General features: G+C 49.5%; 98 protein-coding genes and 1 tRNA gene (1 of these 99 cut by a window edge). 48 read left to right on the forward strand and 51 right to left on the reverse strand.

All coding sequences use genetic code 11. The annotated features are described in order from the left end of the window. Positions 1-220 precede the first annotated feature (220 nt). Complete coding sequence (locus tag BUE76_RS24655) at positions 221-376, reverse strand: hypothetical protein (RefSeq protein WP_173702661.1); 156 nt, start codon at positions 374-376, stop codon at positions 221-223. Between the two features lie 277 nt (positions 377-653). Here BUE76_RS24655 and BUE76_RS13025 point away from each other — a divergent pair, with 277 nt between their 5' ends. The 4 genes from BUE76_RS13025 (at position 654) to BUE76_RS13040 (ending at position 7,669) form a co-directional block, all read left to right on the forward strand. After that, positions 654-3,344 carry a 4-alpha-glucanotransferase gene (locus tag BUE76_RS13025; RefSeq protein ID WP_073039756.1) on the forward strand — a complete coding sequence of 897 codons (2,691 nt, stop codon included), beginning with the start codon at positions 654-656 and terminating at the stop codon, positions 3,342-3,344. A 205-nt stretch (positions 3,345-3,549) separates the two neighbouring features. Beyond that, positions 3,550-4,569, forward strand: a complete 1,020-nt coding sequence (locus BUE76_RS13030; protein WP_073040299.1) for a dipeptide epimerase — start codon at positions 3,550-3,552, stop codon at positions 4,567-4,569. A 171-nt stretch (positions 4,570-4,740) separates the two neighbouring features. Next, entirely contained in the window at positions 4,741-6,663 is a 1,923-nt protein-coding gene (locus BUE76_RS13035; protein ID WP_073039755.1) for a menaquinone biosynthesis decarboxylase, read from the forward strand. 100 nt (positions 6,664-6,763) lie between these two features. After that, complete coding sequence (locus BUE76_RS13040; protein ID WP_073039753.1) at positions 6,764-7,669, forward strand: TraB/GumN family protein; 906 nt, start codon at positions 6,764-6,766, stop codon at positions 7,667-7,669. A 244-nt stretch (positions 7,670-7,913) separates the two neighbouring features. Here BUE76_RS13040 and BUE76_RS13045 read toward each other — a convergent pair whose 3' ends face one another. Continuing rightward, the gene (locus tag BUE76_RS13045; protein WP_073039751.1) at positions 7,914-8,330 is read right to left on the reverse strand and encodes a nucleoside-diphosphate kinase; all 417 of its coding nucleotides are present in this window, start codon (positions 8,328-8,330) and stop codon (positions 7,914-7,916) included. Between the two features lie 274 nt (positions 8,331-8,604). On the opposite strand from BUE76_RS13045, the gene BUE76_RS13050 reads away from it, so the two are divergent. Continuing rightward, positions 8,605-9,615: a DHH family phosphoesterase gene (locus BUE76_RS13050; RefSeq protein ID WP_073039748.1), complete on the forward strand. Its 1,011-nt coding sequence runs from the start codon at positions 8,605-8,607 to the stop codon at positions 9,613-9,615. A gap of 12 nt (positions 9,616-9,627) precedes the next feature. Beyond that, the gene (locus BUE76_RS13055; RefSeq protein WP_073039746.1) at positions 9,628-10,599 is read left to right on the forward strand and encodes an FKBP-type peptidyl-prolyl cis-trans isomerase; all 972 of its coding nucleotides are present in this window, start codon (positions 9,628-9,630) and stop codon (positions 10,597-10,599) included. 439 nt (positions 10,600-11,038) lie between these two features. Here BUE76_RS13055 and folP read toward each other — a convergent pair whose 3' ends face one another. Further along, a complete protein-coding gene (folP, locus tag BUE76_RS13060) occupies positions 11,039-11,866 on the reverse strand; it encodes a dihydropteroate synthase (protein WP_073039744.1) in 828 nt (275 codons plus the stop codon). A 52-nt stretch (positions 11,867-11,918) separates the two neighbouring features. Here folP and BUE76_RS13065 point away from each other — a divergent pair, with 52 nt between their 5' ends. The 4 genes from BUE76_RS13065 to BUE76_RS13080 all read left to right on the forward strand — a co-directional run bounded on the left by BUE76_RS13065 (position 11,919) and on the right by BUE76_RS13080 (position 15,264). Continuing rightward, complete coding sequence (locus BUE76_RS13065) at positions 11,919-12,476, forward strand: DUF1599 domain-containing protein (RefSeq protein ID WP_073039742.1); 558 nt, start codon at positions 11,919-11,921, stop codon at positions 12,474-12,476. A 6-nt stretch (positions 12,477-12,482) separates the two neighbouring features. Next, complete coding sequence (locus BUE76_RS13070; protein WP_073039740.1) at positions 12,483-13,640, forward strand: BT_3928 family protein; 1,158 nt, start codon at positions 12,483-12,485, stop codon at positions 13,638-13,640. A 9-nt stretch (positions 13,641-13,649) separates the two neighbouring features. Then, the gene (locus BUE76_RS13075) at positions 13,650-14,699 is read left to right on the forward strand and encodes an ABC transporter permease (protein WP_073039738.1); all 1,050 of its coding nucleotides are present in this window, start codon (positions 13,650-13,652) and stop codon (positions 14,697-14,699) included. A 124-nt stretch (positions 14,700-14,823) separates the two neighbouring features. Next, a complete protein-coding gene (locus BUE76_RS13080; protein ID WP_073039736.1) occupies positions 14,824-15,264 on the forward strand; it encodes a CBS domain-containing protein in 441 nt (146 codons plus the stop codon). Here BUE76_RS13080 and BUE76_RS13085 read toward each other — a convergent pair. Both BUE76_RS13085 and BUE76_RS13090 read right to left on the reverse strand, forming a co-directional pair. Continuing rightward, positions 15,258-15,539, reverse strand: coding sequence for a DUF721 domain-containing protein (locus tag BUE76_RS13085; protein ID WP_073039734.1), 282 nt, complete (start codon positions 15,537-15,539; stop codon positions 15,258-15,260). The two genes, BUE76_RS13080 and BUE76_RS13085, sit on opposite strands and share 7 nt — an antisense overlap. Positions 15,540-15,752: 213 nt before the next feature. Continuing rightward, positions 15,753-17,786, reverse strand: coding sequence for a TonB-dependent receptor family protein (locus tag BUE76_RS13090; protein ID WP_073039731.1), 2,034 nt, complete (start codon positions 17,784-17,786; stop codon positions 15,753-15,755). 120 nt (positions 17,787-17,906) lie between these two features. Here BUE76_RS13090 and BUE76_RS13095 point away from each other — a divergent pair, with 120 nt between their 5' ends. Both BUE76_RS13095 and BUE76_RS13100 read left to right on the forward strand, forming a co-directional pair. After that, positions 17,907-18,104 carry a hypothetical protein gene (locus BUE76_RS13095; protein WP_073039729.1) on the forward strand — a complete coding sequence of 66 codons (198 nt, stop codon included), beginning with the start codon at positions 17,907-17,909 and terminating at the stop codon, positions 18,102-18,104. A 143-nt stretch (positions 18,105-18,247) separates the two neighbouring features. Further along, on the forward strand, positions 18,248-18,901 hold the full coding sequence (locus BUE76_RS13100; protein ID WP_073039726.1) for a metallophosphatase domain-containing protein: 654 nt from the start codon (positions 18,248-18,250) through the stop codon (positions 18,899-18,901). Here the strand turns inward: BUE76_RS13100 and BUE76_RS13105 are convergent. Together BUE76_RS13105 and BUE76_RS13110 are read right to left on the reverse strand one after the other, a co-directional pair. Then, positions 18,876-20,381, reverse strand: coding sequence for a bifunctional ADP-dependent NAD(P)H-hydrate dehydratase/NAD(P)H-hydrate epimerase (locus BUE76_RS13105; protein WP_073039724.1), 1,506 nt, complete (start codon positions 20,379-20,381; stop codon positions 18,876-18,878). The two genes, BUE76_RS13100 and BUE76_RS13105, sit on opposite strands and share 26 nt — an antisense overlap. Before the next feature lie 16 nt (positions 20,382-20,397). After that, complete coding sequence (locus tag BUE76_RS13110) at positions 20,398-21,561, reverse strand: serine hydrolase domain-containing protein (protein ID WP_158069971.1); 1,164 nt, start codon at positions 21,559-21,561, stop codon at positions 20,398-20,400. Between the two features lie 123 nt (positions 21,562-21,684). On the opposite strand from BUE76_RS13110, the gene serA reads away from it, so the two are divergent. Together serA and BUE76_RS13120 are read left to right on the forward strand one after the other, a co-directional pair. Further along, entirely contained in the window at positions 21,685-22,920 is a 1,236-nt protein-coding gene (serA, locus tag BUE76_RS13115; protein ID WP_073039719.1) for a phosphoglycerate dehydrogenase, read from the forward strand. A 95-nt stretch (positions 22,921-23,015) separates the two neighbouring features. Further along, the gene (locus BUE76_RS13120; protein ID WP_073039716.1) at positions 23,016-23,456 is read left to right on the forward strand and encodes a DUF2892 domain-containing protein; all 441 of its coding nucleotides are present in this window, start codon (positions 23,016-23,018) and stop codon (positions 23,454-23,456) included. Positions 23,457-23,701: 245 nt separating this feature from the next. On the opposite strand, the gene BUE76_RS13125 is transcribed toward BUE76_RS13120, so the two are convergent. From BUE76_RS13125 to BUE76_RS13155, 7 genes are all read right to left on the reverse strand, one after another. After that, entirely contained in the window at positions 23,702-24,190 is a 489-nt protein-coding gene (locus tag BUE76_RS13125; protein ID WP_245798289.1) for an RES family NAD+ phosphorylase, read from the reverse strand. Then, positions 24,159-24,662, reverse strand: coding sequence for a type II RES/Xre toxin-antitoxin system antitoxin (parS, locus tag BUE76_RS13130; RefSeq protein ID WP_073039712.1), 504 nt, complete (start codon positions 24,660-24,662; stop codon positions 24,159-24,161). The genes BUE76_RS13125 and parS overlap by 32 nt, the downstream gene beginning before the upstream one ends. A 210-nt stretch (positions 24,663-24,872) precedes the next feature. Then, positions 24,873-25,853, reverse strand: a complete 981-nt coding sequence (locus BUE76_RS13135) for a glycoside hydrolase family 43 protein (RefSeq protein WP_083596329.1) — start codon at positions 25,851-25,853, stop codon at positions 24,873-24,875. A gap of 103 nt (positions 25,854-25,956) precedes the next feature. Then, positions 25,957-27,834, reverse strand: a complete 1,878-nt coding sequence (locus BUE76_RS13140) for an alpha-amylase family glycosyl hydrolase (RefSeq protein WP_245798287.1) — start codon at positions 27,832-27,834, stop codon at positions 25,957-25,959. Beyond that, positions 27,831-29,201, reverse strand: coding sequence for an MFS transporter (locus BUE76_RS13145; protein ID WP_073039708.1), 1,371 nt, complete (start codon positions 29,199-29,201; stop codon positions 27,831-27,833). The genes BUE76_RS13140 and BUE76_RS13145 overlap by 4 nt, the downstream gene beginning before the upstream one ends. A gap of 238 nt (positions 29,202-29,439) precedes the next feature. Next, positions 29,440-30,711, reverse strand: coding sequence for a glucose-1-phosphate adenylyltransferase (locus BUE76_RS13150; protein WP_073039706.1), 1,272 nt, complete (start codon positions 30,709-30,711; stop codon positions 29,440-29,442). A 12-nt stretch (positions 30,712-30,723) separates the two neighbouring features. Then, a complete protein-coding gene (locus tag BUE76_RS13155) occupies positions 30,724-32,151 on the reverse strand; it encodes a glycogen synthase (protein WP_073040295.1) in 1,428 nt (475 codons plus the stop codon). Positions 32,152-32,327: 176 nt separating this feature from the next. Between BUE76_RS13155 and BUE76_RS13160 the strand changes: the two genes are divergently transcribed. From BUE76_RS13160 to BUE76_RS13170, 3 genes are all read left to right on the forward strand, one after another. Further along, positions 32,328-34,061, forward strand: a complete 1,734-nt coding sequence (locus BUE76_RS13160; protein ID WP_245798285.1) for an MFS transporter — start codon at positions 32,328-32,330, stop codon at positions 34,059-34,061. 111 nt (positions 34,062-34,172) lie between these two features. Beyond that, positions 34,173-35,135, forward strand: a complete 963-nt coding sequence (locus tag BUE76_RS13165) for an ROK family protein (RefSeq protein ID WP_073039704.1) — start codon at positions 34,173-34,175, stop codon at positions 35,133-35,135. Positions 35,136-35,340: 205 nt separating this feature from the next. Then, positions 35,341-35,919 carry a Uma2 family endonuclease gene (locus BUE76_RS13170; RefSeq protein WP_073039702.1) on the forward strand — a complete coding sequence of 193 codons (579 nt, stop codon included), beginning with the start codon at positions 35,341-35,343 and terminating at the stop codon, positions 35,917-35,919. A gap of 33 nt (positions 35,920-35,952) precedes the next feature. On the opposite strand, the gene lipA is transcribed toward BUE76_RS13170, so the two are convergent. Continuing rightward, entirely contained in the window at positions 35,953-36,885 is a 933-nt protein-coding gene (lipA, locus tag BUE76_RS13175; protein WP_073039700.1) for a lipoyl synthase, read from the reverse strand. Between the two features lie 311 nt (positions 36,886-37,196). After that, complete coding sequence (locus BUE76_RS13180) at positions 37,197-38,006, reverse strand: hypothetical protein (RefSeq protein ID WP_073039698.1); 810 nt, start codon at positions 38,004-38,006, stop codon at positions 37,197-37,199. Positions 38,007-38,055: 49 nt separating this feature from the next. Here BUE76_RS13180 and BUE76_RS13185 point away from each other — a divergent pair, with 49 nt between their 5' ends. Beyond that, the gene (locus BUE76_RS13185) at positions 38,056-38,472 is read left to right on the forward strand and encodes an OsmC family protein (protein WP_173702662.1); all 417 of its coding nucleotides are present in this window, start codon (positions 38,056-38,058) and stop codon (positions 38,470-38,472) included. Between the two features lie 70 nt (positions 38,473-38,542). On the opposite strand, the gene BUE76_RS13190 is transcribed toward BUE76_RS13185, so the two are convergent. The 7 genes from BUE76_RS13190 to BUE76_RS13220 form a co-directional block, all read right to left on the reverse strand. Beyond that, entirely contained in the window at positions 38,543-39,817 is a 1,275-nt protein-coding gene (locus BUE76_RS13190) for a DUF2851 family protein (protein WP_073040289.1), read from the reverse strand. Positions 39,818-39,920: 103 nt separating this feature from the next. Next, the gene (locus BUE76_RS13195; protein WP_073039696.1) at positions 39,921-40,487 is read right to left on the reverse strand and encodes a Maf family protein; all 567 of its coding nucleotides are present in this window, start codon (positions 40,485-40,487) and stop codon (positions 39,921-39,923) included. A gap of 2 nt (positions 40,488-40,489) precedes the next feature. Continuing rightward, positions 40,490-41,404, reverse strand: a complete 915-nt coding sequence (locus BUE76_RS13200) for a geranylgeranylglycerol-phosphate geranylgeranyltransferase (RefSeq protein WP_073039694.1) — start codon at positions 41,402-41,404, stop codon at positions 40,490-40,492. A gap of 9 nt (positions 41,405-41,413) precedes the next feature. Then, positions 41,414-41,935, reverse strand: a complete 522-nt coding sequence (locus tag BUE76_RS13205) for a KdsC family phosphatase (RefSeq protein WP_073039692.1) — start codon at positions 41,933-41,935, stop codon at positions 41,414-41,416. A gap of 80 nt (positions 41,936-42,015) precedes the next feature. Continuing rightward, positions 42,016-42,255 carry a Fe-S cluster assembly protein IscX gene (gene iscX, locus BUE76_RS13210; protein ID WP_073039690.1) on the reverse strand — a complete coding sequence of 80 codons (240 nt, stop codon included), beginning with the start codon at positions 42,253-42,255 and terminating at the stop codon, positions 42,016-42,018. A 139-nt stretch (positions 42,256-42,394) separates the two neighbouring features. Next, positions 42,395-42,733: a 2Fe-2S iron-sulfur cluster-binding protein gene (locus BUE76_RS13215; protein WP_073039688.1), complete on the reverse strand. Its 339-nt coding sequence runs from the start codon at positions 42,731-42,733 to the stop codon at positions 42,395-42,397. A gap of 50 nt (positions 42,734-42,783) precedes the next feature. Next, positions 42,784-43,542, reverse strand: coding sequence for a Rossmann-like and DUF2520 domain-containing protein (locus BUE76_RS13220; RefSeq protein ID WP_073039686.1), 759 nt, complete (start codon positions 43,540-43,542; stop codon positions 42,784-42,786). Between the two features lie 113 nt (positions 43,543-43,655). On the opposite strand from BUE76_RS13220, the gene BUE76_RS13225 reads away from it, so the two are divergent. The 6 genes from BUE76_RS13225 (at position 43,656) to BUE76_RS13250 (ending at position 49,735) form a co-directional block, all read left to right on the forward strand. Beyond that, positions 43,656-44,498, forward strand: coding sequence for an alpha/beta hydrolase (locus BUE76_RS13225; RefSeq protein ID WP_073039684.1), 843 nt, complete (start codon positions 43,656-43,658; stop codon positions 44,496-44,498). 107 nt (positions 44,499-44,605) lie between these two features. Beyond that, positions 44,606-45,211: an SGNH/GDSL hydrolase family protein gene (locus BUE76_RS13230; RefSeq protein ID WP_073039682.1), complete on the forward strand. Its 606-nt coding sequence runs from the start codon at positions 44,606-44,608 to the stop codon at positions 45,209-45,211. A 109-nt stretch (positions 45,212-45,320) separates the two neighbouring features. After that, entirely contained in the window at positions 45,321-47,909 is a 2,589-nt protein-coding gene (topA, locus tag BUE76_RS13235) for a type I DNA topoisomerase (RefSeq protein WP_073039680.1), read from the forward strand. A 21-nt stretch (positions 47,910-47,930) separates the two neighbouring features. Continuing rightward, on the forward strand, positions 47,931-48,797 hold the full coding sequence (locus BUE76_RS13240; RefSeq protein WP_073039678.1) for a transglutaminase family protein: 867 nt from the start codon (positions 47,931-47,933) through the stop codon (positions 48,795-48,797). A gap of 114 nt (positions 48,798-48,911) precedes the next feature. Then, entirely contained in the window at positions 48,912-49,250 is a 339-nt protein-coding gene (locus BUE76_RS13245) for a tRNA-binding protein (RefSeq protein ID WP_073040287.1), read from the forward strand. After that, complete coding sequence (locus BUE76_RS13250) at positions 49,250-49,735, forward strand: methylated-DNA--[protein]-cysteine S-methyltransferase (RefSeq protein ID WP_073039676.1); 486 nt, start codon at positions 49,250-49,252, stop codon at positions 49,733-49,735. The genes BUE76_RS13245 and BUE76_RS13250 overlap by 1 nt, the downstream gene beginning before the upstream one ends. 93 nt (positions 49,736-49,828) lie before the next feature. Here the strand turns inward: BUE76_RS13250 and BUE76_RS13255 are convergent, their stop codons facing one another. After that, positions 49,829-50,314, reverse strand: coding sequence for a cytidine deaminase (locus tag BUE76_RS13255; RefSeq protein ID WP_073039674.1), 486 nt, complete (start codon positions 50,312-50,314; stop codon positions 49,829-49,831). A 58-nt stretch (positions 50,315-50,372) separates the two neighbouring features. Beyond that, positions 50,373-51,836 carry a signal peptidase I gene (gene lepB / locus BUE76_RS13260; protein WP_245798283.1) on the reverse strand — a complete coding sequence of 488 codons (1,464 nt, stop codon included), beginning with the start codon at positions 51,834-51,836 and terminating at the stop codon, positions 50,373-50,375. A gap of 189 nt (positions 51,837-52,025) precedes the next feature. On the opposite strand from lepB, the gene BUE76_RS13265 reads away from it, so the two are divergent. Further along, a complete protein-coding gene (locus BUE76_RS13265) occupies positions 52,026-52,943 on the forward strand; it encodes a MerR family transcriptional regulator (protein WP_143157186.1) in 918 nt (305 codons plus the stop codon). A 92-nt stretch (positions 52,944-53,035) separates the two neighbouring features. Here BUE76_RS13265 and BUE76_RS13270 read toward each other — a convergent pair whose 3' ends face one another. Next, positions 53,036-54,196: a sigma-54-dependent transcriptional regulator gene (locus BUE76_RS13270; protein WP_073039668.1), complete on the reverse strand. Its 1,161-nt coding sequence runs from the start codon at positions 54,194-54,196 to the stop codon at positions 53,036-53,038. 384 nt (positions 54,197-54,580) lie between these two features. Next, positions 54,581-55,567 (reverse strand): pyruvate dehydrogenase complex E1 component subunit beta, encoded by a 987-nt coding sequence (locus BUE76_RS13275; RefSeq protein WP_073039666.1) that lies wholly within the window; start codon positions 55,565-55,567, stop codon positions 54,581-54,583. A 96-nt stretch (positions 55,568-55,663) separates the two neighbouring features. On the opposite strand from BUE76_RS13275, the gene BUE76_RS13280 reads away from it, so the two are divergent. After that, the gene (locus BUE76_RS13280) at positions 55,664-55,951 is read left to right on the forward strand and encodes a SemiSWEET family sugar transporter (RefSeq protein WP_245798282.1); all 288 of its coding nucleotides are present in this window, start codon (positions 55,664-55,666) and stop codon (positions 55,949-55,951) included. A 72-nt stretch (positions 55,952-56,023) separates the two neighbouring features. On the opposite strand, the gene BUE76_RS13285 is transcribed toward BUE76_RS13280, so the two are convergent. Continuing rightward, the gene (locus BUE76_RS13285) at positions 56,024-57,199 is read right to left on the reverse strand and encodes an acetyl-CoA C-acyltransferase (RefSeq protein WP_073039664.1); all 1,176 of its coding nucleotides are present in this window, start codon (positions 57,197-57,199) and stop codon (positions 56,024-56,026) included. 147 nt (positions 57,200-57,346) lie between these two features. On the opposite strand from BUE76_RS13285, the gene BUE76_RS13290 reads away from it, so the two are divergent. The 3 genes from BUE76_RS13290 (at position 57,347) to pncA (ending at position 59,661) form a co-directional block, all read left to right on the forward strand. Then, positions 57,347-58,063, forward strand: a complete 717-nt coding sequence (locus BUE76_RS13290; protein ID WP_073040282.1) for a YqjF family protein — start codon at positions 57,347-57,349, stop codon at positions 58,061-58,063. 73 nt (positions 58,064-58,136) lie between these two features. Further along, entirely contained in the window at positions 58,137-58,973 is an 837-nt protein-coding gene (gene purU / locus BUE76_RS13295) for a formyltetrahydrofolate deformylase (protein ID WP_083596328.1), read from the forward strand. A 73-nt stretch (positions 58,974-59,046) separates the two neighbouring features. After that, a complete protein-coding gene (gene pncA, locus BUE76_RS13300) occupies positions 59,047-59,661 on the forward strand; it encodes a bifunctional nicotinamidase/pyrazinamidase (protein WP_073039660.1) in 615 nt (204 codons plus the stop codon). Positions 59,662-59,775: 114 nt separating this feature from the next. On the opposite strand, the gene infC is transcribed toward pncA, so the two are convergent. Together infC and thrS are read right to left on the reverse strand one after the other, a co-directional pair. After that, positions 59,776-60,372: a translation initiation factor IF-3 gene (gene infC / locus BUE76_RS13305; protein WP_073040280.1), complete on the reverse strand. Its 597-nt coding sequence runs from the start codon at positions 60,370-60,372 to the stop codon at positions 59,776-59,778. 168 nt (positions 60,373-60,540) lie between these two features. After that, positions 60,541-62,475: a threonine--tRNA ligase gene (thrS, locus tag BUE76_RS13310; protein ID WP_073040278.1), complete on the reverse strand. Its 1,935-nt coding sequence runs from the start codon at positions 62,473-62,475 to the stop codon at positions 60,541-60,543. Between the two features lie 90 nt (positions 62,476-62,565). On the opposite strand from thrS, the gene BUE76_RS13315 reads away from it, so the two are divergent. Continuing rightward, entirely contained in the window at positions 62,566-63,651 is a 1,086-nt protein-coding gene (locus BUE76_RS13315; protein ID WP_073039658.1) for a hypothetical protein, read from the forward strand. 161 nt (positions 63,652-63,812) lie between these two features. Next, a complete protein-coding gene (locus BUE76_RS13320) occupies positions 63,813-64,610 on the forward strand; it encodes a hypothetical protein (RefSeq protein ID WP_143157185.1) in 798 nt (265 codons plus the stop codon). 52 nt (positions 64,611-64,662) lie between these two features. Here the strand turns inward: BUE76_RS13320 and BUE76_RS13325 are convergent, their stop codons facing one another. Both BUE76_RS13325 and BUE76_RS13330 read right to left on the reverse strand, forming a co-directional pair. Then, positions 64,663-65,877 (reverse strand): NAD(P)-dependent oxidoreductase, encoded by a 1,215-nt coding sequence (locus BUE76_RS13325; RefSeq protein WP_083596327.1) that lies wholly within the window; start codon positions 65,875-65,877, stop codon positions 64,663-64,665. A 302-nt stretch (positions 65,878-66,179) separates the two neighbouring features. Continuing rightward, complete coding sequence (locus tag BUE76_RS13330) at positions 66,180-66,803, reverse strand: SAM-dependent methyltransferase (RefSeq protein WP_143157184.1); 624 nt, start codon at positions 66,801-66,803, stop codon at positions 66,180-66,182. A 147-nt stretch (positions 66,804-66,950) separates the two neighbouring features. Here BUE76_RS13330 and proB point away from each other — a divergent pair, with 147 nt between their 5' ends. From proB to BUE76_RS13355, 5 genes are all read left to right on the forward strand, one after another. Further along, positions 66,951-67,988 carry a glutamate 5-kinase gene (proB, locus tag BUE76_RS13335; protein WP_073039652.1) on the forward strand — a complete coding sequence of 346 codons (1,038 nt, stop codon included), beginning with the start codon at positions 66,951-66,953 and terminating at the stop codon, positions 67,986-67,988. Positions 67,989-67,997: 9 nt separating this feature from the next. Then, complete coding sequence (locus BUE76_RS13340) at positions 67,998-69,239, forward strand: glutamate-5-semialdehyde dehydrogenase (RefSeq protein ID WP_073039650.1); 1,242 nt, start codon at positions 67,998-68,000, stop codon at positions 69,237-69,239. 86 nt (positions 69,240-69,325) lie between these two features. Then, complete coding sequence (locus BUE76_RS13345; protein WP_073039646.1) at positions 69,326-69,802, forward strand: Lrp/AsnC ligand binding domain-containing protein; 477 nt, start codon at positions 69,326-69,328, stop codon at positions 69,800-69,802. 208 nt (positions 69,803-70,010) lie between these two features. Further along, positions 70,011-71,621 (forward strand): phosphoenolpyruvate carboxykinase (ATP), encoded by a 1,611-nt coding sequence (gene pckA / locus BUE76_RS13350; RefSeq protein ID WP_073039644.1) that lies wholly within the window; start codon positions 70,011-70,013, stop codon positions 71,619-71,621. A gap of 197 nt (positions 71,622-71,818) precedes the next feature. After that, a complete protein-coding gene (locus tag BUE76_RS13355; RefSeq protein ID WP_073039642.1) occupies positions 71,819-72,889 on the forward strand; it encodes a hypothetical protein in 1,071 nt (356 codons plus the stop codon). A 219-nt stretch (positions 72,890-73,108) separates the two neighbouring features. On the opposite strand, the gene BUE76_RS13360 is transcribed toward BUE76_RS13355, so the two are convergent. From BUE76_RS13360 to BUE76_RS13405, 10 genes are all read right to left on the reverse strand, one after another. After that, the gene (locus tag BUE76_RS13360; protein WP_073039640.1) at positions 73,109-75,103 is read right to left on the reverse strand and encodes a serine/threonine-protein kinase; all 1,995 of its coding nucleotides are present in this window, start codon (positions 75,101-75,103) and stop codon (positions 73,109-73,111) included. Between the two features lie 88 nt (positions 75,104-75,191). Next, positions 75,192-75,968, reverse strand: coding sequence for an FHA domain-containing protein (locus BUE76_RS13365; RefSeq protein ID WP_073039638.1), 777 nt, complete (start codon positions 75,966-75,968; stop codon positions 75,192-75,194). Positions 75,969-76,083: 115 nt separating this feature from the next. Further along, positions 76,084-80,148: an FtsW/RodA/SpoVE family cell cycle protein gene (locus BUE76_RS13370; RefSeq protein ID WP_245798280.1), complete on the reverse strand. Its 4,065-nt coding sequence runs from the start codon at positions 80,146-80,148 to the stop codon at positions 76,084-76,086. Continuing rightward, complete coding sequence (locus BUE76_RS13375) at positions 80,145-81,542, reverse strand: PP2C family protein-serine/threonine phosphatase (RefSeq protein ID WP_073039636.1); 1,398 nt, start codon at positions 81,540-81,542, stop codon at positions 80,145-80,147. Before BUE76_RS13375 ends, BUE76_RS13370 begins: the two co-directional genes overlap by 4 nt. Positions 81,543-81,695: 153 nt before the next feature. Beyond that, a complete protein-coding gene (locus BUE76_RS13380) occupies positions 81,696-82,649 on the reverse strand; it encodes a hypothetical protein (RefSeq protein WP_073039634.1) in 954 nt (317 codons plus the stop codon). Between the two features lie 268 nt (positions 82,650-82,917). After that, positions 82,918-83,415 carry a hypothetical protein gene (locus BUE76_RS13385; protein WP_073039632.1) on the reverse strand — a complete coding sequence of 166 codons (498 nt, stop codon included), beginning with the start codon at positions 83,413-83,415 and terminating at the stop codon, positions 82,918-82,920. Between the two features lie 190 nt (positions 83,416-83,605). Continuing rightward, positions 83,606-84,343, reverse strand: coding sequence for a metallophosphoesterase family protein (locus tag BUE76_RS13390; RefSeq protein ID WP_073039630.1), 738 nt, complete (start codon positions 84,341-84,343; stop codon positions 83,606-83,608). A gap of 164 nt (positions 84,344-84,507) precedes the next feature. Continuing rightward, on the reverse strand, positions 84,508-85,254 hold the full coding sequence (locus BUE76_RS13395; protein ID WP_245798279.1) for a nucleotidyltransferase: 747 nt from the start codon (positions 85,252-85,254) through the stop codon (positions 84,508-84,510). A 246-nt stretch (positions 85,255-85,500) separates the two neighbouring features. Continuing rightward, entirely contained in the window at positions 85,501-87,261 is a 1,761-nt protein-coding gene (locus BUE76_RS13400) for a GMC oxidoreductase (RefSeq protein WP_073039629.1), read from the reverse strand. 71 nt (positions 87,262-87,332) lie between these two features. Further along, positions 87,333-88,313: a long-chain-fatty-acid--protein ligase gene (locus tag BUE76_RS13405; protein ID WP_073039627.1), complete on the reverse strand. Its 981-nt coding sequence runs from the start codon at positions 88,311-88,313 to the stop codon at positions 87,333-87,335. A gap of 101 nt (positions 88,314-88,414) precedes the next feature. Here BUE76_RS13405 and BUE76_RS13410 point away from each other — a divergent pair, with 101 nt between their 5' ends. The 5 genes from BUE76_RS13410 to BUE76_RS13430 all read left to right on the forward strand — a co-directional run bounded on the left by BUE76_RS13410 (position 88,415) and on the right by BUE76_RS13430 (position 94,839). Further along, entirely contained in the window at positions 88,415-88,873 is a 459-nt protein-coding gene (locus BUE76_RS13410; RefSeq protein ID WP_073039625.1) for a hypothetical protein, read from the forward strand. 3 nt (positions 88,874-88,876) lie between these two features. Then, on the forward strand, positions 88,877-89,749 hold the full coding sequence (locus tag BUE76_RS13415) for a UbiA family prenyltransferase (RefSeq protein WP_073039623.1): 873 nt from the start codon (positions 88,877-88,879) through the stop codon (positions 89,747-89,749). Between the two features lie 81 nt (positions 89,750-89,830). Beyond that, positions 89,831-90,955, forward strand: a complete 1,125-nt coding sequence (locus tag BUE76_RS13420) for a M42 family metallopeptidase (RefSeq protein ID WP_073039621.1) — start codon at positions 89,831-89,833, stop codon at positions 90,953-90,955. Between the two features lie 183 nt (positions 90,956-91,138). After that, entirely contained in the window at positions 91,139-93,706 is a 2,568-nt protein-coding gene (locus BUE76_RS13425; protein ID WP_073039619.1) for a cation-translocating P-type ATPase, read from the forward strand. 200 nt (positions 93,707-93,906) lie between these two features. After that, positions 93,907-94,839, forward strand: coding sequence for a glycosyltransferase family 2 protein (locus BUE76_RS13430; protein WP_073039617.1), 933 nt, complete (start codon positions 93,907-93,909; stop codon positions 94,837-94,839). A 71-nt stretch (positions 94,840-94,910) separates the two neighbouring features. On the opposite strand, the gene lon is transcribed toward BUE76_RS13430, so the two are convergent. From lon to BUE76_RS13445, 3 genes are all read right to left on the reverse strand, one after another. Beyond that, positions 94,911-97,301, reverse strand: coding sequence for an endopeptidase La (gene lon, locus BUE76_RS13435; RefSeq protein ID WP_245798278.1), 2,391 nt, complete (start codon positions 97,299-97,301; stop codon positions 94,911-94,913). Positions 97,302-97,573: 272 nt separating this feature from the next. Then, a complete protein-coding gene (gene glgP / locus BUE76_RS13440; RefSeq protein WP_073039616.1) occupies positions 97,574-99,256 on the reverse strand; it encodes an alpha-glucan family phosphorylase in 1,683 nt (560 codons plus the stop codon). 90 nt (positions 99,257-99,346) lie between these two features. Further along, positions 99,347-100,306: a hypothetical protein gene (locus tag BUE76_RS13445; RefSeq protein WP_073039614.1), complete on the reverse strand. Its 960-nt coding sequence runs from the start codon at positions 100,304-100,306 to the stop codon at positions 99,347-99,349. Between the two features lie 101 nt (positions 100,307-100,407). Between BUE76_RS13445 and BUE76_RS13450 the strand changes: the two genes are divergently transcribed. From BUE76_RS13450 to BUE76_RS13460, 3 genes are all read left to right on the forward strand, one after another. After that, positions 100,408-101,064: a metal-dependent transcriptional regulator gene (locus BUE76_RS13450; protein ID WP_073039612.1), complete on the forward strand. Its 657-nt coding sequence runs from the start codon at positions 100,408-100,410 to the stop codon at positions 101,062-101,064. Between the two features lies 1 nt (position 101,065). Beyond that, positions 101,066-101,890, forward strand: a complete 825-nt coding sequence (locus BUE76_RS13455) for a ZIP family metal transporter (RefSeq protein ID WP_073039610.1) — start codon at positions 101,066-101,068, stop codon at positions 101,888-101,890. A 195-nt stretch (positions 101,891-102,085) separates the two neighbouring features. After that, positions 102,086-103,321 (forward strand): isocitrate dehydrogenase (NADP(+)), encoded by a 1,236-nt coding sequence (locus BUE76_RS13460; protein WP_073039608.1) that lies wholly within the window; start codon positions 102,086-102,088, stop codon positions 103,319-103,321. A gap of 203 nt (positions 103,322-103,524) precedes the next feature. Here the strand turns inward: BUE76_RS13460 and BUE76_RS13465 are convergent, their stop codons facing one another. Then, positions 103,525-104,535 (reverse strand): zinc metalloprotease, encoded by a 1,011-nt coding sequence (locus tag BUE76_RS13465; RefSeq protein WP_073039606.1) that lies wholly within the window; start codon positions 104,533-104,535, stop codon positions 103,525-103,527. Between the two features lie 187 nt (positions 104,536-104,722). On the opposite strand from BUE76_RS13465, the gene BUE76_RS13470 reads away from it, so the two are divergent. The 4 genes from BUE76_RS13470 (at position 104,723) to BUE76_RS13485 (ending at position 109,364) form a co-directional block, all read left to right on the forward strand. After that, positions 104,723-105,970 (forward strand): nucleoside permease, encoded by a 1,248-nt coding sequence (locus BUE76_RS13470; RefSeq protein ID WP_073039604.1) that lies wholly within the window; start codon positions 104,723-104,725, stop codon positions 105,968-105,970. A gap of 238 nt (positions 105,971-106,208) precedes the next feature. Next, positions 106,209-107,402 carry a Gfo/Idh/MocA family protein gene (locus tag BUE76_RS13475; protein WP_073039602.1) on the forward strand — a complete coding sequence of 398 codons (1,194 nt, stop codon included), beginning with the start codon at positions 106,209-106,211 and terminating at the stop codon, positions 107,400-107,402. Positions 107,403-107,448: 46 nt separating this feature from the next. Then, positions 107,449-107,522: transfer RNA gene (locus BUE76_RS13480), tRNA-Arg, on the forward strand. Between the two features lie 231 nt (positions 107,523-107,753). Next, the gene (locus BUE76_RS13485; protein WP_073039600.1) at positions 107,754-109,364 is read left to right on the forward strand and encodes a L,D-transpeptidase family protein; all 1,611 of its coding nucleotides are present in this window, start codon (positions 107,754-107,756) and stop codon (positions 109,362-109,364) included. Between the two features lie 146 nt (positions 109,365-109,510). Here BUE76_RS13485 and BUE76_RS13490 read toward each other — a convergent pair whose 3' ends face one another. From BUE76_RS13490 to BUE76_RS13510, 5 genes are all read right to left on the reverse strand, one after another. Beyond that, entirely contained in the window at positions 109,511-110,650 is a 1,140-nt protein-coding gene (locus BUE76_RS13490; RefSeq protein ID WP_073039598.1) for a glycoside hydrolase family 88/105 protein, read from the reverse strand. 32 nt (positions 110,651-110,682) lie between these two features. Continuing rightward, the gene (locus BUE76_RS13495; protein ID WP_073039596.1) at positions 110,683-111,474 is read right to left on the reverse strand and encodes a rhamnogalacturonan acetylesterase; all 792 of its coding nucleotides are present in this window, start codon (positions 111,472-111,474) and stop codon (positions 110,683-110,685) included. A 114-nt stretch (positions 111,475-111,588) separates the two neighbouring features. Beyond that, positions 111,589-112,413: a rhamnogalacturonan acetylesterase gene (locus BUE76_RS13500; RefSeq protein ID WP_073039594.1), complete on the reverse strand. Its 825-nt coding sequence runs from the start codon at positions 112,411-112,413 to the stop codon at positions 111,589-111,591. After that, positions 112,410-114,248 (reverse strand): rhamnogalacturonan lyase, encoded by a 1,839-nt coding sequence (locus BUE76_RS13505; RefSeq protein ID WP_073039592.1) that lies wholly within the window; start codon positions 114,246-114,248, stop codon positions 112,410-112,412. The genes BUE76_RS13500 and BUE76_RS13505 overlap by 4 nt, the downstream gene beginning before the upstream one ends. 28 nt (positions 114,249-114,276) lie before the next feature. Continuing rightward, a protein-coding gene (locus BUE76_RS13510; protein ID WP_073039590.1) for a glycoside hydrolase family 28 protein crosses the window boundary here: on the reverse strand, positions 114,277-115,343 show its 3' portion. Its footprint extends 397 nt past the window's final position; 1,067 of the gene's 1,464 nt are visible here — the last part of the coding sequence; the start codon falls outside the window, past its right edge — the gene reads right to left on this strand; the stop codon is at positions 114,277-114,279.

Here is a 115,343-nt window from a genome sequence, read left to right on the forward strand (position 1 = left end):
GTTTGCATGCTAGGCGATTGTCATGCCGAATTTGTTTCGGCATGACAAATTCTGCTATTTCTGAACTATCTCGCTGACAATTGTATTATTTACACATCTTGCAATTGGCCGGTAAAACAAAAACCCGCCATCAGGCGGGTTATATTTTGTTTAGGTGCTTACTTCTGTAAGTGACCCAATGATTATAATCTTTTAAAATCTTACAAATCTGCGGTTCCGGTTAGATGATATCCATTGCCTTTACAAAGAACAGGGTCACAAATGGAATAATCAGGGTAAGGTAAGGGCAATGACCGAAGATGGCGATGAGCAGGGCGGCGGTGGAAATGAAAAAGGCTATCCAGTATGCTCCTCTCGACTTCTTTTGTACTTCCATGGCGATGTTTGATTTGTGCGCAAAAATAGGGGTTGATTTTATACTTACACACAAAAAATAAACCATCCTGTGACAAACCATAGTTTCTTTTCTGAAGTTCCTTATTTTCGCTAAATGTGTGGTTAAGACACATACAACCCGGTTGCTGCCATGGTCGGATTTCATCGTACTTTATAGGCACTCAAAATAGATTTGAGCAGGTTTTTTATAAATATATTTTAGCAATCCGCCTCCGCAGACCCGCCGAAACCAGGAATCAACAGAAAAGAAAGAAGGAATGAAGATTGATTTTTACATCCGCTTCCGCACCCGTTATGGGCAAAAGCTGGCCATTGTAGGTAACCTGCCTCAACTGGGCGCCGGCAACAAGTCCACGGCTATGCCCATGCAGTTTTTAAATGAGGAGTGGTGGCATGCTACGGTGGAAGTGGATGAAGCCGAATACCGTTCGGTGCATTACCAATATATTTTTGCCGACGAGGTAAACGCAGAACAATTCGATGGGGAAGGGGAACGCATCCTTTCCTTAAAAAACTTTTCGGGCAACATTGCAGTTTACGACTACTGGTGCTTTTCGGGTTCCACCGAACTGGCCTTTTATACTGCGCCATTCCAGAATATATTCTTAACCCAGCACAAAGGTCCTAAGGTAAAAGAACCCAAAACCTTTACCCACCTGTTCCGCATTAAGGTGCCCCTGTTGAAAGCAGGCGAGGCGCCCTGCTTATTGGGAACGGTAGATGCCCTGTCCAGCTGGAACCAGGAAGCGCCCGTGTTAATGACCCGCAGTGGCGACTGGTGGGAAGCGAAAATCAACCTGACCGAAGAAGGCTCACCCATCGCGTACAAGTATGGCATCTACAACCACAAAGAATCGAGGTTTGTACGCTTTGAAGAAGGCGACAACCGACTCTTCTTTGTTGACCACCAGCCCGGCCGGCAGGTAGTGGTGCAGGATGGATTTATCCGGATGCCTGCCAACACCTGGAAAGGTGCGGGTGTTGCCATTCCTGTATTCAGCCTGCGGAGCAACAACAGTTTTGGCATCGGTGAGTTTACCGATATACGCCTCCTTGCCGACTGGGCCCACAAGGTTGGGTTGAAGGTGCTGCAACTGCTGCCCATCAACGATACCAATGCTACGTTTACGAAGAAAGATTCATACCCCTACGCGGCTATCTCCGCATTTGCCCTCCACCCCGTTTATATTAACCTGGCAAAAGTGGCCGGTAAGAAAAACAGTGCAGTGGTAAAAGCCCTCGCCAAAAAACAAAGGGCGCTCAACAGCCTGGAAGAAGTGGATTATGAATCGGTGATCCAGTTCAAGCTGAACGCCCTCCGCGAACTATACGATCTGGATGGTGGCGCCTTTAAGGAGGATAAAGAGTACCAGGCTTTTTTCGACAACAACCGGCATTGGCTGGTGCCCTACGCTGCTTTCTGCTACCTGCGTGATAAGTGGGGGACTGCCGACTTCAGCAAGTGGAAGTCGCATGCGGTATTTGTTGAAGCAGAAGTGGAAAAACTAACCAGTCCCAAGAGCCGCAACTACAAGCAGGTTGCCTTTTGGTATTTTGTACAATACCACCTGCACCTGCAGTTGCTGGAGGCCGTTCAGTATACGCATAAAAAAGGTGTCGCCGTAAAAGGTGATATTCCCATTGGTATTTACCGCTACGGAGCCGACGCGTGGACCGCTCCCGGGTTGTATAATATGGATCAGCAGGCCGGTGCGCCACCAGATGATTTCGCGGTGAGTGGACAGAACTGGGGTTTCCCTACCTATAACTGGAAGCGGATGCAGGAAGACGGCTTTGCTTGGTGGCGCCAGCGCTTTCACCAGATGAGCTATTATTTCGACGCCTTCCGCATCGATCATATTCTCGGTTTCTTCCGCATCTGGAGCATTCCTACCCATGCGGTAGAAGGCATCCTTGGGGTGTTTGTTCCCGCCCTGCCCATACATGTAAACGAGTTTGGAGAAAAAGGGATTTGGTTCGATTACGACCGCTTTTGCAAACCCTTTATTTCCAACGAGGTGCTGGGTGAACTTTTTGGTTACCACGCCGACTATGTGCGCCAGCATTTTCTTTACCAGGATGAAAAAGGCCAGTACCACCTGCAGGAAGCTTTCGACACGCAGCGCAAGGTGGAAGCCCATTTTGCCCGCCTGCCCGAAACCAATGACAATGCAGCCTTACGGCAAGGATTATACACCCTGATTGCCAACGTGTTCCTGATAGAACACACCGGAGGCAACCAGCAGCAGTTTCATTTCCGCATTGCCATGGACCAAACCTTATCATTCCAGCACCTGGACGACCAGCGCAAGTGGAAGCTGAAAGAACTGTATTTCCATTATTTCTACCACCGTCAGGAAAGCATCTGGAAACAGGAAGCCCTGCAAAAACTGCCCGAATTGAAGGCTGCCACAAACATGCTGATCTGCGGCGAAGATCTGGGCATGGTGCCGCATTGCGTGCCGGAGATCATGCAGCAACTGGGTATGCTGAGCCTGGAAATCCAGCGGATGCCAAAAGATCCGAAAACGGAATTTTTCCATCCTAAAGACGCACCTTACCTGTCCGTGATTACGCCTTCTACCCACGATATGAGCACCATCCGTGGCTGGTGGCAGGAAAGCCGCGAAAAAACCCAACGTTTTTACAATGGTGTGTTGGAAGCATGGGGCACTGCACCTTTTTACTGCGAGCCCTGGGTAGCCCGGGCCATCATATTGCAGCACCTGTACGCACCCGCCATGTGGAGCATCTTCCAGTTGCAGGACCTGCTGGCTATGAGCGAGGACCTGCGCCGTGAAGACCCCGATGCGGAGCGGATCAACAACCCCGCCGACCCGGATCATTACTGGAACTACCGCATGCATATTCCGCTGGAAGACCTGTTGCAGGAAGATGCTTTCAACAGTGAACTTAAAGAATACGTGCACAATAGCGGGAGAGGGTAGGAGAAGTTTGGAGTTTGGAGTTGGGAGTTAAGGCGATTAGGTTTGATTGGAATTATGGAATTGAGAAAGCCGCCAGAAGCAATTAGCTACTCTTGGTTTTATTTCGAAGTAATTCAAAATAAGAACGCTACTATAAACAATGCAAAGAGCCAGGATCCCAATCCTGGCTCTTTTTGCACCTACCTTTGCCGCAACTTTTTTGTGCATGCAAGTCCAGTTTAAAGCTTACGATCTGCCCTTCAAGCATCCGTTCACTATATCCAAAGGCACCAAAACACACCAGCCTACGCTTATTGTTTCGCTCAGCCATTTGGGCCGTACCGGTGTGGGGGAAGCGCCTGCCATCAGCTATTACAACATCACCACCGAAAGGATGGTGAAGGAGCTGACCATCAAAAAACAGTTTGTCGAAAAATTTGCGTTTACCGAGCCGGAGCGCTACTGGCACTACCTGCACCACCTGATGCCTGCCAATCCTTTCCTGGTGTGTGCACTGGATATCGCCGGCTGGGACCTGTATGGCAAAATGAAAGGCAAACCGTTAGGCGCATTGTTTCAGTTGCCGGTTGTAAACCCGCAGCCTCTTACTTCTTTTACTATTGGTATGGATACCCCTGAGCAAATGGTGGCGAAAATGCAGGAGCTGCCCTGGCCCGTGTACAAAGTAAAACTGGGTACAGCGCAGGATATTGAAATAATAGAAGCCTTACGCAAACACACCCAATCCATCATCAGGGTTGATGCCAATGCCGCCTGGCAAAAGGACGAAGCATTGGATAAAATAACTGCCCTTAAAGAGCTGGGCGTAGAACTGGTAGAACAGCCCCTTGCTAAAGACGACTGGGAGGGTATGGAATGGCTGGCCGGGCGTTCGCCGCTTCCGCTGGTTGCCGATGAAGCTTGTGTAGACGAAAAAGATGTAGCCCGGTGCAAGGATTTTTTTCATGGTATCAATATCAAGCTCACCAAGTGCAGCGGCATTACGCCGGCAATCCGTATGATGGGAGAAGCCCGAAGCCTTGGGTTAAAAGTAATGCTGGGTTGTATGAATGAAAGCTCTATTGGCTCTGCAGCCCTTGCGCATATGGCGCCCCTTGCCGACTGGCTGGATGCCGACGGACCCTTGCTGCTGCAGCAGGACGTTGGCAGCGGTCTGCAGTACGATTTTGGCAAAATTATTTCTGCTGCCGAACCGGGCCTAGGAGTTCAGTGGGTAGGTGCATAAAAGACATTTATTGCTTTTCCAGAATGCCTTTGCCTGACAGGAACAGGCCCCTAACTTTTTACACCTTCATTTGTTTATCCTTCAGTACAAATCATTGATACAAAATAGGGTTAAGAACCTCCAGCACTTCTGAACGAAGTACGGAGGTCTTTACCTTTGCCCTTGAATATTATGGCATACAAAAATCAAAAGGAATTCATCGACGCCCTGGAAAGGGCAGGGGAGTTGGTACGCATTAAATCCTTTGTGGACCCCAAACTGGAGATCGCCGAAATTACAGACCGGGTATCGAAAATGCCGGGCGGTGGCAAGGCCCTGCTGTTTGAAAATACCGGCTACAACTTTCCCGTGCTGATGAATGCTTATGGCTCGGACAAGCGGGTGTGCATGGCGCTGGGCGTAAACCACCTGGATGACGTGGCGCACGAAATAGAAGGCTTGTTCCACATGCTTTCCGCACCCAAGGAAAGCATCCTCGATAAATTGAAAGTGCTGCCTGAGTTGGGCAAGTTCGCTTCCTGGATGCCCAAGGTGCGCAGTGGCCGCGGCGACTGCCAGCAGGTGGTGTTACAAGGCGAAGCTGCCAATATCACCAAGCTGCCGGTTATCACCTGCTGGCCTAAGGACGGCGGTCCCTTTGTTACCCTGCCCGTAATTCATACCAAGGATCCCAACAACGGCGCCCGAAACGTGGGTATGTACCGCATGCAGGTGTTTGGCCCCCATCTTACCGGTATGCACTGGCACAAACACAAAGTGTCGGCAAAGCATTTTTCCGAATATAAAAAGTTGGGCAAGAAAATGCCGGTGGCGGTAGCCCTTGGTGGCGACCCCGCCTATGCATATTCCGCAACGGCGCCCCTGCCCGAAAACGTGGATGAATACATGCTCGCCGGTTTTCTGCGCAAGAAAAAGGTGGAACTGGTAAAATGCATTACCCAGCCCGATATTGAAGTGCCTGCCGATGCCGACTTCATCATTGAAGGCTATGTTGATCCAGAAGAAGAACTGATCTGGGAAGGTCCTTTTGGCGACCATACAGGTTATTATTCCCTGCCCGACTGGTACCCCCGTTTTCACATTACCGCCATCACGCACCGTAAAGATGCCGTTTACCCGGCTACTATCGTGGGCATTCCGCCACAAGAGGACGCCTGGCTGATCAAGGCCTCCGAGCGCATCTTCCTGGCACCCATGAAAATGACCATGGTGCCCGAAATAGTAGACATGGACATGCCGGTAGAAGGCGTGGCCCACAACCTGGTGATTGCGCAAATTGACAAGAGCTATGCCGGACAGGGGCAAAAAGTGATGAACGCCATGTGGGGGGCCGGCCAGATGATGTTCAACAAGATGCTGGTGATTGCCGACAAGGGTGTTAAGATACAGGACTACGAGGGGCTGGCTAAATATGTGTTTCGCAACCTGAATCCTGCCACCGATATCGCATTTGCACAGGGCCCGATGGACGTGCTGGACCACAGCTGCAGCAAACTGGGCTTTGGCGGCAAAATGTGTTTGGATGGCACCCGCAAATTTGAAGAAGAGTCCAGCGACGACCAGATGGTGACAAGCGGCAGTCCTGCCTCCATGGACTTCCTGTCGCAATACCCCGAAATACACAGTTACAACGCATCGCTTTTACCCAACGAAATCCCGGTGCTGATTGTGGCCATGGAGAAAAACAGGGTAGGGCATTTCCGCCAGTTGCACGACCAGATCTGTAGCCATTCAGAAGCCGAAGGCATCAAGTTGATCCTGTACGTGGAGCACACCGTTGATCCGCAGGACCTGGGTGTGGCGCTCTGGCGTTTTTGCAACAACAACGACCCGCGCCGCGACTACCACCTGGTGCAGCGCCCATCGCATACACAGGCGGGCAAGACCTTTGCTTGTATGGGACTGGACGGCACCCGTAAAACAAAAGAGTTCGACAATTTCCAACGCGACTGGCCCAATATCATCGTAGCCGATGAGGCTACCATTGCATCGGTTGATGCTAAATGGGATAAGTTGGAATTGGGTGCTTTCCAGCCATCGCCTTCACTTAAGTTCAAACACCAGATGTATGGTGAAGAAGCGGTGGTAGGATAAATAAAGTTTCACCTCTTATGCAGAAAGTCAAAATTCAATCGGTAGTTTCCCATGCAGCACCTGTTGATTTTTGGCTTTCTTTTTTTTACAAACTTCATCTATGAAAAAGATCCTTGCGGCACTGACCCTCCTGCTTTGTTTTTCGGGCTTTGCCCAAAATAAAAATGATAAAACCCTGCTGTGGCGCATTTCCGGCAATGGCCTGCAGGCGCCTTCCTATATTTTTGGCACCATCCACATGATCTGTGCAGACGATATCCAGCTTAGCGATAGCCTCACCCGTGCTATCGGGAACGCTGATGGTGTGTACCTGGAACTGGATATGGACAATATGTTTGAGATGATGGGTGCGGTGCGCAAAATGAAAATGCGGGGTGATACCACCTTATCCGACCTGTTGGCTCCGGCTGACTACGAACTGGTGAAAACCTTTTTTAAAAACAAAGGCGGCATGTTGCCTTTCAGCATGCTGGAAACCATGAAGCCCATGCTGGCTGCTTCTACCCTGATGGAAGCGTCTGCCGATTGCGACAATGCGCAGGCCATGGAGCAACTGGTGATGAAGGAAGCCAAACGCAATGGCAAAGGTATTAAGGGCCTGGAAACGATGGGGTACCAGTTGAGCATATTCGACTCCATTCCATATAAGCTGCAGGCCGAGCAACTGGCTGCTTTCATAAAAACGCATGGAAGCGCAGAAGACAGCAAGAAGGAAATGGCCGAACTGGAGCAGGCTTACCGCAGCCAGGACCTGGCAAAAATGGAGCAACTCACCCTGGAGGAAGACATGGGCATTGCCAGGTTTACCGACCTGCTGTTGTACAACCGCAACCAAAACTGGGCGGTAAAGATGAAAGAGATTATGCCCGGGAAATCACTGGTGTTTGCAGTGGGCGCCGGCCACCTGCCCGGGGATAAAGGAGTATTGAACCTGCTGCGCAAGCTGGGTTATAAGGTAGAACCGGTGGCCAATAAAATGGATAAAAGAAAGACAGCAGAACTGTAGGGATTTTGGATGTACGATTTTTGATTTCGGTAGTTTCCTTTGAAATTTTATTGCATATTATAAGCCCACTGTTTAAACCGTGGGATTTGAAAGAACAAGCATTTCCTTAAAACCGTTTCAACGGTTTTACAAAAAGCCAGCACAGGAAATTCTTCAAATCCTTTTTATTTTATAATAGAAGAGCCGGAAAATTGTTGCCAGCAATGGCGCCAATTTTCCGGCTCTTTATAATCAGGTTTGTGAATTAGAACTGCTCGAGGCCAGAGAAGAAGAAAGAACCTTCAATCTGGGCGTTCTCGTCGCTGTCGGAACCATGTACGGCATTCTCACCTACAGAGGTTGCAAACATCTTGCGGATGGTACCTTCTTCAGCCTGGGCGGGGTTGGTAGCGCCAATAAGGGTGCGGAAGTCTGCAACTGCATTTTCTTTTTCCAAAATGGCTGCGATGATTACGCCGCTGCTCATAAAGGAAACCAGCTCACCGTAGAAGGGACGCTCTTTGTGTACTTCGTAGAAAGCACCGGCTTTCTCTTCGCTCAGCTTGGTTTGCTTCAGGGCTACCACGCGGAAGCCGGCCTTGATGATTTTATCCAAAATAGCACCGGCATGGCCATTACGCATTGCATCGGGCTTGATCATGGTGAATGTTCTGTTGCTCATAACTGTGTTGTTGGGGCGCAAAGATAGCGGGAAGACAGGAAAGACGGAAAAGACAGTAAAGACGGAAGTCGGCAAAGTCCGGAAAGACGGTAAAAGCAGTAGAACAGGGAGCCCCTTTTAAAGCCAACATATCCTGTTGCCTCTAGGTTTAAATATAGTCCAAACAGGTAAATTCTTTCCTTACTTGTCCGACTTCCCTGACTTCCCACTTTCGCTCCCCTCTTTCCCGTCTCTCCGGTCTTTCCGGTCTTTTCCTTAGGTTTGCCAACTCTTTATGCAGCCGATCCACGAATTATATCCGCTTTTGACCACTGCACCCAAAAAGGTGGTGGTAACCATGCATCAGAAACCCGATGCCGATGCCATGGGGTCTACCTTGGGTTTGTACCACTTCCTGATTCAATTGGGACATGATGTGCAGGTAATTTCGCCTACCAACTGGGCTCGTTGGGTGGACTGGATGCCAGGAGTTGCAAACGTATTGGACTACGAACTCCACCGCTCGCAAGCGGACGAACTGATTGCCGCAGCCGAATGGATCTTCTGTCTCGACTTCAACCATTTCGGCCGTACCAAGGCTATGGCCGGTGCCCTGAAAGAAGCAAAAGCCGTTAAAGTGCTGATTGATCACCACGAGCAGCCAGATGAAGCCTCTTTCAATTATGGTATTTCCACGCCGGGTAAAAGCTCTACCTGCGAAATGGTTTACGACCTGATTGTTAATGCTGGGTTCCGGGATAAGATCAACAAATCGGTGGCTGAATGCCTGTACGCAGGGGTTGTGGCCGATACCGGTTCCTTCCGTTTTTCCTCCACCGGCGCCAGTGTGCACCACATGGTGGGCTACCTCAAGGAGCAGGGTCTGGAGCATGCCCGGGTACACGAGCAGTTGTTTGACAACTACCTGGAAAACCGCCTCCGCTTCCTGGGGCATGTGCTCACCAACCGTATGGAAGTGCTGTACGAGCTGAATACCGCCCTGGTGTATATTACCCGCAACGACCTGTACAAGTACGACATCAAGACCGGCGACACAGAGGGTATTGTTAACTACCCGTTATCCATTCAGGGCATCAAACTGGTGGGTTTTATTGTTGACCGTGACGAGGTGCGCAAATGGAGCTTCCGGAGCAAGGGCAATTTCGATTGTAACAGTTTTGCCCGTAAATACTTTAATGGTGGCGGCCACTTCAACGCGGCCGGCGGCAGCGACCATGATAGCCTGGAGCGCTCGGTGCAGGCGTTCAAAAAAGCCTTACTTGAAAACAAAGACCTTTTACAATAAACAAACACACAAATGCGATTTTCCAGCCAGCTATTCAGCGTTGTAGCAATTGGGCTTGCCGTATCGGCCTGTAACAGCGTAGACTACAAAAAAACCAAAGGCGGTATGCCCTACCAGCTTTTTTCTTCCGAAAAAGGCGATAGCGTGAAGCCCGGCAGCATCATCAAAATTGCTTTTAATCAGAAGATTAAAGACAGCACCATGTATCCTCCGGCAGGCCAGCCTGCCACACCGGTATATTTCCAGGTAACTCCCGATAGTCAACCGTATGATATTTCGGAAGTGCTCACCCATTTGAAGGAAGGCGATAGCGTTTATGCCGTTCAATTGATCGACACCTTTATGGCCCGTATTGCCAAAAATCCCCAGTCGCAGCCCCTGCCTCCGCAGTTTAAAAAAGGCGACAAAATCGTTACTACCCTGAAGGTGATGAAAGTATTCCAGTCGCCCCAGGAAGCCCAGGCCGATGAAGCCCAGGAGCGCATGAATGCATTTAAAAACGATAACAAAATACAGCAGCAGCTGACTGCCGACCAGAAGAAGATCCAGGACTACCTGACACAGAACGGCATCCAGGCCCAGAAAGTTGGCCTGGGTACTTTTGTACAGGTGCTGACGCCCGGTGCTGAGCCAAAAGTTACCGATGGCAAATATGTAAGCCTGAAGTACAAAGGGCAGACCTTTGCCGGTACCGTTTTCGATACCAATATGGACAATAGCTTCAACCACACCGATCCCCTTGGTTTTGTGGTTGGCGGCAGCCCCATGATCAAAGGTTTTGAAGAAGGCATCAAGGGTTTGGGTAAAGGCGCCAAAGCACGCCTGTACATTCCTTCGCCCCTGGCTTATGGTGCCCAAAGCCCTTCACCCGATATCAAGGCCAACGAAAACCTGATCTTCGATATCGAAGTGCTGGACGTAACCAACCAGGCACCAACGGCTAATATGCAGCCCTCACCGAATAATGGCGGTGCTGGTCGATAAGACTTCAGTACATATTGGATAATTTTTCACTTTTACGGCTCATCCTACGATGAGCCGTTTCTTTTAGCCCGTTTTTATCCAATAATCTATGTGATTCCTGTTCCCTTTTACAACCATTGCCCACGAGGGCACCACCACTACCTATCCAACCCTATGAAAGACCGCAACCATCCATTATAGGTTTCAGTCGAATGAAAACAAAAACGCACCCCACCAGGTGCGTTTCGTTTTAATAGTTAGATCGATGATGTTTGTACAGATAGCGAAGGAAAGACCACGGACTACGGACGACAGACAACAACAGAACGCTATAGATTTTTTACAATAACACAAAAGCTAAGTATAAATGCTTTATTGGAATCCGTGGTCCGTCCACCGTGGTCTGATGTCCATCGACCCACTTCCCTCGTCCATAAACCATGGCCTGCCCTTCGTCTCTCTATCCCTTTAAACAAGCCATCAGTCTGATCGCCTCCATGGCTTCCTTTACGTCATGCACCCGGAGCATATGAGCACCTTTCATCAGGCTAATGGTATGCAGTACGGTGCTGCCATTCAATGCCGCATCGGCAGTGATGCCGAGGGTGCGGTGTACCATGCCTTTCCGGGAAATGCCAATCAGCAGCGGTTTGTCCAGGTGCTGGAAATATTCGATGCCATTCAGCAGGTCGAAATTATGGCGCTGTGTTTTGCCAAAACCAAAGCCCGGGTCTACGATGATGTCTTTAATGCCCAGGTCTTGTAATGCCTTGAGCTTAAAATTGAGGAAATCAAAAACATCCAGCACCACATCGTTGTACTGCGGATTTTGCTGCATCGTTTGCGGATCGCCCTGCATGTGCATCAACACATAGGGCACGTCTAAAGAGGCGACCGTGGCAAACATTTCCGGGTCGATGTTGCCAGCGCTCACATCATTGATGATGGAAGCGCCTGCTGCCACAGCTTCGCGGGCCACGGAAGCGTAAAAAGTATCTGCCGAAATAACAGCGTCCGGAAAACGGCGGTGTACGGCATCAATGGCGGGCAAAACCCTGGAAGCTTCCACATCCGGCGACACCCTTTCCGCTTTAGGCCTGGTGCTTTGTCCGCCCATGTCCAAAATGGTTGCGCCCTGCTCCAACATGGCTTCTGCACGTTGTAAAACCGCATCGATGGTGCTGGCCCTTGAATCGCTGAAAAAGGAATCAGGCGTGGTATTAAGGATGCCCATGATCAGGGGCTGGTGGAAGGAGAGGAGCCGGCCTTTGCAGTTGATGCTATGCATGGGGTGGATTTGCTACTTTTGGCGGCCAAATTACACTACTTAATTTTAGCGGATGCAAACAGACCAGCAGCGTACCGATGTACAATATGATGCCGTGATCCGCGGTTGCGTGGATATTTTTTCGAAGAAGACCATTGATTATGGTACTGCCTGGCGGGTACTGCGCCCAATTTCGATAACCGACCAGATCTACATCAAGGCACAGCGCATCCGTACAATTCAGGAGAAAGGCACCCAGCGGGTACTGGACGACCTGGAAGGCGAATTTATTGGCATCATCAACTATGCAGTGATCGGTTTGATCCAGTTGCTATTGCCTGCCGATGCACCCGAAGACCTGGAAGCGGATTACACCATACAGTTGTACAGCCAGCAGGTGGCACAAGCCAAAAAGCTGATGCACGACAAAAACCACGACTATGGTGAAGCCTGGCGCAGCATGTCGCAGGAAAGCTTCGTGGACCTGATCCTGATGAAGCTGCACCGCATGCGGCAGATCATTGCCAATGGCGGGCAGACCCTGATCTCGGAAGGACTGGATGCAAATTATTACGACATCATCAACTATGCTGTTTTTGCAACTATATTGAGGCACGAGCAAAAACAATAAGCACCCATGCGCCCCATCATTACAGCAGCCAGGATCTTTGTCGGTGTCCTTTTCATCATCTCCGGATTGGTAAAAGCCAACGATCCGCTGGGGCTCAGCTACAAAATGCAGGAGTTTTTCGAGGTATGGAACAGCGACCTGGCAGCCTCCGGATTTTTTGCCAAAGGCCTGCTGATCTCCCTGTTCAACTGGTTGCATGGGTATTCGCTTGCGCTCTCCATCCTGGTGATCACCCTGGAAATACTTGCCGGCGTTGCCCTGCTGATGGGCTGGGCACGCAACGCGGTATTGCGCCTGCTGTTGGTACTGATCATCTTTTTTACTTTCCTGACTGGCTATGCGCTTTGGTCGGGTAAGTTTAAGAACTGCGGCTGTTTTGGCGACTGCCTGCCCATAACACCGGGTACCTCTTTTGGTAAAGACATCGTACTGCTGGTGCTCATCCTCGCACTTTGGTGGGGACGTAAATACATCAACCCTGTAGCGAGTGCTACAGCCAGGAAGGCCGTGCTTGCCGGTGCCCTTGTATTTACTTTGGGTATGCAGTGGTATGTACTCAACTACCTGCCATTTGCCGATTGCCTGCCCTATAAAGTAGGCAATAACATCAACCAGCAAATGCAATTGCCTGCCGGTGCCCGTCCGGATTCTTTTGCCATCCAGTTTGTATATGAAAAGGGCGGCAAAAAATATGAGTTCCCTGTGGAAGCCCTGCCCGCTGACCTGGAAACCTATACCTATGTGGACCGTGTAGATAAGCTGGTGCGCAAGGGCAATGCAGAGCCGCCCATAAAGGGTTTTGCACTCACAGGCATTTCGGGTGCCGATAGCACCCAGGCCATCCTGCAATTGCCAAAGGTATTGCTGGTCTTATCCGAAAACCTGAATAAGGCCAATAATGGCTGGTTTGAGGAATTGAAAGCTTTACACCACCAGGCATCCCAGCAAAAAATTCCCCTGATGGTGATTACGGCAGCCTCGCTCACCAATACCCGCAGCTTATTGGATAGCCAGGGTTTTGCCAATATCCCACTGTTCTCTTTGGATTTTACGGCCATCCGCACTGCGGCACGCACCATGCCCACGGTTTTGTACCTGGAGCAAGGCACTATCAAAGGCAAATACAGCTATCGTCAAATGGAACAGGCCATCTTAAAACAATAAGCTTTTACCATGCTAGCCTACTTGTTGCGCCGCTTGTTGTACGGAGTGCTGGTGATGGCCGGTGTGGTGGTACTGGTATTTGTGCTGTTTCAGGGCTTTGGCGACCCCACGAGGCTTGTGATGGGACAGGGCGGTGATGCGGCCACCCAGGCAGCCATCCGGAAAGAATTGAATCTCGACCAGCCCAAATGGAAGCAATTGGTTTTTTACATCAATGATATTGCTCCCATCAGTGTGCACCAAGCGGCTGCAATCGATCAAAACAACTACCAGGGCATTTTTATCGGCGGCAGCTACAAGGTTGGCATAAAGCTCCCATACCTGCGTACCTCGTACCAATCCAGGAAACCAGTCACCACTATTTTACTGGAAGCTTTTCCCGGTACGCTGATGCTGGCTGTTGCAGCCATGCTACTGGCCGTTGCCCTAGGCATACCACTGGGTGTGCTTGCCGCCTTGAAAAAAGGAAGCTGGCTCGATACTACGGCACTTACCACCTCCATCGTTGGTATTTCGGCGCCTTCCTTTTTTATGGGGATTGTTGTAGCCTACCTATTTGGCTTTGTATGGAGCCAGTATACGGGGCTGCACCTTACCGGCAGCTGGTACGACATTGACCTGCAATCCGGCGAGAAGCGACTTACCCTGCAAAACCTGGTTTTACCCGCTTTTACACTGGGCATCAGGCCACTTTCCATCATTACCCAACTCACCCGTAGTGCCCTGCTGGATGTGCTGCAACAGGATTTTATCCGAACCGCATACGCCAAAGGACTAAGCCGCCAGCAGGTTGTGTGGCGGCATGGCGTACGTAATGCACTCAACCCCGTACTTACCGCTGTTACCGGCTGGTTTGCCGAACTTCTTTCCGGCGCTTTTTTTATCGAATACATTTTCGGTTGGCAGGGCATTGGAAAAGTGACCGTAGATGCTTTGGAGCAACTGGATTTCCCGGTTGTGATGGGCTCTGTTTTATTTACCGCAGCTTTTTTTGTTGCCATCAGCATCCTTGCCGACCTGCTGTATGCCTGGCTCGATCCGAGGGTGCAGGTGCACTAAAGGACATTCGAGGTTTGTAAGGGCAGACCCTGTTTCTGGTATATAAAAATGTGTTTATGCGTTTTAGGAAATGCCCTAACTTTATAAGGCACCCACTATACGCTTGCTCACTAAAAACATTTTTATGGAAAGCCTCTCCAACATCTTGGACCGCAAATACCCGCAGTTCAACACAGTAACACCCCAGCATTCTTTACGCGATGCGCTTTATCAGATGTGTTGCGAAAACCTGGAATACCTGGTTGTGCTGGAGGGAAATGATTTTATCGGCCTTTTATCCGAACAGGATGTAACCCATAAACTGTTTGCGGGCAACAAGCCCATCGACGAGCTCGCCGTAAGTGATATCATGAACTGTTCGCTTCCGGTGGCAGAATCAAAAGACACGATAGAGTGGGCCATGCAGGTGTTGAGCCAATACAATAGCCGCTACCTGGCAATTTTCGACCAGTTTGAATTTAAAGGAATCGTGTCGGAGAAGGACCTGATGAAGCAAACCCTGAACAACCGCAACAGGCTTGCCATGGAGTCGTTGGCAGAAGAAAGTTTTAATAAGTCCTATTGAATAACTACTTCCTGGATCTCGTTTGATTTCAAAGCTTCGTTTACACGGAGCTTTATTGTTTCTTTCTGGTACTTCAATTCCTGTTTGAGAGGGGCCACATCGGTGGTGATGTAGAGCGTGCGGTGTACGATCTTGATGCTCTTGGTGTACTTCGAAATGGTCTTACCCATCAACTGCTCCCAAATGGCTTCAATTTGAAAAGCCTGCATATCACCTTTGAGCCGGCTGGCCTGTAAAAACTTATGCAGGGCATCGCCCATTGAATACTGACCCATGCAACAAAAGTAGGAATAAAGGACTAGGAGTTGGGAAGTTTCCAACCCGTTGATCATGAAAAACAGAGCTGGTAATTGAGCAATATTCCGCAATGGCTTGAGTATAATGCGCTACCTGGCACCATCTTAATTTTAAATAAAAAACCCACGATTTTTGTCGTGGGTTTTTTATGAAAGACTAGCTAGGAATGTTTGGGTGGCCCGTTTTATGGCTTATAAACTAAAACTCAAGCCCACAAAATAATTCCGTTTGGGTGCGGCATTATAATACCTTCCGCCAAATGCATTGATGTCGTATCCCAGGGCATAACGCTGGTTGAATAAGTTGTCGGCACCAGCATAAAGCCGCGATTCTTTTTCCTTCAGGAAAGGCAACCGGTACTGTACCTGTGCATTCATCAAATGATTGATGCCGGAGCGCTCAGTGTTGGCATCATTGAGGGGAAGTGCGTCGATGTATTGATAGGATAGCTGCACGGAAAACCTATTGATTTGGACATCGGTACCCGCTGCCAGGCTATTGGGTGCTACCCCCGGAATGCGGTTGCCGGAGAAATCATTGGCCAGTTGCTTGAAGTTGCGGTACTTAAATGCATGGTGCGTAAACGACGCCCAGGCATTGGCCCTGGTATTTCCTTTATGGAAAAAGGGGTACTGCAGCGCAAGCTCCAAACCTTTTTGGGAGGTTTTGCCGCTGTTTAGGTAAAAGTCGCCACCCGCAGCATCGCGCCTTTGCACAATGGTATTTTGCAATGCGAAATAAAACAAGTTGAGGTCATATTGCAATTTGCCAAAATTGCCCCTTGTGCCCAGGTCGTAGTTGATGCCCGTTTCCGGCGACAGGCTGTTGTTGATGGCCCCACCGGTAGGCAGCAGCTCGCTGATGGAAGGAGGGGAGAAGCCCCTGGCAACGCTGGCATAAACGGAACTGTTGCCCAGCTTCCGCAAAAGCGCCAGCCTGCCGGCAAATTCATTGTTGAAGCTGCGGTTTTGCTGCCCTGAGGTTTGGGGCGCAAAACGTTGGTAAGCTAGTTTGTAGCTATTGATGGAAGCGCCTGCTGTAAACTGCCACTGATCCAGGGCGTAAATAGCCTGCGCAAAAACCAGTGCCTGCCGGTTGCGCACATCGTCGCGGTACCGAAGGCTGTCGGGTTTGCCGTTCAGGTTTTTAAAGTTTACGATATCCGAACTGCCCCACTGCCCTTCGGCACCACCTTGTACCTGTAAAGTGCCGGTGCCTACCTGCGGGCTCCAGCTTAGCTGGGTACGGCCCCCAAAATGCGGCTCGGTGCTTTGATCATAGCCCCTGAGGTTGGGATTGCGCAGGCTGGTGGAAGCGCCATACAATACCGTTTTATGGGTAAGCACATCGCTTAATTTATGCTCCAGCGATGCACCTGCCAGGAAGCTTTCCTGCCTGATGGATGCCCTCGCAATAATGGCAGAAGGCTGTGTAGGCGTTCCGGGCCGGGCGGCTCTTGGATTTGTTTTGAATTCGGCTGCAGTGAGGGCACCGGGTGTTTCGTAAAACAAATTGCCATACAGGAAACTGGTACGCAACACTGTTCCGCTGCCCAGCTGGTAGCGGCCTGCCCAGCTGGCTACATCCCTTTTTAAGGCACTTTGCTGCCGGTAACCATCGCTTTGCTGGTGCTGGTAACTAATCCTGTTTTGGCTGCCTTCGCCGGCCAGGTTAACTGCCGCATGTGCATTGTGGCTGTTGTATGACCCTAAGGTATAATCGGCCTGAACACCGGTTTGCAATTGACCAGGCAGGCTTTCAATCAGCACTACACCACCGGTACCCGGGCCGTATAAACTGCTTCCCGGTCCTTTGATGATTTCAAGGGACTGGATATTGTAAAAACCCAGCTGGTTGAGATAGGTAGTACCCCCTGGCAGTGTATAGGGTATATCGTTGAAATACACTTTTACATTCCGCACCCCAAATGGCGACCGCAAGGAACTGCCCCTGATATTAAACCGGTACGAACCCGGCGAACGCTCTTCCAGTCTTACACCCGGTGTGCTGTTGACAGCCGGTACCAGCGATGCCGGTCCAAAGCGGTTGAGTGCCTGGCTGCCCACTACATTGATAGCCGCAGGCACATCGCGCAGGCGCCTGTTTTGTTCAAAGGAACGTACCACCACTTCGGGTAGCGACTGGGTTAAACTGCTGTCGGGCTGCTGCGCAAAACAGGGGCTAAGTGCTAATAGGAGGGCGGTGCTGCAAACAAAATACTTCATGGTAAAATTTCCGTGCGAAAGAGCCTGATGGTATTGAAAGACAATGTGCTTACCCATCACTGGCACAATACTGGCAGGCAAAGTATCGGACAAAATTCATTCACCCAAAAACTATTTACTATGTCAGGAAGAGGCGATAACAACAAACACGGCAGTGCGGGCCGCGGTGGGAGCAATCAAAGCAACCAACCCATGGAAGGTACCGGAAACAACGCCAAGTCGAATCACAACCGCCAGCAAACCGGCAGTAAACCTTCGCAGCCGCAACCCAAGAAGCAGGACCAAAGTGCGAACCGGAATACCAGTACCGAAGAATAAGCATTGTACAACAGCGTTTGCTGCCTGCAGATGTGCCTATGTGCTGTGAAATAAAGTAAAGGGTTTAGCTGAAATTCTATTTTTTTTAAACCGCACTTTACAGGAAGTTTCCACACATAGGCACCTTATTTTACGCCACAACCATGCAATTTGTAGCCATCTCCGACACCCACTGCCGGCACCACAACCTGCGTTTGCCTCCTGGCGATGTGTTGCTCCATACAGGGGATATTACCATGCGGGGCTTGCGCTCCGAGTTGCTCGATTTCCTGCTTTGGTTTCGTTTACAACCGTACAAGCATAAAATATTTATTGGCGGAAACCACGACTTTTGCCTGGAGCAAATTCCTGCCCCTCAACTCGCCTGCCTGATACCTGAAGGGGTTACCTATTTGAATGATGCTGGTGTTTCTATTGAGGGCCTTCAAATCTGGGGCTCACCGGTTTCGCCTTTTCACCATGGTTGGGCCTTCAACCGGCACCGCGGAGCACATATACGCAGGCACTGGCAGAAAATTCCTGACGATACCGATATCCTGCTTACCCATACGCCGCCATTTGGCATACTCGACCAGATTGTTACCGAAAAAAATAATGGAGACAAGGACCTGCTGAAACGTGTGCTTTCCATACAGCCGTCCATTCATGTATTTGGGCATATACACGAAGCTTATGGCCAGCAACGCAAAGGCGCTACCCGCTTTTATAATGCCAGCCTGATGAATGAACATTACCAATTGGTAAACCAGCCCTTTTCTTTCCAGTTAAACCCTAAGCCTGTGACCGGATCTGCCTGAATGCGGCACCCAGGTGCGCAACAATATCGCCAGCCACCAGGGCTTCTTCCGACAATTGCTGAACACCAATGTCCCCCGCCAGGCCATGCAGGTACACACCCAGTATACAGGCATGCAGGGAAGTATAACCCTGTCCCAGTAAGGAGGTGAGTATTCCGGTGAGTACATCTCCTGAGCCCCCGGTGGCCATACCGGCATTACCGGTGCTGTTGAAAAAGGCCTGTCCATCAGGAGCTGCTACCAAACTGTGGTGTCCTTTTAAGATAATGTACAATCCATACTGTCGGGCCATTTCCTGCGCTAGCTGGATGCGTGCGAAATCATTTTCACAGATTCCAAAAAGCCTTTCAAATTCCTTTTGGTGGGGCGTAAGTATCGAACCTTTGGGCAGGGTAGATAGCAGGGTAGGCTGTTGCGCCAGGCAGTTGAGGGCATCGGCATCCAGCACCACGGGATATTCCAGGTTGCTCAGCAGGGTAGAAAAGCCTTTCTGGGTTTCTGCGGCCGTTCCCATTCCCGGGCCAATACCAATAGCCTCGTAGCGGAAGCTCTCGATATTGAATTCGGTAAGTTTTTCTTCTCCCGCTTCGGTCATACACATGGCTTCGGGTACCGCAGTTTGTACAACGAAATACCCTATCCTTGGTACCAGCACGCTTACCAGTCCGGCACCTGCCCGCAAAGCGGCTTTGGCACTGAGTACCATGGCACCCATTTTACCGGTAGCGCCACCTACCATCAGCACATGTCCAAAATTGCCTTTATGCCCAAAAGGAGACCGGGACTTGTAAATAGTACCAACCAACTTTTGGTCGATCAGGGTGTAAGGCGCGTTTTCGGAAAACCCTTTGTGTAATCCGATATCCAGCACATGCACCTGTCCTGTAAAGGCGCCGTTCTCCGGCAACAGGAAAGCCATCTTGGTATTTTGGAAACTCAACGTGTGGCCAGCCCTGATTACCGGACCTTGTGCACTGCTTTCCTCCAACAGCATGCCGCTGGGAACATCAATGGAGATGATGGGCACTCCCTGGGCATTCAGGTGGTTGACCAGGGCAGCAGCCAAACCATCCAATGGGCGGTTGAGTCCTGAACCAAATAATGCGTCAATCACCAGGTCGGTAGGTGCCAGCTGCGGAAAACCGCTTTCGGTTTGTATAAAATGCGGCTGTATGTGCCGGTCGTGCAGTCGTTGCAGATTGACCTGGAAATCCGTACTACCCAGGTGTCCAAACTCCAGGATGTATATAACAACCTCAATTCCTCTTTCCTGGAGCAGGCGGCCGATGGCCAGGCCGTCGCCGCCATTATTGCCTTTGCCGCAAATAATCGTATACCGGTTAAAGCCACCTTTGTGCTGTAGCAGCCACTGTACACATTGTGCGGCAGCACGTTCCATAAGATCGATCGAGGCAATAGGTTCGTTGGCAATGGTAAATGCATCCCATTGCCTGGTTTGAAGGGCTGTAAAAAGTTTCACCTGGTTTCTGCTGGGTTTATTCCGTTACCTCAAAGCCTTTGGCGCCGGGATCGTAATCGCCAAAGAGGTTGTATGCTTTGCGGGCAACAGTGTAAATGGAACTCCGGTATCTGTTGCCTAAGATAATGACGGTTGCCTTCTCATCGGGCAGGCGGGAGAAGGCAGCGTTAAAACCATGCCACCGTCCATTGTGGTAAATAACCTTTTTGCCGTTTTCCAGGTTAAGGAGGCGAAAACCCAGTCCATAATTGTGCTGCCCGGGACGCTCATTGCTGTAGGAAGTAAATGCCGAGTCAAGCAAAGCTTTTGAAATCAGCTTGTTGGCATAAAGTGCCTGGTCCCATTTCAACAGGTCGCGGGGAGTGGAATAGATATTCTTATCGCCATAAGGGCCATCGGTATAATCCATCCCCCAGATGCCGCCGCCTGCATTGTAGGATATGGTATGCACGGCAGTATCGTTGGGTTGGTACACAAAGCTGTGGGTCATACCCAGGGGCTCAAAAATGTTTTCCTTCAGGTATTGAGGGAAAGGCATGCCGCTCAGCTTTTCCACAATCAGTGCCAGCAAAACATAATTGGTATTGCAGTACTGAAAACGGGTGTCCGGATTGGACGAGCGACCGGGCTTCAGGGTCATCAGGGTATTGAGTACATCGGCATTGGTGAGAAAGTTTTTCTTATCCCACAAGCCTCCTTCGAGGTAATACAGGTAATTGGGCAACCCGCTGCGGTGGTTGAGCAGCATTTTTACCGTAATGCCTGGATAAGGGAAGCCCGGGAAGAACTTGCCAAGTGAGTCGGAAAGTTGCAGCTTGTTTTCCTGCACCAGTTGCAGGATGGCACCACCGGTAAAGGTCTTTGTGGTGGAAGCGATCTGCATGGGCGTTTCCGCATTGATAGAATCCCCTTTCTGGTGGTTGGCCCAGCCGGTATAGTGCTCGTAAACTACCGTTCCGTTTTTTGCAATCAGGATGCCGCCATTGAAACCGGAACGCACCAAGGGTTGGAGGTAGGCTGCAAATGCATCGTGATATCGCTTTTGCTCCAGTGCCGTAAGCTTTGGAAGTTTGGGAGCATATTCCTGAGGGGTCTTTTGCTTTCTGGATTTATTGGCCGATCCTTCGCCGCAGCCCACACCAGCCAATGCTGCAGCCATCAAAAAAATATATAGTCTCACGTGCCGAATTTTTGCAAATGTAAAGGGCCGTAGGAAGCATTTTGGTAAACAATACAAAAACAAGTTCCTCATTCTTTAAACAAAATTCAAAGAATGAGCCGGATTATTACGGATATTTGAACCATGGAGACCACCAAGACCTCATACCCGCGGGCAAAAGTCAAGATCCTGCTCCTGGAAAATATCAGCCAGAAAGCCGTAGAAAAGTTTACCAGCAATGGTTACGCCAATGTGGAGCGTTTAACCAAGGCCCTTTCTGAAGAAGACCTCATTGAAAAGATCAAGGGCGTGCACATCCTGGGTATCCGATCTAAAACAAATGTTACCGCCAGTGTGCTGAAGGCTGCCGACAAGTTGCAGGCAATTGGTTGTTTCTGCATCGGCACCAACCAGGTAGACTTGGCCGCCGCTACCCAGTGTGGAGTAGCAGTATTCAATGCACCATATTCCAACACCCGTTCGGTAGCCGAACTTGTGATTGGTGCATCCATCATGCTCATTCGTAAAATCATTGATAAAAATAGTGCCGCTCACAAAGGCGGCTGGATGAAGGACGCCAGCGGCAGCAACGAGCTGCGCGGTAAAACTTTGGGTATCATCGGGTATGGTAATATAGGTGCGCAGGTAAGCGTACTGGCCGAGGCATTGGGGATGAAAGTAATTTTTTACGACATCGAAACCAAGCTGCCCATGGGTAACGCTACCGACAGCAAAACCCTGAAAGACCTGATGAGCAATGCAGACGTAATCACGCTGCATGTACCGGAGACCGCACAAACCAAAAACCTGATCAATGCCGAGAACCTGCAATATGTGAAGTCGGGCGCCATTGTGATCAACTACGCAAGGGGAGAGGTGATGGACCTGGATGCCCTTGCAGCTACATTGAAATCGGGGCAATTGCGCGGTGCTGCCGTGGATGTTTTCCCGGTAGAGCCAGAAAAGAACGGCGATATCTTTTCCTCGCCCCTGCAGGGATTACCCAACGTACTGCTCACGCCACATATTGGCGGCTCAACAGAAGAAGCCCAGCAAAATATAGGTGATGATGTAAGCAATAAGCTGCTCAATTTTTTGGAAAAGGGCGTTACCTGGGGTTCGCATACTATTCCAGGCCTTTCGCTGCCGCCACAGGAAGGCGCACACCGCATCCTGCACATTCACCGCAATGTACCCGGCGTATTGTCGGAAATTAACGGACAACTGTCGAAGAACAACATCAACATCTTGGGTCAGTACCTGAAAACCAACGACCAGATTGGATACGTGGTGGTGGATGTAGATAAGAAACTATCCGCTCAGGCCAAAAACTTGCTGGATGAAGTGGCCCAGACCATCAAGGTTCGTATGCTTTATTAATTGGATATAGGTTATAGTTAAAATGCCGGCGCCCTTGGGTTCCGGCTTTTTTGTGTGGCTGATCTTTTGCTGGTAAAGCCAACAAAAATGTGCTTATGAACCAGCCAAAAATGGACGCAAGAATAAGCCAGGCTGATGGTGGGATCGACAAGCCGGCAGACCAGGAAACTTACCGGCAGCTGAAGCTTGCCGCTAACAATCCACATCGGATTAATCAGCGATTGGCCGAACTGGAAGGCAGTTGGAATCTGGAAAAAGCGCTGGCGTTGAATGCTGCGACACTGGCACTTACAGGCATCGTGCTGGGCCTGACGGTGAGCAGAAAATGGCTGATCCTGCCAGCAGCTGTCAGTTTATTGCTGGCGCAAAATGCCATCCAAGGCTGGTGCCCGCCCATAAGGTTGCTAAGCAGGTTGGGGTTTCGTACCCGCACAGATATAGACCGGGAACGCCTGGGATTAAAAATGCTCCGGGGTGATCTGGGGGCCAAAATGCAGGATGGCGAACAAGTGTGGCAGGCTGTAAAGAACTTATGATTTGGTCTTCCAACTAAAATGTAATGATGAACCCAACTGATTTAAAATGAAAAAGTGCTTTTGATAGGAGCGCTTAGCAAAACTCAAACTTTTTGGTTCCTAAAAATGATAAGGTCATTATGCTAATATGAAAAGGATTATAAAGTAAGGGCAAACAATTGGATGTAAAAACCTGCGCTTCCTTCGATGTTTATTTTTTCTTCCTATAATTTATATTATGTTAAATAGGGTTTTTTCCTCTTCCCTTATTGCTTGATTCTTGGATCATAAACGAAATCTTCGATAGCTAAAACCCTTACCTGCTGCATACCTGGGTGCAATGGATTGATTAGGAAATTAAACTCTTGCGGAACCACTGTAGATGGAACTTTAATCATCAAGGTTTCTTTAGCCTGAAGTAAACGGGAACCAAAACGTTGGGTGTGTGCTGGAGCCGGAACATCTTTCCAGTTGCCCGGCAGATCGGGAATATTGCAAATAGTTATGGAATCGTCCGGAACTTGCAATTGAATGATCTGGAGGGTTCTGGGAATCAGGTGCAGGTCTACGTTCACTGAATATTCCAGTACAGCAAGCGCACGGTTTTCTGCTGTATAAATGCAAGGCGTTCCGGGCAGGTTCCAGCGGCCACCGTAAAGCCGCGATCCTTCGCCGGTTAAATCCTGTGCATATTTAAGGGCTGCAAGCCGGTACAAAATCATATCAGGCGTAAATGCCGTGTTCGATCCGGCCAATCATATTTTTTACTTCGTCTACACCAATCATGGTATCCAGCAGTTCCAGTGGCCGAGCATAACCGAGTGCCCTGTTTTCTTTTTCCAGCCAGCTGTTAAATCGTTCCTTCTCCCCAAACACCGACAAACCGTAGGAATAAAGATCTGCCAGTACAAAGATTTTTTCGCTCAGGGACGGGTTAAACTTTTCTGCTCCTTTTTTATTAAACAATGTGGCTTTTGCAACCGACAGCACTTTTGCCAAAGTTTCATAATCCAAGCCGAAGCTTTCCTTTACATCCTCCAGGTCCTTGCGGGTCATGCCCTGGCGCACTTTGCTAATTTTTTCCATACCAGTCCATTCGTGTACGGGCCTGCCAGTATCATCAGCTGCAGCTGTTTGCGCCATCGAATCAGTTTTTTTGGGAAGCGCTATAGCCACTTCCCTATCCTGCTTCTTCCCCATCGGTGCCGGTGTTTTGCGGTGTGCCATAAGAAAACATATTGGTTCAAAACTATACCAATTTTCATAATAATTGTACTCTGCAGGTGAATAGCCTGGATATGAATGAACAATTATTAAATAGGGTATTTGTAAGTCCTTATTTTGAGACGGGGCAAAATTTTAATGAAAAAAGCTTCATGTTGCTCCTGAAGCTTTTTTCATGATTACAGAACGGCCTGTTTGTGCAGACCACGGTTTTTATTTCAACTTCACCGGTCGCAAACCGCCATTCGAGATATGAACGGGTTTGATGGTTCCATCTGCGTTAAAGTACATAGGGTCGATACAGGTAACCCGGTAGTTGGCGTCTGTTTCGCCCAAAGGCCTGCGGTGATACACAATGTACCATTCATCTTTACCCGGGATTTGTACTACCGAGTGGTGCCCCGCTCCTGTTGCCACTTTAGGATCCTGCTGCAATATGGTACCGATGCGTTCAAAAGGGCCCATCGGGCTGTCTGCAACAGCATAGGCTACCTTGTAATTGGGGCCGGTCCATCCACCTTCCGACCACATAAAGTAGTATTTGCCCTTCCGGGTAAACATGATGGGGCCTTCAACATATCCTTTAGGTGTGATCTCTTTATAGGTACTACCATCCTCCCATGGTTCCAAGCCGGTAAAATCAGCCTTTAGTTTTACCATATTGCAATGCCCCCACCCGCCATAGATCATATAATACTGTCCTTTATCCTGGAACACGTACTGGTCTATAGGCTGGGCGCCATTGTGGATGGTGCCAATCAGCGGCTTGCCCAACAGGTCGCGGAAAGGTCCTTCAGGCTTATCGGCCACTGCAACCCCAATACCTCCAATCTCTCCTTCGTGCACATCGTTGGCACCAAAGAACAGGTAGTACTTGCCACCTTTTTGCAAAATGGCCGGCGCCCACATGGCCTTATTGGCCCATTTAACAGCAGCGGTATCAATGATGCGGCTGTGTTTTGTCCAATTCACCAGGTCGGGGGACGAAAAAGCATCCATGAACACCTGCTTGCCATAGGGTGCCGAGTAGGTAGGATATATCCAAAACTGTTTATTGATGATGGTTGCTTCCGGATCGGCATACCAACCGGGGAATACAGGATTGGTAGTAACGGTTTTACTGTTTTCTTTTTGCGCATACATCGTACCGGGAACGAGGAAAGCAGCCATGCAGAGACGAAGCCATAATTTCATGCAGCCAGGGTTGTTTTGCTAAAGATATGGGCAGGTGCCATTCCAAACTTAGCCGGGCAAAAAAAAGCACCCGGTTAAGGGTGCTTGCCTATAGGAAATTTAATCAAGGTAAAAACTCGTAAACAAAACTTTCCTTTGGCCGGATGGTGAAATCAGCAAGGGGTTTCACAAGTCCCGACTGAACATCCCGCATTTGGGTAAACCCTTTGGTGCGTTCTGCAAAGCGGTCCATCTTTACCTGCATATCGGCCTTACCGGTATGGCTGATCACCATAACTGTTTGCTTGGGGCTGTACCGGAAATACGTGTACAAACCATTGTCGGGAAGGAATTGCATCAGTTTGCCTGCACCAATGGCATCTGAACGCTGCCTGAACTTAGCCAGGGTAGACACAAAGCGAAAAGCATCATTTTCCTGCTTGTTGCGGCCGGCCTCGGTAAACTTGTTGTCCTTGTCGCCCTTAAAGCCTCCGGGGAAATCGCGGCGAACTTCGGCATCAGAAGGATTTTTAAAATTTTTCATGAGGATCTCCGTACCGTAATACAATTGCGGGATGCCACGCAGGGTGAGCAGCCAGTTCAGCACCATTTTGTACTTGGCAATGTCCTCACCTACCAGCGAGTACACCCGGTCGAGGTCATGGTTGTCGAGGAAGATGCAGTTTCGGGTAGGATCCTGGTACATGAAATCCTGTGCAAGGGTATTGTACAACCGGTTCACGCCTTCGCTCCACCCAAAGGGCTCGTTGGCGGCCTGCACCATTACCGTCATCAGGGGCTTGTCGGTAATGCCCATAACATTGTGCTTAAAGGGCACATTGAAATTGTTGGCACCGAAATAAGCTGCCGAAACAGGGCTTTCCACAAGGGTTTCCCCAAAAACGGTGAGCTTTGGAAATTCCCGCAACAGGTCGCGGTTGGTCCGGTTGAGGAACTCCGGATCGTTGTAAAAATAGGTATCTACCCGCCAGCCATCAAGGCCGTATTCTTCCGTGTTCCAGATCAGGTACTGTACCAGGTAATTGGCCACGTACGGATTGCGCTGGTTCAGGTCGGGCAGGAAGGGAGTAAACCAACCCGCCTCGGAAACCTTTTGGTCGATAGCCGAAGCATGGGGATCAAACAAAGGCTGATCGCGGTAAGAGGTTTGCTGAAAAGGGCTCCACTGGTTTACCCAATCTTTCATGGGCATATCCGTAAACGTAAAGTTGTCCTGCCCGATGTGGTTGTACACGGCATCGTGCACCAGCTTCATGCCGCGTTTGTGCATTTCATCGCTCAAGCGCTTGTACGCACTGTCGCCACCAAACCTTTTGTCCACTGCAAAATGGTTGGTAAAATGATACCCATGGTAGGAACTACGCTGGGTGCCGCCTTCATTGGTTTGTTTTGTATTGTTCTCGGTAACCGGGGTCATCCACAGGGCAGTTACACCCAGTTCCTTAAGGTAGTCGAGGTGCTGGATGACGCCCTGGATATCACCGCCATGACGCAGATAGGGATTGTTCCGGTCGGCCTGGGGATCCAGCATATCAGCATAGGCATCATTGGCAGGATCTCCGTTGGCAAAGCGGTCCGGCATCAGCAGGTAAATAAGATCCTGCTGGCGCACACCGGTAGCAAAGGCAGTACCATTGCCAGCCCTTCGGGATTTGAGCTGGTAATTGATGGTTTGCTGCCCGGCACCATTGCGCATGGCAATTTTAACCGTTCCCGGCTTGGCGCCAGCGGTTACCTGCAGGTCGAGAAATGCATAATTGGGACTCTCGGCTTTGTGCACTTTTACCAGTTTTACGCCAGGGTAATTCAAAGTGTATTGAGCCTTACCTGCATTGGGTGCATACACCATCAGCTGAAGCGCAGGATTTTTCATACCTATCCACCAATGAGTAGGGTAAACTTTGGTTTGTGCTGTTGCAGTACAAACTGCCAGGAGCAGCAGTCCAAGCAGGATGCCGCGTACATTGTTCATCATGGTCATATGGGTCTTTGTTCTTCCAGTTTCAATTCGTCGATTTCCTGTTGGGAGGCTTTTGTTTTCCGCTCGTCTACTATCAGGTAGCAGATGATACCGGCAAGGATCATCAGGCCGCCACCAATTTGCACGGCCAGCATCCGGTTATTATCCAGCAGGTGTTCCATGATCCAGCCAAAGAACAGCGAGGCGATGATTTCGGGCAGTACGATAAAGAAGTTGAAAATGCCCATGTAGATGCCCACTTTTTTGGCTGGGAGGCTGCCGGCAAGCATGGCGTAGGGCATGGAAAGAATACTGCTCCAGGCAATACCTACACCCGTCATGCAGAGGTAGAGATAGCTCTTGTCGGTCACAAAGCCAACCCCAATTAAACCAGCGGCACCAACCAATAGACAGAGGGAGTGGGTCAGTTTTCGTCCAAGCCGGTTGGCGATGCCAGGCAACAACAAGGCAAAAAGAAAAGTGATAACGCTGTAATAAGAAAGGGTGAGACCGGCAAATTCAACACCCTGTGTATACAGGGGATCTTTTTCGCTGGTGGCGCCAAAGATGTTGCGGGCAACGGCCGTGCTGTAATAAAACCACATCAGGAACAAGCCCGGCCAGGTAAAAAACTGCACGATGGCCAGTTGCTTCATCCTGCGCGGCATATTGCGGATGGAATGGGTGATTTCTTTTACCCCATGCGCAAACCCGCTACCTGTTTCCTTTTCTTCCTCACCGGTGGGTGGGTACTCCTTTGTGGTGAATATGGTGTACATGATGGACAGGAAGAAAATGGTACCACCCAGGTAAAAGGCAAACTTTACCGAGTCGGGTATATTTCCATCCGAGGAATCGCGCGACACGTTGAAGAAGTTGGACAAGATCCAGGGCAAGGCAGAAGCAATACTGCCACCCAACCCGATCAGGAAACTTTGCATGGCAAAACCACGGGTGCTTTGGCTATCGGGGAGCTTGTCGGCAACAAAGGCACGGAAGGGTTCCATGGCAATATTGCCCGCGGTGTCCAGTATCCACAATAGCCCGGCGGCCATCCAAAGCGCGCTGCTGTTGGGCATCAGGAACAAACAAATGGTGCTCAATACCGCACCGATAAAGAAGTAGGGGCGCCTCCTGCCCCACCAGGGATGCCAGGTACGGTCGCTCAGGTAACCGATGATGGGCTGTACCAGCAGACCGGTAAGCGGTGCGGCTAAAAACAACAGGGGTATTTCTTCGGGAGAAGCTTTTAAAAACTCGTAAATGGGACCCATATTGGCCCGCTGCAAATCCCAACCAAACTGGATTCCGAAAAACCCAAAACTCATGTTGAAGATCTGCCAAAAACTTAAAGGTGGCTTGTTGTGGATGCTGGCTTGTTGCGGCATAGCAATCGCAAATTTTAAGGGGTTGAAGATAGTGTGTTTTATCTACACAATAGATGTAGTGCGGTGGTACCCCAACAAAATAAACTTTAGAAAATAAGTGGAGGCATCAGCACAAAAGAAAACGTCCAGCTCAATAAGGATTGAGCTGGACGTTCAATGGTTTGTTTATTTTCTAAATTCCAGTAGGTTGCAATTTTTTACTTTTTACCGAAATCCAAAATCATAAATCCGAAATCTATTAGCCAATGGTAAACCCATTGGGTAGGATGGATCCTTTCTTCACCACTACAATACCTTCTTTAATCGTATAAAGTGGTGTATCGGCATCGGCGAGGTGTTTACCACCAATGATTTTTACATCATCACCTATGCGGCAATCCTTGTCGATGATGGCCCGCTCGATATAGCAGCGGGCTCCGATACCCAGCAAAGGCGTACCATTTTGCTTGGCATCTTCAATCTGGTCGAGGGTTTCAAAAAAATCGTTACCCATCAGGTAGGTATGCACCATGGTGGTGCCATAGCCAATACGTGAACGTATACCAATAACCGAAGATTCGATCTTGGATGCGTTGATGATACTGGCTTCCGCAATGATGGTATGGTCAAGCGTGGTACCGCTGATCTTTGCCGGTGGCAAAAGACGAGGGCGGGTATAAATGGCCTTGGTATTATCAAATAGGTTGAACTCGGGCAGGTCCTTGGTCAGTGCCAGGTTGGCATCAAAGAAGGCGGCAATATTACCGATGTCTTCCCAATACCCTTCGTACTGGTAGGAAGCTACTTTGTATTTACCAATAGATTGCGGGATGATCTCCTTGCCAAAGTCTGCGGAGTCTTTTTTCTCGTGCAGCAGCAGGTCGAACAGCAGCTGGCGGTTGAAGATATAAATACCCATAGAGGCCAGGTACACTTTTCCCAAGGCCTGCATTTCGGAACCGGTATCACTTACCCAGTCTTCAAGGCCGGTTTTGGGCTTCTCGGTGAAGGCAGTGATGATATTGTTTTCTGTTTTCAGGATACCAAATTCAGAAGCTTCCTTCTGCGCCACCGGGATGGTAGCAATTGTAATATCGGCACCGTTGGCTTTATGGCTGTCCAGCATTTCCTGGAAATCGATCTGGTACAACTGGTCGCCTGAAAGAATGAGGATATAATCGCTGTCGAATGGCTCGATGTGGCGCAAGCACTGACGTACCGCATCGGCGGTACCTTGGAACCATGCTGGGTTGTCGGGGGTTTGCTCGGCAGCAAGAATGTCTACAAATGCGGAAGAGAAGGGACTAAAATGGTAAGTGTTTTTAATGTGCCGGTTCAGCGAAGCCGAATTGTACATGGTCAGCACAAACATCCGTCCGATATCGGAGTTGAGGCAATTGGAAATGGGAATGTCAACAAGCCGATACTTGCCGGCGATGGGTACGGCTGGTTTGGATCGGGTGGCCGTCAGCGGAAACAGACGGGTGCCCGCACCTCCTCCCAAAATCACGGACAGAATTTCATTATTCATATCAACAGGGTTTTATACTGATAATTGGGTTGATTGGTAAAGAGCGATATAGTCAAGCGCCGATTTTTCCCAGGAATGGTCAATCTGCATCATATAACTACGCATCCATTGAAACAGGTCTGGTTTCTGGTAATACAATTCAAGTGCCCGCTGTAGCGAAAACACGATGTCCTCCACACTGGCCTGGTCGAAACGGATACCATAACCCTGCCATTCCCCAAAATCTTTAACGGTATCGCGCAGTCCGCCGGTACTGCGCACAATGGGCACGGTACCATAACGAAGCGAGTACAACTGGTTGAGCCCACAGGGTTCAACACGGCTGGGCATCAATAAAAAATCGGCACCGGCATACATCTGGTGCGCCAGTGCCTCGTTGTACCCGATAAATGTATTGACAAAACCGCTGAATTGCTCTTTCAATAAATTCAGTCGATTTTCAACTACAGGCTCACCGGAACCAAGGATCAAAAAAGAAGCGCCGGCATGGTGCTGGTAAATGGAGTTGCGGATGGCGTCGGGCAGGAGGTCGGCGGCCTTCTCCCCTACCAGCCTGCCGATAAATACAACCAAAGGCTTTTCGGGATCCATGCCAAAGCGCTGGCAAACTTCCTTCTTGTTTTTGCGCTTGCCTTCTTTGGCAGTTTGTCCATCAAAATTTTTGTGGAGCAGCGGGTCTGTCATTGGATCCCACACTTGTGTATCGATGCCATTTAAGATACCACTGCACTTACCTTTCTCGTATTCAAACAAGGGCTCAAGCCCTGCAGCTTTGTACCGCAGTTCCTCCATATAAGAAGGGCTAACGGTATTTACCTTCCATGCGCATTTGATGGCCGAAGCCAGTGAGTTGATGGTGCCGTTCCATTCCAGCAACCCGCTCTTCCAGGTATCGTAGGCAGGCAGCAGGTAAGCTTTGTCCCAACCGATCCAACCCTGGTACTCGGCATTGTGTATGGTGAATATAGAAGGCGTAGCAGCCATCCTGTTAAACGCATAGGTATGCTTCATCAGGAAAGGAATCAGCCCGGTATGGTGGTCGTGGCAGTGTACCACATCGGGAAGATTGGTCCATTGCACCAGCCAGTCGCAAACAGCAAGCTGAAAGCCTAAGAACCTCTCGATGTCATCATCATAGCCATACACTTTCTCGCGGTCCAACAAGCCATTGATATCTACCAGGTAGAGATCGAAACCCAGCTTATTGGTTTTCTCGCGAATGATGCTGTAATGAAACCACTGTTGGCCCAGGCACTGTCCGCCTTCATGTACCAGTTCCCATTCATTGTCGTATAAAAACCTGGTTCGGTACATGGGCATTACCACCTTGGCGGTATGCCCCAAAGCACATTGATATTTGGGTAATGCCCCCGCCACATCACCTAATCCGCCTGCCTTTGCCACGGGGTAACATTCTGCTGTTACGTGGATAATTTCCATACTGTTTTGTTCGTCCGGCGTCAAGATAAGTAACAATTAAATACTATAAAGAACAGGTTTGCAATCGTATGTACCGGCAAGGGCAAACTCTTTTTTATTTAAGGTAGATTTTTGACCGCATAAAATGTTTTTATTTTGGACGGATTATTTTCCGATATTTCACCAAACCTAGTTTCATGTCGCAAACCACGAAGGCTGACGCCAATGAACATGTGAACCCCCACGGCGGTGTTGACATGAATTTTGACCATTCTGAAACCGCAACCCTGGCCGCAACCGCTCCGGCAACCAACTGGAGCCAGTTTGGCACCCTTATCTCTGTGTTCTTTTTCTGGGGTTTTGTAGCAGCCTCCAACAGCATCTTTATTCCATTTTGTAAGGAATATTTCCAGCTCGACCAGATACAATCGCAGCTGGTAGGTTCCGCTTTCTATGGTGCATATTTTTACGGATCACTTGCTTTATACCTGGCCTCCTATCTCTCGGGAACGGATATCCTAAATAAGATTGGTTATAAAAAAGGCATCATCTATGGCCTGTTGATTTCCATGGTAGGCTCACTGGCACTTGCATTCATCAGTGGTTCGGGGAATGCTACCTTCCCCATGATCCTGGTAGCCTTCTTTATCATTGCACTGGGCTTTTCCCTGCAACAAACATCGGCCCAGCCTTTTGCTGCTTCACTTGGCTCGCCCGAAACAGGCGCCCACCGCCTCAATATGGCTGGTGGTGTCAACTCTTTTGGTACCCTGCTCGGACCACTCATTGTATCCTTCCTGCTGTTTGGTGCGGCCAATGCCACCAATGTAAAAGCAGATGTGAGCAGAATCCAGGTATTGTATTTCTTTCTTTCCGGGCTGTTCATTTTTGCTGCCATCGTTTTTAGTGTGGCCAAGTTGCCCAAAACAACAACAAACGAAAAACTGGAGCGCAGCCCTAAAGCTTTGCGCACCCTGCTGATAATTGGCGTAGTGTTCCTGCCTGTACTTTTTGCGGAAGCCATCCACGAGAACACCGGGGTGCCAAAGGCCTATATTATTGTAGGCAGCCTGCTGGTGATCCTTGCCCTGCTCTTTGGCAGTATGGTCGCCGCTAAAAAGAACCCGGTTGGCTGGGGTGCGATGTCTTATCCCCAACTGGTGCTGGGCATGGTAGCCATCTTTATATATGTAGGTGTGGAAGTAACCGTGGACAATAACTTCGGCGCCCTGCTGAAGCGTACTGAGTTCGGAGGTTTTGATGAAAGCCAGATGTCGCACCTGATAGCTTTGTACTGGGGCAGCCTGATGATTGGCCGTTGGACCGGTGCCATCTCGGTTTTTAATGTAAACAAGAAAACAAAACAGCTGCTCACCATTATTGTACCCTTTATTGCTTTTGCAGTAATCGTTCTGGCCAACCTGGTGAAAGGCAGCCCGATCGGCGATTATAAATACTACCCTATTTTCATCCTGTTCCTGATTGCCGCCAACCTGTATGCACAGGAGCGCCCCATCAAACTGTTGCTTTCGGTTTCTGTGTTGGGTGTACTCTTTATCCTGGTATCCCTGCTTACTACCGGCATGACCGCTAACTATGCCATCATTGCCACCGGCCTTTGCTGCTCGGTAATGTGGCCCTGCATCTTTGCACTGGCCATTACCGGTTTGGGTAAATACACCAGCCAGGCCTCTGCATTCCTCATTACCATGATCCTGGGCGGTGCCATCATTCCGCCTTCGCAAGGTGCCATCATTGACCTGGACCGGGGCACAGAAGTAAATGGCATCACTACCGGGCCATATACCCACCTTTCCTATCTTGTGCCCCTGGCCTGCTTTGCCTACCTGGCCTGGCATACCCTGAAAACCAAGTCGGTGCTCAAAGCACAGGGATTGGATGTAGACCAGCAGGTAGCCGGAGGTCACTAGATAATTTGAATGCTCTAAGTTGATTGTTCAAAGTCGGAATAGTTTGCACGACTTTGAACAATCAGCTCTGGACTTCTAAATAGCCATAAAACTCAAACCACTGAAACAATAATGCTCGACAGAACACAACAGTATGCCTTAGGTGTGGACATAGGCGGTACCAATACCAAGTATGGGATTGTAAACCACCGCGGTGAAATTTCACACAAAGGCGACCTGCCCACCAACAAGTACGAAAAAATTGAAGATTATGTCATTGCGCTGCACGAGGCATTGAAGCCTGCCCTCGATGCTGTGGGTATTGAAAACATTAAGGGTATTGGCATGGGTGCGCCCAATGGCAATATCTACACCGGCACAATTGAATATGCGCCCAACCTGCACTGGCGCGGTATTGTGCCCATCGCGCAAATGGTAACCGATAAATTCGGCCTTTCTTGCAAGCTTACCAACGATGCCAATGCGGCGGCTGTTGGTGAAATGATGTACGGTGCAGCCAGGGGCATGCGCGACTTTATTATGATTACATTGGGTACCGGCGTAGGCAGCGGCATTGTTGCCAACGGGCAGCTGATTGTTGGCCACGATGGCTTTGCCGGCGAACTGGGACATACCGTAATCCGCCCGGGTGGAAGACCTCATTGGTCCACAGACATTCCAGGCTCACTGGAAGCTTATGCCTCCGCTACCGGTATTGCCTTTACGGCAAAAGAACTGCTGGACGGGAGCCAGGAGCCCAGCACCCTTCGGAATTATGACCCGGAAAAGATCAACTCCAAAGTGGTATTTGACTGTGCGAAAGCAGGCGATAAAATTGCCCAGGAAGTATACCGCTTTACCGGTCAAATCCTGGGTGAGGCCCTGGCCAATTTTGTAATGTTCTCCTCTCCCCAGGCCATCATCCTTTTTGGTGGTGTGATCAAGGCCGGGGACCTGATTATGAAACCCACCCGTGAGCACATGGAAAAGAACCTTTTGCCCATTTTCCAAAACAAGGTGCAACTGATCTTTAGCGAACTGCCTGAGGCGGATGCTGCTATCCTGGGCGCCAGTGCGCTGGTTTGGGAAAGCTGAACCTGAAGTGCGCAGGGTTTGTGAAGGATAAGTTAGGACGTAATATACAGGTGTACCATGTTTTACTTCTATGTCCATTACTTTTTATACCAGCTCAAACCTGAAGCTGCACAGTACCATTTTAAGCAACTCATTTTAACCCGGAGCTTGGCTCCGGGTTTTATTTTTTGGAAGAAAAGATCAAAGCCTGTATTAATTTTAAGGAATGGGAAGGCCAGCAATAAAGGTTTTTTCAGAAGTTGAATACCTGGCCCTGGAAAGGAAAAGCAGTGAGAAGCACTTTTTCTATAATGGTGAGATATACGCCATGGCAGGCGCTTCCTATGAGCATAATGTAATTGAAGACAATTTGCGTCTTTCCATCGGCAACCACCTAAAAGGTAAAAGTTGCCGGTCATTTGGCTGCAATCTCCGCATGCAGGTACCTGGACATTCTTTTTATACCTACCCCGATATTATGGTGATTTGTGGTGACCCCGTTTTCCGAACCGATACTTTTGATACGGTTACCAATCCCACCATCCTGGTTGAAATTCTTTCTGAAGGCACTGCCGATTATGACAAGGGGCTGAAGTTTGATTTGTATCGTTATTTCCAGTCTCTCCAGGAGTATGTATTGGTCGATTCGCGCAAGCAACATGTGCTGGTATATTCCCGCAACGACAATGGTTCCTGGACCATGGTGGAGTATAAAGAAGCTGCAGACAGGTTTCGGCTCCATTCCATTGACCTTGAGCTCAGTCTTGCAGATTGTTATACCGGGTTAAACCTGCCTGCAGCATAAAAGAAAACCCCGCAACGCTGGCGGGGTTTTCTTTTATGCAATCATGTTGGCTTTTTCTGCTTCCCATTTGGCCTTGCCATAACCAGGAATAACATGGCGCTCGCTGTGGTAGCTGGAACGCACAAGGGGCCCACTCTCCACATAATCGATTCCCAGGCTATAACCAAACTCGCGGTATTCCGCAAATTCATCAGGATGTACGAAACGCTGAACCGGCAGGTGCTTCTTGGAAGGCTGCAGGTATTGCCCGATGGTAACTACATCACAACCGGCATTGTGCAGGTCGCGGAGGGTTTGAAAAACTTCTTCCTTGGCTTCACCCAGGCCCATCATGATACCACTTTTGGTTCGCATGCCACCTTGCTTCAGGATGGAAATCACTTCCATGCTACGCCAGTACTTTGCCTGGATACGCACCTGGCGGGTCAGGCGTTCTACCGTTTCGATATTGTGCGATACCACCTCAGGATGTGCATCTATCACGCGCTGGATATCTTCCTGTTTGCCTTTGAAATCCGGGATCAGGGTTTCCAGTGTGGTATCGGGGTTGAGCTGCTTTACGGCCTTGATGGTGTTGTGCCAAATGATGGAACCGCCGTCCTTTAGTTCGTCGCGGTCTACAGAGGTAATAACGGCGTGTTTTACCTTCATCAGGTGGATGGCTTCAGCCACACGCTGGGGTTCGTCCCAATCCACGGCATCGGGGCGACCCGTGGCTACGGCACAGAAGCCGCAACTGCGGGTACACACATTGCCCAGGATCATAAAGGTAGCTGTGCCGGCCCCCCAGCACTCACCCATATTGGGACAGTTGCCACTTTCGCAAATGGTGTGGAGCTTATGCTGGTCCACCAGGCCTCGAACATGTTTATAGCTTTCGCCGATGGGCAGTTTTACACGTAACCAATCGGGCTTTTTAATTTTGGATTCCTGCGGTTCTGCCGCCACTACCGGTAATTCAATCATCGGTGTAAAATTGTGTTATCCGGCCACCAAGCCTGCAAGGCAATGCAGCACTTTTGGCCGGGCCAAAGGTACAACAGGATGCAACGCAAAATGGTTGTGTTTTGATTGGCTAATGGGATTATAACTTTTCACGGAAAGGCCGGTGCTGGCCCGGGCGATTCTGGCTGCCAGCTAAAAAACAAAGGCAAGTGTTGGCAGTTACCACATTTTCAATTTCCATTTGTAAAAAACAAAATGCCGCACAAAGCTGTGCGGCATTACGAAGAGGTTATCTTTTTTTGATCATTTAAAAACCTGGCCCATCTTCGGTGCTACTTGCGGCTTCCAAACACCACCGCCACATGCAACTGGGCAAAGAAGCGCTTGGGGTCGCTGAACAGCATCTGCTGTACTGCCTTTGCATAAGCTTCGGCAGAGATACCAATCTCGATGGCAGTAATGCTTTCGTTATACGCACCAAAATCAAAGCGCAGGCTTGTTTTGGCAAAAAGGCCCGGGCGGACCTTCACTTCACTCCACCCACGGGTAAAGCCGGAAGAACCTATGATATTACCGCTAACAAAAAGAGCGCTATCCTCCGGTGTATACTTGATATCACGGTCATCGCCGTCGTCATTTACCTGCAGGTAGTAAGGCTTTTCAAGCCCTATGGAAAGACCGCCCTGCGCAGTGCCGATTACCGCAATACCGTTCTTGTTGCCTTTCTGGCCAAAAATATACTGCCGGCCGAAGCCAAGCTTAGCCTGGTAAAAATTGTTGATTTTACCATATTTAAATGAGTTGCCGAGCAGGAAGCCCTGTGCACTCGAACTGCGTTCTTCCTTTTGGTGCAGGATCTCGGTAAGTTCCAGGGTATAGATATTTGCCCAGCGCGGCGACACCATTTTTCCTTTTTCCAGGAAGATGCCATAACCATTCGACCGCAGCTCGATGCCAAAAGCATTATGCTTATTGTACGAAAGCACCCCTTCTTCTTCCTGCTTGATGATGGCATTGGTACGTTGCCGCTTTTCTTCTTTCTTCATCGCCTTGGCATCGCGGCGGTCGGTACCCCCTCTCTGCTGCGCCATAGAGCCCAAACAAACAAAAGCCAGTGCTGTAAGGATGATATATTTTTTCACGTAAAAGGTATGTGTCTAGATGAACGTAAATTACGGCGAAAATAGTATTATGACCTCAGTAGTTGTTTACGAAGGCGACCTGCGCACCACCTGTACCCACCTGCAATCTTCATCGGCAATTGAAACCGATGCACCTACCGACAACAACGGAAAAGGCGAACGCTTCTCTCCCACCGACCTTATGGCTACATCGCTGGCCACCTGCATGTTGACGGTTATGGGCATCAAAGCCCGTACCATGGGTATCGAGCTTAACGGCACCAAAACAGAAGTTGAAAAAATCATGAAGGCCGATCCCCGCAGGGTTGGCGCCATCAATATCTGGTTTCATATTCCTGAGCACCTGCAGCACCTGGATGCCAAAGACAAGACGATTTTGAAAAACACGGCACATACCTGTCCCGTTGCGCAAAGTATTCATCCTGATATAGCGGTAACTGTTGACTGGGGTGCGTGGCAGGATTAACCTGTATGCCGCATCATAAAAAATGCTGTTCCCTGCAGGAACAGCATTTTTTATGTCCCTTGTACTTGCATCAATGCGTTGCAATGGCCAGGGCCTTTTTCAACAGGCTATTGCCTACCCCACATTCGAGGCAGCGCCGTTCGTTGCAATAATTATTGCGCAACTCCAGTAAAGCCTGAGCGTCGGCTGCATGTGCCGCCCTGATTGCTAAAGCCCGAAAGCCCCGGGTTATCGCATTGTTTTCTGCAGGTAAATGCTCCAGGATATCAACGGCCCTCTGGGTATACGCTGCATTTTTGTGGTAACTGCCATAGGCAAATAGCACCGGCGACACCACGTTGATGAGCAGGTGGTGGATCATATCTTCCCCAATGCGCTTGGGCTGGAATGGTGTGGTTTCGTCGAAGCGGTAATGATAGTGCCAGTAATCGTTTGCCGTTGCCTGGAAAAGCTGCTCCATGCTTTTTACATCTGTGGTAGCGATAACTTTTGAAAACAAGTGTGCCGATTGCTGTACCAGGGCCGCCAATTGGGCCAGGCGTATGGTAGGGAAATTGGATGGCCGCATCCGCAGAAAATGAACGGGCAGGCTGATGGGCTTTACATTCCATTTCTGTTGGAGAAAGCGGTACTCGCGTTGCAGCATTCGGGGGTAATCGTCCGTGTAATCATAGTCAAGCAGGCGTGCCTGCCCCAGCAACATAGCCTCCAACTGGTGAATACTGTTGCTGTGGCGGGCCAGTATTTTCAAAGGAAGGGAACGGGCAATAGCTTCAAAGGCTTCCGCGTTGGTGCGGGCTCCAAAGCTGCGGGCCAGCAGGTGCCAAAAACCTTCATCCCAGTGGAGCTGGTTATTGCTTACCGGCTTTGCCAGTTGACCTGCCTTGCGCTGCAGTCTTTCTGCAAGTAAGCGCTCTTTCCAGGCTTCAAGGGTTAGCTTTGGCACCTGGTTGATACCGCTACCGCAGGGTATGAATGCATTTGACTGCATTAGTTGCTGGTAATGCTCCAACAGCAAACCTGATATCCGCGGTTGGAGTTCCAGTACCGGAAGATCGCTAGTACCGCCATCGTGCTCATATACTACATGCAAAACAACATTGTGGTAATTGGGGTCGCCGCTGTGCTGGTGCCGATTCCAGTCGGAAGTGCGCAGGTGCAGTTCCACCGATCCTGCCAGCAAAGTAGTACCGATGCGGACACGTGCCTGCAAGAAGTCTGGCCCCTGGTGGTGGTTGTGTTGCCCCGGATGAATGATCTCGATGGGCTCGTCAAGCGTGGTGGCAAGCGCCTGGCGGTTGAAGTACTGGAACCGCCAGATGAAATGCAAGAGTTTTTCGGTCATGGTGCGGCAGTTTTGGCTTTTGGAAAAGTATTCCCTTAAGTTAAACAGCCGCAGCCGCAATTAAAAGCGGTAAAAGGGACAGCAATACTTCTGTTTGCCTCCATCAATACCCAATAGATGCCAGGGCCTGCACTACCCTGCTCACCGGAAGCCCCATTACATTGTAAAAATCCCCTTTAATGTTTTTGATACCCACCACCCCGATCCACTCCTGTATGGCGTAGGCGCCAGCCTTGTCATATGGTTTGTATTTGTCTACATAAAAGGCAACCTGTTCAGCCGTCAACTCATGGAACGCTACTTCAGTAGTGTCGGTAAAGTTGATAGCTCCGGCAGGGTACTGAATGGAAACCCCCGTGATCACCTGGTGTACTTTGCCACTCAACCTTGAGAGGATGCCAATGGCATCTTCCCGGTCCCTGGGTTTGCCAATCACCTCGCCTCCCAGCACCACAATAGTATCGGCAGCAATGATGGGCCGGCTGTTTCCGGCACGCTCCGCAACGGCTAAGGCTTTATGCAAAGCGATATGGGCAGCCACAGCTTCAGGGTCATAATGCGCCGGATAAGATTCGTCGGTATCGGCTACCATGATTTCAAAATCCACTTCCGCCCATTCCAACAGTTGTTTGCGGCGCGGCGATGCCGATGCAAGGATAACAGGAGCCATAGCTAAAAATAAATTCGGAAAAAGATCATGGTTATAATGCCGGCCAGCATGATCCATTTGGTATAGCTGCTTAGTTTACCAAACTCTGCCGGGCTGTAGGCACCAAAAAGGCGTTTAAAAAACAAGACCAGGGGCAGGATCACCAGCAGCGTACAATATATCACAGCCAGGTACCAGCCAAACTGGAGAATATACAATTGCAACACCACAAGCGCTGCGATCAGCACCACGGTCCATACACCGATATAGATTTTGGTTGCCCTGATGCCCACCAGGATGGGCATGGTACGACAGCCATACCGTTCGTCCCCGATCATGTCTTCAATATCTTTTACTGCTTCCCTGATGAGGGAGATGATAAAAGCAAACCCACCATATAGAAAGGAAACCCTGAAGAACTTGGATGAGATTTCATCGGCAGCATAAGCAGCAGAAAAGGGCACTTTTAAAAAGAAAAGAATGAGCACCGTCCATGCGGTAAGCAGGGAAATGAGCACATTGCCAATCAGCAGTTTTCTTTTAAGGGAAGTACTGTATAGCCACAGCAAAACAACACAGGCTGCATTGGCCAGCACCAGGTACCACTTATCGAAACGGGTGGCCAGCATGGTAAAAACGACACCGATTGTACTCAGTCCCAGGTGAAACAGTATGGCCCAACGCCGGCTGATGATCCGGTTGATCACGTTTTGCCCGGGCTTGTTGACCTGGTCGATGTTGAGGTCGAAATAATCGTTGATGATATAACCTGCCGCGGCAATCAACAAGGAGGCTGCCAGGAGCCATCCCAGTTGCACCCAGTTGGGGTTGCCGTATAGCGGGAGGTACAGGCAGGAATAAAAAAGGATTTGGGTAAGGGCGATAAACAGCAGATTAGGCCAGCGGACCATTTGCATAAAGGCGGCAACTAATCGCATGCATTGTTTTTAGCGTGAGGTGACACTGGTGTCGAAATGCCAGTGGTTGTTCAATTTCAGTACTTTTTCGATCACATCGCGCGCACAGCCAAAACCACCTTTGATCGGAGAAATGTATTTTGCTACTCTTTTTACTTCCATAACCGCGTCGGCAGGACAGGTAGGAACACCCACAACTTGCAGCACCGCCACATCGGGCAGGTCGTCGCCCATAAACAGCACTTCCTCCCACCTGAGGTTCTGTTCTTTTAAGTACTGATCGAGGAATCCTTTTTTGTCTTTTACATCGAGGAAAACCTCCTGCACGCCCAATTTTTGAAAGCGGCCAATAACAGGTTCCGAGTACCCGCCCGAAATAATCACCACCCTGTACCCGTTCTTCAGGGCCATCTGCAGTGCCAGGCCGTCCTTTACATGCATCTGGCGAGCCTGCAGCCCATTTTCCAAAAGCAGCACCGTACCATCGGTGAGTACACCGTCGATGTCAAATACAAAAGTGGTAACCTGGTGGAAGTAGGCGAGGACGTTCATAAAATTCAATGTGCTAATTAGCTGATGTGCTAATGTGCTTTTAGCTAATTGGGTAATCAGCACATTAGCACATTGGGCATTTATTTCTGGTTATCACGCCACTCATATACCCAGGCACTTTGGATCATCTCCAGGTGGCCTTCGTTGCTTTCCTCGCGTTTGCCTACAAAGTTGGGCAGGGTAAGAACCCATTCCAGCAGGTCGGTAAAACGAATGCGGTAAATTTTGCCTTCCGAAAAATCATCACCAAACTTCTCGTACAGTTTAAGGGCGATGTCTTCATAGTCGTTCCAATGTATCGGGGGTTCGTAGTGAGCCATAGTTGTTAATGTGCTGATTAGCTAATGTGATAATGTGCTAAAGAAGAATGCAGATTTTGCAAGATTGAGGAAATTTCTGTTTAATCATTAGCACATTAGCACATTGGCTAATTAGCTAATTGAACGCACACCAGATTGTTTACTCTCCCAAAAACTGGCTCTGGTCAGGTACGGTGATTTCAACATCGCCGCTTTCATCATCCAGCAGTACGCACTGGCAGCCCAGGCGCGAATTGAGGCGGGGGTTAATAGCCCGGTCGATAAAATCTTCTTCCCGGTCCGAAAGCTCTTCTACCAGGTCCTCTCCTTTCTGCACATAAATATGGCAGGTGCTGCAGGCGCATACACCGCCGCAGTTGTGGTGCAGTTCAATATCATTTTTCAGCAATACCTCCAGCAGGCTTTGTCCGGATTCGATATTCTGAAGGGTCACCGGCTCCAGCCCGCTTTGCTCAAAATTTATCTTGATCGTGTACATCGTTGTTCGTTTCGGTGGCAAAAGTATTGCAAACCCGATTATTTATGTGGCTAAGCCTTTTGATTTTGAATACTTAGGGTAAAACGCTGGTACCATTCGGCAAGTGCAGGGTGATTGTTCAGTACCTCCAGGTGGCGTGCGATGGTGTTGGTATCCTGCCTTATGGCGGGGCCTGTTTGCGCTGCCAAAGGTGCTATTTCGTTGATCCTTTGGGCGGTTTCTGCAATAAGTGGCTGCAACAGGGCGAAATCTAGGCCCTCCTTCTGGCAATAATCCGCCATCAGCACATACAGGTGGTTGACAAAATTGTTGCAGAAAACAGCAGCAACGTGCAGCTTTAGCCGTGTTGCATCATCTGCTTCCATAACATGGTGGGTAATACTGTGTGCCAGTTCGTCCAGCTTATCCAGGGTTGCAGCATCGCTTGCATCTATAATTATAGGTATGTCGGGCTGCCGGCCCAATTCCTTCTTCAGCGTTTGCAGGGGGTAAAAAACCCCTTGATGCGCGGTACCTTCCAGCACATTCAGCGGCACCGAGGCTGCCGTATGCACCACCGTACTTTCGGAAAGCTGCAGTTCCTGCACCACTTCTGCAATGGCAATATCGGAAACGGCAATCAGGTAAATATCAGCCTCCCGGTTTACAACCGACCAATAGTTGGTGCTCTCCGTATCCAGCTCATAGGCCAGGTCCGAAGCGGTTTTGGCATTGCGGCCATATACCTGCAATATCTCATGACCTGCCGCTTTCAGCCTCCGCCCCAGCACGCTGGCCGTATTACCCGTACCGATGATTACAATGTTCATAGCTATATTTGAAAGTCGGAAGAGACGGGAAAGACAGTAAAGACGGAAGCGATTACCGCTTCAAAAGTTTTTCTTTGCGGTCTTTTCCGTCTTTCCTGTCTTCAGACTAATCTATGCGTAAATCCCAAAAACTCGTTCTCCAGTTAATCCGGGCAAAATTCACCTTTCTGAGCATCGTCTCCAAAAAGAAGGCAGCAAAGGAAGCATTCAAATTGTTTTGCACCCCGCAGCACCGCAACACCAAGGAACCTCCCCGCATCTTTTCCGAAGCGGAAAACCTCCGCTTTGAATGGGATGGTTACCAGATTCAGGGCTACCGTTGGAACAAAGGCGCCGGCAAGCGGGTGATGATCCTGCATGGCTTTGAAAGCAGCATCGTCAATTTCGACCGGTATGTGCGGCCGCTGATGAAAAAAGGCTATGAAGTGCTGGGCTTTGACGCACCGGGACACGGCCGCAGTACCGGCAAAGAGATTCATGCCCGTATGTACAAAGCTTTTATCCTCCACCTGGTACAGCAGTACGGACCCGTGCAGTCCTTTTTGGCACACTCCCTTGGCGGACTTGCGGTAAGCCTTGCCCTTGAAGATATACCCCATGATGCCAATACCCGGGTAGCACTGGTAGCGCCGGCAACGGAAACTACTACCGCCATCCGTTCTTATTTCAAGTTCCTGCAGTTGGACGAAGGCTTGCGGGGAGAATTTGAAAAACTGATCCAGAAGATCGGCGGCGAACCCTCTTCCTGGTACAGTGTATCGCGGGCGGTGCCCAACCTGAAAGCAACCATATTATGGTGTCACGATAAGGGCGACGACCTCACCCCTTTTTCGGACGTTGCGCCTGTAGTGGCCCAAAATCATCCGCATATTACTTTCCGTTTTTCAGAAGGTTTGGGTCACCGCCGCATTTACCGCGACAACAATACCTCGCGGGCCATTCTTGAGTTTTTATAAAAGATGTTTTGAATAGAATTTTTCATTCCTGCCTGTTATTATTAATAAGTGTGGCCCCCTTATTTGCAGGAGCGCAAAAGAGGCCGGCACAATCAAAGTACCTTTCCATGAAACAGCCACTTACCTACCTGGCATTGGGCGACTCGTATACTGTTGGCGAGGCGGTAAACCTCCGGGAGTCTTTCCCCTACCAAACGGTTTCGCTGTTGCGGGAAAAAGGTTTTGCTTTGGCAGCCCCTGAAATAGTGGCTACCACCGGCTGGACCACCGATGAACTGGCTGCGGCAATTGCAGGCCACCGTTTTTTACCCCATTACGACCTGGTGAGCCTGCTCATTGGTGTGAACAACCAATACCGCGGCAGGGCACTGGATAACTTTCGGGAGGAGTTTAAGGAATTGTTGGCTGCCGCCATCCGTTTTGCCGGTGATAAAAAGGACAGGGTTTTCGTTTTAAGCATCCCCGATTATGGCGTTACTCCTTTTGCCAAAGACCGCAACCCCGAAAAGATTGGCAGGGAACTGGATGCCTATAATGCAGCAGCAAAAGCAATTTGCGAGAGCGCTGGGGTCGTTTTCCTGGACCTGAGCACCGGTTTTCGGAAAGCTGCACAGGATCCGCAGTTAGTTGCAACCGACGGATTGCATCCTTCGGGAAAAGCTTACCAAGAGTGGGCACAGGCGCTTGCAAATGCGGCACAAACTGCCCTTTGATTCCCGTTTTTGAACCACTGCCTCAACAGTTCGTTTACCATTTATACATTTTCTTGCGCTATACTTGCAAAGTCCGAAGCGTTAAGCACACATAAAGAAAAGGAAGAATATGCCGAAGAATCTGCTCATTGTGGAGTCGCCTGCCAAAGCTAAAACCATTGAAAAAATACTCGGTTCCGACTTTGAGGTTAAGAGCTGCTATGGCCACATCCGCGACCTGGAGAAGGACGATATGGGCATTGATATAAAAAACAACTTCCAACCCCGTTATACGGTACCCGAAGAAAAAAGGAAAGTGGTTGCCGAGCTAAAATCGCTTGCTAAAAAGAGCAACGAAGTATGGCTGGCAACGGATGAGGACCGCGAAGGTGAGGCCATCAGCTGGCACCTTTGCGAAGTACTGGGGCTGGATCCTTATACTACCAAACGGATCGTTTTTCACGAGATCACCAAGCCTGCCATTCAGAAGGCGGTACAAAAACCACGCACGGTTAATATGGACCTGGTAAATGCCCAGCAGGCACGCCGGGTGCTTGACCGCATCGTGGGTTTTGAACTAAGCCCTGTACTCTGGCGCAAGATGAGCATGAAGAACAACCTGAGTGCCGGCCGTGTACAATCCGTTGCCGTAAGGTTGGTAGCCGACAGGGAGCGGGAAATCAACGCATTTACCGCACAGAGCAGTTTTAAGATTGAAGCCATCTTTACCGCACCCGATGCTGCAGGCCGCAAAATTACTTTCAAGGCCGAGGGCAGCCGCTTCGACCAGGTAGAAGGTGCCGAAAAGTTCCTGAATGATTGTAAAGGCGCCACCTATACGGTGAAAGATATCCAGGTAAAACCAACGCGTCGTTCGCCGGCAGCGCCTTTTACCACTTCTACCCTGCAGCAGGAAGCCAGCCGCAAACTGGGATACAGTGTAAGCCGCACCATGCAGATCGCACAACGACTGTATGAAAACGGTTATATCACTTATATGCGTACCGACAGCGTTAGCCTAAGTGAAACCGCGGTAGGCGATATCCGCAACCAGGTGCAGAGCAGCTTTGGCGAGCGCTACTTCCAGGCACGCAAATTCAAGAACAAGAACGAGTCGGCGCAGGAAGCCCACGAAGCCATCCGCCCCACCTATATGAGCAATACCTCGGTGCCCGATGCCGAGAGCCGCCGCCTGTACGAACTGATCTGGAAACGCACGATGGCCTCGCAAATGGCCGATGCGGAACTTGAAAAGACCATTGCCAAAATTGGCGTGAGCACCAATAATGCGGAACTCACAGCAACCGGCGAGGTGATGAAGTTTGAAGGCTTTATTAAGGTATACCGCGAGGACAAGGACGAAGAGGATATCATGGACGGAGAAGACGGCGCCGAAGGCGTACTGCCTCCCTTGCGTACCGGCCAGCAATTGCCCCTCACCCAGATGCAGGCCATTGAACGTTTTACCCGTGCCCTGCCCCGTTACACGGAAGCTTCCCTTGTTAAAAAACTGGAAGAACTCGGTATCGGCCGTCCTTCCACGTATGCACCTACCATCTCTACCATCCTCAAAAGGGGATATGTAGAAAAGCGCGATAAAGAAGGCATTCAGCGTGCTTACCGGGTGCTTACCCTGGCTGCAGATAACATCAGCAAAAAGACTGAAACCGAAAACACAGGTGCCGAAAAGGCCAAGCTTTTCCCAACCGATCTTGGTTTGGTGGTTACCGACTTTTTAAAGCAATACTTCGACGACATCATGGACTACGGGTTCACAGCCCGTATCGAGGAAGAGTTTGATGAAGTGGCCCGCGGCCGGATGCGCTGGAGCAAGATGATCGACGAGTTCTACAACCCGTTTAAAAAGGATGTAGACAATACCATCGTGAACGCGGAGCGCATCAAAGGCGAACGGGAATTGGGCAAAGATCCATCTTCAGGCAAACAGGTAGTTGCCCGCATGGGCCGGTATGGACCCATGGTGCAGATTGGCAGTACCGAAGATGAAGAGAAACCCCGTTTTGCAAGGCTGAAGCCCAACCAAAGCATTGAAACAATCTCCTACGATGAAGCGCTGGACCTGTTTAAACTGCCCCTCTCCTTGGGTAGCCACGAAGGGCAGGAAGTTTCGGTAAATGCCGGCCGCTTTGGTCCTTATGTAAAATTTGGGGAGCAGTTTATTTCCCTGCCCAAGGGCAAGGATCCGCTGGATGTGACTATCGAGGAAGCTATTTCCCTGATAGCAGAAAAGCAGGAAGCCGATGCGCCCATTGGGTATTTTGAAAGTGCCCCCGTAACCAAGGGTAAAGGCCGCTTTGGTCCTTTTATTAAGTGGAATGATATTTTTATCAATGTTCCCAAGGCTTACAATTTCGACCATCTTACCCAAAAGGACATTGACGAACTGGTAACCAAAAAGCTGGAAAAAGAAAGCAACCGCTTCATTAAGCAGTTTCCTGCCGAAAAGATTTCGATTGAAAACGGCCGTTGGGGTCCTTTCATCCGATTTGGTAAAAAGATGCTGAAGCTGGATCGCAAGCCTAATGGCGAAAAATACACTGCAGAGGAACTGGTAGATGTAGATGTGGAAGCCATCAAGAAAATGATTGAAGCCCAGGTGCCCGGTGCTTTTACCAAGAAAGCAGCGGCAAAGGCGCCTGCAAAAAAATCGGCTGCGAAAAAAACAACCGCAAAGAAAACCACCACCCGTAAAAAATAACCGCCGGAGAGGCTTGTGCAGATGGAAGCAAACAGAGAGATATCGGCCTTGTTGCAACTGATAGATGACCCGGACGAAGAAGTGTTTGGTGTGATCCAGGAACGTATTGTCGGATATGGCAAACCCATTATTCCCAGCCTAGAAAACCTTTGGGAAAACACACCCGACGAAGAGATACAAAACAGGATCGAAATGCTGATCCACCGGCTTCATTACACCGACCTTACCGAAGATTTCAGGCAGTGGAGTGTGGCCGGCCATTTCGACCTGATGGTAGGATGCCTGCTGGCAGCCAAGTTTCAGTATCCCGACCTGTCTACCGCGCCGGTGCTGCTGGAAGTGGAAAAAATCCGCCGCAACATCTGGCTGGAATTGAATAACTACCTCACGCCCCTGGAGCAGATCCGGATTGTTACCGGTATTTTATATGGATACTATGGATTGAAGGGCACTGAAACCTCGGCGGCTCACCTCAACGATTTCCTGTTGCCCCGGGTATTGGAAAGCAAGAAGGGCAACCAACTGAGCAACGGTATTCTTTACCTGATTCTTTGCGAGATGCTGGACATCCCCGTACGTGCCATCAATATTCCCAAGCAGTTTGTACTGGCTTTTTTTAAACCCGGCTACTCCGAAGAACTGGGTGATGATTACGCCACCAAGGTGGAGTTCTATATTGAACCCGCATCAGGCCAGGTATTTTCGCAAAAGGATGTAGAGAGTTATTTCAAACGCATTTCTGTGCCTTCGGTACCCTCCTACTACAAGCCCCTTTCCAATAAGCGGGTGATCCAACACCTGCTGGAGGAAATGGCGCAATGCTTTATAGAGGAAAAAAACAGCTACAAGAAAAACGAATTGTTGCTGCTGGCTTCCATGCTCGACTAAACTCCTTGCGCCCATTGTATTTGGCTGTTGTGTTGCAGGTTTTACTTTCCAACCATGCTAACAAAAGCAATACAATGGGCGTTTTTTTATAATTCACCCTTTGTACATTCGGGCATGATCCCGATTAGTTGGCCCGACTTTGAAAAAATAGATATCAGAACCGGTACCATCATTGGCGCACAGGCGTTTCCGAAAGCAAGAAAGCCTGCTTACCAATTAACCATTGATTTCGGCCCGGAACTGGGCGTTCGGAAATCTTCTGCCCAGATTACTGCACACTACACTCCCGATGCCCTTGTGGGGCAACAAGTAGTAGCGGTGGTTAACTTTCCACCCAAACAAATAGCCAATTTTATTTCTGATTGCCTGGTACTGGGCGTGTACGATGATGCTGGTGACGTGGTGTTGCTGCAACCCAAGCACGAAGTATCCAACGGTCAAAAAATAGGATGATGTTCCGAAAAATATTCCATTCCCCTATCGGGACCATTGATATGCAAGCCACCAATGAGGGCATAACCCTTTTGGGCTTTGTGGAAAATGCCGAAGAGGTTTTTGATACTTCCAATTCCATTTTGGAGCAGGCCTGTATTCAATTAACCGAATACTTCAATGGGCAGCGCATCCAATTTGAAGTGCCTTTGGCACAGAGTGGTACCGCTTTTCAAAAAGACATATGGCAATTGTTGTCGCAGATACCATTTGGTACTACAACTTCTTACCACGCTTTAGCTCAAACCTACGGTGATGTAAAAGCGATCCGGGCCATCGCTTCTGCTAATGGAAAAAATAATATTGCCATCCTTGTACCCTGTCACCGGGTCATTGGCAGCAATGGCGAACTCACTGGCTTTGCCTGGGGACTGGAGCGCAAACGTTGGTTATTGGAGCATGAGGCAAGGCTGAGTGGTAAAACCTTGCAGGCTAGAATGTTTTGATTTTGGATTGGTGATTTCGGATTTCGGTTTTTGTTTGCAAAACAGGAACATTACCTGCTTTCCCTTCCTAAATCCGAAATCACCAATCCACTATCATTTGAGTTCTTCGCTGGTAAAAGCCAGCGGCAACAATTGGCTTACATTTTCAATTACGTATACGGGTCCTTCCATGCCACCCAGGATCAACCGGATTGGGTGTTTCATGCGGCCTTCAAATTCCTGTAATGACTGGCGGCACATACCGCATGGCGAAATAGGGTGATCGCTGGGTTGCCCTTCACCCTGGTAGCTGATGGCCATGACCTCTATGGGGGTTTCGGGGTAATCGGATGATACGGTGGCCAGCAGTACCCGCTCGGCGCAAAGCGCCATGGGATAAGCTGCATTTTCCTGGTTGGCGCCGGAAAGTATTTCCCCATTAGCCAGTAGGGCAGCTGCACCTACATGAAAATGCGAGTAGGGTGCATACGATTTGTTTGTGGCCTTGCGGGCTTCCAACAACAAGTTTTTGTCCGCTTCCATCATCTCCGCTATGCTATCGAATACCTGATAATTAAACTCGAATTTTTGTTCCTTCATACGCAAGGTTTGTCGACAAAAACGCCCCTGTTCTTTCAGGGGCGGTTCTAAAGGTAATCTATTTAACGATGCGGAATAAACGGTTCCACCGGGGACCACTCTCCCAGCTGAACCAGATCATCCATGCTTTGCCTACAACACGGTCTTCGGGAACAAATCCCCAAAAGCGGCTGTCCTGCGATCCATGGCGGTTATCACCCATCATCCAGTAATAGTTCAGTTTGAAGGTATAGCGGTCTACGGGTTTGCCATTCAGGTAAAACTTTCCATCACGCATGTAAAACTCGTTCTTTTCGTATACCCTGATCACCCTTTCGTAAATGCTGTACAGGCGCGGTGTGAGTACCATTGTTGCTCCTTTTTTAGGTACCCAGATAGGACCGAAATTGTCGATGGTCCAGCCGTTTTCAATAACATAGTTGTTGAACGAAGGGTCGTAATAGGCGGTATCCACCAGGCGCGGTTCCATGGTTTTGATGAGCGGGCTGCCTTTCAGCTTTTGCACTGCGTTGCTGGTAAGCCACATCTGGTACAGGTTGCCTCCGCCGGGCTGAAATTGTTCGGGGTTGTTGATATCAATGTTGTACTCCTCCTGCATTACAGTTGGATCCAGCTGTTGCCCATTGGTTTCGATGATATAGGGCATTACCGAATTAGGTGGCGGCGTTTGTGCCTTGCTGTCGATATATACCACTGCATTACGAATGGAAAGTGTGTCGCCGGCAACTGCCACACAACGCTTGATGTAGTTGTCTGTTTTATCTGCCGGGTGGATGGCCAGCGGGTACTCTTCGGGGTTACCCATGATGGCTTGCCTGCCTTTTTCTTCATTACCTGCACCTGCCTGCCTGATTACATCGTAATAAGGCCTGAAGGACTGGTACTCGGGTCGGTTGATCACTGTATCGCCAGCCGGAAAATTAAATACTACTACATCGCCGCGTTGTACAGGCGAAGCAAACCAACGGATATACGGAAGCTTTACAATTTCGGTATACGACTTACGATCCGATCCCGGAATGTAATTGTGTACAAAAGGAATGGACAATGGCGTATTGGGAATACGCGGTCCGTAGCTGAACTTGGAAACAAAAAGAAAATCATTCACCAGCAGGGTCTTCTCCATTGAACCCGAGGGAATGGTATAGGCTTCAAAAATAAAAGTGCGGATAAGGGTTGCCGCAACAATGGCAAATACCGCTGCATCGATCCACTCGCGCCAGCCGGGCTTTACATAACGGCGCACACCTTCGGGACCAATGTAACGCACCTTATCGGAACTGCCCAGGTAAGGAAAGTAAAAGGGCGCCGCAATTGCTGCCAGGGTATGGTCGCCCAAAGAAAAACGGCCAAAAAGTTTAACAAACTCGATGAAGATGCCGGGGGTAATAAACCAACCCACAACAGGAATGAATTGCCAGAATACCCAATGCTTGGGCCTTAGGGCCAGTTCCTGCATCACCCAGGTATTGTAAAAAGGAACATAAGCTTTCCAGGAGGCTACACCAGCTTTCTGAAACATCTTTGCTAAACCAAAGGAAGGTAGAAATACCAGGAGAAAGGAAATCAAATAAACAGTCAGAACGTGCGAAAGCGGCATTAGCTTATTTTTAAGGCGTTCAAATTTATGGTATTAAATACGTAGCCTGCCGGGAGGCTCAGCAAAGTTTTTGCTAAAGTAAGGGCAGTGCAGGCAAACTACGAAAAAGACATGCAGCAATTCAGCATAAAGGATGTGGAGCACCTGTTGGGTATAAAGGCACATACACTAAGGGTATGGGAGCAGCGCTATGGCTTTTTTGCCGCCAAACGCAAAGCCAGTACCCATCGTACGTACGATAACGAAGACCTGAAGGTGTTGCTCCGGGTCGCGTTTTTGTACCACCAGGGAAAAAAAATCTCGCATATTGCCGCATTATCTCCTGAGGCGCTGGAGCAGGAAGTAGCCAATGTGCCGCTTAACGGTGATACCTACCCGCTCTTCGTGGTGCAACTGGTAGAGCATGCCCTAGCTTTTGATGAACTTGCTTTTGCACAATTGCTCGATCGTGTTACCAACCTGATTGGCTTCACCCGCACCATCGAGGAAGTATGCTTTCCTTTTCTGCAAAGAGTGGGTTTGCTGTGGATGACGAACCATATGGTGCCAGCACAGGAACATTTCTCCTCCTACCTCATCCAGAATAAAATAATTGCGGCTACCGAATCCATACCCCTGCCAGGAAGCCCAACGGAGATGATTCTTTTTGCCCCTAAGGGCGAATTTCACGAGTTGCCTTTGTTGTACCTGCATTACCTGCTGCGCAACCAGGGATGGAGTGTAATGTTCCTGGGCAAGAATGTAGATATACCTGTGTTAAAGGAATGTGCCGCGCAACCTTCGGTACAATACCTTTTTATGCACCTGCTTACCAATCTCAACCAAATGGACCCGGAAGATTACCTGGAAGAACTGGTTCGCCAGTTTCCAGTTAAAAGCATTATTGCTTCCGGTGCCGGCATCCACCGGGTAAAAAGGTCTTTTGTAAATGTGCACCTGCTGCTTACCGATAAACAAATACACCAGTTCATCAACCGCAAGGATGAAATACCCAAATACATTATCAAGGTGCCGCCAAAATCTAAGTAGGGCTGTTTTGAGGAAATTTATTGCTGAATGATTTTGAACCAGGTATAAAACACAAGAGGCTGAAGAAATACTTCAGCCTCTTGTGTTTTGGGTTATTTAGGCAACACATAGTTGCGTACATCTTCCTTATTGATACTTTTCCCGGAAAGGATAACCAGTCGTTCCACAACATTTCTAAGTTCGCGGATGTTACCGGTCCAATTATATTGCTGCAAATTTTTTAAGGCATCTGGTTCAATACCTTTCTTGGGAACGCCATAATCGGAGCATATATCATTTAAAAATCTTTGTACCAAAAGGGGAATATCATCACGCCTTTCGTTGAGCGATGGTACATGGATCAAGATTACACTGAGACGGTGGTACAGGTCGAGGCGGAAGGTTTTAGTCTCCACTTCCTGCAACAGGTCTTTGTTGGTGGCTGCAATTACGCGTACATCTACATTAATCTCCTTGTCGCCACCCACCCGGGTGATCTTTCCTTCCTGCAAGGCACGCAGCACCTTGGCCTGGGCACCAAGACTCATGTCGCCAATTTCATCCAAGAAAAGCGTACCGCCACTGGCCTGTTCAAATTTGCCGATCCGTTGTTTGATGGCCGAAGTGAAAGAGCCTTTTTCGTGCCCAAACAACTCGCTTTCGATCAGTTCGCTGGGAATTGCTGCGCAGTTTACTTCCACAAGCGGCCCCTCGGCACGGTTGCTTTTTTCATGTATCCAGCGTGCCACCAGTTCTTTACCCACTCCATTTTCGCCTGTGATCAGGATACGGGCATCTGTAGGCGCTACTTTCTCGATGGTGTCTTTGATTTTTTTTATGGTGGGCGATTCGCCAATCATGTCCTGCACTTTGGACACTTTGCGGCGCAGGGTTTTGGTTTCGGTTACAAGGTTATTGCGTTCCTGTGCATTGCGGATGGTGATGAGCAGGCGGTTGAGGTCGGGTGGCTTTTGTATAAAGTCGTATGCGCCCTTTTTAACGGCTTCTACGGCCGTTTCTATATTGCCGTGGCCCGATATCATGATAACGGGTACATCGGGGTTAATTTCAACTGCTTTCTGGAGGAATTCAAGGCCGTCTAATTTCGGCATCTTGATATCGCAAAGAACCACATCGTAGGTCTTGGCTTTAAATTTCTGAAGGCCTTCTTCGCCGTCTGCGGCTTCGTCGATAATATAGCCTTCAAAGGTGAGGATCTCGGTTAGGGTCTTTCGGATCGCTCTTTCGTCATCAATGATCAGAATCGTGGGCATCGGGTTTCTTGGTTAAGTGGCACAAATGTAAAAGAATGCTTGCAGGCAGGTAAGGCAAAATGGGAGCAAAACTCCAGGTCCTGGCAAGGGTATTAACTCAAGGATAGCAGGAATATTTTCCGGGAAAGAAGGAAAATGGGGGAAGTTCTTGGAACAAAGGATATAGGCAAGATAGCAGTGGATACGGGAAGGAAAAATAAAGGCCGGATAGAAATCCAGCCTCGTGTAAAATCCAATATCCTATGAAAAACCGTAACAAAGATGCAGGCCATTTTTGATATTTCAAAGTTTCATGGCAATTATTTTTAAGCTCACTTGCTGAAAATGAAAAAGTTGTGCCTGTGCACAACTTTTTCATTTTCATATTATTAAAAGATTAATGCCTTACTTCTTCAGGTACATTACTTCTTTCACCAAATTAACGGTACGGGCCACATCGGGCAATGCGCCGGCAACGAGGTTGGGTGCATAGTGCAACGGCGCATCGGCAGCGGTAATGCGGCGGATGGGAGCATCCAGGTAATCGAAACCTTCTTTCTGGATGCGGTAACTGATCTCGGAAGAGATAGAGGCAAAAGGCCACTGCTCTTCAACAATCACCAGGCGGTTGGTTTTCTTTACGCTTTCCAGGATGGTCATCCAGTCCAGCGGGCGGATGGTACGCAGGTCAATTACCTCGGCGGAAATACCTTCTTTTTCCAGTTCGGCGGCAGCACCCAGCGCAACTTTCATCATCTTGTTGAAAGAAACGATGGTTACATCGCGGCCAGCCTTTTTGATATCGGCTTTACCTAAGGGAATGTAGTACTCTTCTTCGGGCACTTCACTCTTTTCGCCGTACATCAGTTCGCTTTCCATAAAGCAAACAGGATCTTCTTCGTAACGGATGGCTTGTTTCAGCAGGCCTTTGGCATCATAACCGTTGGAAGGAGAAACCACCTTCAAACCGGGAATATTGGCATAAAGGGCTTCAAAAGCGGTGGAGTGCTGTGCGCCCAGCTGACCGGCAGAACCGTTGGGGCCACGGAATACGATGGGGCAGGAAATCTGTCCACCACTCATTGCCAGCATCTTGGATGCCGTGTTGAGGATCTGGTCGAGTGCCAGTACGGCAAAGTTCCAGGTCATGAACTCTACCACGGGACGAAGGCCTTTCTGCGCAGCGCCTACGGCAATAGCAGTAAAACCAAGTTCGGCAATGGGTGTATCCAGCACGCGTTTGGGACCAAACTCGGCAAGCATACCCTGGGTCACTTTATAGGCACCGTTGTATTCAGCTACTTCCTCACCTAGGATGAACACGCGGTTGTCGCGGCGCATCTCTTCTGATAAGGCTTCACGCAAGGCTTCGCGAAATGCAATTTGTCTCATGAAGGTTCAATCTTTTTTTCGGAACGGGGGCAAAATTAGCGGAGCACCTCCACATTACCTAAACAAAAAACAGGGCCTAAAAAATGGAACGATGTTTTGTACAATAATACCATGGAATCGATGGAATGGATCGGCATTGCTGCCGGGGTATTAACAGCCGTTAGCATGTTGCCGCAACTGGTAAAAGTGATCAGGGAAAAACACGTGGAAGACCTATCCATTGCGATGTTGCTGGTGTTAATTGCCGGCCTTGCCCTGTGGGTAGTGTATGGCTTTGTGCGCAAAGACCCGCCGCTTATATACACCAATATTTTCTCTGTGGCAGTCAATTTGGCGCTCGTATTTTTCCGGGTAAAGTACAGTCGGAAGAAAGTATTAGGCTGAGGGTAAGGATAAGGGCTCAATTTTTTATCAACTACTTTTTAAACCTTATCCTGTTCCCCTAACCTGTTTTGTTTATACCCGTTCAATAATGATGGCACTGGCACCCCCACCTCCATTGCAAATGCCAGCCATACCATAACGGCCTCCTTCCTGCTGCAGGATGCTGGCAAGGGTGATGGTAATACGGGCACCGCTGCAACCAATTGGATGACCAAGCGCCACTGCCCCACCCCATTTATTGAGTTTTGCAGTGTCTATATTCAGTTCCTTCGCATTGATGATGGCCACGCAGCTGAATGCTTCGTTAACTTCAAAAGCATCGATATCGGAAACCTGGAGCCCGCTTTTATCCAGTGCCTTTTGCATGGCTTTTACCGGTGTGGTGGTAAACCATTCGGGCGCCTGCGACGCATCGGCAAAAGCAACAATACGTGCAATGGGTTTCAAGCCAAGTTCTTTCATCTTAGCTTCACTCACCAGCACTACTGCTGCAGCCCCATCATTGATCTTGGAAGCATTGGCTGCGGTAATGACTCCTTCCTTTGTAAAGGCAGGTTTCAGTGAACCCATCTTGTCAAAGTTAGCCTTGCGGTGCTCTTCGTCTTCACTTACTATGGTTGTGGTTTTTCCTGCCACTTCAACGGGAACAATTTCGTTGGCAAAATATCCTTTGTTCCAAGCTTCCTGCGCCCGCTGGTAACTCTGCCGGGCAAAATTGTCCTGGTCTTCGCGGGTGATGTTGTGCGTAGTGCTGCACAGTTCACCGGCATTGCCCATATGATAATCCGAGTAGGGATCCCAAAGGCCGTCGCGGATAAGGCCATCAATAATTTTATCATGTCCCAGGCGGTAACCATTGCGGGCTTTTTCCAAGTAATAAGGAATATTGCTCATGCTTTCCATGCCGCCTGCAACAACGATATCATTATCCCCGCATTGAATGCTTTGTGCCCCCAGCATTATGGCTTTCATGCCACTGGCGCAAACTTTATTGATGGTGGTACAGTTTACCGTTGTGGGAATACCGGCATAAATGCTTGCCTGTTGCGCTGGCGCCTGACCAATGCCTGCACTTACCACATTTCCCATATATACTTCCTGCACCTGCTCGGGAGTAATGCCGGCACGTTCGATAGCAGCTTTGATGGCGGCAGCACCAAGCCTGGGAGCTGTTACACTAGCAAGCGCACCGTTGAAGCTTCCAATTGGGGTACGGGCTATACTAACAATGAAAACATCTGTTGTCATAAAGCAATCGTATTTAGCTCACAAATGTAATCAGTACATAATTTGAAGCGCCAACTGCATGGTAAGGCTTTGCTAATTCTAAAAAAACTTACCAGGCAGTTGCCAACCGCAGTACTTTATTGTTTGTTAGTTCTTAAATTATTTTCTGTGGCGTCTGGCTTCCTGAAAGCTGAGTGGCAAAACCTATTATTTGCCAATTATGCTGTTGATCCAAACATCCTCCTTCCCTACCTTCCTTTTGGTACCGAGCTGGATTTTTACAAAGGCGTTTGTTATTGCAGTATGGTCGGTTTTGTATTTGCCAACACAAGGGTTCTGGGCTTGAAGGTTCCTTATCACCATACATTTGAAGAAGTCAACCTCCGGTTTTACGTGCGGTATAAAGACGGAGAAATTTGGAAGCGGGGTGTTGTTTTCGTGAAGGAGATTGTGCCTCGTTTTATGATTAGCGGGATCGCCAATATGCTGTATGGCGAAAAGTATATGACCCTGCCAATGAAGCACTACCGGGTAGTAAAAGAAAATGCAATAGAACTTGAATACAGCTGGAATATCCATGGTAGCTGGAATTACCTGCATGCTACCACCTTTCTTACCGCCCATCCATTGATACCTGGATCGCAGGAAGCATATATCACAGAACATTATTGGGGTTACAATGCCCGGGGCAATTACAGGACGGGCGAATACCAGGTTGCACATCCCCGTTGGGATATTTACCCGGTGAATGATATTAGCTGCCATATTGATGCCGCAACTTTGTATGGTGCCGCCTTTACCGAAGTGCTCCAGGCAAAGCCTGCATCCGTGTTCGTAGCTACCGGGTCGGCTGTATCAGTAATGATGGGAAAAAACATCCGGTAATGAAACGGGCTCAATAGGATAAAATCTTATTTTCCATGCCGAACCACGGTTGCTTGCTTGCACATATGGTTTTATGGCTGCACATATTCTTTTGATTCATTGTCCCGACAGGCCCGGACTGATCGCTGCTGTCACGGGTGTTTTATTTCAGCACCAACTTAATATTATCAGCAATGGCGAGTTTGTGGAAAGAACCCACAACCATTTTTTTATGCGCACCGAATTTTCGGGAGCGGTTGATTTAGTTCACCTGGAAAAAGACTTGCGTGAAGCCTTACCCACAGATGTAATCATAAGGCTTTCTGCACAGCGCAATAAGGAAATTGTGGTGCTGGCATCCAAAGAGCACCATTGTCTTGCCGATCTTTTAGTGCGGCATTACTATGGCGAACTCGGCGCGACTATCAAAGCTGTCATTTCGAACCACCCTTTGCTGGAGCCCCTGGTAAAAAAGTTTGACATTCCTTTTATTTGCCTGCCACACGATGGTGTGGACCGCAACCAGCATGAAAATTCCCTGGCCAAGCATATTGACCAATTCCAACCTGAGTTTATTGTTTTGGCAAAATACATGCGCATCCTGTCTGCCGGTTTTGTTGCCCGCTATCCCAACCAGATCATCAATATTCACCATTCTTTCCTGCCTGCATTTGTGGGTGCCAAGCCTTATGCCCAGGCTTATGAAAGAGGTGTGAAAATCATTGGTGCTACGGCGCATTTTGTAAACGACAACCTAGACGAAGGGCCCATCATTGCACAAAATGTAATACCCGTGAACCACACCCACAATGCCAAAGAAATGGCACAGGCTGGGCGCAACGTGGAGCAGATCGTACTGGCCAATGCCCTTGGATTGGTATTTGATGAACGCGTATTCGTACATGGCAATAAGACCATCATTTTCGATTGAATGCTTGACTTGTTCCATTCATTAAAAATGGATGCTGCCCTTGTGAACATTTCCCACATCCAAAATCCACTTTATGGACGCATTGATCCTGGTAGACATACAACCCGATTTTCTTCCTGGTGGCGCCCTGGCTGTCCCGGATGGCAATGCCATTATTCCGGTGGTAAACCAGTTGGTAACACATTTTGATCTGGTAGTGGCTACCCAGGACTGGCACCCTTCAGGCCATGGCAGTTTTGCCTCTGCCCATAAGGGGAAGCAGCCCTTTGAAGCGATTGACCTGTATGGCCTGCATCAGGTACTATGGCCCGACCATTGTGTGCAGGGCAGTGCAGGTGCAGCTTTGAGCGATGCCATTAATTGGGATAAAATAGCTGCCATTTTCCGCAAAGGCATGAACCCCGGTATTGACAGCTACAGCGGCTTTTATGACAATGGCTACCGGAAACGTACCGGCTTGGATGGTTACTTGAAAGCCTTGGGCGTTCAACGGGTATTTGTGGCAGGTTTGGCTGCAGACTATTGCGTGTATTATACTGCTAAGGATGCCCTGAAAGAAGGTTTTGATACAGTATTGATAGAAGATGCTACCCGGCCTATAGATGCCTCCAATTTTAAAGAAGCGAAGGCCGATCTAAAGAGTAAAGGAGCAAGCATTATGTATAGTTCGGAGTTGCTCGGGAGGTGAAATTGACAAGAAGAAAACGACAGGTGTAAAGATCAACATATTGCTTCGGATCAACAAAACAGATAAAGCCCGCATCCAGGGTGAATGCGGGCTTACCAATTGTTTATACCTGAATTAAGCCTGTGCAGACTTTGTCTCGGGCTTCTTCTTTGCCTTTGGGGTAAAGATGGCCAGCATGCGTTTGCCTTCCAGTTTTGGCATGCTTTCCAGGGTTCCAAACTCACCCAGGCGCTCAGCAAATTTCAGGAGGAGCAGTTCGCCACGATCTTTAAACATGATGGCGCGGCCCTTGAACTGAACATAAGCTTTTACCTTGTTGCCTTCCTTCAGGAAGTTCTCGGCGTGTTTGGCTTTGAAGTCGAAGTCATGGTCATCGGTATTAGGGGTAAAGCGGATCTCCTTCATTTCGGAGGTCTTGGCCTTAGCCTTCATTTCCTTTTCCTTCTTCTTCTTATCGTACAAAAACTTGTTGTAGTCAATGATCTTACATACCGGCGGGTCGGCTTGCGGGGAAATTTCCACGAGGTCCATTTCCTGCGCCTGCGCCATTTTCAGGGCTTCCGATGTGGTGTAAACACCTACGGTAACGTTATCGCCCACCAAACGCACCTGCGGTACGCGGATGTGATGGTTAATGCGGTGTTCCGCTTCTTTGCGGATGGGAAACCTGCCCCGGCCTCCCTTGTTGATTCCTTTATTAGGTAATGCCATAATGTTGTTTACCACGCCACCGCCGGCAGCCGGCGCATCGGTAAGTGTTTGCGTTTTGTTTTTGTTCTGCCGAAAATAAGAAAGTCCAAAGTAAAAACTAAAAAGTCAAAAATCATTCCTTTCAGAACGATGGCTTTGATTTTTACCCTGGACTTATAAAAATCTACGTTAATCGCTGGAGCGGTCGGTAATTTCCTGCTGTACCCGGCCGATAAAAGCCTGCACATCTTCCACGCCCATATCACCTTTGCCCTGGCGGCGGATGGCTACCTTCCCTTCGGAAGCTTCCTTCTCGCCTATCACCAGCATGTATGGCACCTTCATCAGCTCCGTATCACGGATCTTCTTGCCGATCTTTTCGTTACGTTCGTCCAGTTCTGCACGGATACCTGCTTTACGCAGCTGCTTCAGCACGTTTTTGCCGTAGTCCATAAACTTGTCGGAAATGGGCAACACTTTTACCTGCAGGGGTGCGATCCAGGTGGGGAACTTACCGGCATAGTGCTCGATGAGGAAGCCGATAAAGCGTTCGTGGGTACCCAAGGGTGCACGGTGGATGATCAGCGGCACTTCGGGCTCGTTGTTCATGTTGGTAAACGACAACTTGAAGCGGCGGGGCTGGGCAAAATCCACCTGGTTGGTAGCCAGGGTAAATTCGCGGCCAATAGCACTCCATATCTGTACATCGATCTTGGGACCGTAGAAGGCGCCTTCACCTTTAACTTCCACAAAAGGAATATTGGCTTCAATCAGCACCTCCCGCACCATGGATTCTGTTTCCAGCCACAGCTCGGGTTCGTTGATGTATTTCTGTCCCAGTTTCTCCGGGTCGTGGAGGCTGAGGCGCATCACATATTTCTCGATACCGAAAATCTTGAAGTACTTCAGGTACATGTCGTTAACTGCCTTGAACTCTTCGGCAAACTGCTCCTTGGTACAATAGATATGCGCATCGTTCATGTGGAGGCAGCGTACCCGCATAAGGCCAAACAATTCTCCACTTTGCTCGTAGCGGTAACAGGTACCGTACTCAGCTATGCGGTAGGGCATATCGCGGTAGCTTTTGGGCTCCGCATCGAAAATTTTGTGGTGGTGCGGGCAGTTCATGGCCTTGAGGTAGTATTTCTCCCCATCCATTTCCATAGGGGGGAACATACTGTCCGCATAATAAGGCAGGTGACCGCTGGTGAGATACAGGTTCTCTTTGGCGATGTGCGGGGTTACCACACGCTTGTAACCGGCTTCATTTTCGGTTTCCTTTGCCAGCTTTTCCAGTTCCTCAATGATAACGGTACCGTTGGGCATCCACATGATAAGACCCTGGCCAATATCGTCGTTGGTTGTATAGATACCTAGTTCTTTACCCAGTTTGCGGTGGTCGCGCTTTTTGGCTTCTTCCACCATTGCCAGGTATTCATCCAACTGTTTTTGGGAAGGAAAGGTTACACCGTAAATGCGGGTAAGCATTTTGTTCTTTTCATCGCCTTTCCAGTAAGCGCCCGAAATATTGGTCAGTTTGATGGCTTTGATAAAACCGGTGTTGGGGATATGTGGCCCGCGGCACAGGTCGGTAAAAGCACCTTGTGTATAAAAGGTGATCTCGCCATCGGTAAGATTTTGCAGGAGGTCGAGTTTATACTCATCGCCCTTTTCTTCAAAATAGGCTATGGCTTCCGCCTTAGGTATGGCCTTGCGCTCATAACTGTTGGCCTGCTTGGCCAGTTCGTTCATCTTTTTTTCCAATGCCTTCAGGTCCTCTTCGGAAATGGTGCGGCCGCCCAGGTCTACATCATAGTAAAAACCGTTTTCAATGGCGGGCCCTACCCAGAACTTCACACCGGGGAACTGCGACTCAATAGCCTCGGCCATCAGGTGGGCCGAGGAATGCCAGAACGTGCTTTGGCCGCCCTTATCATCCCAGGTCAGCAACTTAAGGGCACTGTCTTCATTGATGGGCCGCGTTGCATCCCACACTTCGCCATTCACTTCTGCGGCCAGTACTTTACGGGCAAGACCTTCCGAGATGGACTTGGCCACCTCCAAGGCAGACACGCCTGCCTCGTAGCTGCGCACCGCGCCATCCGGAAATTTTATTTGAATCATATGCGGTAGGTTCTTAAGAGGGGCGAAATTAACAAAGCCTTGCCACATTGCACGAAAGACCCGATTTTTGAAACGCTAATTTCACGGAATATGAAGTTGAGGCCGGCGTTTTACCTTTTTTTACTGGTATTGCTTGCAAGTGGCAGTGTACAGGCACAAAACCTTTCCGGTATCTGGAGGGGTTATTTTATTACCGAAGCATACGATCAGTACAAGTTCGAAATACAGATCAAGCAAACCCCTAAACGTACCGTTAGTGGTGTTTCTTATTCTTATCTCACAACTGTCTTCTATGGTAAGGCAACCCTTACGGGTAGCTATAATCCCACGAGCAAACAAATTTTGCTACAGGAAATAAAAACGGTTGAACTCCGCATGTCGGGCAGTTCGGTTGCCTGTATCATGCGCTGCCTGATGGAATACAGCAAGTCGGGCAAAGAGGAATTTTTGGAGGGAACCTATTCGTCCAAGTACGAAAAAAGCGACAAGGAGTTTGGCATCAGCCGCGGCGCTGGCTGTGGCGGCGGTAAGGTGTTTTTGCGCAAGGTGACTACCTCCGATTTTTACGTGGAGCCTTTTTTGCGCCAGGGGCCTGCACCGCGCAAACCTGATGTTGCCACCACCAAACCCAAGACTACACCAAAGCCCACGGTGCCGAAGGTTGCACCAAAACCGCAACCCAAGCCTCCGGTAGCGAGCACACCCAAAAAAGCAGTTGTGCCCCGGAAAGATTCGGTACGTAAAACTCCAGCACCGCCAATAGCACGCCAGGATGCACCCAAGGTGACCATCCCTGCACCCCGCATCAACCTGCCCGCTACTACGCGGAACCGGACCAACGACCTGGCGGAAACCGTAAGGGTAAGTGCACCCGAGATCGTGGTAAAGATTTACGACAATGGGGAAATTGACGATGACACCATCTCGGTTTACCTGGATAATAAACTGGTGCTTTCGCAAAAGAAACTGACTGCAGCCCCGCTGACCATCAACCTGAAAATGGACCCGGACAACCCGGATCACATCCTGGTGCTGGTAGCCGAAAACCTGGGCCGCATTCCACCCAATACCTCACTGATGATTGTGCAGGACGGCGACAAACGCCACCAGGTGCGTATCACTTCCACCGAGCAAAAGAATGCAATGGTGCGGTTCCGGTATGAAGCTGAAAAGTGATGTCTGATTTGTGGTTTCGGATTTCGGCAGTTTACAATGATGCCAACAACCCCTTTTTGGGCAAGATCCGAAATCCGAAATCATAATTCCAAACTCCATCCCTGCTTTGCCGTTCGTGTAAAAATGCTCCCGGCTGGAGCCAATTACCGTACTTTGCTTCAGTGAGAAAACCAGCTGCAGCCTTATTATTTTTTTGTATCATTCTTTCTTTTGCCGGCAAAAGCCAGGTGCTCAATGGCATCTGGAAAGGTACCATGACCCAGGCACCGGGGGGCTGCTTTCCTGAATACAACCTCGAACTGCAAATAAAGATTGTTGGCAAACAGGTAACCGGCGTATGCTACCATTACTCCGACACCCGCAATTATGTAAAAAAATTTTTCGAAGGCGAGTACCACGAAAGGACCAAGAACATCATTATCCGGGAACAGAATATCCTTGCTTTTCACATCCCGGAAGACTGTACGCCCTGCGTAAAGACCTATGATCTTTGGTATGCCAATTCCAACGGGGAATTGCTGAGCGGCGACTGGTTGGGCAAGGTCCTGAACACGGGCGCCAGCTGCCAGCCTGGGCATATCACCCTTTCCCGCGTAAAGGAATCAGCCTTTGAAGGCATCCAGGAGATTGCTGTAGATACCGGTAATATCAGGCTCGATTTTTACGACAATGGCTATGTAGACGATGACAGCATTTCGGTAATTGTAAATAACAAAGTGGTGCTGAGCCATGAAAAACTGGGTGCAAAACCGGTCACACTGAATATCCATATGGACGCAGCCCAGCCCATTCAGGAAGTGGTGATGCAGGCCGAAAACCAAGGCTCCATTCCCCCCAATACCGCCCTGCTCATTGTTACTACGCCCCGCCGGCGCTACCAGCTTTACCTCCAATCTACGCAGAAGAGAAATGCCGCTGTCCGCTTTATTTATGAAGCACCAGTGAGTAAACCGATGTGATCAACCATAACCTCCCTTTTCTTATTAAGAGACAAGAAGCGTGTACATGTTTTTATGCAGTAATGGATCCTGCTGTTGCATAATCGTGGAGGTAAGCGAAGGCAGGTGTTAATACGCCATTGCGAACGATGGTTGCCCGGTCAATAATATCAGAACCGCCATCCAGCAGTTCGGGTAATACGAACTTAATCAGTTGTTCGCCAAAATACCGGGAAGCATCGCGGGGCAATTCGTTGGGAAGGTTGCCAACCGCTACTACATCAATGGAACCCGGCTGATAAGGTTTTGTTTTTTCCAGGTTGGAACGGCTTACACCATATACCGGATCGGCAATGGATTGATCACCCAGGTTGATGGGTACCGAACCATTTTCGTCATCGGTGATATCGGAAATTACAGAAATACGGAAGTCACTATCCTGAATGCTTTCCCGTTCAAAAAGCCTGGGTAGGTTTTGATCCCAGTAAACACCGTTCAACAGGATATCGGTGTGGCTGGTATACAAGGGAAACAAACAACGGTACTGCTCAGGGTGCTCGTGGAAATGATCGCGGTTATAGCTTCCCTCCTCTTTGTGCGCATACAGATCGGCGCCTTTCAACTGAACATAAACAGGATACTCGAATGACCGGCTTCGGTATTCTTCCTTCTCCACTTCAATAATGCCCATCAGGTTCATCACCTCCACAATGCCATGGGCTACCCTGCCCGATCCTGTAACCCCAATTTTAATATTGGGCAACTTCAAACCAAAATAGGCATGGATCAATTTGCGAAAACTCTTTTGTTTGAACACCCTTTCCAACTGGTAGGATCCGGTACGGTTTCCATAAGCCATCATGCCATTATGTGCCCCCACAACACCTGCAAAAAAACCGAAACCAATAATGCGCTGACCATCGGAATGTTCAAGGCATTCAAAATCGATGAGGGTGATATGCTGTTTCAGAATTGTTTGCAGCAACACCTGGTTGTGTGCTTGCTTTTTCTTGGTATGCGAAAAAAAGAGGTAGGTCTTTTCAGCCAATAATTGGTTTACCGGAACTTCCTTGATGCCCAGCAAAATGGCACAATCACTTAGATCTTCCACTACCTCGATGCCAGCCATACGGTACTCCTTATCGGTATAACAGCGTGTCGGGCAAGTCTGCACTTTGATGGTCAGTTGGGGGAACTGCTTTTGTAACATTTTGCATTGACCGGGAGTAAGCGCAACCCGGTTGTCTGCTGGTACTTTTCCTTCCCGTATAAGTCCTAGGGTAATCATGGTGTTTAAAGTTAATGGGTTTGGCGTTGCTTATGGAGGAAGGTGTGTTTGCAACATAGACGTGGAAGGAAATAGATATCATCCAGGTAATGGGTGATGCGTGAAAAGGGATGAGTGAGATTCAAGAGTGGTATTACTACTGGTTTAAACGCTTCCTAAAATGAATTTTAAATAACAGAAGGAAATATTTTTTAAAGTTGAGTGGCCATGATTGTAAAACTTTGATACTGCTTTTGATCATCTTATTACAATAAAAAAAGGAGCCCGATGGCTCCTTAGTCGCAACCAATCCAAAACCAATATCATCGGCTTGCTTCCATTACCATAATCGCAGCCCTGCCTTGGTGACAAGGACCATTTTCCAATTGTACTAAGAGGTTTTCGCAACGTTCAATTGTTAGGTCAGCAAAATCATCGAGGAGCATTTTAGTCGTATAAAGCAAGTTTGAATCTTCCGGTCCGCCTGTTTGGTAAGCCAGTTGCTTCCTGGCAAATCCAACCACCAGCAAGTGGCCACCTTTGTTTAAGGCAGCAACTAATTTGCCATGCAAGGCCTTCCTGTCGCCGGGTGGCAGATGCGCAAACACCAGGGCAATAGCATCATAACTTTTAACCGGGTTGAATGCTGCTGCACTTGATTGAAAATAGCGCAGGCTTACTCCTGCTTCCATTGCATTTTGCAAAGCTTTCCGGATGGCTTCCCCGCTGTTTGTAAATGCATCAACCTGCCAACCCATTTTTGCAGCATATATCGCATTGCAACCTGATCCCTCCAGGGGTAAGAGCAAACTGCCAGGCTCTTGGCGGGTCAGGAATTCCTGGAAATACCTGTTTGGCTCGCCGCCATACAGATGTGGATGGCCTGTAAATGGCTGTTTTCCGAATGCTGCTTCCATAAAACAATTTCCATATATCTGCTTGTTCATCAGGTGACAAGTATCACATAACCGTGAAGAATTCTTTATTGCCGCTTCAATTTGGGCGGATTAGAACCTTTTCAATAAATCCTGCTATTTCGTGAACAATATGCAAGAGCAAAGCAATAATTTTAACAAGTTTCAATTAAACAGCCCATGCAACTACCTGTACTGGTCATCAAGCTGGGATCCGCGGTGATCTCGGACAGCCAGGGAAATATCGACGAAAAGATCATCCGCAAGTTGGCAGCCGAAGTGGCAAGCCTGTCTAAAGCCTATCATATTGTATTGGTATCGAGTGGTGCTGTGGGGAGCGGAAAATCTTTTTTCAAAAAGTATAAAGGCAGCTTGGTTGAACGGAAAGCCGCTGCTGCCGTGGGCAACCCCATTCTCATCAGGTTATACGACCGGTACTGCTCCAAACATGGCATCACGGTGGCCCAGGCCCTTTGCGAAAGGCACCATTTTTCCAACCGCGCCCAGTTCTTACAACTGAAGGAAACCTTTCATGAGTTTTGGCGCAACGATATCCTGCCTGTGGTAAATGAAAACGACCTGGTCAGCAATGTGGAACTGAAATTTTCCGACAACGACGAACTGGCAACCCTGCTGGCCCTGGGTTTTGATGCCGATACCCTGGTGATCTGCACCTCCGTTGGCGGCTTTCTCGATGGTGAGAAAAAAGTTATCCCTGTGGTGTCTACAATCGACCAGTCGGTAATGGGCTATATATCCAACGAAAAAAGCGGCCTTGGCCTGGGTGGCATGCTGAGCAAAATGACCTTTACCCGGCTGGCAACCTCCATGGGTATACGGGTTTCAATAACCGGCCTTGCCGGTAAGGAGCCTTTAACCCGTTCGCTGAACGGGCTGCAGGGTACTACCTTTAAACCGCAACGCTCCAACCTCAAAGCCCGCCAGAAATGGCTTGCCAGCGGCTCCATCACCCTGGGTGAGCTGCAACTGGATGAAGGCGCCGAAAAAGCCCTTCATGCTCGCAAAAGCCTGCTGTCGGTAGGCGTTAAGCAATTACAGGGAGCCTTTAGTGCCGGTGAAGTGGTACAGCTCCGCAATACCCAAGAAACCATCATTGGTGTAGCCAAGGTAAAACTGGGTGCCGCCGACCTGCAACAACAACTGCAAACCAGGAATGTACTGGCTGCACATGCCGACGATATCGTTTTATTTGACTAAGCAAGAACAATGGAAAGCATTTTACCCCTGCTGCAAAAAACACATAAAGCTGCCTCCAGCCTCCGGGCCAGCACCGATGCGCAACTCCGCAAAACGCTCCTGAGCATGGCCGATCTGTTGGAAGCAGACAGCAAAGCCATCTTAAAAGCCAACCAAAGCGATGTGGCCCGGCAGGAACCCAACGACCCCCGTACCGACCGCCTGCTACTAAATGAACAACGTATTGGGAGCATTGCCAATGCTATGCGCCAGATCAGCAAGCTGCCCAATCCCGGTGGCAAACTGCTGGAGAAACGCAAGCTGCCAAATGGCTTACTGCTGCAGAAAATAGCCGTACCCCTTGGCGTGGTTGGTGCCATCTACGAATCGCGCCCCAATGTAACCTTCGACATTGCCGCACTTTGCATCCGCAGCGGCAATGCCTGTGTACTCAAGGGCAGCAGCGAAGCCGAAGCAACCAATAAGGCCGCCATCAAGATCATCAAAGCAGCTTTAAAGGAAAATGGCATCAACCCGGATTGTGTTACCCTTTTGCCTGCGGCAAGGGAAACGGTTGCCGAGCTGTTTACCGCCACCCGTTACGTGGATGTCCTGATCCCGCGCGGCTCCGATGGATTGATCCAATATGTAAGGAAAAACAGCCTGGTGCCGGTAATTGAAACGGGTGCGGGTGTTTGCCATATTTACGTGGAATCGGAAGCAGACCTGAAGAAGGCCCTCAGAATTGTGGTAAATGCCAAAACATCCAGGCCCTCGGTGTGCAATGCTGTTGACGCTATACTGGTTGACGAAGCGATTGCTGCAGACTTCCTGCCTTCGCTCGCAGCAGCCTTTTTGCCCTTTGAAGTGGCGGTTTTTGCCGCACCCAAGGCTGCCCGCCAGTTGAAGGGGTATCCCTTTTTGCAGGAGGCCAGGCCTGAAGATTTTGGAAGGGAGTTCCTGAGTCTTCAATGCGCCATCAAAACAGTTAAGAACCTGGATGAGGCACTGGCGCATATCAGTGCCTTCTCTACCCGCCATTCCGAAGCCATTATATCGCGCAACAAAGCCCAGTGCAAACGTTTTGTACAGGAAGTGGATGCCGCAGCTGTGTACACCAATGCCTCCACCCGTTTTACCGATGGAGAAGAATTTGGGCTGGGTGCTGAAATAGGCATTTCTACCCAAAAGCTGCATGCAAGAGGGCCATTTGCATTGGAGAAATTGGTAACGGAAAAATGGGTCATTGAAGGAAACGGCCAGATTCGTTAATAGTAGTGTGGTGTTGTCAAGGTTATGCCGTATACGCTATCCTTTTGGCAATCGCCTATCTTCGTCCCGGCTTTAAACCTGCAACCATGAGCGAAAAGAACGGATTGGATGAAATTGACCGCAAGATCCTGAACGAACTGGCTAGGGATGCCGAAAAACCTTATTCCCAGATTGCCAAAAGCCTGGATGTTTCCAATACAATGATCCACCAGCGGATTGCGCGGATGAAGCAGTTGGGTGTAATTGAGCAAACGGAAATAAAGCTGAATGAAAAGCACCTGGGTTATGGCTCTTCCGCATTTACCGGTATCATCTTAAAAGAAGTTTCCAATACAGCTAAAGTGATGGAAGCCCTTGACAAGATTCCTGAAGTGGTGGAATGTTATTTTGTTTCAGGCGCCTACAACCTGTTTGTAAAAATTATTGCCAAAAACAATGACCACCTGATGCATGTGTTGTATGAAAAAATTGACAGCATTAAAGGAATCGTTCGAACAGAAACCCTGATCAATTTCCGAACGGTAATCAAAAGAGGTTGCCCTATTCCGGATGCAGATATATAAATCCAGTAACAAAATTACAGCCACCTCAGGGTGGCTTTTTTTATGTTTTTACCGGTATGTTATTCGGATAAAAGCTTCGGTGTTCAAACTTTAGCTTTCGTGTATAAATGACACCTATTCGCACGTTTAAAAATATTTTTCGTTTTATTGTGGGTGGTTTGGTGTCAAAATTGCTTTTATACCCTAGCTTTATTTAAAAGACGCACCCATGTACCAACGATTACTTGCCACAATTGAACAACAACTCTGGTGCCATGGCATTCGCCGGCCCAAAATGTATTACCAGTGTACCGCTGAAGAACTGAGTGCCCAAACGGTGGCCCTGGGCCAGGGTGCGCTGGATGAAAACGGAACGCTGGTGATTCACACCGGAACTTTTACAGGACGATCGCCCAAGGACAAATACTTTGTAAAAGACGAACTGGCGGAAGAGTACATCCACTGGAACGAATTCAACCAGCCTATAGAACCGGCTTGTTCGGAGCAATTGCGCCGCCGGATGATGGCATACCTCTCTACCCGCGACCTTTGGATCAGGGATGCTTTTGTTTGTGCCGACCCGCAATATTCCATTTCCCTGCGGGTGATTTCCGAAAAGCCCTGGGCCAGCCTTTTTGCTGGCAATATGTTCATCGCTCCCAAGGGCCGCGAAATACAGGATTTTGAACCCGAATGGAATATTTTTCATGCCCCCGACTTCGAAGCCATACCTGAAAAAGACGGAACACGCTCCCCTCATTTCGTCATAATAGATTTTGGAATGAAGCTGATCCTGATTGGCGGTACGGCCTATACCGGCGAGATTAAAAAGGGCATGTTTACCGTACTCAACTACCTGTTGCCCCAACAGCAGGTGCTGCCTATGCATTGCTCGGCCAATGTGGGTACGGCGGGCGATGTGGCCCTATTCTTTGGGTTGAGTGGTACCGGTAAAACAACCCTGAGTGCAGACCCTAACAGGCGCCTGGTGGGTGATGACGAGCATGGCTGGAGTGATACCGGCGTGTTTAATTTTGAAGGCGGCTGTTATGCCAAATGCATCGACCTGAGCCCGGAAAAAGAGCCCGAAATCTTTGCTGCCATCAGGCCGGGTGCCATGCTGGAAAATGTGCAGTTTTTTCAGGGTACCAATCAGGTGAATTATGCCGACGGCTCCCTTACTGAAAATACACGGGTTTCTTACCCGCTTTCCTTTATTTCCAATGCCCTGCAACCCTCGGTAACGGGTATTCCGGAAAATATCTTTTTCCTGACCTGTGATGCTACAGGTGTACTGCCTCCCATTTCGAGGCTTAGCCCTGAGCAGGCCATGTACCATTTCCAGGCAGGGTATACTGCCAAGATTGCTGGTACCGAAGCGGGTGTTACGGAGCCCAAGAGCACTTTCAGTCCTTGTTTTGGTGCACCCTTTCTTCCCCTGCACCCCGAAACTTATGCCCAGATGCTGGGTGAAAAGATCAGGGGTAATGAGGTGGCGACCTGGCTGGTAAATACCGGTTGGACCAGTGGTTCTTATGGTATTGGTCACCGCATCTCACTCAAGGTAACCCGTGCCCTGATCAATGCGGCCTTAAAAGGCGAATTGGAAAAGGTAGCCTACCAAACCGAACCTGTGTTTGGTTTGCAAATGCCAACCAGTTGCCCCGGTGTTCCCGAAGGTTTGCTCAACCCTCGGGATGTATGGACCGACAAGGATGCTTATGATGCTGCGGCTGCAAAACTCAAACAGCAGTTCGATGAGCATATGGAAAAGGTGCGGCAGTCGAAAGTGCAAAGTCAGCGGGGCGTGTTTCGGACATCACTGAGCAGGGTGATTTAAAAAGCGTTTTATAAATAAGCTGATGAAGGGAACGGTATGGCCCTGACAATTGCTAGAGGCCGATGTTGAATTGAGAATACACAAATCCTAAATGCCTTACCTACCTTATACATGGTATAGGAACAACTCCTTTTCGCTTGCTTGTTTTTCTGGAAGCCGGTCATTTGACCGGCTTTTCTTTTTCCTACATTCGGTGCATGAGCGTTGAACTGGACAAGCCCTCCCGTAAAAAAACCTTTTACCCTGTTAGCAAGGGCCTGCGGTCCTACCTGAAAAAGCATGGCCGGGAAGCAACGCTCCCCCTGGTGTACCAGGACCTGATGAACATGTCTTTTTCTATTCCACTTAAAGACAAAGCAGGCAAAGACACCTATTGGGAAAAAACGCTCTACGATATGCGGGAGTGGAATTTTCTTCGGACCGAACTGATCAACCTGTATGCAATCCTGAAAACCGAAGGCGATTTTTCTTATACCAAGCACCTGGATGTTGCCAGGGTTGATTACTGCACTTTCGGCAACTCGAACCCCTTCCGGGTGCGTATTGTAAACAGGTATAACGACAACTACGATCATTATTATATCAAAAAGGAAGATGCCTCCCGCATTTATGGGCTGGAACTGGAGCACCTCTTATCACCCAACCGCATTACTTATCTTACAGCACCGGGCACCATCGTGGAAGAACATGTGGCTGGCATTCCAGGCGATGTGTTCATACAACAATACCTCGATGCTCCGGACACCAACCGAACCCGTTTTGCCAAGGAGTTTGTGAAGTTCAATGAGCGGTGTTTTGTAAGGCTGCTCGGAGACATGCGCAGCTACAACTGGGTAGTGGACATCACACCCGATATAGAAGATTTTCAGTACCGCATCCGCGCCATCGATTTTGATCAACAGAGTTACGAAGGCAGAAAGAACCTGTACCTGCCCCAGTTCTTCAAAGAGAACCGGCCGCTTGTTGAACTGGCATCGCAACTGCTAAACATGGAAACAGTAAAGCAGTACCAAACGGAAGAAAGAACCATGATGGCCTTCCGGCTAGCTTCCGATAAATACCGCATCAAAGACCTATTGGATACCATGCAAACAGATGAAATATCCACGCAACAAAAGATCGCCGAACTGGCTATTGCACTTAATCAACATTTTGGCACCACGCAATTTAAATCGCAGGGCTCCATGGGTGAGTTGGTAAAGTGTCACCTAAAGCAAACCTTGCGTAAGGAGTTATTGCACGTGCCCAAGATGAACAGCCGGCATTAAGAGCTTCAAAGGCTTGTAGCAGGCTTATTGTTGCAACAGGTTCTTGTCCTGCAGATGCCTTTCAGTAAATCCTTCAATTTCATTTTTGTAATTAAGGAAAGAGAATGCCGACATAGGTCGGCATTAAAATCTTACCACTTAAATAAGCTTGTACCGCCATTTGCTGAGGTGCACAATAAACTTAGCCAAACTATAAATCAAAAACTAAAAACCTTATCCTTACTGCACATCTCCATCTTCACCCTGCTGTTTGTTGAAATCATTGAGGATTTCACTGGCAGTAGAATCGCCTTCAGAGATGGCTTGCATCAGCAGTCGACTGCCCCTTACAATATCGCGGTCAAAGGAACAACGGTTGTATTTGGCCACACGAAGAACCTGCTGGTTTTGACCAAACAGGTAGAGAAAACCAAGGGTTCTTTTGGCTGGGGTATAATCCCTTTCCGCTGCTTTTTCCACCATTCCAAAAGCGGAGTTGCAATCAAGCCCGGAATGTTCGGCTTTAAGGGCACGGTTGCCATATTCAAACAGTGCTTCAGGCACTTCCTGCGCTGCCAGGGTTTTATAAATTTCTATCGCATCATCCTTATTTCCCTGCTCCAGCAATTGTTTGGCTTGCTGCAACTGCTGGTTGATTTCAATTTTGGTAAGCTGTACCGGCTTTGTTGCCTCCTGTGCCTGCCATTCCTCCAAGGGCATCAGGTCGGCTTTCTGCAGCCAGCCTTTGGAGGTTTGCCCCCTGCTGTTGGTAAACTCCGTATATATAAAATCGCCCTGTTCTTCCAATGCTTTGATAATTTCTTCCGAAGGAACGAGGTAAGCGCCCCTACGGGAAGCTTCATCCGCTTCATTGTGAAAATAAGCGCGGTCGTTTACCACCTTGTATTCACCAATCACCTTCCTGGGCTGCTCGGCTTTGGTTTCCTTGGGTTGCTCGATAGTAGTTACCGGTTTTTTTGTGGCCTCTTGCTTGCCGGCAAACAGGTTGCTGATGGCCATGTAAATGATGGCACCAATAATAAATAAACCCAACAGGATCATGGGCAGGCGCAGGCTGCGGTCGCGGCGGGCGGGTTGCCGTTGTGCCGGTGCAATAGCCGGTTCGGGTCGGTTTGCATAAGCCTGCAGTTCGCGGTCCTTACGGGTAAGTGCCACACGCAGGTTCACCAGTTCCTGCTCCTTTGCCTGCACCTGTTCGGTTTGCTGTTGCAATGATTTTTGCAGTTCGCTTTTTTCCCTGCGCAATTGCTCGTTTTCCTGCTGCCAGGCCGTTGTCGGTGCAGCGGTTATGTTGCCTGTTTTCCGGGTTTGTGTGCTGTGCAAAACCAGAAATTCCTGCAAAGCAGCTCCATCCTTAAACCGGGCATCAGGCTTCTTTTCCAGGCACTGCGCGATCATATCCAGCAACCATTGCGGCACATGGCTTTCCCGGTCTTTTTTCTCCGAGCTCCAGCCTTCCGGCAAATGTTCCGCACGCAGGGTCATCGGGTCTGGGACGGTTGCCTCCATGTGCTGGAGTCTTACTTCGTTGCGGGCATGTTCGTTGCGGTTTGATAAGGGAAAGGGAACCCTTCCTGCCAGGAGTTCAAAAAGGATAATGCCAAATGCGTAAATATCACTTTGCGGCAGCAGCAATCCATCATTCTGCTCCGGTGCCATAAACTCGATGGCGCCGGCCTGCCGCAAACTGGTGCGCCGCTGTTCGTCGCTCATGATGGCCAGCCCGAAATCGAGCAGTACGTAATTGCCGGTATGTATGTTGAACTTGACGTTGTTGCTTTTTATATCACCATGCCGGATGCCCAGCCGGTGACAATGCGCCAGTGCATTGGAAAGATGGTCGGCAACCTTGATGGCTTCCTTGATGGTAAAAATTGGTTCATGTGGCGGTTGCAGCAGTTCCTCGAGGTCGGGGCCTTCAATGAACTCCATTTCAATAAAAGGCAGCGAGCCGCTTTCTGTTATACCCGAACTCAGGATTTTGACAATATTGGGGTTGGGCTGCTCGCTTACCCTTTTCAGCTTGGCCACCTCGTTCAGGAAATCTACATAGTGCTTATCATGTTCACTCTCGCTATGTATGGGTGTGGGCAGCAGTTTTACTGCCGTGATGATGGGTCCCATCCGCCGTGCCTTATACACCGAACCCTGGCCACCCGTTTTAAGGGCACCCATGTTCTCCAATCCCTCTGTTATGGTAAATACTTTCGACATGTATGTATGCGGTTAGCAAGTTAAAAAGCTTCAGGCTGTTTGCGTTTGCCTGGAGCTTCTAGCTGCAAGTAGTTGCAGTATTTCTGGTCTAGGCTTCATAACCAAACTCCAGCAGGGCCGAATCGCCCAGGATGATCTGGTCGCCATGCTGGAGGGTATAACCAATATGTGTGCTTTGCAGTTTCACAGGTTCATTTCCACCCGTGCGCACCTTTACCTTGTTGCGTGGCGGAATGCCCCCTTCGTCAGCAAATAGCTGGAAAGCACCTACTTCTTCGCTCCATTCTACATGCGCATGCTGGCGACTTACAAACCTGTTGGCTTCCTGGCTGCTTTGGGCAAGGAATGCAATTTTATTTTCGCGGTGAAATCCGTCACCCGCCTGTACCATCTTATCGCGGCCGATGGTAATTTTCCCGGAGGCTGCATCAAACTGGTACCGGGCCTGTTCCGTTTCGCCCTGCTGAACGATGATGTATCCTTTGCGCAATCCCTGGGTGGCAATTTTTCTTTTCCGGCTGTCCACCAGCATTGCGGCCTGCAAGCCCGGAGCCTGGACCGCCTCGGCAGGTGCAGGCGCAAATGCCAGTTCAAAATTCCATTCCAGGGGCAGGTCAAGGGCATAGTCGTCTGCAATGCGCTGAACCTCCTCCCGGAACTGGTCTTCTGACCCTTCAAATACCGCAGCGGCATACTGGCTTCTTTCCCCTTCGGCGGGGAAAAGATAAAGCTGTATGCTGCGGATATTACCGCCTTCGCCACCCTCCCACTGCTGTAATTGATCTTTTATAAAAAGGAGCAATTGCTGGCGGATGTTCTTGACATCTGAAGGGATTTCTTCGTTTTTAAAAAACTTTGAAAACATAAGCTCTTTTTAAAGGTTGCGCAAAATATTGTGTTCCCTTCTTCCACCTGTTCCAATCATATTTTAACCAGGTTGGCAGGTATAAACTTGCAACTTACAGGGCCTGCAAGCTCGATCAATAACCTTGAACATATCCTCTTTGCAATAGTACCGGTATCACATGCCGGCCGGCAACCGCCACGGCAATACTGCTGCCTTTGGTGTCTTCTACCCGCACACAACAAACGGTATGTCCCTGGCCATTGGGTTTGGGGGCAAAAAACACGTACCACCCATCGTTGATCCTTTTGCCGCGTACAATTCTTTCAGGGGTACCGGTCTTTCCTGCAACAGCAATACCCAACCTGTCGCGCTTACCCGCACTTTGTGCCTGCATAAAGCCGGTTAGCAGCTGGGTATGCTCGGGCCTTTTGGCCAGCACCAGGCTGTCCTTTGGCGCTAATAACGAATCGGCTATCCGCAGTACATAACGGTTGTCGGTTAAAAACCCATTATTGGCAATACCTGCGGCCAGCCGGGCCACAGATGCCGGTGTGCTCACCAGCTCACCTTGTCCCCATGCCATACCCGAAATGCCCAGCCCTCGGGTTGCCCGGATATTATTGGGGTCGTAACGCCGTTTGCTCTGAAACTCGGTAGCCCGCCAGGTTTTGCGCCATTGCTCTGCCTGGTAGGCATTGCCACCGTCAAAACTATAGTAATAGCCGCCCAGCCCCCGCAGGAACATCCCGGTTTGTATATACAGGGTGGCCATTTCCTCCTGGAGGCTTTCTTCGTTGGCCAGCCTAATAAAATATGGATTGTTTGATTTTACAATGGCCCGCTCCATACCAATGGTGCCTGTTTCATCTGGCTCATCGCCACGGGTGCGCACCAGGTCCTGTTGCCTGATCTGGAAGCTGCGGCGGGCGGCGGCATCGCCCAATTTATTGAAGGCAGCCAGTGCCGTCAGCAGTTTGGCTGTAGAGCCGGGCTGCGTGGCATGCGTAAACCCAAGATCTGCCGTTGTAACAAAAGTGCCCAGTTGTGCCTGCTGTCTTGCGGAAAGGGTGAGCAGGTCCCAGTCGTCAACCGGGGGTAAAGGATAAAGTGCAGAAGCCAGCACATCACCTTGGATATCGTCCATTACCACAATGGACACTCGGCTGTTGCGGATGGTTTCGTCTGTTTGCAGCGATTGCTGGATTGCGGTTTGCAAACCTGCGTCGATGCTCAGTTGCATATCCCGGTTCTTTTGTTTGAAGCTATCCACCAGCGGGCTGTTGATTCCCGACAACAACATGGGCGAGAGTGCGCGGTAGTCCCTGCGGGCCACAACCATTTCGCGTGCTTCACGCGGCAGGAAAGGATCTTCGCGGAAACGGGTTGCTACTACCTGTTGGTTGGAAATGGGCGTGGGAAATCCCCGCAATTCGGCACCGTGCTGGTATTCGGCAAAATAGCCATTGTTGCCGCCGGTGAATACGCCGGTATTGGCATCGCCCGTCCAGAAGAAAGCATGGGCACCGAAGGGGTAATATCGATCCTGGCGTCGGTGACTCAGGGCTTCCAGTTCGAAGGCCATCAGCCCCGATTTCACCAGGGTATCTTTTTGCTGCACCAACAACCGGGGCTTGCTGGTTGCCAACAACACCCCTTTCCTGTCGTAAATATTGCCCGCCTGCAAGCGGTTCATGAGGATGGCAATACGGGGGTTGTAGCTGTACATCCGGGCACCGCTCCGTTCCGCTACCAGCGCAGGTTCTACCACCCAGCGTTTGTTGTTGAACAGGTATCGCGACACATTTACACCCAGCAGTATGATTCCTATACCGGCTGCTACCAATGCAGGCATCAGGTTGCGATCCTGTTGTTTACCGATATAGTTCATTTGTGCCGGCGAGCCCTGCACCAGGGAAACGGACAGCAGGAAACCCGCAGCCACCATGTTCATGATGAGCGAAGAGCCGCCATAGCTTACGAAAGGTAAGGCCACCCCCGACAGCGGAAGGGCTCCGGTAGAGCCGCCTGCAATCAGCACAAATTGCACAAAGGTGCTGATGCCGATACCTGCTGCCAGGTAAAACAGAAAGGGCCGGCCCGTTTGCCTGCCGATAACGATGGCCCTGTGTAGGTACACCAGAAAAAGGACAAACACACTAATGATACCTGCCCAGCCAAACTCTTCGCCAAAAGCGGGCAGGATCATATCGGTATGTGCTTCGGGAATGGTTTTGCCAAAACCCTCACCAATGCCCTGCCCACGAATGCCACCACTGGCCATCGCCCAGATACCATTGGCTACCTGGTCGCCGCCAAATACATTATTGTCCCAGGCATTTTCCCAGATGGCCTTTCGGTCGGTAAGGCGCTGAATGGGGCCGGGGAAAAGCAAGTCTAATAAAGGCACCTGGTCCAGGAGCAGGAAGGCAGCGATCACCACAACGGCCATGATGGCTGGTTCACTGATCTGTTTGCGAACAAAGAAATACAGGGCCCCCATCAGTACAAAAGTGATGGCCGTTCCAATCCATACATTTCCGGTAGCCCAAACTGCAAGGGTGTACAATACCACGGCTGCAATGGTTTGAGCAAAATCGCCGCGGGCAAAAGACAGCAGGATGATAAACGTAAAGCAGACCACCATGGCAGGCCCTAAATCGCCCAATACCAGGAAGAGGAAAATGATAGCGAGCACAGCTGCGAGTGCAAAGGAGAAAAAACGCCAGCGGCTGCGTGCTGTGGCATACCCTGAAATAAATCTTTCGTTGGCAGTAAAGAAACCGGCAAGAAATACCAGCAGAATAAAGCGCACCAGCTCGCTGGGCTGAAAACCAAAGAGGTTGACTTTTACACCGCTGCCCTCGGGGCCGGTACCAAATAGAATGGTAAGCGCCAATAAGGCCAGGCCAAGCGCAGCCCAGGGCCAGCCGTTGGCCGCACCCTTGTGCTGTTTGAAATAAAATAAGCGGAACAAGCCCGAGTCTGGCGTGAAACGCCTGAGGTCAAAAAGCATCAGCAGGGATAGTAGCACGATGCCTATGGTGAAGAAGCTGAGCATGTCGCGCACCAGGAAGCGGTCGCGCAAGGGATCCTGGAGGCTGAACAGGGTAAGTATGGAAAATCCTGTTAGCAGGAACACGACGGGCAATATCAACTGGTCGGCATGGGCAAAACGAAAGGACAGCAAGCCATGCACCAGCCAGAATGCAGCAAAAAACACCCCGCAGATGATCCAAAACCAATTGTTTACCTCGGCAGGTGTGCGCACAATGAGCGCACCTTCTTTTTTTAGGTTGTTGAAATCCCTGGTGCTGAGCAGTTTGATGGTATGCGGCGTTTGCAGGAAAGCAAAGTCGGGATCTCCTTTTAAAGCACTTATGCCCTTAGCACCTCCGAATTGAAACCCAGGTTGTAGCGGCAGCACCGAAAATGCTTTGCCCTTTGGCAAACCGCCAAATTCCGCTTCCCCATCCTCGTTGGTACGTGCATAAGCTACCAGCGATTGCAACTGCCTTTGGCCTCCTTCATTGAGGATGAAGGTCTTTTCAAATCCCGCGCCCTTTTCGGTTTGCAACCTGTTTACCTCTACTACGGCATTGCTGTACAGGCTATCCTGTGGTAAAACCAGGTTGAGGCGCACCAGTACACCTGCAACAGGGTCTCCTTCACGGTTTACAATAGTTGCTGTAATCTCCTGATTACCCAAGCCGGCCTGCACCTTTTGGGGAGCGGAAATGGGCTTTTGTACCTCCTGCTCAAATAAAAGGGAATCCGGGCCGGAAAAACCAATCAGCTCGCGGGAAAGCGCCACCCTTTTTTGAAAGGAAGCACCGCCTTTTGCATATGCCTCGTTTGCCTGCACATAGTATTTGCGTTTGTTCAGTTCGCCGATGTTGTCCACCGGCTCCTGGTCATCGCGCAGGCGGGTGGTGAGTATGGAACTAACGAGGTTGATGTCCCTGTAGTCCTCCAGGTAAAAGCCTTTTTGTAAAAGTGCCCGCACCTTGCCGCCGGGGTTCTCAGCGTTGAGGTTAACCATGCTGCCATCGCCAAGCCGTTGCGGCACATCAGTAAAGTCGCGTTGTAAAACGGTATACAGTTGGTAAAAAAGCAAACCCAACACCAAGGTTGCCATTAAGAGAAACAGCCTTTCTATTCCCCGGCCTTTTTTTATCATCGGTTTTTCGGCCATCTTCATCGTATTTGGGTTGTGTCGGAAAACAGGGAATCTGAAACCATCAGGTTGGCCGGACTGTTCACGGGTGCGGTGCCGCTCATTTGCACCGGCACGGCGCAATTCAGGAACTGTACATTCTTCAGCTGTACACTGTGTCCACCAGCAAGGATAGCGGTTTCAAAATTTTCAAAAACCATATCCTCCAAAACCAGGTGTTTGTTTTTAGGGCCCAAGGAAAAGGCAGCACCGCTAAAACTGGAGTCGGCAACCAGGTGCAACCCGTTTCCTTTGATCAGCAAACTATCACTTTGGACAAGAAGGGTATCTTGCACGGTTATCATTTGCCGGGTGTTGTCCATCCAGTTGAGGGTGTCTGGGGCAGCTGCAAGATTTGCTTCCAGTTTCTGGAACAAAGGGTCGGGCGGTATAACGGCGATGCTTGCTGGCTTTTGTTGCTGTTGCCAGATAAATAAGACTGTAGCCAGAATAAGTGGCAGCAAAACGAGGTAGGGAATCCATGCTTTCTTTTTCTTCACCGGCTGTTGCATTGCAACGGGGTCCTTGGCAGCCTGTTCCGCTGGTTGGGGCACAACTGGGGAAACTGGCGATACTTTCTTTTTTCTGCCCGGTTTGCCCTTGGGCTTTATGGCTTTTTGGTTTTGTGGCTTGCGGCTATGCCGCACCAGCACCACCGTAATATTGTCTTTCCCTCCTGCCCTGTTGGCGGCATCAATCAGCCGTTCCGTTTTTTGGGGCAAAGCATCTTCAGAAGCCAGTACTGCCCTTATGTCTGCTGCAGTTACCAAGTCGGTCAGGCCATCGCTGCACAGCAGCAAAATATCGCCCGGCAGGTAGGGTGATGTGCCGGTGTCGAAATAATCTTTTTGGTTGCGCAACTGCAGGTCAAAGCCAAGGGCTTTGTCGATCTCGTTGCGTTTCAAATGGTGCATGGCCTCGCCCTCGCTCAGCTTACCGCTGTCTTCAAGAAAGCCAACAAACGACTGGTCGCGGGTAACTTTTACCAGCGAACCATCCCGGTACAGGTATAGGCGGGTATCGCCTACATGGATGTAATGGAGGGTATTGGATTGTTCATCGGCCAGCACGAGGGTAGCCACACAGGCCATATCGGCCAGTTTGGGGTTTGCCCTGCGCTCGGCAAGAATGCGGTCGTTAGCCGCGGTCATGGCTTCCAGCATCATGGTGGCTGCGCTGCCCGAAGGCACACTCAGGTATTCTAGCAGGGTATCATGTGCCAGTTGTGCCGCCACTTCGCCGCCTTCATAGCCGCCCACGCCATCAATAACACAGGCTGCCAGGTAAGCACCCTGCATCACCGGCTGTACAAAGAAACTGTCTTCATTGTTGGACCTTACCATCCCCTTGTGGGTAGCTCCAAAATAGAGGTTAGTCATGCCTGCGGTGGGTCTTTTTAATTTCCAGGAAATGCGCAGCCAGCAGCAATACTATGATCAGCAGCAGGGCAAGGGAAAGATTGGCCATAGAGAAAGTTTATGCCAGGCTTGGTTAAGGGTTAATCAAACAGGGTAGCGATGAAACACCCGCTATCAACCTTTGAACAGGTTGATACCCACAATACCGTTCAGCACCATTCTTGAATTAACGGGCACTTCCGTCCACTGGGGATCAGTGGCAGGGCTGCGCCTGATCTCCTGTTCGTTTACCACGGTTTTTTCGCCAAAAGAGGCTACAAAAAACTTTGCCGAAGACCGGTCAAAGCGTACCCTGAGGTGTGGTGTATTCACCCACTCGGAAGGCACCTTAAAAATATTGGCGGCAGTACGGGTTTCATCTTTGCCCGACACCACGATCTCTTCATCCTGCATCAGGTACTCCAGCTTTTTGCCCGAAAATGCCTTATCGGGCAGGATGGTTTCCAGTCGGGCCAGCGCACCGGAGGGCTGGCTGCTGATGCTGTTCTGCGTATAGGCCAGCTCGGTAGTAAAAGGCACTTCGTAGTAACCTTCACTGTAAAAAGTAAACCCTTTGAGGATTTCGGGATTAACATCCAGGGTTTGGGCTATGCCCGTTTGACGGGGAATAAAGGTCACCCTTAGGTTATCGTTTTGCTGGGCCGCGGCGCCGGGCAGGAGCTTGCCAATAAAGCCCAGGTCGCCCCGCACATAGTCGGGGTGCGACACAAAACGGAATACCCACTTGGATGCTGAAGGCTCTACGTTTTTACCTTCCGCTTTAAAAGATTTGAGCTTGTCGTAAAAGCCCCGTACCGCCTCCTGCACAATCAGGCCGAAAATGCCTTTTTTGCTGTCCATGAAATCCTGGTAGTCCTCGGCATTGAAGCAGATGATGTACTCATGGAAAAAGACGATGCGACTGGCAAAGGACAGTTCCTTAACCGACTCATCAAACTTTTGCCCGATATAGTGAAACACATCGTTGGGGGTAACGGCAGGCGCTTTGGCTTTTGTAGCCTCCGGGTCTTTTTTCACCAGCCACTCGTGCAGGCCCAGGCGCTGCCAAAAAGAAGGTTTTGTGTTCATAAGCAATAACAAAAGGAAGGGTTGGTTAAGGATGGCCTGCGGAGCGGTTTACTCCTAACCAGGCGGCAATACTATGCCTGTAAACGAAGGAGCAGGTAAAAAAGTGTCCGGCGGGCTTTTCCTTGTGATGAAATAAGGATGAATCCAGCTCCACAACATAACAGGAAGGAGCATGCAGGATGAAGCAGTATATGCTCAGGCAAGCAACACCTTGTTTAAACCTTATTGCTCCATCGTTTACTGCCGGTCATTGTGGTTCAACACCGGCTTAAAGCAATGTCTTCGCCTCAGTGATGATGCAGTTGATAGCTTTCATCAATTGTTCCTGCTGTTGCTCGTTCAGTACAAGGTCCACTTCGCCACGGGTTCCAATCATTTTGATGCTCAGGGTCTTTTTTGTAGCCAGCCTTTGCAGCATGGAAGGCGTCACCGCAAGATTTTTAAAATTGGTATGAAACAGCCCCTGGCAATTTACCGAGCCTGTATTCTTAAATGTGGCTTTTAACCTGCCGCCTTCAAAAGTGAATACTGCAGTAGACTGGTCGTCGAAACACTGGTCGGGAACACCGGTGAGGTTAAAGAAAAAGTCAATCTCCTTCTTGGTAGCATCCAGCGAAAGGGAAAAGCGCTTCAGGGTTTTGAAAGGTATAAACCCGGTAGTGATTTTGGGCTCCTGGCTGAACTGGTCCTTTTCGCGGGTAAGGTTACAATCCTGTGCCGCAGCAAAAAGAGGCAGGAAGAAGCATAGCAAAAACAAATGTTTCATTGAATGGAGGATTGGCCTAAAAGTATGCATTAGGTACTGGTGCGATTGTGAAAGGTTTAAAAAATTTAGAAAAGCAAAGTTGAACGTCGTTAAAGGATAATGATTTGATCCGAAGCTCTCCCAAGCATCTTAAGAATGAAAAACCCGGCTGGCGGCCGGGATTTTCCTTTTATTCCATTGTTCAACCAGGTTACACATCAAAATAGTAAAATGGTTCAGGGTAACCTTCCTTCTTCAAAATTTGCCGGGCTACGTTAAACACCTTTACACCATCAATATTGCCTTCCAATGTACCCACATGTGCATGCCCGTGAAAAGCGGCTGTCACCTTACGCCGCGTAAGCGGTTCAGCAAGACGGGAGGAACCCAGGAAAGGAAAGATGGCTTCCGGCTCACCTACAACAGTAGCCTTGATGGGTGCATAGTGCATCAGCACTATTTTCTTAAGCCCCGACTCCATCGAATCTAACCTGGCCAGTGCACGGTCCAGGTGGAGCGCTTCGTCCACCGCTTCCTGTACAAAGGCCTTCATCGCGCCTTCGCCAAACATCGAAAGCATATGGTTGTCGAAACCACCACCAAAACCTTTGATGCCGGCAAATCCAATGCCTTCCAACACGATCGACTCGCCATCCAGCATGTGCACCCCCGCTTTTTGCAGCATGTTGCGGATCAGCTTATGCCTGCCTTTTTCATAATCATGGTTGCCGAGTACGGCCACAACCGGGATGGTACAAGCCTTCAGTTCTTCGGCCAGCACCTGCGCTTCACCTTCATCACCGGTATCGGTGAGGTCGCCGCAAATCAGCAATACTTTTGCTTCCTGCGACACCAGTTTAAAACATTCCTTCCATTTGCCCGTGTCCGTTTCCCGAACATGGATATCGCCTACCGCTGCAATTCTGACCATGTTGTTTTGTTCTTCCATGCTGTACAAGCTTATTGTTTGAAAAAGCGGCTATCCTCTGTAATTATTGATTATTGAATTACTAATTGTTGGAGTTACCTGCACTAATAATCAATAATCCAATAATCAATAATCTCTAGATTAAGTGCTTAAGCCAATAACATCCGGCTGCAACCCGCTCCCACTTACACCGTTTTAATCGTGCACACTTTATAATTCCATTCCTTGATATCCACCTGGTACTGCGTTTGGTCGATGATGGGTCCACGGCAAACCTTTTCTGTTGCCGATGGCAGATCATATTGCTCATGTGCCCGTTCCATCAATTCTTCAAACAACCAACGAGGGATGATTTCATGAAAGTCTGAAGGATAGACAAACTGGAACTGGAGAATCTGTGCCAACAGTAGGTGCCAGTGGGGATCCATGCGGAACAGGAGCCGCTTCCAGTCGAGCTTTTTACCCCATTTCAGGATCAGGTGGTTCACATCGGAACCGTCGTAGCGTTCGCGGTTCTGTACGTAGATTTTACACCACATCAGCTCTTCGGGTGGGATCACTTTTACCCGCACATCGCCAAAGTCGGCCTCGGTGGCATGCTCGTACCAGGAGTCGTCTACCGTGCAAATATTGTTAACCGTATCAAAAATGATATCTATATAATGCGGGCCATCAAACACTTTGGCCAGCCAACGCACATCGGTCAGTTCAGTTTGAAATCCTTTAGCTGCGAAATGTTTCATGATCTTAGGGTATTCGCTGGGTTTGCAGAATACGTCCAGGTCTTTCATGTCGCGTTCGATCCCGGTATACTGGAACAGGGCAAAGCCGCCGCCCATCATAAAGTTGACCCCGCTTTCGATAAGGCCTTCAAGGGCTTCCTCGTAACATGCGCGGGCCTGCAGTTTTTGTTCTTCTGTTACTACCATCATGGCTCCATTGTCTTTATGTTACAAAAATCCCAGCTGCAGGACCCCGGGCAGCAATCGCCTCATTTTCATTTGCCCCATCAGTGGAGCATTGGTAGTTAAAGAAATGTGCCAAAATGAAGTTTGATTTCGGATTGGAGATTTAGGATGGGCGCTCATGGCAGTGTGCGCTCGTATAGAAAATGGCTATGCACCATTTCAATTGGGGAAATGGTGCATAGCCAGGAGCTTGGTACTTGAAGCTTCAATTTATGAATTCCGGAATCTCACATCCGAAATCCTACACGGTTCCTTTTTTAACGATGCCACTGCATGATGCGCCGCCCGGGCGGTAAGTGCCATATAGGTAAGCGATGGATTTTGCGTGGCGGTAGAGGTCATACAGGCGCCATCGGTAACATATACATTGGGTACCCCGTGCAACTGGTTATTGCCATTGAGCAGGGAGGTCTTGGGATCACGGCCCATGCGCACCCCGCCCATTTCATGGATGTCCAACCCGGGCGCCTGGCCCGAGTCGGAAGTGGAAATATTAATACAACCAGCTGCCTCGAGCATGGCCCTTCCCTCCTGCAGGAAATCTGCCATCAGCTTTTTGTCATTGTCATCATAACCCACACTGGTTACCAGCAGGGGCATACCCCATTTATCCTTTTCGGTAGTGCTCAAACGCACATGGTTACTTTCCTTGGGAATTGTTTCACCCTGCATCATCATAAACACGCCCCATCCGCCCGGCTCTCCCAATGCATCTTTATAAGCGCCCCCAATCTCAGGTCCTGAAGTGGTAGCACCCGTACTCCGGTAGGCACTAAAGAAGCTCATATAGCCTCGTAGAAAATCGGTTTCCTGCTGGTGCACGTTCCTGAAGTTGGGCATCATGGGCTGGGTAGGCCTGCGGCCATAATAATACTGGTCCAATGGACCGTCGATGGTGGCACTGATAGAACCCCGGTAGTTGTGAAAGGCGATGAATTTACCCATCAGGCCATTGTCATTTCCCAGACCCTGCGGGAAGCGGCGGGAAGTGGAGTTCAGCAGGATGAGGTTGGTATTCAGGCAGGCGGCATTGACAAAGATGATGCGGGCAAAATATTCGGTAGCAGCACCCGTATGCGCATTAATCACCCTTACCCCTGTTGCCCGTCCGCTTTCCTGGTCATATATCAGGGAGTGCACCACGCTGTCTGGCTGCAGGGTCATTTTACCGGTAGCTTTTGCCCAGGGCAGGGTTGCTGCATTGGAACTGAAATAACCGCCAAATGGACAACCCCGGTAACAAAGGCTCCGTGCCTGGCACCGGCCCCTGCCCTGCTGCAGGTGCACTTCTTTGGGCTGGGTAAGGTGGGCGCAACGGCCCTGCACCACATGCCTGCCTGTAAAGGCTTTTTCTATTTTCTGCTTCATGCCCTGCTCCACGCAGTTCAGATCCCATGCGGGCAAAAACTCACCATCGGGCAGGGTGTCCACACCATCCCTGTTGCCGCTGATGCCGGCAAATTGTTCTACATAGCTATACCAGGGCGCAATGTCCCTGTACCTAATGGGCCAGTCCACTGCAAAACCATCCCTTGCCGGACCCTCAAAATCGGTAACGCTCCAGCGTTGGGTTTGGCGAGCCCAGGTAAGGCTTTTACCACCTACCTGGTAACCCCTGATCCAGTCGAACGGCTTTTCCTGTATGTATGGGTGCTCGGTGTCCTTTACAAAAAAGTGGGCAGTGGCTTCGTCTACTGCATAACACTTGGTGAGGATGGGGTTTTGTTTGTCGAAAGCAGCAGGCATGCGCAGGCGGTGCGGAAACTCCCAGGGATTCAGGGTGGCCGTTGGATAATCTTTCAGGTGCTGCACATCGCGGCCCCTTTCCAGCACAAGGGTGCGGAGCCCCTGCCCGCACAACTCTTTGGCGGCCCAGCCACCCGAAATGCCGGAACCGATAACGATGGCATCAAAACTGTTTAGTGCTTTGCCCCTGGTGGCAATGGCAATCTGAAGGGAATCTCCGGGCATGTTCAATCCTTTTGGAAAAGATAAACAGGAAGATTTTAAAATTCATTTTATTAACCCTGCGCCTGCCCTGGTTATATCGCCAGCAAACTGCAGCCCCTGATATCACTGTGATCCAGCCGGCCCAGAACTTCAAAGCCCCCATCGGGATGCAGGCGGGCCACATCTTCGGTAGCAATGAAGGAACAGGAATGAATATTGGCGAGGTCAATAATATTGAGTGCCCCGGTGGTGGGTTGCTCAACAGCCTGCCAGATGGCCATGGGATCATCTTCCTCGCGCAACAGTGCCTGCATCCAGGAAGGTGTGTGAAACATACCTTCTTGGGTGGCGTAAGCTTGCGACAACAGTTCGGTCATGCCGTACTCGGAATGGATACCTTTCAAATGGAATGCTGCCTGCAAGATTTCGTGCACCTCGGCACGGAGCAGTTCTTTTTTCCGCCCTTTCATGCCCCCGGTTTCCATTATCAAGGTATGTTGCAGTGGCAAGGGGTGGGCTGCGGCAAAATCAAGCAGCGCATAAGTAACACCGATCAAAATCGTTCGTTGCCCTTCTGCTTCCAACCGGCGCAAGGTTTGTTCAAGCCCTTCAAAATCGTACAGGTAAAAACCTCCCGAGTGATGGCCGCTTTGTTCAACCAGTTTCTGCACCATATACACCAAGGAGGAACTGCCCCTTTCCAGGTAGGAAGGCAGGAGACCCAGAATACAGTAGTCCTGAGGGGAGCCATAAAACTGCTGGAATGCCTTGAAAAAACTGGCTTCGTAAAGGCCTAAGTCTTTTACCAGGTGGCGGCTGTTGCTGGTGCCGGTGGTGCCGCTGCTTTCAAAAATGGTTTGAGGTTGCCAATTGCCGCTTACCACGGCTTCCTTTTTGAAGAGGTGGATGGGCAGGAAAGGAATTTGCTCCACCGAATGAATCTGGCTGGTATGGCAATTTAGCGCAGCCAGGTAGCGTTTGTACACAGGGTTGGCCTCGCTTTGGTAGTGAAACACCCGCAAGGCCTTTGCGGTAAAAGACAGGTCATCGGCAAAAATCCAGTTCCATTCCATCGGTGGCAAAGATCGGGTTTGCAGGTGAAGCCGGAAACAGGCTTTGGTGGCGAAAGCTTCAACCCAAAATAAGATTACATTTGATCAGCTAATAACGTGTTATGAAGGTTGTATATGGATTGCTGGCCCTGGCTTTGGGCCTGATGGCTTGTAACAAAGATGAATTTCAGACCAAACCGCAGATTAAAGTATTATCGGCCACACCCGACGTGGTGCCCATTGGACAGGCCCTGACGGTAAGCCTCGAGTTTACCGACAAGGAAGGTGATGTGGATGATTCGGTAACCGTTATCCGTACCCGCATCAACCAACGCGATTTTACCAAATTGCCTTTTACCATCAAGTATAAAATTCCCCTTTTTCCGGATAAAACAAGGGGCGAAATGGATGTAAACATGGCCTGGAGCACGGCGCTTACCCTGCAGAATTCGCCCCTCCGCATACCGGGTACCAACACCAATGAACCCGATACCCTCCGGCTCCAGTTTTCGGTGAAGGACGCCAAAGGCAACCGCAGCGACACCATTACATTTGATAAAAACGTGATTGTAATCCGTTAGGCTTTGGCGCAACAGGATGAAAGCACCACCAGTTGGGGCAGGCGTGTATTCAATCTTTTTTTGTTTACCAGTTTTTTCCTTGCCATTTGCGCGGTAGCCATGGTTTGGCAAACCTGTTACCTGTTTCACCTGCCCATCAACTCTTCTTTGCTGGGTTTTACTTTTTTTGGCACCCTGTGCAGTTATAATTTCCATTGGTATTTTACCCCGGCAGCATTTGGTGGTTCCAACAAAACTGCCTGGTCGGGGCGCAACAAACCGGTACATGCGACCCTTTTTCTAATAGCGCTTGTTGGAGCCCTGTATTGCACCTGGCTGCTCAGGGCGCATTGGGGCTGGTTACTGCTCACGGCCTTTGTTACTTTTTTGTATTCGGCGCCCAAAGTGCCGCACAACTGGGCGCTCCACCTCCAAAAAATTGCGGTAGGCAAAACCATCTTCCTGGCATTTGCCTGGGCACATGTTACGGCCCTGCTCCCGCTCCTGGTCTATAATGCCGACCAGTCAGACAAAGCCGTGTTCTTTGTCGTCAACCGCTTTTTCCTCATTTACGCCATCTGCATATTATTCGATTACCGCGATCGCGAATCAGACCGAAAGGAAGGCATCAGGAGCCTGCTTACCTGGCTGGAGCACGAAGGCATCCTGATCCTGTTCTGGACCATCATGGTTGCTTTTGGCCTGTCCGGCATCTTGTTGTACGGGCAGGGTATGCCGCTTGTTTCTGTTGTGGCACTTTCCATTCCCGGCCTTATTGTTGCCGGGCTCCAACCTTATAGCATGCGGCACAGCGGCGATTACCACTATTATTTTGTGCTGGATGGATTGATGGCTTTTTCGGTGCCGCTGGTGGCGCTGTTGGATTATGGGCCCTAGACCATGGACTAAGATCAAAAACCTGGTAGTGGTAAAAGACCTTTCCCATTTATTTACATTTGAAACCCAAACAACAGCGATATGGCAAAAGCTAAAAAAGAGACCGGCAATACCAATAATTACGTGCTGAGCGATCCATCTTTTCAATTTCTTAAAGATTATATCAACAACCCCTCTCCTGTTGGCTTTGAAGCCGCAGGGCAGAAACTTTGGCTTAATTACCTCAAACCCTTTGTTGACGAAACCTTTACCGATCCTTATGGAACCGCGGTAGGCATCATCAATCCCGGCACCAACTTCAAAGTAGTGATAGAAGCACATGCCGATGAAATCAGCTGGTTTGTCAACTACATCACCAATGAAGGCCTGATTTACCTGAAGCGCAATGGCGGCGTGGACCATATGATTGCACCGGGACAAAGGGTGTTTATCCATACCCGCAACAATGGCCTGGTAAAGGCGGTATTTGGCTGGCCTGCCATTCATACGCGCCTCAGCACACCCGATAAGGAGAACAGCCCCAAGGTGGAAAATCTCTGCCTGGACTGTGGCGCACGCAACCGCCAGGAAGTAGAAGCTTTAGGCATTAAGGTGGGCAATGTGGTAACTTACCAGGATGGCTTTGATGAACTGGCCAACGGTTATTACATCGGCCGTGCTTTCGACAACCGCATCGGTGGATTTATGATTGCCGAAGTGGCCCGCCTGCTGAAGCAAAACGGAAAAACCCTTCCTTACAGCCTGTATATTGTTAATGCCGTACAGGAAGAGATCGGGTTGCGTGGCGCCGAAATGATCGCCCGCCGCATCAAGCCCAATGTGGCCATTATTACCGATGTTACCCACGACACCTCCACCCCCATGATCAACAAAATGATTGAAGGGGAGACCTTCTGTGGAAAAGGACCATCGCTTTCTTTTGGTCCGGCGGTACACAATAAACTGCTGCATTTTGTACAGGATGTGGCTGCTGAAAAAGAGATTCCCGTGCAATTGCGGGCTGTATCGCGCAGCACCGGCACCGATACCGACTCTTTTGCCTATGCCAATGACGGTTGTCCTTCTGTGCTTATTTCCATCCCGCTTCGCTATATGCACACCACAGTGGAAATGCTCCACAGAACTGATATTGAACAAACCATCCGCCTGATGTATGAAACCCTCCTGCAACTGAGTCCGGATACCAATTTGAGCTATTTTGATTGATACAAAGGCCGGGCATCGTCCCGGCTTTTTATTACCCCTCCCTCCTGCAAATTGACACCATGTAAAAACCAGGGTAAAGAAAACTTTGGCGCAGCCTTTTTCATTTGCTTGGCTGTTTACCTTTAAACGGATCAAAGGGCGGCTAGGCCCTTCCCTTACAGCACCCACCGCAATTACCAATAGATGAACCAGGTTTTGAATACGGAGTTTTCCGGGTTATCGAGCGAAGCAGTATTGCTTTCCAGGAAAGAGCATGGCAATAATATCCTGGTTTCGGAAAAGAGCAACCCCATCCTGGAAGGCATAAAGGATGTACTCAGCGAACCCATGGTGATTTTGCTGCTGGTGGCCGCAGCCATCTATTTCATCAGCGGCAGTACAGGCGATGCCATCTTTTTATTATCAGCGGTCCTACTGGTTGCTGCTATTTCCCTCTTCCAGGAAAACAGGAGCCGTATGGCCTTGGAGCAATTGAAGGATTTTACCCAGCCCCTGAGTAAAGTAATCCGCAATGGCAGTTATGTGGCTGTCAAAAGCGAGGAACTGGTGGTAGGCGATTACCTGGTGGTGGAGGAAGGCGCACAGATTCCCGCAGATGCCACCATCATCCAGTCGAATGATTTTTCGGTAAACGAATCCTTGCTAACCGGTGAATCATTAACCGTAGCAAAAGACAGGAGCAGTGATCCCCTAATTTATGCCGGCACCCTGGTGTCCGGTGGTAGGGCCATTGCCATTGTACAGGCTATCGGCATGGAAACAAAGCTGGGTAAAATTGGCAAAAGCCTGGAGCAACTGGAAGCGGAACCCACAGCGCTTGAAAAGCAGATTGCTGCTTTTGTACATAAAATGGTGCTTGTTGGAGCGCTTGTTTTTTTAATTGTTTGGGGCATCAATTTTTTCCAGACTTACCAATTGCTGGATAGTTTGCTAAAAGCCCTTACCCTAGCCATGAGCATTTTGCCCGAAGAAATACCCGTGGCCTTTACCACATTTATGGCACTGGGTGCATGGCGGCTGATGAAAAAAGGGGTGGTGGTGAAACAAATGAAAACGGTAGAAACCCTTGGCAGCGCTACCATCATCTGTACCGATAAAACGGGCACCATTACCGAGAACAGCATGCAGGTGGCCAAGCTTTTCACCCTGTTGGAACAACGCATTACTCCAGGTGAAACCATACATACAGAAGCGGAAAAGTGCCTGATCCAAACAGCCATGCTGGCCAGCGAACCCATCCCATTCGATCCCATGGAGTTGGCCATACTGGATGCTTATACTTCAGTATTTGAAAATGGCAAACGCCCTACTTTTAAGATGGTACACGAATACCCTCTTGAAGGCAGGCCACCCATGATGACCCACGTGATGGCCGACCAGCAGGACCGGCAAATTGTTGCTGCCAAGGGGGCGCCTGAAGCGCTGATGCCCTTGTGCGCACTCACCCCTCTGGAGGTTGAACAACTATCAAAAGCCATCGACATCTTTACCGCTGACGGGTTGCGGGTGCTGGCTGTTGCCTCTACCCATTTTGATGGCAAAGCCTACCCCGAAAAGCAACAGGATTTTTCCTTTCGCCTTTTGGGCATCCTTGCTTTTGCCGACCCGCCCAAGGAAAACATACCCTTGGTATTGCAGCAGTTTTACGATGCAGGCATCGATGTAAAGATGATCACCGGCGACAACCCGGCCACCGCCAGATCTATTGCAAAGGCAGTGCAATTGAAGGGATATGAACAGGGGATTACAGGTGATGCATTGATGCAACTGGATGATGCGGCCTTGCAGCAGGTGGTGATGCACACCCATGTTTTCAGCCGGATGTTTCCGGAAGCCAAACTCAGGATCATCAATGCGCTTAAAGCCAGTAACCAGGTGGTTGCCATGACCGGCGATGGTGTAAACGATGGACCTGCATTGAAAGCTGCCCATATCGGTATTGCCATGGGCAAACGGGGGTCGGAGATTGCTAAAGATGCCGCATCCCTGATCCTGCTCACCGATGATTTTTCCAAAATGGTTGCAGCTGTAGCCATGGGCCGAAGGATCTATACCAACCTGAAAAAGGCCATCCAGTACATCATTTCCATCCATATTCCCATTGTGCTCACGGTATTTCTGCCGCTGGCTTTGGGATGGGTTTATCCGAATATTTTCTCACCGGTACACATCATTTTTTTAGAGTTGGTGATGGGTCCTACCTGTTCCATTGTTTACGAAAACGAACCCTTGGAACCCAACCTGATGCAACAGCCACCCCGGCCCTATACCACCAATTTCTTCAATATCCGGGAGCTGTCTACCAGCATCCTCCAGGGATTGGTGATCACAGCCGGTTGTTTGTTGGGCTATCAAATTATGGTACAACAGGGCGCCAGTGAAGCCCTTACCCGCACCCTTACCTTTTCAGTACTGGTGATCGCCAATATTTTTTTAACGCTGGTGAACCGTTCCTTTTATTATTCTGTATTTACCACCCTTCGTTATCCCAACAAGCTCATTACTTTCGTGATCCTGATCACTGTTTTAATATTGGTCCTGCTGGTTTTTGTACCCCCGCTTACAGCCTTTTTTGGGTTTGCGCAAATGGATGGCCAGCAATGGGGCCTTGCCCTCCTGATCGGCTTTTGTTCGGTAATCTGGTATGAAGGCGTAAAATGGGGCAAGCGTATACGTAAAGCAGGAAATTTGAATCCTAATTTTATGTGGCGCACAAATGCTGCCAACAAAGCAGATGTTGATCTGTCCTGATGCCTTGTTTATGATCAAGTAATTTTATACATGCCTGATGCAGTAATCAGGAAACTGAAAAGGGGCAGGCATCATTTTGGTGCGGAATATGGTTGCCTGATTTACCTGTACAGCCTAAGTGCTGCTTTTTTGTCCATACTACTTGTGGGAAACCGAAACCTTGTTATTTTTCAAAACCTTTTTTAACCATCCTACCAGTTATGAACACAGTACCCAGGGTAAGCGTACTCATCCCATCTTACAACCAAAGCAAACTGCTGAAAGAAGCTATTGAAAGTGTGCTGAGCCAAACCTTTTCCGATTTTGAATTGATCATCAACGACAATGCATCTACAGATGATACCCAAACAATGGTGCAGCAATTCCTGCATGATGCCAGGGTAAGGTATTTCCGGAACGAGGTCACCATCCCCATGCATGAAAACTGGAACAAGTGTCTGGAACATCCACGGGCAAGTTATATCAAATACCTGTGTTCGGATGATAAGCTCAGGCCACGGGCCCTTGAATTAATGGTTGCTGCCATGGACGAAAATCCGGATGTAGCCATCGTATCCAGTGGCCGCCAATATTTCGGTGAAAAGGACCGCTTGTTTATTCTGGACTGGAAGGGCAAGTATGACGGGAAAGAAACCATCCTGAATACCTTAAGGATATCCAATTGGATGGCTTCGCCAAGTACGGTGATGTGCCGTAAGGAAAACTTTGAACATAATAAGTTCCGCGGCTACAAATGGGTTACCGATTGGGATATGTGGATCAGGCATCTTGGGCTGGGCCATTACTATGGCATTCCGGAAGTGCTGATGGATGAAAGGGTGCATAGTGGTTCGGCAACCCGGAATTTTTCCATGAACATGATCAAACTGTCGGAAGAATATGAACTTTTCCGCAATGTCAGGGATAATGGTTATAGCATCCAGTTCCCCGGCCGTGAAGAAGAACTGGAACAATTAGTAAAGCGTAAGGCTTTAGAATGTTCCCGGTATATGTACTCCCGGGTTCCGAGGCTGAAGAAGAAAAAAAACAGGATTGCTTTTTTAAAGATGCTGGCCATTGTACGGAAAGAAAAAGTGCTTGTGAAAAGCCTACAAGTGCAAGTGGAAAAAAGATTGTTGGGTAAACAGGTTTAGTGAACCAACATACTGATACTAAACAAAAAGGGTAATGCACCAGCATTACCCTTTTTGTTATTCCAAGCAGGTTACATCAACGCTAATTCCAGCACCTGGTTCATTGTTTTCACATAGTGAAACTGCACTCCGCTGATGTATTCGGGATTGATTTCCTGCACATCTTTTTCGTTTTGCCAGCAAAGAATCAGTTCTTTAAGGCCGGCACGTTTTGCTGCCAGTACTTTTTCCTTGATACCACCTACGGGTAGTACCTGTCCCCGCAAAGTGATCTCGCCGGTCATACCCAGGTAAGGCCGCACTTTGCGGCCGGTAACTGCCGATGCCAGAGCGGTAAGCATGGTAACACCTGCACTGGGGCCGTCTTTGGGAACAGCACCCTCGGGCACGTGGATGTGTACGGTCTGGCTTTCAAATTTTTTGGGGTCGATGCCGTATTTGCGGGCATTGGCACTCAGGTAGCTCAGGGCTGTGGTGGCACTTTCCTTCATCACGTTGCCCAGGTTGCCGGTAAGGCGCAGTTCGCTCCTGCCCTCGCTCATGGTGGCTTCAATAAACAGGATGTCGCCGCCAACATAGGTATAAGCAAGACCAACAGCAACGCCTGGAATGCTTGCTGCCTTATACATTTCGTTGCTGTAGCGGGCACGCCCAAGAATGCGTTCTACATCGGCTACGGTAAGGGTGGGTTTTACCTTTCCTTCAATAGCCAGTTGTTTGGCAAGGTTGCGCATGATTGCTGCCAGCTGCCTGTCCAGTTCGCGCACACCGCTTTCACGGGTATAATCCGAAATGATCTTGTCCATCACCTTGTCCGAAATAGAAAGCCTGGTATTTTTCAAACCATGTGCTTCTTTCTGCTTGGGCAGCAGGTGGCGTTGTGCAATCTGGATCTTTTCTTCCACGGCATAACCACTCAGTTCTATGATCTCCAACCGGTCGCGCAGTGCTGGCTGGATGGTTTGGAGGTTATTGGCGGTGGCTATGAACAACACCTTGCTCAGGTCGTACTCCAGCTCCAGGTAATTGTCGTAAAATGTATTGTTTTGTTCCGGGTCCAGCACTTCCAGCAAGGCGGAAGAAGGATCGCCGCGGTGGTCGGCGCCAACTTTGTCTATTTCATCCAGTATCATCACCGGGTTGGAGGTTTTGGTCTTGCGGAGGTTCTGTACAATCCTACCTGGCATGGCTCCGATATAGGTTTTACGATGTCCGCGGATCTCGCTTTCATCGTGAATGCCACCCAGGCTCAGGCGCACATATTTACGGCCAATGGCGTTGGCAATACTGCGGCCCAGTGAGGTTTTTCCAATACCCGGAGGACCGTAAAAGCAGAGAATGGGACTTTTCATATCGCCCTTCAGTTGCAATACGGCCAGGTATTCCAGTATGCGCTCCTTGATCTTGTCCATACCATAGTGGTCGTGGTCCAAAATCTCTTTGGCACGTTTCAGGTCAAAGATATCCTGCGTGTATTCGTTCCAGGGCAGGTCGAGTAAGAGGTCGAGGTGATTGTACACAACCGAGTAGTCGGGTGTGGTAGGATGCATCCGTTCCAACTTCTCGATGCCTTTTTTAAACATGTCGCGGGCTGCTTCAGGCCATTGCTTGCTCTCGGCCTTTTTGCGCATTTCACGCAGCTCCAGGTCGTTGGCATCCCCGAGTTCTTCCTTGATGCTTTTCAGCTGTTGTTGCAAAAAGTATTCGCGCTGCTGCTTGTCAAGCTCGGTCTTTGTTTTAGCCGTAACCTTGTTTTTCAGCTCTGCAAACTGTAATTCTTTCTGCAGCAGCTGCATCAGCAGTTCGGCCCTTTCGCGGATATTATCGAGCTCCAGCAGGCGTTGTTTTTCCTTCAGGTCGGTATTAAGGTTGCTGGAAACAAAATGAATGAGGAAGGCAGGGTTTTCGATATTCCGGAGGATGATGCTGGCCTCAGATGGAATATTGGGTGATAGCTGAATAATCTCTGCAGCAACGTCTTTGATATTGGCTACATAGGCTTCAAAGTCATTATCCTTGGGGGCTTCCTGTTCGGTTATTACCTGGATACGAGCCTTGAAATAAGGCTCCTCGGAAAGGAGTTCCCCTACCTGGAAGCGGCTCCTGCCCTGGATGATGATGGTGGTGCCACCATCAGGCATTTTGATCTGCTTTACGATTTTGGCAACTGTACCAATAGCTTCCAGATCGGCAAATTCAGGGTCTTCAATGGCGCTGTCTTTCTGGGCAATAACACCTATCAGCCTGGTTCCTTTATAAGCATCATTTACCGCCTTGATGCTCTTATCGCGGCCAACAGTAATGGGTAAAACCACGCCGGGGAAAAGCACGGTGTTGCGCAGGGGCAGCAGGGCCAGTTCGTCCGGAATATCCTGGGTGTCCAGGCCATCATTTTCTCCTTCGTTGATGGGCATGATGGGCATGAAATCGAGTTCGTCTTCCGGCTTAAGCAAAAAATTCACGCAGCAAATATTTTTAGTAATCTTCAGTAGTTAATCCGAACCTGCAAAGTTAGGCCCAAGGCACCAATGTTGGGGACTACTTTTCAGGGGGGCTTTGACAGCTGGCCTATGGGCGACGGACAACGAAGAGAAAACACAACCTTAGTTTTGACCGGGAAGAGTAGTTGTGTATTGCACTGTATTGCCAGCCGTCTGTCCGCTGATTGTGAGTCCCACCACAACAAAAAGACCCACACTTTTAGTATGGGTCTTTTCAAGCTGAATGCAGTAAGCTAGTAGGTAGCTTCTACGTTGTGGTACTCCTGGTACAACATCTCGTAATATTCGTTTGCCATACGGTTGCTGTCAAACTGCAGCCATACGTCGCGCATCCCGTTTTTCACAATCTGGCGCCAGGTGGGATAATCTTCGTAATAGAGCGGCAGCATTTCCTTGAGCAGGATATCATACAATTTGTCCAGGTCATATTGATCCTGTTCCTGCTGGTTCATCTGCTCGTACTTGGTGGGCGGCACTACAAAACCATTGTTGCCATGGTGGATGAATTCAGGTATCCAGCCATCGTTGGTGCTGAAGTTAACGGCGCCATTCATGGCAGCGGTCATGCCACTGGTACCCGATGCCTCGCGGGGCACACGCGGGTTATTGAGCCAGCAGTCGGCAGCCTGCTTCAGGCGCTTGCTTAAGCCCAGTTCGTAGCCTATAAGCACCGATACATTTTTATAACGCTTGCTCAGGTGTACCAGGTTGTTGAATTCCGAGATGGCAGGGTAATCGGCCGGGTATGGTTTGCCCGCCCAGATGATCTGTACCGGGTATTTTGCATTGCTCATCAGGGCTTCAAAACGCTTCTCATCCCAGGTAATCAGGCCAGGACGCTTGTAACCGGCAAAGCGGCGTGCCCATACAATGGTGAAAACCTTGGGATCGAAAACCTTACCCGTCTGGTCGGCAACAATTTCGAATGCCCGCTTTTTCATCCAGCGTTTGCGGTCGTCAAATCCTTCGTCGTTGCCATCTTCGCGGAAACGGTACAGCGCCTTATCGGCCCAGTACTGCCAGTTCTGCGAGTTGGTGATGGAAACAATGGGCGCAATTTTATCATACTTGCTCCACATCTCGCGGCTAACCTGACCATGCAGCTGCGACACGCCATTGGCAATACGTGCAAAACGAAGCGCTGCCAGCGAGTGGTTAAATTGGTCATCTGGCATACCCGTAACCTTGCGCACTTCGTCGATGCCCAGGCCACAGAAATAACTCATTTTGTGGCAAAGGTGTATATCGTGCTTTTCATTACCAGCCTCTTCAGGGGTATGGGTGGTAAATACCAGGCGCTTTTGTACTTCGGCCAGGTTGTGGTTGTATTTGCGATACAGGTAAAAGGCAGCAGATACGCCATGGGCTTCGTTGAGGTGGTACACCTCCGGATTAAATCCGATTTCATCCAGCAGGCGGGCACCGCCTACACCCAGCAGGATGAACTGCGCCACCTTGGTAGCCACATTGGCATCGTAAAGGCGGTGGGTAATGGTTTGCGAAACATAATCGTTCTCCGGGATATCGGTGGTCATCAGGAAAAGCGGCGCCGAATTGAACACATTGGGGGGCAGGTACATCACCTTTACCCAAACCGGGTGTTCGTGCACGGTGATGGAAAATTTGATACCGGTATCAACAAGGAAGCTGTATTGTTTTTCCATCCAGGTTACCTGCAGGGTCTGGTCCTGGTTGCGTGCCTGGTCGTAATAACCATACTTCCACAAGATGCCGATACCGATCATATTCTGGTGGAGTTCGTAGGCGCTGCGCAGGTGCGAGCCCGATAGGAAACCAAGGCCACCGCTGTATATTTTCAGGGGTTGATGAATGGCAAACTCCATGGAGAAGTAAGCCACCCGTTTGTTGTAACGCTCATCAACAGTGTAGGGTACTTTATATTTTCTGAAATCCATATTGGACAATTTTGGAATACAAATAAAATTAAATTTCTACACAAATGTGTTGATCGCACACATTTAGGGTTAAATGCTTATGCTGTTTGCTTACTTACGCTTAGTTTCCTTAGTGTCTGCTTCTTTCTTTTTCTTAAAGGTGCCATTGAAACTACATTCCAGTCCCCTGCGCGACCCGCAGCCTTCCTGTTCCTGCAGCGTTACCGCACCCTTGCCAAACTTCAGCGTCAGGATGCAGGGATCACCAGGTGTGCGGTAGATGGCTGTTGTGCCATCCACTATTTCCGCATCGCCTTTGATCTCCCCGGTGCAGGTGCCTTCTTTCGCTTCCATATGAATGAACACGGTGATCAGCCCCTTCTTTCGGCCATCCCTAACCGAAACGATATTTCTTTTATCACGGCTGTAATCACCAGCATAAGTATAGTTGCTGCCCAAAGTATCAATCGGGTTGATCAACTCTGGCTTTTCATCACTCAGCGGATCGGTCATTACCAGGTCGAAGGTCCGGCCCAGTTCGCTGTAGGCAAATACATCTTTTCCTTCCTGGAAGCTGTCGTCGGGAAGGGTGCGGTGTACCGTCCGAATAACCGAAAAATTACCCTCAAAACTGGTTACCTGTTTCGATGCTGCATCCTTATCGGGTACCAGGAAGGGTAATACAGCTGTGAGACTATCGGGATGGGCAGCCACCACCATGAGGGCGGCGCTCCGGTTTTCGCGGGCGGCTTTTACCAGGAAGTACTGCTCCCCTTTTTTGCCTTTGAAACTAGCCAGCGGGGTATAGTTGATACGGGTGGTAGCTCCAAAAATGTTCTTGGTAATACTATCAGGTATGAACTGGTTCCACTGCTCCGAGCGGATCCGCACAGTGTCTTTATTGGCCAGCAATCCAGAATCGCTTAAAGTATAGGGTGGTTTCATTTCCTGGAACAGGGATGCAAAAGCTGCGTTTCCTGAACCATCGGTGGAGGCTGCCGTGCTGTTTTTATCCTTGCTGCCGCAAGCCGATAAGAAAATAAGGGTGCACAATACCGCGAAACGGAACATGGGATGGTTTTGGGCTAAAGTAAAGGAAAATGGGTAGATGGTGGGTGGCAGACTTTTTGATGTGTTGAAATAAAAATTTAGATTAGCCTAAAAATTAACAGATGGTTATTTCACCTACCGAGGAAAACTATCTAAAAGCCATTTACCACTTGCAAGCGTTGAGCGAGGTGGTGAGCACCACGCACCTGGCCCAGAAGCTGCAAACAAAACCTGCATCGGTTACCGATATGATGAAGAAGCTCCAGGCAAAAAACCTGTTGCACTATACCCCTTACCATGGATTTTCGCTGAGTGCTGAAGGCCGGAAGACGGCACTTCATATTGTAAGGCGACATCGTTTGTGGGAATATTTTTTGGCCGAAAAGCTCTCGTTTGAATGGAATGAGGTACACGAGGTTGCGGAAGAACTGGAGCATATCGGTAATAAAAAGCTTATTGAAAAGCTGGATGCCTATTTAGGCTTCCCGCAGTTCGACCCGCATGGCGACCCTATCCCGGACAGCAGGGGCAGAATGCAGCAGCCCGAGTTGGTACCGCTGAGTACCGCCCCCATAGCCTTTACCGGTGTGCTTCAATTGGTTACAGACCAAAGCAAAGATTTGCTGGAGCACCTGGCATCCCGCAAGCTGCGAATTGGTACCCGGCTGGAGTTGCGCAGCCGTTCTGCTTTCGACGGATCGGTAGACATAAAAATGGGCAGTAAAACCCTTACCCTTACCAGGCAATTGGCTAATCACCTGCTTTTAAAGCAAATTTGACATGCACCAGATAGAACATTTTTTTGAAGGCATTGGTCCTGTTTACGCAGCCTTACTGGCTACCACTTTTACCTGGCTGGTTACCGCCGCCGGTGCTTCATTGGTTTTTTTCTTTCGTACCCTCAACCGCAATGTACTGGACCCCATGCTGGGTTTTACTGGTGGCGTAATGGTTGCGGCTTCTTTCTGGAGCCTGCTGAATCCCAGTATTGAAATGTCGGAGCGATTGTTTCCAGGTTGGAGCTGGATGCCTGCTGCAGTGGGTTTTCTTTTGGGCGCTTCTTTCCTGTATTTCCTGGATAAGCTCACGCCTCACCTGCACATCAATTTCGGAGCAGAAGAAACTGAAGGAATGAAAACGCAGTTTCACCGTACAACCCTGCTGGTGCTGGCAATCACCCTGCACAATATTCCGGAGGGTTTAGCCGTAGGCGTTTTATTTGGGGCAGCTGCTGAAGGAATGCCCGAAGCAAGTATTGCAGGGGCTGTGGCCCTTGCCATCGGTATTGGCATACAGAATTTCCCGGAAGGCATTGCTGTGGCTATGCCCCTCCGGCGTAATGGGGTAAGCCGGTTTAAGAGCTTCTGGTATGGACAGCTTTCGGCCATTGTAGAACCTTTTGCCGGTGTGCTGGGTGCGGTGGCCGTGATGTATATGCAGCCCCTCCTGCCCTTTGCACTTGCATTTGCCGCAGGCGCCATGATATATGTAGTGGTAGAAGAAGTCATTCCGGAAACACAAAGGGAAAAGTATACCGACCGCTCTGTAATGGGGTTCATCTTTGGCTTCCTGGTTATGATGATTTTGGATGTTGCGCTTGGATGATCCCTGGTGCAAAGCATCCTGTACCATCCTGATTTGTGAGGGGTTTACGCGGCCGTTTTGCAAGAAACGCCTGTTGGCATTGGGTTTCCGTTCTTTTATATACTTTAGGCAGCAGGATTAGTTTCATTCAAAAATGAGCTGCCTGATTTGCATAAATCGTTAAGTTTGCCCACCTATTTTTAAACGCTTCCCAACATGACGCAAAAAATTAAAGTAGCCAATCCGGTAGTTGAACTGGATGGTGATGAGATGACGCGGATCATCTGGAAATTTATCAAAGACAAACTGATCCTGCCTTATATCGACGTTGACATAAAGTACTTTGACCTTGGCGTGGAATACCGCGATCAAACCAATGATCAGGTTACTGTTGACGCTGCCAACGCCATCCGTCAATATGGGGTGGGTATCAAATGCGCTACCATCACTCCTGATGAAGCCCGTGTGGAAGAGTTTGGCCTGAAGCAGATGTGGAAGAGCCCCAACGGCACCATCCGCAACATCCTGGACGGTACCGTATTCCGTGAGCCCATCGTTATCAACAATATTCCCCGCCTGGTTACCACCTGGGATCGTCCCATCGTTGTAGGCCGCCATGCATTTGGCGACCAGTACCGCGCTACCGATTTCGTTGTAAAAGGTAAGGGTAAACTCACCGTTACTTTCGAAGGCGAAGACGGCACCAAGCAGCAGTACGAAGTGTACAACTACACCGGCGAAGGTGGCGTAGCCATGGCCATGTACAATACCGACGAAAGCATCCGTGGTTTTGCACGCAGCTGTATGAACATGGCCCTGCAAAAAGGCTGGCCCCTGTACATGAGCACCAAGAACACCATCCTGAAAAAATACGATGGCCGTTTCAAGGATATCTTCCAGGAAGTGTTTGACGCCGAGTTTACCCAACTGTTCAAAGACGCAGGCATTACCTACGAGCACCGCCTGATCGACGACATGGTAGCTTCTGCCATGAAGTGGAACGGTGGTTTTGTATGGGCTTGTAAAAACTACGATGGCGACGTACAGAGCGATAGCGTTGCACAAGGCTTCGGTTCGCTGGGCCTGATGACTTCCGTACTGGTTACGCCTGATGGCAAAACCATGGAAGCAGAAGCTGCACACGGTACTGTTACCCGTCACTACCGCGAGCACCAGAAAGGCAACCCCACCTCCACCAACCCCATCGCTTCCATTTTTGCATGGACCCGCGGTTTGGCTTTCCGTGGCAAGCTGGATAACAACCAGGAGCTGATCGACTTCTGCGATGCCCTGGAAGCTGTTTGTATCGAAACCGTTGAAAGTGGTAAGATGACCAAGGACCTCGCACTCACCATCAAACCTGGTAAAGTGCAGCATGGTACCGACTTCCTCTACACCGAAGAGTTCCTCGACGCTATCGACGAGAACCTGCAGAAGAAGATGGCGAAGTAGTAACAGTTGAAGGTTGCTGTGAGAAAAGCACCAAGCTTCAAGACTCATTTTGCACAACCCAACTTGATATTAATATTAAAAAAACCCCGGAAATGCCCCGGGGTTTTTTAATGGGAAATATTTGAAAGCTCGCCATTTGCGGCTTGCAGCTCGCCACTTGCCACTTGCGGCTTGCAGCTAATACCTTTCAGCTTTTCTTTTCGCTAATTCACTGCGGTAAAATAGGCATTTCTCGCTTGTTCAATCGTCAGGTTCATACGTTCCTGTTGCAGGCGGGTAAACATATACAAACAGCGGTCATAGGAGTAATCCATATAGTTCATCCATTGCTCAAGGGGACGACTGCTGCACAGGCTGCGGGAGCCAATGGTACCGCAACTGAAATTAGGGCCGTCATGCTGCGGTGTATCCTCCACGCGGTCGTCGCCACAACGCCTGTCTCCCCAAATATGCCGCAGGTTCAACCAATGACCCATCTCGTGGGTAGCGGTGCGGCCCAGTGCATAGGCTGGTGCAAGGGGGTAGCGTGCGGTGCGGCCAAAACCCAGGTAGTTGAGCACTAATCCATCGGTAAGCGGGTCGCCCCCAGGAAACTGTGCATATCCCAAAATGCCTCCGGCAATATCGCCAACCCAGATATTCAGTTTGGTGGCGGGCGAAACGGCATCGCTGCCGCCTTCGGAACTAAACTTTATATCATCATCGGTAGAAAAGGTTGAAACTTTGGTGGCTTTCCTGATCACGCCGTCCAGCACAAATTGAATATTGGCCACCGGAAGGGTGTTGTAGTCATAACCGGCCAGGTAAACCCCGGGTTTTGCCAACTCCTTATTTGCTTTATTAAAGTCTTCATTCAATACATCTATCTGCGACCTTACCTGTGCATCTGTAACAATAGCCGGGTCCGGCAGAACAATATGTATTATGACTTGGATTTGTCGTGCTGTCCTGTTGCTGCTTTTTCTGCCTCCTTTCTGCAGTCCTTGGATGGTAGCCTCCAGTATTTCCAGGTTGCGGCCCCGCTCTGGGTTGGCAGCAATCTGTTTTTGTAACAATTCATCGGCCACACAACGCACCCTTGGTGCCGCTGATGTGATGCCTGTGCTGGCTGCATCTCCTGGCTGGATGCTTTGTTCAGGTTGGATTACTTCTTTCTTTACACAGGATGCCAACAACAGCAGGCATGCCGCAAATGTATACAGACGCTTTTTCATTGTTATGGTATTTGGTTTTAAAGTAATCCGGTATGATCATAAATAAAACAAGGCTTCAAAATATAAATAGGTTGCATGCGTGAATCGGGGAACAAACAACAAGTATCTGCGCAAGCGTTTTCATTGAAAACACCAAGGGCTGATATGGCATTTGTTCGTAATTTCCTCGGCAATAACCCCTGCATGTATGAAATCTGCTACCGGTGCTTCTTTATCGCTGATGATGTTCCTGGAATACTTTGTCTGGGGCGCATGGTACGTCACAGTGGGTACCTATATGAAGGTTAACCTCGAGGCTTCTGATGCACAGATTGGCGCCACTTATGGCGCCTTGGCCATTGCAACGATGATCTCGCCCTTTTTTGTAGGCATGGTTGCCGACCGCTATTTTGCCGCACAACGCATCATGGGTGTATTGCACCTGTTGGGAGCGGCACTCCTGTTCTTCGCTACACAAATTGGTAATCCCAATGTGTTTTACTGGATCATCCTGTTTTACTCCTTGCTTTATATGCCTACCATAGCTTTAAGCAATAGCGTAGCGTTCGGGCAGATGAATGATCCGGGCAAACAGTTTCCCTGGATTCGGGTTTTTGGCACCGTTGGCTGGATCGTAGCCGGCCTTTTAATAGGAGCTTTGGGCATTGAAAAAACGGGCAATACTTTTTATATGGCTGCGGCTGCATCGGCTGTTCTGGGATTGGTATCTTTCTTCCTGCCCAACACGCCACCCAAAGGAAAGAGTGCAGAACAGTCTGCTGCCGGTGCATTGGGCACCGAGGCCTTTGTTTTGTTCCGCAACCGACCGTACCTGATCTTTTTCATAGCCGCCATTTTGGTGTGTATTCCCCTCTCCTTCTATTATGGTTTTGCCAACCTCTTTTTAAATGAAGTGGGTATGGAAAATGCCGCTGGTAAAATGATCTTGGGCCAGGTTTCGGAAGCGGTATTCATTCTTGCCATTCCCTTTTTGTTCAACCGCATTGGCGTAAAAAATATGCTGCTGCTGGGTATGGTAGCCTGGATTCTCCGCTACCTCTGTTTTGCCTATGGCAATATTGAAACGGGCAGCTGGATGTTGTATGCCGGCATCGTCTTACATGGGATCTGCTACGACTTCTTCTTTGTAACCGGCTATATGTATACTGAAAAGAAGGCCGGCCAGCAGATCAAGAATGCGGCACAAGGGCTTTTCACTTTTGCCACTTATGGGTTGGGTATGTTTATCGGCACGTACTTTTCGGGCATGATTGCGGGTATGTACACCCTTGAAGCGATCAACCCCTTCACCAATGCCACCGGCCACAACTGGACCAATATCTGGTATGTGCCTGCATTTATTGCCGCAGGTGTGTTGTTGTACTTTCTTTTGTTTTTTAAAGAAAAAAATACTGTTGGGGTAGCAACAGCTGCTCCACCGCCGATGCAGCAATGAGGGAGATGAGTGGTGAGTGGTGAATTGTAAATAGTGAGGCTTCTGTAGGATGCGTGTTGATTATTGAGATTAATATGCAAATACTTTAGTTCTTGCAGCAATAAACACCCTTTATTCTTTTCATTTATCTTTCCTTAAATACCCAATACCTAATCACCAGTCACCAGTCACCAGTCACCAGTCACCAGTCACCAGTCACCAGTCACCAGTCACCATTCACTAATCACTATTCCGCCATATGACACGAATTGCCATGTTAGGTTCCGGTTTTATCGGACGTTTTTATGCCGACTCCATCCAGGGTTACCGCAGCCAGGATAAAGTTGTAAGCATCTACTCACGCCGCGAAGAGTCGGCACGCAAGTTTGCCGAAGATTATGCCGTTCCATTCTGGACCACCACTATGGAAGAAGCTATTGCACGGCCTGAAGTGGACATTGTTTGTATTTCGCTGCCCAACAACCTCCACGAAGAAGCTGTGATGCTTTGCTGCAAACACAAGAAGGCTGTGATGACCACCAAACCCCTCGGCCGCAATGCCGCTGAAGCCAAGCGAATGCTTGAAGCTGTTGAAGCTGCCGGTATTTTTAATGGCTACCTCGAAGACCTGGTGTACACACCCAAGTTTATCAAGGCCGAACAAAGCGTGCGCAATGGCGCCCTGGGCAGGATTCTTTGGGCCAAGAGCCGCGAGACGCACCCTGGCCCGCACTCCGACTGGTTCTGGGACCTGGAGCAGGCCGGCGGCGGTTGTATCCTCGACCTGGGTTGTCATTGCGTGGAAATTACCCGTAGTTATATTGGCAAGGACATCAAACCGGTGGAGGTGATGTGCTGGGCCGATACACAGGTGAAACCCATTGAAGCTGAAGACCACGCCATCGGCTTGGTGAAATATGAGAATGGTGCCATCGGGCAGTTTGAGGTAAGCTGGACTTTCCGTGGCGGCCTCGACCTGCGCGATGAAGTAATGGGTTCTGAAGGCACCATCTGGATCAACTCTTTCCTGCGTACCGGCTTTGATATGTTTACCACCGGTAAGGGCGGTGATTATGTTGCTGAAAAAGCGGAAAGCAATACGGGCTGGTTGTTTCCTGTAGGTGATGAACTGAATGAACTGGGTTACAACCACATGTTCATGGATATGTTTAACGCACTGGAAAAAGGGGAAGCTCCCAAAGAGACTTTCTATGACGGATATGTGGTAAATGCTGTTTTAGATGCTGCTTACCGTTCGGCAAAAAGCAAACTCTGGGAACCCGTAAACCTCGAAGTTTGGCGGGGCCGCGAAGGTGTGGGCAAGGACAGCCACCTGATTGAATGGGATGCCGACCACTACCTGGTGAAAGAGGAAATGACCCACTACGGCGCCAAAAAGCTGATCCTCAAACACAAAGTTTCGGGTGCCTTTATTCAGAAAGTGCTGGAATAGTGGAACTGTCTTATATTTGCAGCCGCTCCGTAAAGAGCAGCTGTACGGACCGGTAGCTCAGCTGGATAGAGCATCTGCCTTCTAAGCAGACGGTCATTGGTTCGAATCCAATCCGGTTCACGAAAGCCTTGTAAGTCTACACTTGCAAGGCTTTTATTTTTTTAGACCACTCCAAATAAAACCAAGCAAACGCAATGGTCAAGGATAGGAACAGCGCAATGTGCTGTTTTCCTGCTTAGTCCTTTTTGGTGGTAGTAATTACAATTTGCACACAAAGATGGTTAGCTGTGGTAAGGGTAAAATGCTAAAGGCAACCTTCCTCCGTTTATCTTAGATGGCAAAGTCACCACCATGTACCGCCTCAACATACTGGGCATCCTTATTTGGTTTTTATATGCCTGCAACAATGGGGAAAGCCAAACAACAGCCGTTGCCACGCAAAGAGATACCACCATTGTAGCGGCTAATTCCTACAGTGATATTTTTTTAGATAGCAGCCTGCTTTCAACCTTCCTTGCCCAGCGCAATCCCACTGATAGCATCGGCAGTTTGATGCGCAATTTTTACAATAGCCGCAACTTTCAGGCGGCATGGTTCAACGAGCGGGGCAAGCTAACCAACCAGGCGCTTTCTTTCTGGAACCTCCACGAGCAACATTTTAAGCTTACGGGCGACAGTGCTATTTATTCCCAATCACTACATGCGCGTATGGACCGGCTGGTGGAAGAAGATACCACCCTCCTGCCCGATCGGAACTTGCTGGAGCAGACGGATTTGGAACTGACCGAGCATTTTTTCCATTTTGCCCGGTATGCATATGCCGGGAAACTTGATCCCGGAAAGTTGCAGTGGTATATCCCCCGCAAGCAGGTAGATGCCGTTAGGTTGCTGGATTCCCTGTTGGTACACCAGGGCGCTAACCTGGATGATTGGGAACCGGTAAACCCCATGTATGGCAAGGTGCGCAGGGAGCTTAAGCGCTATTACGACTTGCAGCGGAAAGGTTCTGAAGATTCGATTTTACCGGGAAGGAACAAAGTTTTTCAACTGGGTGATACCGGGCTTGCGGTAGCGCAACTCAATCGTAAACTTTTTTTGTTAGGCGATTGCCATGATAGCAGCAAGGTTGATTTTTATACTGCAAACACTGTTGCTGCTGTAAAACGGGCACAACAGCGTTTTGGATTAACCGCCAATGGTGTTGCCGACATGCGATTGATTAAAGAATTAAATGTTTCCTATCGAAAGAGGATCGAACAATTGCTGGTGAATATGGAACGCATGCGTTGGGTGCCCAGGGAAGCTAAAGGCGATCATATCATTGTCAACATCCCGGAGTTCCGGTTGCATGCCTATAACGATACCGGGAAAGTTTTTGACATGCGGATTGTTGTAGGTAAGTCGGGCACCAGTACGGTTGTTTTTAATGATGAACTGAAATACGTGGTCTTTAGTCCTTACTGGAACGTGCCTGCTTCTATCGTGCGCAACGAAATAATGCCGGCCATGCGGCGCAATCCCGGCTACCTTGCAAGAAAGAATATGGAGCAAACCGGTACCAGTGGCGGCCTACCTGTCATCAGGCAAAAACCTGGTGGATCCAATTCGCTGGGGTTAGTGAAATTCCTTTTTCCTAATAGCTACAATATTTACTTCCATGATACCCCCAGCAAAAGCTTGTTTAGCCAGGACAAACGAGCCTTCAGCCATGGCTGTATCCGCCTGGCAGAGCCGGTGAAAATGGCGCAATGGTTATTGCGTGATCAGCCCCATTGGACCGCCGAAAAGATCAATGAAGCCATGCACCAATCCAAGGAAAAATGGGTAACGGTGAAGCAACCCGTGCCCGTGTTTATCTCCTACTTTACAGCATGGGTAGACCGGGAAGGATTACTCCACTTCCGGGATGATATCTATGGGCATGATAAGGAAATGGCGGAGCAGATGTTTGCGCGGAAATAAAGCGATATAATTTGCCTGCTGGTAAGGAAGAATGCAGGTGATGAAAATAGATTTCAAGATAAGTTGGCTGCGTTCTATAAAAGAAAAAGTGTTTGGCAAATGGCTATTACTAACCTTCCACCAAACACTTTCCCTTAAAGAGTTGCTTACTTCATTTTCAAAACTTCCGAACCTGCCAGCAAAAAGCAGCCCAGGCCATAGTCTTCAAAATCGGGCATGCTGGTGTATGATACCGGCTGTCCGTCCTTGGGTTCTTTGCCGGTACCCTGTACCCAACCCAGAAAGCCGTTGGGGTGCACCGACTCTTTTAGCAATGCGCTCCATGCTTTAGCTATTACCGGCTTATATGTTTTTGCATCCAATAATCCATTGCGCACACCCCATGCAAAACCATACACAAACAGCGAAGTGCCGGTAGCTTCCTTACCACCAAAATGGGTAGGATCCTGGAGGCTTACATTCCAATAGCCATCGGTGCGCTGCAAAGGCAACAGGGCATTGCACATGGCCAGGTAGTCGTTGAAGTATTCCTGGTAGTGCGGGTCAGATTTGGGCAGCAGCTCCAGGGTGCGCACAAGGGCGGCCACTACCCAGCCATTTCCGCGGCTCCAGTAGCAATCATCACCATTGGGTTCCTTGTAGGGGGGTACAAAATCTTTGTCGCGCCACCACAAACCTTCCGCTGCATTGTACAGGCCTTTGCCGCCATGCTTGTACTTGCTGAAAGCATAGAGGTCGTACATCTTGCGGAAATAACTGGTGTCTTTGTACAGCACACCAAGGCGTGTCATTACAGGCATGCCCATTTGCAAGGCATCGATCCAATTCCAGTCGTCGGCCTTTTCGCTTGTCACCATGTTGTCGATGGAAGCCTTGATGTCCTTAATCCTTTCCGGCTTTTGGTCTATCAGGTACAGGTCGATATAGGTTTGGCCACAGGCCTGGTTGTCCGCATTGCGGGTGTTGACGCCACCGTTCAATCCCCATTTGTGTTTGTCGCCCCACTGAACCGCGTAGTCTACATACTCTTTTTTGGGGTCAACATCATTCAGCGCCATCAACCCTTCATAATAAACGGCACGGGTCCAGATGTTGGAAGGCCGCTCTTTATTGGTGATGATGGTTTTGCCCGCATCGGGCCACTTGTTCATGAAGTACTGGTTGGTAAGGCGCAGGGCCGCCAGTGTTTTTTTACGGGCAGGCAACTTTTGTGCATGAGCCGTTGGTGCCAAAAAGGAAAAGGCAACTATTCCCATTGCCAGTATGCGTGTAGTAATCTGTTTCATGCTTCTTTATTGCAGGTATATAAGGGTTGTTATTAGTTGCGTAAAAAACGGTGCAGTTTACCGGGTTTGGTATCGCGGATGGCCTGGGCCAGGATAGCTGCACTCAGCAAGGCGCCTTCCTTTTCGGTATGGGTATGATCGTAGGGAAAATAGGCGGCCACCCTGGCAGCACCCATGGCTTCATAGCGGTCGGCAATGAGGTTGTTGAGGTCGAGGAAAGGTATGTTTTCCTCACGGGCAAGGGTGCGTGCCCAAAGGCCGTAACTACTGTCTGAGCGCACGACTTTTCCGGCCTTCCAGTTGTTGCGCGGAACCAGCGAACACATAACCGGGAGTGCACCTTTGGCTTTTGCATCCCTGATATAGCGGCGCATATAATGGCCATAGGTGTACACGGTTTCTTTCTGTTTGGTAATGGGGTTCCATATCTCTTTGCTTTCGGCGCCAAGGCCATTGATGGTGCCACGGGCACGTGCCGTATCATCAAGCGGGCTGGCATCGTTGTGGCCAAACTGCATCAGTACATAATCGCCTTTCTTCAGTGTGGACATGATCTTGTCCCATCGGCCCTCGGTGATAAAGGTGCGGCTGCTGCGGCCACCCATTGCGTGGTTTTGGAGGCTGATCCGGCCGGTATCGAAATGCGCAGCCAAAAAACTGCCCCAGCCCCACTGACCGTTTTTGCCGGTGCCATCGCCATTGCGCACTGTGGAGTCGCCTATGATATACAATACGGGTTTTGCCTTGCGCCAGGTAAAAGCCGCAGCCCCGGTAAAAAGCAGGAGCATTACTATACTGCGCCAGATTGTTTGGTTCTTGTTCATGTATGCTTTTTATATTTTACTACTAATGCCATTTTCAAGTAGGTAATTCAGTAATATCGGCATGACAATCTTCTATTTTGCATATAACACTACCTAATTGAAAACGGTATAGCCTTATAGGGTAGCCGAAAACCGCTTCAGTTCTTTTTTACGGATCGCGCTTTTCAGGTGGAGGCTTTTGGTACCTGCCAGCAGGTCCGATACCGAAGCGGCATTGAGCCTTGCGCCTTCCTTGTTGGTATGGGTATGGTCGCCATGAAACAGGCGGCCTACTTTTTCCGGGCCCAGTTGTTCATAACGGGCTGCCGATTTTTCGTTCAGGTCAAGAAAAGGCACGCCTTCCTGTTCCGCCACTTCTTTGGCCCACAGACCAAAATCCATTTTGGCCCGGGGTACTTTGCCATCTTTGAAAATATTGCGCGGCACCATGCTCAGTACCACCGGTTGCGCGCCCTTGGCTTTTACCTGTCGTACAAACTGCCGGATATACCATCCATAGCTGTGCACTACCTCGGTACGGCCATCTGACCAACGCAGCAGGATGCTGTCTTCACCGGTGCCCTTAAGCGTGCCCCTGTTTTTGGCCGTGGTATCGGGGTAGCTGCCATCGTTGTGGCCAAACTGTATCAGCAGGTAGTCGCCGGGTTGCAGCAGGGAGTCTACTCTGGCAAAACGGCCTTCTTTGGTAAAGCTCCGGGAGCTTCGTCCGGCCATGGCATGGTTGGCGATCCGCACTTTACCCGAATCCAAAAACTGGTGCAGCAGCGAGCCCCAGCCCCACTGCTCTTTATCGTTGTTGCGCACGGTGGAGTCGCCAATGAGGTAAAGAGTTGGTTTTGGCTTGCGCCAAAAAGGTGCGAAAGAAGCACCGGCCACCAGCAGTATGAAGAGCGCAACAGGCCTCAGGCCTGTATTTATAGCTTTTGCTTGCGGCTTCATTTTTTTCCTGCGTTTTTGGTGAAAACAATATTTGGCCGGGGCACCTCAGGCTTGTCGCTACCCATGTAAAAACTGGTATGCTGTGGCTGGTTATAACCTACATTTTGCGCAGCCACTCCCTGGCGGTATTGCAGGTCGTGCATTAGTGTGTACTGAGCGTGCGGCGTAGGAATGGTAGTGCTGTAAATACGCAATTCCTTATTGTCGGCGCTCCGGAAAATGACTTCTTCGCGCCAGTCGCCAAGGATATCTGCACTCAGCACCGGGTTGCTTTTGGTGCCGTTGTTCCAGGTACAGCCATCGGCGGTCAACAGCTTGCCAACGCCGTATTTTTCGATACTGGTTTTATCCAGCAGTTCACGTTCCTTATCGCCATCCCACCACACCAGGAAATTGGCAGAGCGGGGCATTTCGCCTACCCTTTCCCCCTTGCTATTGAACATGCCTCCGGCACCCAGCCACCAGATTTCACTACCAGGGTTGGTGGCATCTATGTTGGCGGCAACGCCCCTGCCTACATCGGTACCCGGGGCTGCACTAAACAATATCTTTCCATCTTTGCCATTATACAGGGCTGCGCCAAAACCATCGCCTCCATTTTCCAGTTCGTGGATGCCAAATACCTCAAGGCCCGGGTTGCTAGGGTCATGGTCAGTAACGTGGAGCGCATCGCCATGTTTTAACCCGGTGCTGTATTTTCCCTTTCCATCATCATCCACCACCATGGAGCCATATACGATTTCGTCCTTGCCATCGCCATCAATATCAGCGGCGGTGAGGTTGTGGTTGCCCTGGCCCGAAAAGGGATTGCTGCCTTTTTGTGAGTCAAAAACCCAACGGCTTTTGAGCTGCCCGTTTTGCCAGTCCCAGGCTGCCAACACCGTGCGGCCATAATAGCCGCGGCACATCACCACGCTGGGGTGTTTGCCATCGAGGTATGCGATACAGGCAAGGAAGCGGTCGGCACGGTTGCCATAGCTATCGGTTCGGCCATTGCCGCCATCGCCTCCCCAGCCATCAATAGGATAACGCGAAGGAATATAATCGGTAGTAGCCAGTGCCTTCCCGGTAAGGCCGTCGAAAATGGTAAAGTATTCGGGCCCATCAAGGATGCGGCCCTGAGTATTTACATAATGTTTGGTGCTGTCGCCAATAACGGCACCTGTGCCGTCAATGGTGCCATCGGCGGTTTTCATGGCCAGTTCGGCACGGCCATCGCCATCGAGGTCGTACACCATAAAATGGGTATAGTGGGCACCTTCCCTGATGTTGGGACCCAGGTTGATGGTCCAGAGCAGTTGCCCTTCCAGGGTATATGCCTGGAAGATGGGTGGGTCGGTTGGTCCTGCGTGCGAGTTGTCGTGGGCACGGCCGGTTTGGTGGAGCACGATCTCGTAATCGCCATCGCCATCGAGGTCGCCTACCGATCCATCGTTGGGCGTGTAACCGGGTATGGTTTGCAGCGGTAGGGATAGATAGCCTTGCGCCGTTTTGCCTGCCGCCAATTGGAAGGAATCCATTCCGCTTTCTTTTCCTTTCAACAGCTGCCGAATATAGTACGTGGCAGCACCTTCATCCACTGCATCCATAAAGTTGGAAACCTGCAGAGGCTTTGCATTTCGCCTTTCCAGCTGCCCGCCAGCTGCACGGCGGTATAGGTTGAAACGTGTTTCATCAGGGTCGGTGCCAAGTATGCGCCAGCTGATAAATACAGAATCGGGTGCGGTACGCAAGGCTACCATGCCCCGGTTAAGCGCTTCAGCCTGCCTTTGCGCAAAGCTGGTGAAACCGGATAAAGCAAAAACTAAAAGGAGCAATTTTGCAGCAGTACGCATTGGTAGTATAGGGATAGTGAATTTTGAATTAATGGCTGACACTGGTTTCTGTATTGGTCAGCCCGGTGATGTTGCGGCTTGCTTTTACCCGGAGGGGTTTGCCATCAGCAGCTTCGATGGTCATGTTGTTAAAAATCCAGTTGGCAGCATGTGTCAGCTCGCCTGCTTCTTTTGTACCGACCCTTGTTTTTTCAAAATAAAAACCTTCCAACACCGAAGCTTCCAGCCCCTGTGCATTGATTGCCCGGGTACTGTTGGTAGCCTGCACACCCGATACATAGATGTTGCGGAATTGCGGGATACCCTTGCTTTCGGGTGTTACTTTCTGGAGCATGGTTTTCCAGTGCTGCGGCACTTTGGAGGTGTCCATACCGGCAGGCACTGTAGCATAGGAATAAGCAGGGTTCCAGTTCATGGTAAACTGGAAAGCCGTGCGTACGCTGTCCATTTCAATGTTGCGAAAATGGATGTCTTCTACTACCCCGCCGCGAGTTGTTGCCGACTTGATTTGTAGTCCATTGGAGGTGCCTTTTGCCACCAGGTTGTATGCCAGCACATGCCTGATGCTGCCCGATGTTTCGCTGCCCATGGTGAGCAGGCCGGCGCCCCTGCGGGCAATGCTGTTGCGGATCACAACGTATTCCGTAGGGCGGTTTACCCGGAGTCCGTCCCAGTCGCGGCCGGCTTTGAGACAGAAATCATCATCGTTGCAATCGATGTCGCAGTTTTCTACCAGCACCCAGCTCGAAGAGTCGATATCAATGCCATCGGTGCTGGGGCCATGGCCATCTTCGTTGTTGCGGATGGTTACCCCGTCAACAGTTACATGGTGCGAATACAGAACCTGTACGGTCCAGAAGCCGGCATTTGAAAAGGTTATTCCTTTGATTTCAATATTGGAGGATTCCTGCACCAGCAGGGTGCGTACCCTTTGCGCATCGTAGTCTACAATCCAGCGGAGGCCGCGGGCTTCATAGTCCTTGCGCATGGCCCAGTACTTGTCCCAGCAAAACTTACCCCTTGCATTCACCTTGCCTTCCCCGCTGATAGCCACCCCCTTTTGTCCGATCACATTGATGAGGGCCGCGGGCCAGG

This window comes from Cnuella takakiae, assembly GCF_001953305.1.
Taxonomy (GTDB): Bacteria; Bacteroidota; Bacteroidia; order Chitinophagales; family Chitinophagaceae; genus Flavisolibacter; species Flavisolibacter takakiae.

Excerpts from the sequence above, each read along its gene's own strand:
- BUE76_RS24655 (WP_173702661.1), bottom strand. The coding sequence starts at position 376 with ATGGAAGTACAAAAGAAGTCGAGAGGAGCATACTGGATAGCCTTTTTC.
- BUE76_RS13025 (WP_073039756.1), top strand. The coding sequence starts at position 654 with ATGAAGATTGATTTTTACATCCGCTTCCGCACCCGTTATGGGCAAAAG.
- BUE76_RS13030 (WP_073040299.1), top strand. The coding sequence starts at position 3,550 with ATGCAAGTCCAGTTTAAAGCTTACGATCTGCCCTTCAAGCATCCGTTC.
- BUE76_RS13035 (WP_073039755.1), top strand. The coding sequence starts at position 4,741 with ATGGCATACAAAAATCAAAAGGAATTCATCGACGCCCTGGAAAGGGCA.
- BUE76_RS13040 (WP_073039753.1), top strand. The coding sequence starts at position 6,764 with ATGAAAAAGATCCTTGCGGCACTGACCCTCCTGCTTTGTTTTTCGGGC.
- BUE76_RS13045 (WP_073039751.1), bottom strand. The coding sequence starts at position 8,330 with ATGAGCAACAGAACATTCACCATGATCAAGCCCGATGCAATGCGTAAT.
- BUE76_RS13050 (WP_073039748.1), top strand. The coding sequence starts at position 8,605 with ATGCAGCCGATCCACGAATTATATCCGCTTTTGACCACTGCACCCAAA.
- BUE76_RS13055 (WP_073039746.1), top strand. The coding sequence starts at position 9,628 with ATGCGATTTTCCAGCCAGCTATTCAGCGTTGTAGCAATTGGGCTTGCC.
- folP (WP_073039744.1), bottom strand. The coding sequence starts at position 11,866 with ATGCATAGCATCAACTGCAAAGGCCGGCTCCTCTCCTTCCACCAGCCC.
- BUE76_RS13065 (WP_073039742.1), top strand. The coding sequence starts at position 11,919 with ATGCAAACAGACCAGCAGCGTACCGATGTACAATATGATGCCGTGATC.
- BUE76_RS13070 (WP_073039740.1), top strand. The coding sequence starts at position 12,483 with ATGCGCCCCATCATTACAGCAGCCAGGATCTTTGTCGGTGTCCTTTTC.
- BUE76_RS13075 (WP_073039738.1), top strand. The coding sequence starts at position 13,650 with ATGCTAGCCTACTTGTTGCGCCGCTTGTTGTACGGAGTGCTGGTGATG.
- BUE76_RS13080 (WP_073039736.1), top strand. The coding sequence starts at position 14,824 with ATGGAAAGCCTCTCCAACATCTTGGACCGCAAATACCCGCAGTTCAAC.
- BUE76_RS13085 (WP_073039734.1), bottom strand. The coding sequence starts at position 15,539 with ATGGGTCAGTATTCAATGGGCGATGCCCTGCATAAGTTTTTACAGGCC.
- BUE76_RS13090 (WP_073039731.1), bottom strand. The coding sequence starts at position 17,786 with ATGAAGTATTTTGTTTGCAGCACCGCCCTCCTATTAGCACTTAGCCCC.
- BUE76_RS13095 (WP_073039729.1), top strand. The coding sequence starts at position 17,907 with ATGTCAGGAAGAGGCGATAACAACAAACACGGCAGTGCGGGCCGCGGT.
- BUE76_RS13100 (WP_073039726.1), top strand. The coding sequence starts at position 18,248 with ATGCAATTTGTAGCCATCTCCGACACCCACTGCCGGCACCACAACCTG.
- serA (WP_073039719.1), top strand. The coding sequence starts at position 21,685 with ATGGAGACCACCAAGACCTCATACCCGCGGGCAAAAGTCAAGATCCTG.
- BUE76_RS13120 (WP_073039716.1), top strand. The coding sequence starts at position 23,016 with ATGAACCAGCCAAAAATGGACGCAAGAATAAGCCAGGCTGATGGTGGG.
- parS (WP_073039712.1), bottom strand. The coding sequence starts at position 24,662 with ATGGCACACCGCAAAACACCGGCACCGATGGGGAAGAAGCAGGATAGG.
- BUE76_RS13135 (WP_083596329.1), bottom strand. The coding sequence starts at position 25,853 with ATGAAATTATGGCTTCGTCTCTGCATGGCTGCTTTCCTCGTTCCCGGT.
- BUE76_RS13140 (WP_245798287.1), bottom strand. The coding sequence starts at position 27,834 with ATGACCATGATGAACAATGTACGCGGCATCCTGCTTGGACTGCTGCTC.
- BUE76_RS13145 (WP_073039708.1), bottom strand. The coding sequence starts at position 29,201 with ATGCCGCAACAAGCCAGCATCCACAACAAGCCACCTTTAAGTTTTTGG.
- BUE76_RS13150 (WP_073039706.1), bottom strand. The coding sequence starts at position 30,711 with ATGAATAATGAAATTCTGTCCGTGATTTTGGGAGGAGGTGCGGGCACC.
- BUE76_RS13155 (WP_073040295.1), bottom strand. The coding sequence starts at position 32,151 with ATGGAAATTATCCACGTAACAGCAGAATGTTACCCCGTGGCAAAGGCA.
- BUE76_RS13160 (WP_245798285.1), top strand. The coding sequence starts at position 32,328 with ATGTCGCAAACCACGAAGGCTGACGCCAATGAACATGTGAACCCCCAC.
- BUE76_RS13165 (WP_073039704.1), top strand. The coding sequence starts at position 34,173 with ATGCTCGACAGAACACAACAGTATGCCTTAGGTGTGGACATAGGCGGT.
- BUE76_RS13170 (WP_073039702.1), top strand. The coding sequence starts at position 35,341 with ATGGGAAGGCCAGCAATAAAGGTTTTTTCAGAAGTTGAATACCTGGCC.
- lipA (WP_073039700.1), bottom strand. The coding sequence starts at position 36,885 with ATGATTGAATTACCGGTAGTGGCGGCAGAACCGCAGGAATCCAAAATT.
- BUE76_RS13185 (WP_173702662.1), top strand. The coding sequence starts at position 38,056 with ATGACCTCAGTAGTTGTTTACGAAGGCGACCTGCGCACCACCTGTACC.
- BUE76_RS13190 (WP_073040289.1), bottom strand. The coding sequence starts at position 39,817 with ATGACCGAAAAACTCTTGCATTTCATCTGGCGGTTCCAGTACTTCAAC.
- BUE76_RS13195 (WP_073039696.1), bottom strand. The coding sequence starts at position 40,487 with ATGGCTCCTGTTATCCTTGCATCGGCATCGCCGCGCCGCAAACAACTG.
- BUE76_RS13200 (WP_073039694.1), bottom strand. The coding sequence starts at position 41,404 with ATGCGATTAGTTGCCGCCTTTATGCAAATGGTCCGCTGGCCTAATCTG.
- BUE76_RS13205 (WP_073039692.1), bottom strand. The coding sequence starts at position 41,935 with ATGAACGTCCTCGCCTACTTCCACCAGGTTACCACTTTTGTATTTGAC.
- iscX (WP_073039690.1), bottom strand. The coding sequence starts at position 42,255 with ATGGCTCACTACGAACCCCCGATACATTGGAACGACTATGAAGACATC.
- BUE76_RS13215 (WP_073039688.1), bottom strand. The coding sequence starts at position 42,733 with ATGTACACGATCAAGATAAATTTTGAGCAAAGCGGGCTGGAGCCGGTG.
- BUE76_RS13220 (WP_073039686.1), bottom strand. The coding sequence starts at position 43,542 with ATGAACATTGTAATCATCGGTACGGGTAATACGGCCAGCGTGCTGGGG.
- BUE76_RS13225 (WP_073039684.1), top strand. The coding sequence starts at position 43,656 with ATGCGTAAATCCCAAAAACTCGTTCTCCAGTTAATCCGGGCAAAATTC.
- BUE76_RS13230 (WP_073039682.1), top strand. The coding sequence starts at position 44,606 with ATGAAACAGCCACTTACCTACCTGGCATTGGGCGACTCGTATACTGTT.
- topA (WP_073039680.1), top strand. The coding sequence starts at position 45,321 with ATGCCGAAGAATCTGCTCATTGTGGAGTCGCCTGCCAAAGCTAAAACC.
- BUE76_RS13240 (WP_073039678.1), top strand. The coding sequence starts at position 47,931 with ATGGAAGCAAACAGAGAGATATCGGCCTTGTTGCAACTGATAGATGAC.
- BUE76_RS13245 (WP_073040287.1), top strand. The coding sequence starts at position 48,912 with ATGATCCCGATTAGTTGGCCCGACTTTGAAAAAATAGATATCAGAACC.
- BUE76_RS13250 (WP_073039676.1), top strand. The coding sequence starts at position 49,250 with ATGTTCCGAAAAATATTCCATTCCCCTATCGGGACCATTGATATGCAA.
- BUE76_RS13255 (WP_073039674.1), bottom strand. The coding sequence starts at position 50,314 with ATGAAGGAACAAAAATTCGAGTTTAATTATCAGGTATTCGATAGCATA.
- lepB (WP_245798283.1), bottom strand. The coding sequence starts at position 51,836 with ATGTTTCAGAAAGCTGGTGTAGCCTCCTGGAAAGCTTATGTTCCTTTT.
- BUE76_RS13265 (WP_143157186.1), top strand. The coding sequence starts at position 52,026 with ATGCAGCAATTCAGCATAAAGGATGTGGAGCACCTGTTGGGTATAAAG.
- BUE76_RS13270 (WP_073039668.1), bottom strand. The coding sequence starts at position 54,196 with ATGCCCACGATTCTGATCATTGATGACGAAAGAGCGATCCGAAAGACC.
- BUE76_RS13275 (WP_073039666.1), bottom strand. The coding sequence starts at position 55,567 with ATGAGACAAATTGCATTTCGCGAAGCCTTGCGTGAAGCCTTATCAGAA.
- BUE76_RS13285 (WP_073039664.1), bottom strand. The coding sequence starts at position 57,199 with ATGACAACAGATGTTTTCATTGTTAGTATAGCCCGTACCCCAATTGGA.
- purU (WP_083596328.1), top strand. The coding sequence starts at position 58,137 with ATGGCTGCACATATTCTTTTGATTCATTGTCCCGACAGGCCCGGACTG.
- pncA (WP_073039660.1), top strand. The coding sequence starts at position 59,047 with ATGGACGCATTGATCCTGGTAGACATACAACCCGATTTTCTTCCTGGT.
- infC (WP_073040280.1), bottom strand. The coding sequence starts at position 60,372 with ATGGCATTACCTAATAAAGGAATCAACAAGGGAGGCCGGGGCAGGTTT.
- thrS (WP_073040278.1), bottom strand. The coding sequence starts at position 62,475 with ATGATTCAAATAAAATTTCCGGATGGCGCGGTGCGCAGCTACGAGGCA.
- BUE76_RS13315 (WP_073039658.1), top strand. The coding sequence starts at position 62,566 with ATGAAGTTGAGGCCGGCGTTTTACCTTTTTTTACTGGTATTGCTTGCA.
- BUE76_RS13325 (WP_083596327.1), bottom strand. The coding sequence starts at position 65,877 with ATGATTACCCTAGGACTTATACGGGAAGGAAAAGTACCAGCAGACAAC.
- BUE76_RS13330 (WP_143157184.1), bottom strand. The coding sequence starts at position 66,803 with ATGAACAAGCAGATATATGGAAATTGTTTTATGGAAGCAGCATTCGGA.
- proB (WP_073039652.1), top strand. The coding sequence starts at position 66,951 with ATGCAACTACCTGTACTGGTCATCAAGCTGGGATCCGCGGTGATCTCG.
- BUE76_RS13340 (WP_073039650.1), top strand. The coding sequence starts at position 67,998 with ATGGAAAGCATTTTACCCCTGCTGCAAAAAACACATAAAGCTGCCTCC.
- BUE76_RS13345 (WP_073039646.1), top strand. The coding sequence starts at position 69,326 with ATGAGCGAAAAGAACGGATTGGATGAAATTGACCGCAAGATCCTGAAC.
- pckA (WP_073039644.1), top strand. The coding sequence starts at position 70,011 with ATGTACCAACGATTACTTGCCACAATTGAACAACAACTCTGGTGCCAT.
- BUE76_RS13355 (WP_073039642.1), top strand. The coding sequence starts at position 71,819 with ATGAGCGTTGAACTGGACAAGCCCTCCCGTAAAAAAACCTTTTACCCT.
- BUE76_RS13360 (WP_073039640.1), bottom strand. The coding sequence starts at position 75,103 with ATGTCGAAAGTATTTACCATAACAGAGGGATTGGAGAACATGGGTGCC.
- BUE76_RS13365 (WP_073039638.1), bottom strand. The coding sequence starts at position 75,968 with ATGTTTTCAAAGTTTTTTAAAAACGAAGAAATCCCTTCAGATGTCAAG.
- BUE76_RS13370 (WP_245798280.1), bottom strand. The coding sequence starts at position 80,148 with ATGAAGATGGCCGAAAAACCGATGATAAAAAAAGGCCGGGGAATAGAA.
- BUE76_RS13375 (WP_073039636.1), bottom strand. The coding sequence starts at position 81,542 with ATGACTAACCTCTATTTTGGAGCTACCCACAAGGGGATGGTAAGGTCC.
- BUE76_RS13380 (WP_073039634.1), bottom strand. The coding sequence starts at position 82,649 with ATGAACACAAAACCTTCTTTTTGGCAGCGCCTGGGCCTGCACGAGTGG.
- BUE76_RS13385 (WP_073039632.1), bottom strand. The coding sequence starts at position 83,415 with ATGAAACATTTGTTTTTGCTATGCTTCTTCCTGCCTCTTTTTGCTGCG.
- BUE76_RS13390 (WP_073039630.1), bottom strand. The coding sequence starts at position 84,343 with ATGGAAGAACAAAACAACATGGTCAGAATTGCAGCGGTAGGCGATATC.
- BUE76_RS13395 (WP_245798279.1), bottom strand. The coding sequence starts at position 85,254 with ATGATGGTAGTAACAGAAGAACAAAAACTGCAGGCCCGCGCATGTTAC.
- BUE76_RS13400 (WP_073039629.1), bottom strand. The coding sequence starts at position 87,261 with ATGCCCGGAGATTCCCTTCAGATTGCCATTGCCACCAGGGGCAAAGCA.
- BUE76_RS13405 (WP_073039627.1), bottom strand. The coding sequence starts at position 88,313 with ATGGAATGGAACTGGATTTTTGCCGATGACCTGTCTTTTACCGCAAAG.
- BUE76_RS13410 (WP_073039625.1), top strand. The coding sequence starts at position 88,415 with ATGAAGGTTGTATATGGATTGCTGGCCCTGGCTTTGGGCCTGATGGCT.
- BUE76_RS13420 (WP_073039621.1), top strand. The coding sequence starts at position 89,831 with ATGGCAAAAGCTAAAAAAGAGACCGGCAATACCAATAATTACGTGCTG.
- BUE76_RS13425 (WP_073039619.1), top strand. The coding sequence starts at position 91,139 with ATGAACCAGGTTTTGAATACGGAGTTTTCCGGGTTATCGAGCGAAGCA.
- BUE76_RS13430 (WP_073039617.1), top strand. The coding sequence starts at position 93,907 with ATGAACACAGTACCCAGGGTAAGCGTACTCATCCCATCTTACAACCAA.
- glgP (WP_073039616.1), bottom strand. The coding sequence starts at position 99,256 with ATGGATTTCAGAAAATATAAAGTACCCTACACTGTTGATGAGCGTTAC.
- BUE76_RS13445 (WP_073039614.1), bottom strand. The coding sequence starts at position 100,306 with ATGTTCCGTTTCGCGGTATTGTGCACCCTTATTTTCTTATCGGCTTGC.
- BUE76_RS13450 (WP_073039612.1), top strand. The coding sequence starts at position 100,408 with ATGGTTATTTCACCTACCGAGGAAAACTATCTAAAAGCCATTTACCAC.
- BUE76_RS13455 (WP_073039610.1), top strand. The coding sequence starts at position 101,066 with ATGCACCAGATAGAACATTTTTTTGAAGGCATTGGTCCTGTTTACGCA.
- BUE76_RS13460 (WP_073039608.1), top strand. The coding sequence starts at position 102,086 with ATGACGCAAAAAATTAAAGTAGCCAATCCGGTAGTTGAACTGGATGGT.
- BUE76_RS13465 (WP_073039606.1), bottom strand. The coding sequence starts at position 104,535 with ATGAAAAAGCGTCTGTATACATTTGCGGCATGCCTGCTGTTGTTGGCA.
- BUE76_RS13470 (WP_073039604.1), top strand. The coding sequence starts at position 104,723 with ATGAAATCTGCTACCGGTGCTTCTTTATCGCTGATGATGTTCCTGGAA.
- BUE76_RS13475 (WP_073039602.1), top strand. The coding sequence starts at position 106,209 with ATGACACGAATTGCCATGTTAGGTTCCGGTTTTATCGGACGTTTTTAT.
- BUE76_RS13485 (WP_073039600.1), top strand. The coding sequence starts at position 107,754 with ATGTACCGCCTCAACATACTGGGCATCCTTATTTGGTTTTTATATGCC.
- BUE76_RS13490 (WP_073039598.1), bottom strand. The coding sequence starts at position 110,650 with ATGAAACAGATTACTACACGCATACTGGCAATGGGAATAGTTGCCTTT.
- BUE76_RS13495 (WP_073039596.1), bottom strand. The coding sequence starts at position 111,474 with ATGAACAAGAACCAAACAATCTGGCGCAGTATAGTAATGCTCCTGCTT.
- BUE76_RS13500 (WP_073039594.1), bottom strand. The coding sequence starts at position 112,413 with ATGAAGCCGCAAGCAAAAGCTATAAATACAGGCCTGAGGCCTGTTGCG.
- BUE76_RS13505 (WP_073039592.1), bottom strand. The coding sequence starts at position 114,248 with ATGCGTACTGCTGCAAAATTGCTCCTTTTAGTTTTTGCTTTATCCGGT.